Raw genomic sequence first — 109,767 nt, forward strand, 5'->3', positions numbered from 1 at the left:
GGGCCGCGATCATCATCCAGATGCCCCCGATGTGAAACACAGCCCGCGCCCACGTCAGCACCAGCAGGCGCGGGGACCATGGCACGCGCCGCAGGTCGCGCGCGGCCCATGGGGTCAGCAGCAACGCCTGCGCGGCAAAGCGGACCACCACCAGCATCAGCGCAGGAAACATCGCCGTCAGCCCCTTGGCAATACTGTCGGACAGGGGCGCGGCGATGCAGAAGGCAATCATCAACAGCACCCCAAGCTGGGGGCGGTCCGGGGCAAGGGGCAGGGCGGGTGTCATGAGGACAGACTAGGCCAGGGGCGCTAGGCCGGCAACAGCAGTGTGGCGGTGGTGCCCTCACCTTCGGCGCTGGTCATGTCCAACACGCCGCCCGCCTGTTCGGCAAACCCGGCCACCATGGCCAACCCAAGGCCGGAGCCTTTGCCCTCTTCCTTCGTGGTGACGTAAGGATCTGTAACCCGGGCCAGAAGTGCGGGCGGAATGCCTGTGCCGGTGTCATGGACGGACAGATTGAGGTAGCGTCCGGGGGACAAGGTTTCCCCAAGTTCGGGCGCGTCAATCTGGTGCAGTCGCGCGGTCACCCTTAGGGTGCCGCCGTCCTTGGCCATGGCATCGCGGGCATTGTTCACAAGGTTCAGGATCGCCGCCTCCAGCTGGGCTTTGTCCGTCTCTATGACCGTGTGATCCGGCAGGTGATTGGTCAGCACCAAGCTGATATTGGCGGGCAGGACCCGCGCGGCCATGGTCTGGAAATTGGCCAGAAACTCGTTCACGTCCAGCGGGGCCTTGGACATGAGCGACTTGCGCGACGCAGCCAGCAGACGGCGCACAAGGTCGGCCCCGCGATCTGCGGCGCCATGGGCCTCGCGGCGCAGAAGGGCTTGCTCGTGGACACTGGTCACCTCGTCGTGCAATTCCAGATTGCCCTTGATCACCGTCAGCAGGTTGTTGAAATCATGGGCGATGCCGCCGGACAGTTGGCCCACGGCCTCCATCTTTTGGGAATGGACCAGCTGCGCCTCCTTGATGGCAAGCTCGCGCGTGGCCAAATGCGCCTGGCGCAGGCTGAACACGAACGACAGCGCAATGCCAGAGGAGGCGACAAACATGATCGCAGCACTTTGCCAAGTCTCGGCCGTGGCCCCCCATTGCAGGGCAAAGCCATGGGCGACAATCACCACCACCACTGCGTCAATCACCAGCATATGGCGGAACCCTGCGTGCAATGTCAGCGCATAGAGGCCAAGCCCCGCAATCAAGGTCAGCCCGGCGAATTGCATTTCAATCGCGGGGAAGGAAATCAGCCAGATCGGCAACGACCCGAAGTAGATCACGGTCAAGGCGTAATGGGCCAAAAACACCCAGTAGCTGCGTGGCTCGATCCGGCCCTGACGTTTGACCCATTGGCAATGGACAATGAAAGCAGCCTCGATGATCAGATATAGCGCGGCCCATGCAAAGAAGAGGGGTTCCGATCGAATGACCGCCAGCAACACCGTTGCCAGCACAATGACCCCCTGCCGGGCAGCAAAGGAGGCCCAGCCCGCGGCCTCGGACGCGGCAATGGCCTTGGCCTCCTTCGACATGTCAAAAGGCAGGGTGGGACGTATGGTCATGGGACCCCAATTGGTTCGGCGCGACTTACCGTATTACGTAGTATGTCCGCGCCGAATGCAACCGGGGCACAGCCGGATCAGCGTTTGAGGATGCTGCGCCCGGCATAGATCGCCGTTTCGCCCAATTCTTCGGCAATGCGGATCAGCTGGTTGTATTTCGCCAGCCGGTCGGAGCGCGCCAGCGACCCGGTCTTGATCTGGCCGCAGTTGGTGGCCACGGCGAGGTCTGCGATGGTGGCATCCTCTGTCTCGCCAGACCGGTGGGACATCACACAGGTCATGCGGTTGCGTTGGGCGTCGGACACGGCCTGCAATGTCTCGGACAGGGTGCCGATCTGGTTGACCTTGACCAACAGGCTGTTGGCGGTGCCGGTCTCGATCCCGCGGGCCAGACGGGCGGGGTTGGTGACAAACAGATCGTCGCCCACCAGTTGGCAGCGATCCCCGATGGCATCGGTCAGCAGTTTCCAACCGTCCCAATCGTCCTCGTCCATGCCGTCCTCGATGGACACGATGGGGTAGTCGTTCACAAGCGCCTCCAGATAGGCGGCGTTTTCGGCGCTGGACAGGGTTTTTCCTTCGCCTGCAAGGACATATTTGCCGTCCTTAAAGTACTCGGTCGCCGCGCAATCCAGCGCCAGCGTGATGTCGTCGCCGGGGGTGTAGCCCGCCTTTTCCACGGCCTTCATGATGAAATCCAGCGCGTCGCGGGTGGACCCGATGTTGGGGGCAAAACCACCCTCGTCGCCCACGCCCGTGGCCAGCCCTGCGGCAGACAGCTCTTTCTTCAGGGTGTGGAAAATCTCGGATCCCATGCGGATCGCATCGTTGATGGTGGGGGCCGACACGGGCTGGATCATGAATTCCTGAATGTCGATGGGGTTGTCCGCATGCTCCCCACCGTTGATGATGTTCATCATGGGCACGGGCAGAACGCGGGCCGCCGTGCCGCCGACATAGCGGTACAGGGGCTGACCGGTGAAATCGGCGGCGGCCTTGGCCGTGGCAAGGGACACGCCGAGGATCGCGTTGGCACCCAGACGGGCCTTGTTGTCGGTGCCGTCCATCTCGATCATGGCGGCGTCGAGGCCCTCTTGATCCGTGGCGTCAAAGCCCAGCAGACCCTCGGCCAGCTCGCCATTGACCGAGGCCACGGCCTCCAGCACGCCCTTGCCCATGTAGCGCGCCTTGTCGCCATCGCGGCGTTCCACTGCCTCGAACGCGCCGGTGGATGCGCCCGAGGGCACGGCGGCGCGGCCCATGGACCCGTCTTCGAGGGTCACGTCAACCTCCACCGTGGGATTGCCCCGGCTGTCGAGGATTTCACGGGCGTGGATGTCGATAATGGTGCTCATGGCGCAAGGCTCCGGTCTGGTGGTTTGGCGTCTTTTAGCGCCCGCGCCCGGCGGGGAAAGCCCCTAGGGCGCGACGCCCTGCCGCCGCATCCGTGCCTCGCGCCACAGGGTGAACAGGCCCGCGCCCAAGATGATGCCAGCCCCCACCCAGGTCCAAAGGTCAGGGCGTTCCCCAAAGGCGACCCAGGCGATCACCAGCGCAAACAGCAAACGGGTGTAGCGGAAGGACGAGACCACCGCGATATCCCCCATCCGCGTGGCCGAGACGATGCTGATATAGGCCAACATGCCAAGGGCCACACAGGCCCCAAGGGTCATGAGGTCCGTCCGGGCCAAGGGCACCAGCGCGTCCCCCTGAAGCACTTGCAACAGGGCCCCCGCCGGCACCAACGCGGAAAACGCCAACAGGGACAGGCGCACGCCCGACAGGCTGGGCTTGACCCCGCGCGTCACCAGATCGCGCGCCGCCAGCCCCAGAACACCGCCCAAGGCCAGCAGGACCCCGGGGTCATAGGCGGCGGTGCCGGGGCGGATGATGATCAACACCCCGACAAAGCCCACAAGGATCGCGGCCCAGCGTTTCCAGCCCACGGGCATGCCCAGAAACACCGCTGCTCCCATGGCCACCAGAAGGGGCGTGGCCTGGATCATCACGGATGCGGTGGACAGGGGGATCAACACGAGGGCCTGCACGAACATCACCGTGCCCGCCACCTCGCAGGCGGTGCGCAACAGGGCCCCGGTGTCAAAGGTATCCGGCGTCACGATCGGCTGGCGCCGCGCGGCCAGCCACACCATCAGGCACAGCGCGCCGCCCAGACCCAGCATCCAGATGATCTGACCGGGGGCAAAGCGCCCGCCCAAGGTCTTGATCAAGGCGTCCTCAACGGCAAAGCCCAACATGGCCAGCGTCATGAAAAGCGCGCCGCGCAGATTGTCCGTCATCGCGGCCCCCATCTCTCAAAAACCATGCCTGACCAAAAGGAGCGCCTTGCGGCGCACGCCATGCTGGTGCCCGTTGCACTGCCCGCCACAAAACCAAACCGCGCGCCCTTTGCAAGGCCCCTGGCTTCATTGGGTCAAAAATACCCCCTAGAGTGTGAGAGCGGCGCGTCTCACGCGGGCCGGGCGGGCTCGATGCCCGGTCGGTCCGCCCCCTATTTGCGCTTGGTCCCGTACAGCTCCAAACGGTGACCCTTCAGCTCGTACCCAAGGCGCGCGGCAATCCTCTCCTGCAGCGCCTCGATCTCGGGGTCCACGAATTCGATCACTTCGCCGGTCTGCATGTCGATCAGGTGGTCGTGGTGCTCCCGCTCCGCATCCTCGTAGCGCGCGCGTCCGTCCCCGAATTCCAGCTTTTCAAGCAGGCCCGCCTCCTCAAACAGCTTCACCGTCCGGTACACCGTCGCGATGGAGATGTTCGGATCCTTGGCCACCGCCCGGGCATAAAGGTCTTCGACATCCGGGTGATCGTCCGAGGTTTCCAGCACCAATGCGATGGTGCGGCGCTGTTCGGTCATGCGCAGGCCGAGGGCTTCGCAACGGGCGAGAATGGACTCTGGCATGGCGGGCGGCTCCTTTGTTCGCGGCCCTTCTAGGCCGGGGCGGGGGCGGGGTGCAACTCAGGTCCCGCAAAAGGTGCGGGTGACGGCGTTTTCGGGGGTGGCGGGGGTCTGGTAGGGGCGCGCCCCTTCGGTGTCGGCAAAGGGCGTTTTCAGGACCGCGTGCAGAGCGTGCATGGGCCCGTAGTCACCCTGTTCGGCGGCGGCAATCGCCTCTTGCACCCGGTGGTTGCGGGGGATGAGGACGGGGTTCACCCGGTCCATCCCCGCCGCGTCCGGTTCCGCCGCGCGCCAGCGGGCGGCCCAGGCGTCGAAGGCGGCAAGATCCGTGAAGGTCTCGCGCACCGCCTCTGATCCCAATCGGCGGAAGGTGTTGGTGAAATCCACGCGCGCGTCCTCCATCAGGCGCAGCAGGTCCTGGGCCAGATCCATATGCTCCGGCCCCAGTCCGATCTTGGCGCACAGGGTCTCGCACCATGCGCGCCCAAACAGGGGGGCAAAGCGGTTCAGGGCCTCGGTCAATTCCGCCACGCCCTTGTCCTGATCGTCCCACAGGATCAGCAGGGCGTTGGCCAGCTGCCCCAGGTTCCACAGGGCCATGTCGGGCTGGCGGGCATAGGCATAGCGGCCCGTCTGGTCGATGCTGGAAAAGACGCGGCCTGCCGCATACTCCTCCATGAAGGCACAGGGGCCATAGTCGATGGTCTCGCCCGACAGGGTCATGTTGTCGGTGTTCATCACCCCGTGGATAAAGCCCAGGCCCATCCACTGCGCTACCAGCCGCGCCTGGGCCTGCATGGCATGGTCCATCAGGCCAAGGGGGCCGCTGCGGTCGGGGGCGTGACGGGCCAGCGTGTAGTCCAGCAGGGTCTGCACCGCCTCCCGGTCGCCCCGGGCGGCAAAAACCTGAAAGGTGCCCACCCGGATATGACTGGCGGCCACACGGGTCAGGATGCCGCCCGGCACGGCCCCTTCTTGGCGCAGGACTGTCTCGCCCGTGGCCACGGCGGCCAGCGCCCGGGTGGTGGGCACGCCAAGGGCGTGCATCGCCTCGGACACCAGATACTCGCGTACCACCGGACCAATGGCCGAGCGTCCGTCCCCCCGCCGGGAATATGGTGTGGGGCCGGAGCCCTTCAGCTGCACGTCCCGCCGCCCCTGGGGCGTGACAACCTCCCCCAGCAACAGCGCGCGCCCGTCGCCCAGCTGCGGCGACCACCCGCCGAACTGGTGCCCAGCGTACAGCTGCGCCAACGGCTCTGTCCCCACGGGGACAGCGTTGCCCGCAAAGACATCCAGCCGGGCGCGCAGCCCCTCCGGGTCCGCCCCCATCTCGCGCGCCAGATCCTCGTTCAACGCGATCCACTGGGGCGCACGCACGGGGGTGGCGGCCATCTTGGTGTAGAACCGCTCGGGCAGGCGGGCATAGGTGGTGTCAAATGCAAACATCGCTGGGCCTCATTGTTCCAAAAATACCCTCGGGGGTGTGGGGGCTGGCCCCCACGGGTCAGAGCCGGGCCAGACGCTCGGTCAGCAGGTCAAAGAAGCCGCCCGCATCCACGTCCCCCAGAAACAGCGCGTTGGGCGCGCGGTCCGTGACCCGCCACCAGTCGGCCACGGTCATCCCCCGGGTCAAATCGCTCTGCGTCTCGATTTCCACGTTGATGTGGCGGCCCGAAAACAGCTGCGGTTGCAACAGGTATGCGATCACGCAAGGGTCGTGCAGGGGCGCACCGGCGCTGCCGTATTTTTCCTTGTCGAAGCGTTCGAAAAAGTCCGTCCATTCGGCCACCATGCGCCCCACCTGCGTGCCCAGATCCCGGAAGGCCTGCACCCGGGGGGCGGTGGTCAGGGCCTTGTGGGTGACGTCGAGGGGGGCCACCACCAGATCCACGCCAGAGCGGAACACGATCTCGGCGGCCTCGGGGTCGACGTAGATGTTGAACTCGGCGGCGGGGGTGATGTTGCCCACCTGAAAATAGGCCCCACCCATCAGCACGATCTGCTGGACCCGACCCACGATGTCGGGGGCCTTCTCAAAGGCGGAGGCGATGTTGGTCAGCGGCCCAAGGGGGCACAGCGTCACCGTCCCCGACGCCTGCGACCGCAGGGTTTCAATGATGAAATCCACGCCGTGTTGATCCTGCAAGGGCATCACCGGGTCGGCCATTTGCGGGCCGTCCAGCCCGGTCTTGCCGTGCACATGTTCCGCCGTGACCAAAGCGTGGCGCAAGGGCCGGTCACAGCCCGCATAGACCGGAACATCCGCCCGCCCGGCCAATTCGCACACGATGCGGGCGTTCTTGGCGGTCAAGTCCAGCGGCACGTTCCCGGCCACCGCCGTCACTCCGAGGACCTCCAGCTCTGGCGAGGCGAGGGCCAACAGGATGGCCACGGCATCGTCCTGGCCGGGGTCCGTGTCGATGATGATCTTGCGCGCTGTCATGTCGGTCTTTCGCCTTTCCTTGGTCTGCGGTCCCACTGTGCACTGGGGGCAACGCCGGGTCTATCGGTCCCAAATGCGCGTGTCACCCCGCGTCTACGCGCAGTTGCGTCACCCCAATGCGCCGGTGTCCCGCTCTGCCCGTTTGGCGGCGTCCCACAGGGCGTCCATTTCCGCCAGATCGCTGTCGCCGGGCGTGCGGCCTTGTGCGGCCAATGCGGCCTCGATGAACCGAAAGCGGCGGGTGAACTTGGCGTTAGCGCGGCGCAGGGCGACCTCTGGGTCCACGTCCATGTGCCGGGCGAGGTTGGCCATGACGAACAGCAGATCGCCCATCTCGTCTTCGATGGCGTCCGGGGTCAGGGTGGCGCGCGCCTCGACCAGCTCTGCCGCTTCCTCTTGGATCTTGGCCAGCACGTCGCCGGTGTCGGGCCAGTCAAAGCCTACGCGGGCCGCGCGCTTTTGCAGCTTTACCGCGCGCATCAGGGCGGGCAGGCCCAGGGCCACGTCATCCAGCACGCCGCCTGCACCCTTGGCGGCGCGTTCCCGGGCCTTCTGCGCCTCCCAGTCCCGGGTCTGCTGGGCGGCGGATTTGTCCCGACTTTCGTCGCCAAAGATATGGGGGTGACGGTCCACCATCTTTTGGGCGACCTCCTCGGCCACGGTGTGGAAATCGAACAGGCCCCGCTCCGCCCCGATCTCGCCGTGATAGACCACTTGCAACAACAGATCCCCCAGCTCCCCGCGCAGCTCGTCCCAGGCGCCGCGTTCGATCGCGTCGGCCACCTCAAAGGCCTCTTCGATCGTGTAGGGCGCGATGGTGGCAAAGGTCTGTTCGATGTCCCAGGGGCAGCCCGTCTGGGGGTCGCGCAGGCGGCGCATGATTTCCAACAGGCGGGGCAGGCCGCCTCCGGGGGTCACGCACAGGGCCGTGCTTTTATCGGGGGGATTTCGGGGGTGGTTTCGGGGTGGGTTTCGGGAGAGGCGTCTGAGGTCATTGCGGGCGGTCCCTTGATGTGCTTGCCTGCATCTGACCCTGCCTTGATCCAAAGGACAACCCATGCCTGTTCTCAACCGTATCGCTGGCCTCTCGGACGAGATGGCGGGATGGCGTCACTGGCTGCACCGCCACCCCGAACTGGGGTTTGACTGCTTTGACACGGCGGCGTTTGTGTCGGCCCGTTTGGCGGAATTTGGTGTGGACGCGGTGCACACCGGGATCGCCAAAACCGGCATCGTCGCCATTATCGAGGGCCGCGCCCCGGGGCCCACCATTGGCTTACGCGCCGATATGGATGCCCTGCCGATCACAGAGGCGACGGGCGTGGGTTATGCCTCTGAAAATACGGGAAAAATGCACGCCTGCGGCCATGACGGGCACAGCACGATGTTGCTGGGGGCGGCGAAATATCTAGCCGAGACGCGCAATTTCGCGGGCCGGGTCGCGCTGATCTTTCAGCCAGCAGAGGAGGACGGCGGCGGCGGCGGTGTCATGGTTCAAGAAGGGATCCTGGACCGGTTCGAAATTGCCGAAGTTTATGCCTTGCACAACCTGCCCGGCCTTGAAGAGGGTGTGTTTTCAACCACTTCCGGGCCGATCAACGCCGCCGTGGACACTTTCGGCGTGACGCTGCACGGGCAGGGCGGGCACGCGGCCTTGCCGCACACCACGGTCGATCCGGTGGCGGGCGCGCTGGCCTTGGGGCAGGCGCTGCAAACCATGGTCAGCCGCCGCGAAGATCCGGTGCACGATCTGGTGGTCTCGGTCACGCAGATGCGGGCGGGGCACGCGGAAAACGTGGTGCCCGACACAGCGTGGATCGGGGGCACCGTGCGGACCTTTGACAGGGCCGTGCGCGACCGGGCCGAGGCGCATTTGCACCAGATCGTGGGCGGCACGGCGGCGGCCTTTGGCCTGCGGGCCGAGGTGGTCTACACCCGCCACTATCCGGCCACGGTGAATGACCCGCAAGCCGTTGAATACGCAGCAAAAGCGGCGCTTGATGTGTCAGGCAGGGCCCGCACGGACGCCACCCGCCAGATGTGGTCCGAGGACTTCAGCTATCTGCTGGAACAGCGCCCCGGGGCCTATGTGTTTCTGGGGGCGGGGCCGGGGCACGGGCTGCACCACCCGGAGTTCGATTTCAACGATGCCATCGCGCCCTTGGGGGCCAGCTGGTTCGCGCGGATGGTGGAAACCCGCCTGCCGCTTTAGCGGTCTTGCATCCGGCGCGGGATTGGCGTCACAGTGGTGCGACGTAACCGGGGGGACGTGCGTGCAGATAGACACCAAACGCGGGCTGGCCCTGATGTCGGGACCCTTGGTCTATGCGCTGCTGTTGCTGGCGGGGCCCTTGTTTGCCGTGTTCGTGTTCAGTTTCTGGACCCAGGACTTTCTGACCATCGACCGGTCTTTCACCCTGAAAAACTACGCCGAGGCGATGAGCGAGCCGATCTACCGCGAGTTGATGCTGCGGTCCTTGTGGGTGTCTGGGGCGGTGACGGTGGTCACGGTGGTGCTGGCCTTTCCGGTGGCTTACTTCGTGTCCTTCCACGTGGCACCCGAACGCAAGTCCCTGTGGCTGTTCCTGATCACGATCCCGTTCTGGACCAGCTATCTGCTGCGCATCTTTTTGTGGAAGGTGATCCTGGGCTTCAACGGGGTGCTGAACACCTCTTTGCAAGGTCTTGGGATCATTGAAGAACCCTTGCGGTTCATCCTGTACAACTCCAACGCCGTGATTATCACGCTGTCCCACGCCTTTGCGCCCTTTGCGATCCTGCCGATCTTTGTGGCGCTGGAAAAGATCGACCGCAGCCTGATCGAGGCCGCGCGGGATCTGGGCGAGACCGCCGTGACCACCTTTGTCCGTGTGACCCTACCCTTGGCCATGCCGGGGGTGCTGGCGGCGACTCTGATCGTGTTCATCCCCACCGTGGGCGACTACGTCACCCCGCGCCTTGTGGGCGGGCCGGACGGGCAGATGATCGCCAACATGATCCAGGTGCAGTTCCTGCGCCTGAACAACGCCCCCTGGGTGCTGCGCTGGCGGTCTGTGCCATGGCGCTGGTGACCTGCATTGCGCTGGCGCTGGTGTGGGGCAGTCGGCGGCTGACCGGGGGCGACCGATGAGCCTGCGCCTGTATGTCTATGCCTTTCTGCTGTTCCTCTATGCGCCGATCCTGTTGCTGCCAGTGTTTGCGTTCAATTCGGGCACGGTAATCGCTTTTCCGCTGGATGGGTTCACAACCCAGTGGTTCGCAGAGCTGACGCGCAATGACGCGCTGCACAAGGCGCTGCTGAACTCGCTTTGGGTGGCCTCGGTCACGGCGGTGCTGTCCACGGTGTTGGGGCTGGCGGCGGCGCGGGCGGCGGTGCGATACCGGTTTCCGGGCAAGGCGGCGGCCCTCGGGCTGATCATGTTGCCGCTGGTGTTGCCGGAAATCATCGTGGCCGTGTCCTTGTTGATCGTGGTGGTGCAGATCTTTGGCCTTGGCCTGTCCATGTGGACGGTGATCGCGGCCCACACCCTGATTTGCACGCCCTTTGCGGCCGCCATCCTGAACGCCAGTTTCCAGAACCTCGACCCAAGTCTGGAGGAGGCGGCTGTGGATCTGGGCGAGACGCGCGCCTCGACCTTTCGCCTGATCACCCTGCCGCTGGTGGCCCCGGGGATCGTGGCCAGCCTTCTGATCGCCTTCACCATCAGCCTTGATGAATTCATCATTGCGTTTTTCCTGACCGGGTCGGATCCGACCCTGCCGGTCTACATCTGGTCGCTGCTCCGCTTTCCGAAACTGATCCCCGTGATCATGGCCCTGGGCACATTGCTGGTCGTGGCCTCGATCCTGATGCTGGTGCTGGCCGAATGGGTCCGCCGCCGTGGCCTGCGCCGTGCGGGCCTCAAAGATACCGGAGGGTTCCTATGAGCCTGATTACCCTAAAGGATGTGCACAAGCACTACGGTGACTACCACGCCCTGCGCGGGATCACGGCCCAGATCGAGGCCGGGGAGTTCTTTTCTCTGTTGGGCCCGTCTGGCTGTGGCAAGACGACCCTGCTGCGCACCATCGCGGGGTTCGAGGAGGTGTCCTCGGGCACGGTCATGCTGTCGGGGCAGAACATGGCCGGGGTGCCTGCGAACAAGCGGCCCACGAACATGGTGTTCCAGTCCTACGCGATCTTTCCGCACCTCACCGTGGCGCAGAACGTGGGCTTTGGTCTGCGCAAGGCGGGGTTGAGCGCGGCGGACAAGGCCGCCCGGGTGGACGAGGCCTTGGGCATGGTCGGCCTGTCGGGCTACGGCAAACGCGCGGCCCACGCCCTGTCGGGGGGCAGCGTCAGCGCGTGGCCCTTGCGCGCGCGTTGATCCTGAAGCCCAAGGTCCTGCTGCTCGACGAACCGCTGTCCGCACTGGACAAGAAGATGCGCGAACAGATGCAGGGGGAGTTGCGGCGGTTGCAGCGGCAGGTGGGCATCACCTTCATCCTTGTCACCCACGATCAGGAAGAGGCTTTGATCATGTCAGACCGCATCGCCGTGATGTTCGAGGGCGAGATTGCCCAAGTGGCCAGCGCCGCGGATCTGTACACCCGGCCTGCCTCGCGCAAAGTGGCCGAATTCATCGGTGTGATGTCCTTTCTGCCCGCCACGCGCAGCGCCAAAGGGGCCCACGTAGCGGGGCTGGGGGATGTGCCGCTGACACCCGCGCAGATCAAGGGCACGGGACCGAATCTATCCATCGGCATGCGTCCCGAAACCATGACGATCCTGTACGGCGACGCCACCGCCCCCCATGAGGCGCGCGGCACCGTGCACGAGGTCGCCTATTACGGTGATATGACGACATATGACATCGTGCTGGACGGGGCGGCCCACGGGGTTACGGTTTCCATGACCAACCGTCCGGGGCGCGCGGTGCTAGAGCGAGGCGCGCCGGTGCGGGTGGCGTGGGATCCATCGGCCCTGCTGGCCTTCGGCGTGTAAACACCGATTGTCGCAGCGACCGTGTGCGGGCTATCCACTGGCCTTGCCGCAGCGTAAATACGGGCAAAGTGCAGGATGGATCGCCATGAGCCGCCAACGTCAAATCGCCCGAGAGATTTCCTATGCCCATTCCGCACGCACGCGCGGGGGCCGCGTGTTGATCCGGGGGTGGAAAACGTCACAGGCCGACTGCGCCTGATCAAACGCGCCGCAGGGTATGAACAGGAGGTCTCGGGCGGGGCGGATTTCTGGCAGGTGATGGTTGACCGCTACGGCCTCAGCCTCGATGTGGTCGCGGGTGGTCTGGACAGCATCCCCCGCGACGGCCCCCTGATCGTGATCGCCAACCACCCTTACGGCATTCTGGACGGTCTGGTGATGGGGCATATCCTGTCCGCGCGGCGCGGCGATTTCCGAATCCTTGCCAATTCCGTGTTCCGCAAGGCGCGAGAGTTGGACGATGTGGTCCTGCCTGTCTCCTTTGACGACACCCGCGAGGCCCTGCGCCTGAACCTGGAGACCCGCCAAACTGCCCTGCGCTATCTGGGGCAGGGGGGCGCGATCGGGGTGTTTCCGGGGGGCACGGTTTCCACGGCGGCCACGCCCCTCGGCCAGCCCATGGACCCCGGCTGGCGCAGCTTTACTGCCAAGATGATCGCCAAATCGGGCGCCACCGTGGTGCCGATCTATTTCGAGGGGGCCAATTCGCGCTTGTTCCAAGTGGCCAGCCATCTGCACCCGACCCTGCGCGTGGCGCTCCTGATCAAGGAATTCAAGCGCCGGGTGGACAACCCCGTGCGCCTGTCTATCGGCCAGCCCATTGCGCCCGCCGCCCTGTCGGCCCATAAATCCGACCCCAAGGGGATGATGGACTTTCTGCGCGCCGAAACCTACCGTCTGGCGCAACCCCCGGTTCAGTCTTTGGACTACGGGTACGAGTTCGACGAAAGGCGCAAACAGGCATGAGCATCGGAATTTTCGACAGTGGGATGGGCGGCCTGACGGTCTGGGACGCGGTCAGCCGCCGTCTGCCGGACGTGCAGTTCAGCTATTTCGGCGACCACGCCCACGCGCCCTACGGCGTGCGAGATGCCGATGATGTGCACGCACTGACCGTCAAGGCCGTGGAACGGTTGTGGGATCACGGCTGCAATCTGGTGGTTCTGGCCTGCAACACCGCCTCTGCCGCCGCTCTGCGCCGGATGCAGGAGGACGGCGTGCCCCCGGGCAAGCGGGTGCTGGGGGTCTTTGTGCCCCTGATCGAGGCGCTGACCGAACGGCAGTGGGGCGACAACTCCCCCGCGCGAGGTGGATGTGAAACAGGTGGCCTTGTTTGCCACCCCCGCCACCGTGGCCAGTCGGGCCTTTCAGCGAGAGTTGGCGTTCCGCGCCATCGGTGTCGATGTAGAGGCGCAGGCCTGCGGCGGTGTCGTGGACGCCATCGAGGACGGCGACATGATCCTGGCCGAGGCCCTTGTCCGGTCCCATGTGGATGCGCTCAAGCGCAAGATGCCGACCCCATCGGCGGCGATCCTCGGCTGTACCCACTATCCGATCCTGCACGACATCTTTGCCGATGCCCTAGGTCCCGGTGTCAAAGTTTTCAGCCAGGCGGACATTGTCGCCGAAAGCCTTGCTGACTATCTACAACGCAGGCCTGATATGGTCGGCGCTGATGCGGCACCGGTGATGTTGACCACGGGCGACCCCAAGGTCGTCTCGGCCCGGGCCACACAATTCTTGCGCCGCGACGTGCGGTTTGAAGGCATATAGGAGGGGAACGCCATGCGCGGTCTAAAAAAACAACGTCGCATTCAGGTGATCATGATCGCCATCGTGGCCCTTGCGGGGTCGGCGGCGTTGATCGGCTATGCCTTCCGCGACGGCATAAACTTCTTCATGTCCCCCACCCAAGTGGCCGAGGCCCCGCCGCCCCCCGATCAGGTGTTCAGAATCGGCGGTCTGGTCGAGGTCGGCAGCCTTGTGCGCGGCGAAGGGGCGACGATCACTTTTTCGGTGACGGACAGCATCGCCTCGATCCCCGTGGCCTACACGGGCGTTCTGCCGGATCTGTTCGGCGAGGACGAGGGCATGGTAGGCACGGGCAGTTACGTGAATGGTGTCTTCCAAGCCACTGAAATCCTTGCCCGCCACGACGAGCAATACATGCCCGCCGAGGTGATCGACGCCCTGAAGGCCAGCGGCACCTACCAAGAGCCTGACGGGAACAGCTAGGCAGCGTTAACCGTGCATTAACTGCTCTGGCAGACCCCTAAGCCCTCACATCCACTGGCATGGAGGGCGCTATGCAGTCCGTACACTCAATCGCACAAGATATCGTGGTCCGCGAAGGCGGCTATGTGAACGACCCCGATGACCCCGGCGGGGCCACCAATTGGGGCGTGACGATCCACACCATGCGCCGCCTTGGGCTGGATCTGGACGGGGACGGGCGGGTCACGGCCGATGACGTCAAGCGACTGCCCCGGGCGCAGGCTGTGGATATCTTTGTGGAGCACTACTTTGACCGCCCGCGCATCGCGGACCTGCCCGAGTGTCTGCACGCCACGGTCTTTGACATGTATGTCAACGCAGGCTCAAACGCGGTGAAGATCCTGCAACGGCTGTTGCGGGACATGGGGTTTGACATCGCCGTGGACGGGGTGATCGGTCCGCAGACCCTGCGCGCGGCCCATGCGGCGGCGGACCAGCCGCAATCGCTTGTGGATGCCTACGGGATCGCTCGGCGCAACTATTACTACCGTATCGGCGACCGTCGCCCCGCCTCGCGCAAGTTTGCCCGCCGCCGCGACGGGGGCAAAGGCGGCTGGATCAAGCGCGCCGAGGAATTCATCACCCCCCGCTATCACCTGACCGCCGCCGAGCATCGCGCCCGTGTGGCCGATTGGACCTGAGGAGATCGCCATGAGCTTTATGTCCCGCCTTTTGACCGGCGCAGATGCCGCGCAAACCATGGGAAACGCAGCCAAGGGAGTGGCGGAGGTTTTTGTGCCCAACGCCACCCGCCGGATGGAGTTGAGCGCCGAGGCGCAGGCCGCCGCCCTTGATCAACACGGGGCCGAGTTTCGCATGGATCGCGGCTGGTTCGACCGCTTCGTGAACGGGTTGAACCGCTTGCCCCGGCCCATGCTGGCCTTGGGCACGCTTGGCCTGTTCATCTATGCCATGGTGGACCCGGTAGGCTTCAGCGCCCGCATGACCGGCCTGGCGCTGGTGCCAGAGCCTCTGTGGTGGTTGCTGGGGGCCATCGTCAGTTTCTATTTCGGCGCGCGGGAGTTGCATTATTTCCGCAGTCCTACTGTTCCCAATCCCCCCGCCCACAGGATGTCCGCGTGGCAAAACGATCATAGTGATAGAGCAGACCCCAACCCCGCCCTAGAGGCGTGGCGCGATGACGCAGCCAAAAACGCTCACATCGCTGTGCAGGGCGGTTAGGACCATTGGCGCAGGGCGGCGCGCGACCTATACTCAGCGTCATGATAGTAGAACTCGGACACTTCGCGCTGGTGGCAGCCCTTGCCATGGCACTTGTACAAACGGTCGTCCCCCTTGTGGGGGCGCACAAACGCTGGGCCGATTGGATGGCCGTGGGGGGACCTGCGGCGACGGTGCAGTTCTTGTTGGTGGCGTTCAGCTTTGTGGCGCTGACCTATGCCTTTGTGACCTCTGACTTTTCCCTGCGTCTGGTGGTGCTGAACTCCCACACGGATAAGCCGATGCTGTACAAAATATCGGGCGTGTGGGGCAACCACGAAGGGTCCTTGCTGCTTTGGGTGCTGATCCTTGCCCTGTTTGGCGCTACGGCGGCGTGGTTCGGGTCGAACCTGCCGCGCACCTTGCAGGCGCGGGTTCTGGCCGTGCAGGGGTCGATCAGTGTCGCCTTCCTGCTGTTCATCCTGTTCACCTCCAACCCCTTCCTGCGACTGGAGGTTCCGCCTATGAACGGCGAGGACCTGAACCCGCTGTTGCAGGACCCCGGCTTGGCGTTCCATCCGCCGTTTCTATACCTTGGCTATGTGGGTCTGAGCATGGCGTTTTCCTTTGCCATCGCCGCCCTGTTGGAAGGGCGCGTGGACGCCGCATGGGGCCGTTGGGTGCGCCCATGGACCTTGGCCGCGTGGCTGTTCCTGACCATCGGCATCGCGCTTGGGTCCTGGTGGGCCTACTACGAGCTGGGCTGGGGCGGGTTCTGGTTCTGGGATCCGGTCGAGAACGCGTCGTTCATGCCATGGCTGATTTCGGCGGCGTTGCTGCACTCTGCCATCGTGGTGGAAAAGCGCGAGGCGTTGAAGGCCTGGACGATCCTGCTGGCCATCCTCGCCTTCGGCTTTTCGTTGATCGGCACGTTCATCGTCCGCTCCGGCGTGCTGACGTCGGTGCACGCCTTTGCCAACGACCCAGATCGGGGCGTGTTTATCCTTGCGATCCTCGTGTTCTTCACCGGGGGCGGTCTGTTCCTGTTCGCCCTGCGCGGCGGTGTCATGCAGGCCAAGGGCGTCTTCTCCACCGTCAGTCGCGAAAGCGCGCTGGTGTTCAACAACGTCCTGCTGGCCGTCAGCTGTTTCGTGGTCTTCGTGGGCACGATCTGGCCGCTGGTCGCGGAAATGGCGTTTGACCGTAAACTGTCCGTGGGCCCGCCCTTCTTTGACGCGGCCTTCACGCCCTTTGTCATCGCGCTGGCGGCGATCCTGCCCCTGGGCGCGGTCATGCCGTGGAAGCGAGCGGAGGTCGGTAAGGCCATGCGTCCGATGATCGGGGCATTGATCCTGGCGCTTGCCATCGGTGGTCTCGCGTGGGCCGTGCAGACCGGGCAATCCTTGGGCGGCCCCCTTGGCATGGCGCTGGCCGCATGGCTGGTCAGCGGTGCCGTGGTCGATCTGGCCCTGCGCACCGGGCGCGGCCCCGTGGGCGAACGTCTGGGCCGCCTGACCCGTCTACCCCGCGCGGATTGGGGCAAGGCCGTGGCCCATGGCGGTTTGGGTCTGACCATCGCTGGCGTTGCGGGCCTCACCGCGTGGCAGCAAGAGGGCATTCAAGTCCTGAAAGTGGGCGAGGGGATGACCGTCGGCAAATACGAAGTCGTGCTGGAGGATGTGCGCCGGGTCGAGGGGCCGAACTATCTGTCCACAATGGCCCAGATGCACGTCTACGAGGACGGTGTGGATATCGGGCGTTTGTTCCCTGAGAAACGCATCTACCCCGTGGCCGCCATGCCCACCACCGAGGCGGGCATCGACAACGGCTTCTGGCGTGACGTCTATGCCGTGATTGGGGACGAGCAGTTGAACGGGGGCTGGGCCGTGCGCGTCTACATCAAACCGTTCGCCAACTGGATCTGGGGCGGCTCGATCATCATGGCGCTTGGGGGCCTGTTGTCCCTGTCCGATCGCCGCTACCGCGTGGCCGCAGGTGCCCGCCGCTCCCGTCAGCCCAAAGCAGGGGTGCCCGCAGAATGATCCGTGCCCCGAGCCTGATCCTGAGCCTGATGCTGGCCCTGACGTTGACCATGACCGTGGCCCTTCCTGCGGCGGCGGTGCAGCCCGATGAAATCCTCGACGATCCCATCCTAGAGGAACGGGCGCGCGAACTGTCCAAGGGGCTGCGCTGCCTCGTCTGCCGGAACGAGAGCATCGACGAATCAAACGCCGAACTTGCCAAGGACCTGCGCGTCCTAGTGCGCGAGCGACTTGTGGCAGGGGACACAGACGCCGAGGTCATCGACTTTGTCGTGGACCGCTATGGCGAATATGTCCTGCTGAACCCGCAAAAGGACGGGGCGAACCTGTTGCTGTGGTATGCGGGCCCCATCATGCTGCTGATCGGGCTGGGCACGGCGTTGATCTATGTGCGCTCCCGCCGCCGCGAAGTGGCCGTGATCCGCGACGACTTGTCGGCGGCTGACAAAAAACGCATTGCGGAGTTGCTGGGCGACGACTGACGCCGGGTTTCCCTTGGCCCTCTGAACGGATCGGTTTAGACCTTCATGCAAAGATGGAGGTCTATCATGCAGTACGAAACGATCCGGGTGAATACGTCTCAAGACGTATGTGTCCTGAAACTGAACCGCCCGGACGTGATGAACGCGCTGAACACACAGATGCGCGCCGAGATCACCCACGCCGTGCGCGAGGCCGAGGGCAGCGCCCGGGCGCTTGTGATCACCGGCCACGGCAAGGCGTTTTGTTCGGGACAGGACCTAGGCGATCGGGGCAATGCGTCGAACCTGAACCTCGAACGGACCCTGCGCGAAGAATATGAGCCGATGCTGACGGCCATCTATGACTGTAAAATTCCCACCGTTTCTGCGGTGAATGGCCCGGCCGCCGGGGCGGGGGCCAACCTTGCGCTGGCCGCTGATGTTGTGATCGCCACGGAATCAGCGGTGTTTCTACAGGCCTTCACCCGCATCGGCCTGATCCCGGACGCGGGCGGCACATGGTGGCTGCCCCGCCAGATGGGCACCGCCAAGGCCATGGGGGCCGCCCTATTTGCAGAACCCATCACCGCCCAGCAGGCCAGCGATTGGGGCATGATATGGGAGGCCGTGCCGGACGCGGACTTCGCCACCCATTGGGTTGAACGCGCGCAGTTCCTCGCCAAGGGGCCAACGCAGGCCTACACCCGGGTCAAGCAAGCCATCCGGGGGGCCTACGACCACACCTTGCAAGAACAATTGTCCGTCGAGGCGCGCCTGCAAGGGGAATGTGGCAAGACCCGCGACTTCAAGGAAGGGGTGCTGGCCTTCCTTGAAAAGCGCCCCGCCAAATACGAAGGACGCTAGATGTCTGGGTCCACAAGGCCCAAGCCTCGCAGGTAAATCCCGATCCCGGCCTCCAGCAGGTCTTCGGGGGAAAGGGCGCGTTTGCGCCCGGCTCGCCACGGGCAAACAGTTCCACCACCCCGTGACTCATGGCCCAGATATGGGCCGAGAACATGGCCGCAGGCGGACGCTTGTCGGCGGGGATGTGTTGGGACAGCGCGCTGGCGGCTTTCTCCAGCACGGATTTTGACCGGCCCACGGCCTTGGCCAAGTCCGCCGAGGCATGCAGCGACACGCCGGATTCAAACATCGCCATGTAGTGTCCGGGATAGCGGCGGGCAAAGGCCAGATAAGCGCGGCCCGTCGCCTCGAACCGTTTCAGCGCACTGTCGGCCCCTTGGGTGTAGGCGTATTCCATCACGTCGCCAAAGATCATGTGGCCTTGCAAGGCACATTCCACGATCAGATCCTCGCGCCCCTGAAAGTGGCGGTAGACGGCGGCGGGGGTGACGCCGGCACGCTTAGCCGCCTCGGACAGGGTGAACCCCGTGGGGCCCTTCTCCTCGATCAGCAGAAGGGCGGCGTCCACCAGCGCTTGGCGCAGGTTGCCGTGGTGATATCCGCGCTTGGCCACGGGTTACCCATGGCTCCAGACTTCGGGGCCGCCACAGACGCTGCGGTCGATGGCGCCAAGGGCGCGCACATCCTTGCCGTCATAGGGCAGCTGCACCAGCACGGACCGGATCGCGTTCAGGCGCGCGCGGCGTTTGTCGTCACTGCGGATCACCGTCCAGGGGGCGGTGGGGGTGTGGGTTTTCTGGAACGTCTCGGAAATGGCGGCGGTGTAGGCATCCCAGCGGTTCAACCCCTCGACGTCGATCCAGGACAGTTTCCACTGTTTCAGGGGATCGCTTTCCCGGGCCAGAAACCGCCGCAGCTGTTCGGGTTGCGACACGTTCAGCCAGAATTTGACCAGCGTGATCCCCTCGTCCACCAACATATCTTCAAAGGCAGGCGCTTGCGCAAAGAAATGGTCGCGCTGCGGGGGCGTGCAAAAGTCGAACACATGTTCCACCACGGCGCGGTTGTACCAGCTGCGGTCAAACAGGACCATCTCGCCGCCTGCGGGCAGATGGTCGATGTAGCGTTGGAAGTACCATTGGGTCGCCTCGCGGTCCGTGGGCTTGGACAATGCGACCGTGCGGGCCACCCGGGGGTTCAGGTTTTCGCGGATGCGCTTGATCGTGCCGCCCTTGCCAGCGGCATCGCGTCCCTCGAACACCACGGCAACGCGGGCGCCTGCGGATTTGATCCACGCCTGTGCCTTGACCAGCTCGATCTGTAAGGCGGCCAGCTGCGCTTCGTATTCGGAGCGTTTCATCCTTTTGGCATGCGGGTAGTCCGGGTCCAGGATCTTGGCCTCGCTGTTCACCGCTTGGCGCACCCATTCGGGGGCGGTGTCGGTGAAGAACGTGCTGATGGCACCGTCAAATGGCTTGGACATGGGACCTCCGGGGCTTTGGACCTTTATGGGGTGCGCAGGGGCCTAGCGCAACGCCGCGCGGGCGGCGGCCCGGTCGATGGCTGCCTCGGCCGCCTGCGGGGCGGCGTGGTGGGGCATGTGCCCGATGCCGTCCAGCCGGGTCAGGCGTGCCTCGGGGATCTGGGTGACCAACACCTGCGCGTGGATGTCGATCGGCACGATGGTGTCGGCGGTGCCGTGGATGATTTCCGTGGGCACGGTGATGGTGCCATAGCGCCGTGCCATGGCCACGATGTGCGGGCGCAGCCCGTTCACTTGCCGGGCATTGGCGCGCAGGCTGTCGCGGCGCAGGGTCAGGTCGCTGCCCACGTGGGCCAGATAGCCGGGGGGAACCGGGTCGGGTTCAAAGATCTTGGCCACCACACTGTCCACGTAACTGGGCGGGGCAAGGGCCGAAATCGCGGGCACCACGGTCACGCCGCCCAAGGCGCTGGCGTTGATGCCATAGAGCGGACCCAGCCCGCCCGGCCAAGGGTTCGACACCCCGCCCAACACGACCACGCCCGCAAGGGGGCGGTCCAGCGCCCAGGCCAGCGCCACCGCCCCGCCGTAGGAATGGCCCACGACAATCGGGTTCTTCGCGCCCAGCTGTGCGGCGGCGGCGGACAACAGGGCCGCCTGTTCACCGGGGCTTTCGGCGGTGCTGGCAAAGGCGCGGGCATAGGCGGGATCGGTGCGCCCGGTGTAGCCCAGTCCGGGGCGGTCAAAGGCGATGACGCGGTAGCGGTCGGTTAGGCGGTCCATGAAGCCAAAGGTCCACTCCCGGGCGTTGCCCGAGGCCCCGTGCAACAGCACCACGTCCGGTCCGGTTCCGCGCACCACCGCGTGCACGGGGACACCGCCCACATCGAGGATCTGCCCCTCGGGCGGGTGTGCGGCCTCGGCCCGGGCCTCGCGCTGGTCCGCGCGGCTGTCCACGGCGATGCCACACCCTGCGAGGGCGAGGCCGATGGCTCCGAATGTGATCAGGTTAGCGACCGATCTTCTCCACGTCATAGGGCGTTGTCTGGTAAATTTCATTTAACCAATTGCCATATAGGAGGTGCGCGTGACTGCGCCACCGGTTGAGGGGCTGTTTCGTCGGGTCATCTTGCGGATAGTAGTTCGCGGGCACGTTGATGGGCGTGCCTTCGGCCACGTCGCGGTCATACTCTTCCTTCAAGGTGCCGCTGTCGTACTCGAAATGGTTGAAGATGTACAACGCCCTGTGGGCCGCATCCTCGACCAGACAGGGCCCCGTGTCGTCAGAGTGCAATAGGACCGGCAGGCCCGCGCCCTCGATCTCGGCGCGTTTCATCTCGGTCCAACGGCTGACGGGGATCACGAATTCGTCCGAGAACCCGCGCAGGTAGGGCGAGGCGGGGGCAAGGTTGGAGTGCCGGGCGCAGCCAAAGGCCTTGGCGGACAGCATGTGTTTTTGCACCCCGTGAAAGTGGTTGATCATCGCCATGCCGCCCCAACAGACGCCAAAGGTGCTGTGGATGTTGGTCTGGGTCCAATCCATCACCTCGCACAGCTCGTCCCAATAGGTGACCTCCGTGAAGGGCAGGTGTTCGATGGGCGCGCCGGTGATGATCAGCCCGTCGAACTTTTGATCCTTCACCTCTTGGAAGGATTGGTAGAAAGCCTCCATGTGTTCCGCAGAGGTGTTCTTGGAATGGTGTTCTGTCATGCGGATCAGCGTCAGCTCGATCTGCAAAGGCGTCGCCCCGATCAGGCGAGCGAACTGGGTTTCCGTCTGTATCTTTTTGGGCATCAGATTCAGCAGAGCGATGCGCAGGGGGCGGATGTCTTGCCTGTCACCTTGGCTGCGCCCCATAACCATCACACCCTCGGACCGGAGAGTGTCATAGGCAGGCAGGGTAGAGGGCAGGCGGATGGGCATGGCAGTCTCGTATTATGGGGTGCGTTACCTAAGTGTGTGCTGCGGCGTTGCCAAGGGCCCGCGCCACCATGTCCGTGATATCGACCACGTCCCGGCAGTTGGCCACATCGGCCGCTTGGACCGTAAGCCCCCAGTTACGGGCCATGGCGGCATAACGGGACTGCCGCGCCTCGATCGCGCGGGCATAGGTAAAGCGGATGAAGTCATTGGGATCAACTTCGCCCTCTACCGTATTGTTATGTATAAGATAATCGTGCCACATCTCATCAAGGAACTCAGGGCGATAGCACATGGGCTTGGGTGCTGCGGCAAAGCGTGACACAAGGGTGTCCGTGTGATCCGGCGTGCCTTCGATCCAGATCATGCAGGTGTGGGCGTGCAGATGGGCGAGGATCGCATCATCGGGATCATCGGGGTTGACCACCTCGCAGATGGACCCGCCCGTGTCGCAGACAAAGTGGTCGTAGCCATACAGGTGGATCGCGCGTTCGATGAAGTGGTGGGTGTCCATCAGGGCGTTCCGCTCGGCCCTGTGGTGCAGCTCTTGCCGGCGGCAGTACTCGGCATAGGTAAGCCCGCCCTTACGGGGATCACCGGGTTTGCCCAGATAGGTGGACAGGGGGGCCAGATTGTCAAAGGTGATGTTGGACCCGATGTAGATGCTGTCTGACCGGAACAGGTCGCGCAAAAACGGGTTCTTCATGGCCTCGTGTTTGAGGTTGTCCACGATATGCTCGCCCATGTAGGCGGTGCCGATCCGGTAGTCGATGGAGTAATGGAACCACCCATCGTCCGCCCCGCGCAGGATGTTGGACAGATGCGTTTTGCCAAGCCCTGACATCCCGAAAAACAGGATGCGCTTGTTGGTGGCGGCGGTGAAGTCGGCGGGCGTGTCGTAGATCATGTCCCCTTGCTAGGCCGGGGCGGGCGTGCGCGCAAGATGCGGCCGTCCAAGATTGCAAGCCCAAGGGCCAAGAGGGCGAACCCGGCGTAGGCATTGGCTGGCAACGTCTCTGCCCGCACCACGGCGCCCAAGGTGATGGCCACGGGGGCAATCATCAGGGTGCACAGCATCAGATTGCCAGACCCAGCCATGGCCAGCACCCGGTAGTACAGCATATAGGCCAGCGCCGTGGCGATCAGCGCGTAGTAGGCAATGGCGGCCCATGTGTCCGTTTGGGTGGGCAGGATCGGGCCGTCGATCACAAGGGCCGCTGGCACCATGATTACGGTGGACGCGGTCAACATTCCGGCGGCGGCCGTGATCGGGGGCAGGCCGGTCAGACGCTTGCGCGCCCAGACGCCCGCCAGCGCGTAAGACATCGTGCCCGCAATGACGGCCAGTTGCGCAAGGCTGCGCAGGTCAAGATTGGTCAAGTTGGCCCAACCGATGGCGGTGACAACCCCGGCGAACCCCATGGCGACCCCAACGGCCTTGCGCGGGGTCAGGCGCTCGTCCGTGAAAAAGAACGCCGCTGCCAGCACTCCGAAAATGGCTGTGGATGCGTTGAAGATCGAGGTCAGACCGGTTTCGATATGCAACTGTCCCCATGCCATCAGGGTGAAGGGGATCACGTTGTTGAGCAGGCCCATCCCCGCGAAGGCGACCACATGGGCGGGCCGCAGGCCACGAAACGCCCCGCGCCACAGGACCACCACCCACAGGGCGGCCGCCGCCAGCCCCACGCGATAGGCCACAGAGGTCACAAAGGGGATTTCATCCAGCGCGATGCGGATCGACAGGAAGGATCCGCCCCAGATGCACGACAGCACCATAAGTTCGAACCATGCGCGGGGGGAGATAATCTTTTGTTGTATCATGACGCTGGCTTAGCAGGCCCACGCGCGCCGCGCGACCCGGAACCTGCGCAAAGAAAAACCCCGGTGGCCGTGGGACACACCGGGGTTTCACAGGGGGCTGACTTAGAACGTCCAGTCGAGTTTGAACCCTACGCCAACCGCGTGGTTGTCTTCAAATGTTGCGGCGGCGCGGCCACCCACACCGGCGTTGGCATTGCCAAGGGCGGTGTAGTTGATGCCGCCCGAGATGTTCAAATCACCGGAGGTGTAGCGCCCGCCCAGGGACAGACCCAGCCGCCCGTCGTTGGGACCAAGGGGCGACACAGTTGCGGAACCCATGTCTTTTTCATAGCTGACCGAGGCCAGGCCCACGAAGTTCTCGTTGAACCGACGCGCGATCCCGATGTTCCATGAATACCCATCATCCAGATCAGCAAGGTCAGACCCAAGGTTTGTCGGCACCACGTCAAAGTTGCCCCATTCCGACCAGCGGAAGCCGGCAATCAGCAGGGTCTTTTCGTTCACACCTGTCTGAAAGTCGATGTTGATCGATTGGGGCGTGGTAAAGCTGGTGACACCTGTGCCCGCGCGGATCCCTGTTTCAACGGTATCGCCGTCGTGGGTGATCTCGGAGTGGTAGGTCACGGCAAGGCGGAGTGCGATGTCAGGGATTTCGTAGGCTGCGCCGATTGTGTAGCCAAAGCCGATGCTGTTCGAAATGTCAGCACGATAGCCATTCAATGGCCCGGTGAATGCCGCGCTTGTGTTGCTGATGGTGCTGGCCACATTGCCAATAGCGGTGCTGACGCCAGCATCGCCCGCGCCCAACAATGCCCCTGCAATGGCCGCTCCTTGACCCGTGGCGATCAGGGTTGCGGCTTCGGCGACACCAGCTGCGTCTGCGGTCAGGCCTTGGCCAATCAATGCACCGGCGAGTGCGGCGGCATTTGCCCCCTGCAGACCCGCACCCAATGCCGTTCCAATGGCGGCCCCGGCGGCCTGTGCCCCAAAGGCGTTGCCATAGGCCACACCGCCCAAGGATACGACACCGCCCGCACGTTGCATACGCAGGCCACCATAGACCGACACGCGGTCATTGAATTCATAGCGACCGAGGAAGCTGATGGCGTCTGCCCCGAAATCCGCACTCGTGCCACCAAGGGCAGAGGTGGCGGGATCGGTCGCGTAGTTCACACCACCGCCAAAGGGCTGGTCAAAAATGATCGTGTAGCTCAGCCGGTCGTTGATGCCCCCGGTATAGTTTGCGCCCAACTGCGTGTAATCTGTCGCAATGTCATAGCTGGTGCCGGTGCTGTCTGTGCCCGTGACGCTTGGCATAACGCGATTGGCCGAGAATGCGATGGTGCCCGGCGCGTCAAACACGGCCAGTACGTTTTGACCGGAGCGATCCAGTCCTGCTGAATGTGCCGCACCGACCAGTGCTGTGGTCGCGGCGAACGCCGCTGCAAAAGTTTTCATTAGTCTGTCCTCATCCCTTTTCCCGCTCTCCCAAGCGGATGCGCGATGTGCGCTTGACTAACGGTTAGGCGAAACTTCGCCGTTCGGTCAAACGTGACCCTGCGTTACACGGTGCAGACGAGCATTGTGTCGGTGGATATGGCAAAATTGTCGCACTCAACGGGCGCGGCTGGCGGTCAGCACATTCAGGTAGCCTGCGCCGAAAATGATGACCCCGCCCAGCAGGGCCCAAGTGTCAAACGCCTCGCCGTAAAGCCAGATGCCGACAATGGTGATCACTGGCAGACGCGCAAAGTCGAAGGGCATGACAGCGGACGCAGGCGCGATGGCCAGCGCGTTGGTCAGGCACAGATGGGCCAGCAGGCCCGCGCAAGCGATCAGGATCAGCCAAGGCAGCGTGGCTGCCGAGGGCAGGGCGATGTCGCCATCCATCCCCGCACAGATCACGCCGAACACCAACTGCATCACGGTCAGATAGAACAGGATGCAGGTGATGGTTTCGGTCCGCGTCAGGCGGCGGGTGAAAAGGGCCGAGATGGCGAAGCCAAGGGCGGCAAGGGCGGCGGTGATCAGGCCCCAGCTTGGCGGGGCCTCCCACGGGCGGGCGACGATCAGCACGCCCAGCAGGCCCACGCCGACGACGGCCAGCCGGTCTAGGGTCAGACGCTCGCTTAGCACAAACGGGGCCAGCAGCACGACCCACAGGGGCGAGGTGAACTCTAGCGCGAAGACCTGCATCAGGGGCACCACTGTGATCGCGTAAAACCACAGGTTCTGGCCCGCAAAGTGACCGATGTTGCGGATCAGGTGCAGGTCCATACGCCGCCACGTGACCGTGTGCAGGGTGCCCATAGCTTGCGCCACGACAACCACGAGGACGACCCCGACCAGCGACCGAAAGGTCATGATTTCAAAGGTATCCAGCTCGAAACTGACAGCGCGTCCGGCAATCGCCATGGAGGTAAAGCTGACAATCGCCCCGGTCATCCAGAGGGCGGCAATCAGGATCGGGTTGCGGGTGGTCTGGGTCATGGACGCAGCAGGATCATGGGGGCCTGCCTTGGTCAAGTGCGGCGTTTGACGCCGATGGATGGGATATGCCGCAAAAAGACTCCCAATTTGCGCAAAACCCCCTAAACGGATTGCATCTTGGGAGGGATACGATGCGCATAGACGGTTTGCAGTATTGCAATTGGTCGGAAAAGGTCTTTCGCGAGATGCGTGCGGGCGGCATGGACGCTGTGCATGTGACCATCGCGTATCACGAGATGTTCCGTGAAACCGTCGCCAACATAGAACAATGGAACCGCTGGTTCGAGTCCCATCCCGATCTGATCATGAGGGGCCGCACCGCCGCCGATATTGATGCCGCCCGTGCCACCGGGCGCACGGCGATTTTCTTTGGCGCGCAAAACCCAAGTCCGATGGAGGATGACATCGGCCTGATCGAAATCCTGCACACCTTGGGGCTGCGGTTCATGCAACTGACCTACAACAACCAGTCCCTGCTTGCGACGGGCTGCTACGAGGAGGACGACACCGGCCTGACCCGTATGGGCCGCGAGGTCGTCGCGGAAATGAACCGGGTCGGCATGGTCGTGGATATGAGCCATTCTGCCGACCGCTCCACCATCGAGGCGGCGGAACATTCCGCGCGCCCCATTGCGATCACCCACGCCAACCCGTCCCAATGGCACCCCGCCCGGCGCAACAAACCGTCCAGTGTGCTGGATGCGGTGTTGGGACCAAAGGGGGATCACGGGGGCATGTTGGGCTTGTCGCTCTATCCCCATCACCTGAAGGGCGGGACGGACTGCACGTTGCCGTCGTTTTGCGAGATGATCGCCCGGCTGGCAGAGACCTACGGGGCGCGGTGCCTTGGGATCGGGTCTGACCTGTGCCAAGACCAGCCTGACAGCGTGGTGGAATGGATGCGCGTGGGCCGCTGGACCAAACGGATCGACTACGGCGAAGGCTCTGCCAGCAACCCTGGGTTTCCGCCACAACCTGCGTGGTTCCGGGATAACCGCGACTTTCCCGGACTGGCCGAAGGGCTGCGCGCCGTCGGGTTTGACGTGGGCGAGGTGGATGACCTGATGGGCGGAAACTGGTATCGGTTCTTTGCAGACAACTTCGGCCCCGCCCACACAACAACGCCTTAGACTGGAGGCATCCCAATGGAGCAGACCCAACCCACGCCCCAAGTCCCTTTGCGCCACCCCGACACCGTGCTGACACTGGACCGGATGGGTGCCTATATGCCCTCGCCCTTATCGTTCATGAGGCAATTGACCCGTCGGGCCGTGGACCACGACTGGGCGTTCAGTGTCGCCCACTGGGACGTCTCGCCCACGGGCGTGGGCCGGGCGGTCCTGCGCGCGGACACCGGGCGACGGGCTTACAGCTTGGTGGCGTTCTTTCACGATTTGCCCGATCACATGCGGTCCGACCGCGTCATCGCCGAGGCGTGGGACGCCACCTTCACCCTGTTTGACGGCGAACCGACAACGGACGATCTGGACCGCTTGGAACGCAATGTGCCCAAGCAAGAGGCGGGCCGCCTGTCCGAACGAGAGCTGACGCTGAGCCGCGCGAACCGCTCGGCCAGGCTCTGGTCCCATGTGGTCGAGGCATTGGCGCGTGGACAGCAACCGGACGCCAGTGAAATCGGCAAGGTCGGATATATCATGCGCACCACGGCGGTCTATGGGTCTGGCAAGTTCGGAGCCGCCGATCGCGCGGTGATCGAGGACCGCGCAGAATGCGCGCCGCCGTTTCAGGTCGAGATGTTGACCGTCTACCTGATCCGCTGGGCCGTCGTCGTGCTGGCCGAACACGTGGCGCGCGCCAAGGGCGGGCAGGCGGCGGTCCGGCTGGACCCGGATTTGGCGCGCGGCCTTGGCATCGGAAACTCCACCGGCTTGGGCATGGCGCCCTTTCTGATCAACCACCCCATCCTGTTCCACAATTGGATCAAAGCCCGCGAAACCGCGCTGGCCCGGGCGCGGGCGGCCACGGGGGTCAGCGCGGTGGATTGGGCGCTGTTGCAAGACCTCGCCGCCGCTACCCAAACCAAATACGGCGCATGGATCAGCAGCGATTCCGTGCAAGCAGACCGGGACGCCGCGCTGATCCGGGACCTGGCCACCCTGCAAGACCAATTGGCGCGGGGCCCAATGGGCGCTCAACCGCTGGACGCTCTGTGGCTTTGGGCTGTGGATGCTTTGGGGGCTGAGGCGCAGGAATGGCTCGCCTCAACCTTGCCGGAACTGACATTGGACGCGGTCGCGGACTTGGGCCAGGACATGCACGTGCCCACCGGGTCCAAACCCGCGCTGGATGGGCGGCAAACCGTGGGCGGCCTGCGCCAGATGATCGAAACGCATTATGCCTGGACCCTGGCCCACGATTGGGACAGCGCCGAGGATGATGCGCAGGTGTGGTACACCTCCGAGGAGAAGATGGAACCGCGCCTTGCCAAACACGCGGATTTGCCCGGTCTGGACCCCTACGCCCTGCCTCTGGCCCCCGCGCGCGATGTCGCACGCCTGTGGCAGGTGCTGCGGGGCTGGGATCCCAGCACACCCGTAGCCGCCCTCGCGCTGGCCCGGTCGGACCTGCGGCACGTGATCCGTCGCGTGCAGATCATCGCCCGCTATTCCTATGGAGAGTTGCGCGGCAACACGGTCAGCGCCGCGTTGCGCCCCGTAGACATGCTGCGCGCGAAATTGGCGTTCTTTGGGGCGCAGCGGTTTGACCCCCGATCTGACCGCTGGCTGCGGGTCGCGCTGTTTTCGGGTGCGCCGATGCCGGACCGGTTGGATGCGCGGTCAGAGGCGCAGTGGCCTTTCTGGATCGCCCCGTGGGAAATCGGTGGGGCAGCGTCCCCCCGATGACGGACACCATCGAGACATCCCTGTCCGAGCTGTCGGCCCTCACCCGACTTGCCCTGCGTGGGGCCGGGTACGATTGGGGCCACGCAGAGGATGGCGCGGCTTGGGTCGTGTGGTTGTCGAAATACGATTTGCCCGCGGGCGACGTCTTGGCCACCTACCTGACCGCCAACCGCACGCCGGGCACTGTGTGTCCGATTGTGGCAGCGGCGGGCCTTTCCGATACGGGCGGGCTGCCGGACGAAGGAGTGCACATAGACGCGCTTGCAGCCCCGCTGTTGGCGGTGCCCATGTTCGCGGCAGAGGGTTTGTCCTATACCGTGACGTGGGGAGACAGTCAGTTTTGCGTTGCTGGGGGTCATTTGATCGAAATGCATGGCGTGAAAGAGACACCTCTGGCGGATCGGGTCACCGTCATCCCGGGCGCGCGCACGGAAGCAGGGCCGGTTCCACAGGGCACACGCGCGCGCTTGCGGCGCGGCAACTGGCTGATCTTGAAACAACTGGCGGCGCAGACCTTTGCGCCCGCAACGCAAGCCTCGCGCGCAGGTGCCGGGGCCGGAGAGGACGGAAATGACGACTGAAACCTTAACCCTACAGGCCATCGAGACGCTGGCTTACGACGCCCTGACAGCCGCTGGTGCGACAGAGGCACAGGCGCGGCCCATAGCCCAGGCGACCGCCGTGACCGAGGGGATGGGCGTCGCCAGCCACGGGCTGGCCTATGTGCCGATCTACGCCGAACATCTGCGGTGCGGCAAAGTCATCGGTGATGCGGCCCCGGTGATCACGGCGCCTCGCCCCGCTGCCTTAGTGGCAGATGCGGCCAACGGGTTTGCCCATGCGGCCATCGCCGAAGGGTTCGCCCATCTGGCGCCGCTCGCACGCAAACAAGGCGTGGCGGCCCTGGCGGTGCGCAATTCCTATAACTGCGGTGTGTTGGGGGTGCATGCCCACGCCCTCGCGGCCGAAGGGCTGGTGGGTCTGTGCTTTACGAATGCGCCCGCGTCGATCGCGCCGTCGGGCGGGGCGACGCCTATTGTGGGGACCAACCCAATTGCGTTTGGCACACCGGATGGGCAGGGCGGTGCGTCTTTGTTGATCGACCAGTCCGCCAGTGCCATCGCCAAGTCCGAGGTGATGAAACGCGCCCGTGAGGGCAAGCCAATCCCTGTCGGTTGGGCGCTGGATGCGGACGGTAATCCGACGACTGATCCAAATGTCGGCCTGAAAGGCTCCATGGCGCCGGCGGGGGGCTACAAGGGCGTGGGCCTGTCCCTTATCGTCGAGACCTTCGCCGCCGCACTGGCCGGGGCCACCCTTGGCAAGGACGCCAGTCCGTTTTCGGGCCCGGTCGGCGGTCCACCCTCCACGGGTCAGTTCTTTATCGCGATTGATCCGGACGCCACGTCGGGCGGGGCCTTCGCGGCACGCATGGCTGACCTGACCGCAGCGATCCGAGCGCAGCCCGGTGCGCGTTTGCCGGGGGACGGACGGTCTGGGTCATTGGCAAAGGCGCAGTCGGCGGGGGTTGCAGTCTCGACCGTGACGCTGGAAAAGGTGCGGGCTTTGGTCTGATGCGGTGAAGTGGTAACGAATAAAGGCGCCCGCGGGCGCCTTTTGATAAACTTATTCAGGTTGATCTTTAACCGCGCCACGTGCGGACTTGGCCGCAATCCATATGCACGAAGTTGGATCCGTAGTAGCGACCAACCCCACCGGCAGAACAGGCCTGCGCGGCCTTGGCCACTTGGCTGACCGAACGGCTGTTGAGCCGCAAATCGGCCGCTTTGCCGACCATATGCAACGACTTGCGCGCCACACCACCGGACCGGGACCGCAGCGCATTGTTGGTGGCAGGGGACCGGTAACCGGACAACAAGGTGTAGTGTTCGCTGGTGTCCACCAGACGGTGAACGGCCGCCATGATATCGATTGTGCGGTTGTCGATGGCAATCGCCTCGTTCCGGCGCCAGTCGCGCATGAACCAATTGATCTCTTTGAGCGCGTCACGGACATATTTGCCCTCAACCCAATAGATCATGTCGATTTTCTCGCCCGTGCGTGGGTTTGTTGCCAAAAAGCGACGGATGTCGCCCGATCCGCGCAAAAACCCGGCTGCATTTCCGTATGTCGGTGCTGCCACAACCGCCGTAGCTGCAAACGCCCCCAAGAGGCCTCGCCGTGTAAAATTCATCATCTGTCCACTCGCGCCTTCAATTCCACAACATCCGGTGTTCCGGTTAATATTGTGCCTGTCCCACCCTTCGGTGTGAGATTTATGACACAAATGAAACTCTGCGCAAAGCGACAACTTGTGCCCAAGGCGCAGCCCCGTATGCGGTAAGCAGAAATTTGCCTAGCGAACCGCGTGGGGCAGGTGATATGTCTGTGGATAAACCGGACAGCTTACGATTTTGTGAATGGACCGATGGCAGGGTGCGATGCCACGGTTTGGCCTGACACGGGAGATTGATATGAAAACCATGCTCACCGCAGCCACGGCTGTTTTTCTGGCCCTCTCCAGCCCTTCGGCGGCATTGGTACCTGCCTTTAAGCAGGCGGTGGCGGAGCAGGCGTCAGAGACCGCTGATCTGGCGGCCTTCTATCGCAGTCGCAATTTCGAGCCGATCTGGATGGGCGAGGGCGCGGCCGAGCGGCGCGCGGCCTTCCTGTGGGCGCTGGACACCGCTGCCGATCACGGTTTGCCTGCGGATCGTTACGATCCCGACGACATTCGCGCGGCCTTTGCCGCGGCCACCGACCCGCGCGCTCGCGGCTTGCTAGAGGTGCGCATGTCCGAGATGTTCCTCGCCTATGCCCGGGATATTTCTTCGGGGTTTCTGGATCCTGATGCCGTGGTTGCCGGGATCCACAAGAAGCGACCCACACCCGACACCGCGCAGATGTTCCAAGACTTCGTCGATGGGGATAACCCGCGTGCGATGGTCAAAGCGCTCTGGCCTACATCGCCCATGTACGTCCGGCTCTTGCGTGAAAAGCTGCGCCTGGAGGCGTTGCGCGAACGTGGTGGCTGGGGCGAAGAGGTCCGCGCGGCCTCCGTCAAACCCGGTGCCACGTCAGACGCCGCTGTTCAGTTGCGCAACCGTTTGGTGCGCATGGGTTACATGAAACGCAGCGCCGTGCGCGGCTATGATGCCGCTGTCGAGGCGGCGGTGCGGGACTTTCAGATTGACCACGGTCTGGAGGCGACGGGCAGTGCAGACGCCGCCACCATCCGCGCGATCAACGTCTCGCTTGAGGATCGTCTGGGCCAAATTCTGATCGGGCTGGAACGTCAGCGTTGGATGAACAAACCCCTTGAGGATCGCCATATCCTTGTGAACCTGACCGAATTCCACGCCTACGTGGTGGACCACGGCAAGGTCACCTTCGACACCGTTGTGGTGGTGGGCAAGAACACCGCCGACCGCCGGACGCCCGAGTTCTCGGACACCATGGAATATATGGTGATCAATCCCACGTGGCACGTGCCCCGGTCGATCGCCACCAAGGAATACCTGCCTGCCTTGCAGCGGGGCGGCGCCAACCACCTGCGTCTGTTCCGGGGCGGGCGCGAGGTCAGTCGCAGCGGGATCGACTTCAGCCAATATACCGCACGGACTTTTCCGTTTGACCTGAAACAGCCTCCGTCGCCCAGCAACGCCCTAGGGTTGGTCAAATTCATGTTCCCCAACCAGTGGAACATCTACCTCCATGATACGCCGGCCAAGAATCTGTTTGGCCGGGACGTACGCGCCTACAGCCACGGGTGCGTGCGGGTGGAACGTCCGTTCGAGCTGGCCCATCATCTGTTGGCTCCGCAAGAGGCGGACCCTAAGGGCTTCTTCGATGCGACCCTGCGCACACGGCAGGAAACTTACGTCTATCTGGATGACCCCATCGGGGTGCACCTCGTATACTGGTCCGCGTGGGTCACGCCCACGGGCCGTGTGAACTACCGCGATGACGTCTATGGGCGCGATGCTGCGATGCTGTCGGCCCTGCGCGCAGCCGGGGTCGGGCCGCGTCCGCTGGACAGTTGATCCCTGTCACACTTTGTAACGAGGGCGGCGCGTTTGTGCCGCCCTTTTGCGTTGCGCCGCAGCGTCGGGGTTTTCAGGGCGGGGCCGGTGGATTAAGCGGGGGACAAGGAGACGTCACCATGGCATTTACCATCGCAGAAATCGCAAAGTCCCTCGGCGCCGAGGCAGCGGGCGATCTGTCCCTGACCATCATACGCGCGGCGGAACCGGGTCGCGCGGGACCCGATGATCTGGCGCTGGCGATGTCGCCCGCCTACGGTCCGGCCTTGGCGAACGGGCGGGCACGCGCGGCGGTCTTATGGCCCGGGGCGGCGTGGCAGGATCATGGCCTGGAGGCTGCGATCTTTGTGCCGCGCGCCCGTGTCGCCATGGCGGGGATCACATCGGCACTGGATGCGGGGCCAGAGATTGCCCCGGGCATCCATGCTTCGGCGGTGATTGACCCTTCGGCGCAGGTCGGGGCCGGGGCAGCCATCGGTCCCTTCGTCCACATCGGGCCCCGCGCTCGCATTGGCGCGAACGCCCGTATCGCATCCCACGTAAGCGTGGCCGAGGATGCGGTGATTGGCGACGATGCGCTGCTGTGCCAAGGCGTGCGCATCGGAGCGCGCTGCGTGATCGGGGATCGGTTCATCGCGCAACCGGGGGCGGTGGTGGGTGGCGATGGCTTCAGCTTTGTCACGCCCGAGGAATCCGGGGTGGAGCGGTCCCGCAAATCCCTTGGCGATCAGGGAGAGATCGTGCCGCAATCCTGGACCCGCATCCATTCGCTGGGTGCGGTGCAGATCGGAGACGATGTCGAGATCGGGGCCAACGCCTGCATCGACCGGGGCACTGTGGCCGATACGACCATCGGCCACCGCACCAAGCTCGATAATCTTGTCCACATCGGCCACAACAACAAGGTCGGTGATGATTGCCTGATCTGCGGTCAGGTCGGCATGGCGGGCAGTTCGACCATTGGCAACCGGGTTGTCATGGCGGGCCAATGCGGGGTGAACGACAATATCACCGTGGGCGACGATGTTGTGGCGGGCGGGGCCTCTAAGATCTTTACCAATGTGCCTGCGGGCCGCGTGATCTTGGGCTATCCGGCAGTCAAGATGGACACCCATGTGGAAATCTACAAAGCGCAACGGCGCTTGCCTCGATTGGCGCAACAGGTGGCGGCCCTCAAAAAGGCCGTTTTCAAAGACGACTAGACACCCTATCTGATGCGCAAGGGGCGGTGATGCGCCGCCCAACAGAAGGTGAACCGCCCATGACACAAACCATCCAAGACCAAGTCATTGCGATCATCGCAGAGCAGGCCCTGTTGGAACCCGGGGACGTGGCCCTGACCTCGACGCTGGAGGATTTGGGCATCGACAGCCTTGGGTTGGTCGAAAGCATCTTCGCCATCGAAGAGGCCTTCGATATCCAAGTGCCCTTCAACGCCAATGAGCCCGAGAAAAGCGACTTCGACATCTCGTCGGTCGCGGCCATCGTGGCGGCGGTGGACAAACTGATCGCGGATCAAAAAGGGTGAACCGCGTCGTCATCACCGGGGCAGGCACGATCAACGCCTTGGGCGCGGATGTGCCCGCCACGTGGGAGGCGATGAAGGCCGGGCGCTGCGGCATCGGCCCCTTGGACATCCGTGACGTGGACCGCTTGTCGATCAAGATCGGCGGGCAGGTGCAGGGCTATGACGACGCGGCCCATTTCAATCGGCAGCAGATCGCGCTTTACGACCGCTACACCCAGTTTGCCTTGCTGGCCGCGCGCGAGGCCATCGCGCAATCCGGCCTGACGTTTACGGGGGATCTGTCGGCGCAATGTGGCGTGATCCTTGGCACATCGGGCGGGGGGCTCACGACCCAGGACGACAACTACCGCGCCGTGTATGAAGAGGGCAAAAACCGCGTCCATCCCTTTGTGGTGCCCAAACTGATGAACAACGCTGCCGCCAGCCACATCTCGATGGAATTCAACCTCAAGGGGCCGTCCTTTACCGTGGCCACCGCCTGTGCCTCCTCCAACCACGCGATGGGGCAGGCGTTTCACTTCGTGCGCTCTGGCATCTCCAAGGTGATGGTGACGGGCGGGTCGGAATCCATGTTGTGCTTTGGCGGGGTCAAAGCGTGGGAGGGGTTGCGTGTGATGTCAAAGGACGCTTGCCGCCCCTTCAGCGCCAACCGCAACGGCATGGTGCAGGGCGAGGGGGCGGGGGTCTTTGTGTTCGAAGACTACGATCACGCCCGCGCCCGCGGGGCGGAGATTTTGGCCGAGGTGATCGGGACTGCCATGACCTCCGACGCGTCCGACATCGTGATGCCCTCCAAACAGGGGGCGGAACGGGCCATCCTTGGGGCCATGCAGGATGCGCGGATCAACCCTGGTCAGGTTGGGTATATCAACGCCCATGGCACGGGCACGGCGGCCAATGACAAGACGGAATGTGCCGCCGTGGCAGGCGCGCTTGGGGCCCATGCGGATCGGGTGATGATCAGTTCGACGAAATCCATGCACGGCCACCTGATCGGCGGCACCGGCGCGGTAGAGCTTTTGGCCTGCATCATGGCCCTGCGCGAGGGCGTGATCGCGCCCACCATCAACTACGACGAGGCGGACCCGGAGTGTGCCTTGGACGTGGTGCCGAACGAAGCGCGGGATGCACAGGTCGATGTCGTCCTGTCCAACGCTTTTGCCTTTGGCGGCATGAACGCCGTGCTGGCCCTGTCCAAGGTCTGAACGCAAAACGGGCCCCACAGGGCCCGTCGTGTCGCAGATGACTTTGTTCTACTCAGCGGGCGTGATCGCCTGCATACCGGCGGTGAAACCGGACAGCGACAACGTCAGCTCTACGTCTGTTTCCGGTGCCGCCACAGGACGCACCTTGATCAGGCCGGCCGCGCCTGCCCGAAACTGCGCCATCTCTTCGGCGGTAAAGCCCATGCGGCTATAACAGCCTTGCTGGTCACAGTGTGAAAACGGGTAGATCCGCTCGTTCCCGCCATCCACACTGACACGCACATTTGCGGTCAACAGGGTCAGCAACGGCGTGACGACCGTCGCACCCCCCGCCACCTGTCCGCCACCGGGCACGGAGAAAAAGTTGATGTCCGCCGTGGGATTGCCGTCCGCATCGTTCAAGCGCTGGAACAGCTGGCAGGGATCGGGTTGATCCTCGGGCGTCACGATGCAGCGCACCTGAAAGTCGCCGTGGTTCTCTTTGACGTACAAGTCCCCCACTTGTGGGCCAGTGGGTTGGCCCAGAGGCAAATCCGCCCCCGGTGTCGCGGCGGTGTCGTCGGTGGCCTCTTGCGCTGTGGCCGGAACAGCCAAGGTGGTCAGAACAGCAGCGGCGAGAATGGCAAGGCGATTGCGCATCGTGGATAAATCCTTCGTCTAAAGTCATGGGGTGGATATCATGCAGCATCAGGGCTGTCAGGGCCAAATCATCGCTGATCGGCAAACCTTTGCCACATCCGCCAAGCCCTGAGACCAAACGCAAAAAAGGGCCCGTGAGCAGGCCCTTTTTCAGTTTGTTTTTCTCTCCCTGTCGGACTGGCCGACATTCATTACCGAAACGCTATGACGTTCGGTTGCAGGCGTCAACAGGCCAATTTCGGAAAAACAGAACTATCGGTGAAGGACGCTCCGGCGACAAAAAAAGCCGTGCCACAAGGGCACGGCCAGTCGACAGGGAGGAATGTCTGACACCGTCACCATCTGGTTTCGCGTAGACAACCTCATCTATGACAGACAAAGGTTAACAAGACGCAAACACGTAGGAGTTCGGTGATGGGCAGTGACAGCATTTTTGTCGGGGGCGGCGGCGCGGGCTATGGCGATGCGCAAACCATGCTGCTGAAATACGCCAACCGCCATGGCTTGATCGCCGGAGCCACGGGTACGGGCAAAACCGTCACGCTGCAGATCTTGGCCGAAAGCTTTTCATCCCAGGGCGTGCCTGTTTTCATGGCCGATGTCAAAGGCGACCTCGCCGGGCTGGCCAAGGCGGGTTCGCCGGATTTCAAACTGCACAAGCCCTTCACCGACCGCGCGGCCACCATCGGCCTCACCGACTATGCCTACAGCGCCTTTCCCGTGACCTTCTGGGACCTGTTCGGTACCGAAGGGCACCCGGTGCGCACCACCGTGTCGGACATGGGGCCGTTGCTGATCGCCCGCTTGCTAGAGCTGTCCGAGGCGCAGGAGGGCGTGCTGAACATCGCCTTCCGCCTCGCCGATGAAGAGGGCATGGCCCTGCTGGACCTTAAGGACCTGCAAGCGTTGCTGGTCTTTGTAGGCCAACAGCGGGCGGAACTTGGCCTGCGCTACGGCAACATTTCCACCGCCAGCGTGGGCGCCATCCAGCGCCGCCTTCTGGTCCTTGAAGGGCAGGGCGGCGATCGGCTGTTCGGGGAACCGGCCCTGGACCTGTCCGATATCCTGCGCACGGACGCCGATGGCCGCGGCCGCATCTCGATCCTTGCGGGCGCGCGGCTGATGCAATCCCCGCGCCTGTACGCGACGTTCCTGCTGTGGCTTCTGTCAGAACTTTTCGAAACCCTGCCCGAGGTGGGCGATCCGGACAAACCCAAGCTGGTCTTCTTCTTTGACGAGGCGCACCTGCTGTTCGACGACGCCCCCAAGGCCTTGGTGGACAAGGTCGAACAGGTCGCCCGTCTGATCCGGTCCAAGGGGGTCGGCGTCTATTTCGTCACCCAGAACCCCGAAGACGTGCCCGAAGATATCCTTGGGCAGTTAGGCAACCGCGTCCAGCACGCCCTGCGCGCCTTCACGGCCAAGGATCAACAGGCCCTGCGCCGGGCGGCCCAGAACTATCGCGAAAACCCCCGCTTTGACACCGAGGACGCGATCCGAGAGGTCGGCGTGGGCGAGGCTGTGACCTCCTTGCTGGAGGCCAAGGGCATCCCCGGGGTAGCCGAACGCACACTGATCCGCCCGCCGTCCTCGCAACTGGGGCCGATCACCGCCAGTGAACGGGCAGGTATCATCGCGGCCTCCCCCGTGGCGGGCAAATATGAGGCGCAGGTCGACCGCGACAGCGCCTTTGAAATCCTGCAGCGCCGCGCCGAACAGGCGGCGGCTCAGGCGCAAGAGGCAGAGGAAGCCGAAGCGGAGGCCCCGCCCATGGAACGGGAATTTCGTGCCGCGCGCCGCTATTCCGGTGCCAAGGTCGCCCGCAGCACCGCCAAACGCAAATCCCGCAGCGACAGCGTGGGCCAGGTCTTTATGAAGTCCATGGCGCGCCAATTGGGATCACGGGCAGGGCGCAACCTCGTGCGCGGCGTCTTGGGGGGCCTGTTCAAAGGGCGCTGACACCTGATTAGTCATCTATGGTGGTGCAAAGCGCCTACAAGGCATCGCGTGCGGCGCAGCCGCTCATCTTGACAGCAGCGCGCCTGTGCCCTGAAGGACGCCGTGTTCCATGGCGTAGCGGGTCAGCCCGGCAGTGCTGGAGATCCCCAACTTGCGCTTGATGTTCTTGCGGTGGGTTTCCACGGTGCGCACGGAAATGTCCAAGGCCCCCGCCACGTCCTTGTTCGACTTGCCTTGGGCCAGTTGCAGCAGGATCGTCTGTTCCCGCGAAGTGAGCTGTTCGGCCCCCTCCGACGGGGCCAAAGACCCTTCGGCCCCGGGGCACAGGTACTGCTCGCCTGCCAGCACCATGTCGATGGCACGGCGGATTTCCTCGGTGGGCACGTCCTTCAGGATATAGCCCTTTGCCCCGTGGGACAGGGCGGTGTTGATGTACTCGGGCGTGTCATGCATGGACAGGATCAGGACATTCAGATCCGGGTTCTGTTCCAGCAAGATTTCTGTGGCCGACAACCCGTTCACCTGCGGCATATTCAGGTCGAGCAGGATCACATCGGGGGCCAGCGTTTGCGCCTGGTTGATGATCTCTTGCCCGTTGCTGAGGGTGCCGACCACGTCAATATCGTCATAGGTTTCCAGAATGGCGCGGATGCCATCGGCCACCATGGGGTGATCGTCCACGATGACGACTCGGATCGTTTGGGTCATAGGGCAGTTCCTTGTGGCAGGCTGTTGGCTTGGCCGTCGCGGGCGTCCGGGGTCAAAAGGTGGGTTAGGGGGACATCGGCCTCGATCACGGTGCCGCCCGCGGGCGGGGTGCTGACACGCAAGGTGCCGTCCAGCTGTTCCACCCGCTCTGCCATGTTGCGCAGGCCAAGTCCAATGCGGTGGCGTGTGTGGTTCAGTCCCCGGCCATCATCGGCCACGCGCAGGGTGGCGCCATTGCGGTGGCCGAACAGGCGGATCTCCACGTGGGAGGCCTCTGCGTGGCGTTCGATGTTGGTCAGGGCCTCTTGGGCAATGCGGTAGAGGCTGGTCTTGGCCTCGATGTCCAGACGGTTGCGGAAGACGACCGTATGAAAGGCCACCGACACGCCCGTGCGGCGCTGGAAGTCCTCGGCAAGCGCCTTGAGGGCCGGACCCAGCCCCAGATCGTCCAAAACGCCGGGGCGCAGGTCGCGGCTGATCCGGCGCACCTCGCCGATGGCCTCTTGCAGCCCGCCGATGCTTTCGTCCACGGCATCGGCTGCGCGCGCATCGCCCTTGGCGGCGAACCGTTTGGCCAGCTCCAGCTTGTACCGGATCCCGACCAGAATCTGGCTGATCGAATCGTGCAACTCGCGGGCGACACGACCGCGCTCTTCCTCTTGGGTGTCGAACACGCGCTGTGTCAGCGCCTTCAACTTGGCATCCGCCAGCCGCCGCTCACGCACGTTGATCACCAGACCGGACACGAACACCAGCAGCAGGGCCGCTCCCGTGATGATCCCGATAGACAGGAAGGTGCGCTGCACCCGGGCTTCGGTCTCGGCCCGGGCACTGGCGACCGAGGCCAGCACATCGTCGATAAAAACCCCCGTGCCAATGGCCCACCGCCAGTCCTGCAGGCCGATGACATAGGTGATCATCGTCGCCGTCTCGCCGGTCGAAGGCTTTTCCCACGCATAGGTGTGATAGCCCCCCCGGACCGGGCGCGCGCGATCAATTCATCGGTGACCGGCACACCGTTCACATCCGTCATACCCGCCCAGTTGCGCCCGATCAAAGAGGTCTGGCGCGGGGACACCAGATTGTCGCCATCATATTCATAAACAAAGAAAAAACCGTCCTGACCATAGATCATGGCGGACAGGATCTGCGTCACCCGCAGTTTGGCCAGCGCGTCATCAGGGGCGGCGTTGCCATAGATCGTGACAAAGGCCGTGCGCGCAAGGCTGAGGTAGTTCTTCAACTCCTCTTTCTTGGTCTCGATCAGGGTCCGCTCCAGACTTGCGATCTCCTGCTCGGCCATGCGGCTGGATTGCTCCGTGACCAAGACGGCGATCGCGCTGGCCGCAAGGATCAGGGGCAGGGTCGCCAGGGCGAACAGCTTTTGCCCATAGGTCAGGCGCGGTTTCAGGCGGGTCAGGGGCATGATCTGTCCAATGGTCTGCCCCCGGCTTAAGAAAATTTGCAGCCGAGGCCAAGAATTTTCCACAAAGACCCCTCTCTACGGGTTTTCGGGTATTCCATCCCCGCAACCCGGGGGGTAGCGTCGCGCCACACCACGTCCCGAGGGGGGCGTGGCCTATATCCTATTGGGAGGATTTCTTATGGACCGTCGTTCGTTTCTGAAAACGTCCGCACTCGGTGGCTCTGCCGCCGCCGCTGCAACCCTTGCAGCCCCCGCCTATGCACAAGGCAAGCGCACCCTGACCATGGTCACCACCTGGGGCCGCGGCCTTGCCGGTGTGCATGACAGCGCGCAGCGCGTGGCCGACAGCATCACCGCCATGACCGATGGTGACCTGACCATCGACCTGAAAGCCGCAGGCGAGCTGGTCGGCGCGTTCGAGGTCTTCGACGCTGTCACCTCTGGCCAGGCCGATATGTACCACGGGGCCGACTACTACTTTGTGGGTCAGCACCCCGCATACGCCTTCTTCACCGCTGTGCCCTTCGGCATGACCGCGCAGGAACTGGCCAACTGGTACTACCACGGCGAGGGCATGGCCCTGCATGACGAGCTGGGTCAGATCTTTGGTCTGAAATCCTTCCTTGGCGGCAACACCGGCGCACAAGCCGGCGGCTGGTATCGTCAGGAAATCAACGGCCCCGAGGACTTCAACGGTCTGAAATTCCGTATGCCCGGTCTGGGCGGCAAAGCCCTGGGCAAACTGGGCGCATCGGTGCAGAACCTGCCCGGCTCCGAAGTGTACCAGGCGCTGGCCTCCGGTGCCATCGACGGCACCGAGTGGATCGGTCCGTGGGCCGACGAGAAAGCCGGTTTCCAAGAGATCACCAAGACCTACTACACCGCAGGCTTCCACGAGCCGGGCGCGGGTCTTTCCGTGGCCACCAACCGGGACGTGTTTGAAGGCCTGTCGCCTGCGCACCAGAAGGTCATCGAGATCGCATCCGCCGAAGCGCACCAGTGGAACCTGGCGCAATTCCTCGCCAACAACGGCACCGCGCTGCAACGTCTGCAGTCGTCCGGCGTGCAGGTCCGCACCTTCCCCGACAGCGTCTGGGATGCCTTCGGCCAAGCCTCCAAAGAGGTGCACGAAGAGAACATGGGCGATGACATCTACAAGCGCGTCCATGACAGCGTGATGTCCTCCATGGCGGCGTCCTCCAGCTGGATCGAAGCGGCCGAGGGCACCTACCGCGCCCAACGCGACCGCGTTCTGGGATAACGACCCGGTAGGGTGGGACTTGTCCCACAGCTCCTGTCGGGGGTGGCGGGATAAATCCCGCCCTACGATCACAGCCCGCCCCTGCGCCATTCGCGCCTTGGGGGCGGGTATGCCGCACACAGACATGCCGGAACAGGCATGCGTGTGGCCTGACTATTTAGGGGGATGCTGCGATGCTCGACGCGCTGCTATGGGTCGTTACCAATATCGGTATGGCCTTCGTCAACTTTTTCACCGCCATCACGAACCCCGCCGCTTGGCTGGACTGGTCCCAGAAAGAGGCGCTGATGCGCTTCGTCTACTACGGTGGTTCGGTCGAGTTCTTCTTTGTGGTCTTCACAGCCTTCCTTTTGGTCACGGGCATCGGCATGTGGAAGCGCCAGTTCCTTTGGAACATGGTGCGCGGGTGCGAGGGGATCACCAACACCATTGGCCGTATCGCCGCCTGGGCGGGCCTGCTCATGGTGCTGCAACAGATCCTGATCGTGTTCCTGCAGCGAATCTTCCGTGTCTCCGAGATCTCTGTCGGCCCCTTTGGCACCGTCTTCACCCGCGACCTGTCGTGGTATTCCGAAGAGCTGAAGCTCTACAACGCCATGATCGTCTGCCTGTGCGTAGGCTACACCTTTGTGCAGGGCGGCCATGTGCGTGTGGATCTGGTCTATGGCGGGGTCAAGCACCGCACCAAGCGGATCATCGACATGGTGGGCAGCATCCTGTTCATGATGCCTGCGATCACCCTGACCTACATGTACGCTTGGTATTTCATGTGGCGGCACCTGATCACGCCCAAGCCCTCCGCCTCCGACAGTCTGGACCGGCTGATGGCCAAGTCCCGCGCCCTGCGTTGGAACGTGGAAACCATCGGGTTCAGCCCCAACGGATTTGACGCCTACTTCCTGTTTAAGATCCTGATCGTGTGCTTCTGCGTGCTGGTGTGGTTGCAGGCGATGACCTTCTTCTGGCGCTCCTACCTCGAATTCCGCGAAGGCGAGGCCTCCGCCGGAAAGTATCTCGACAAAGACCCCCTCGGTGATGACCTCGCCGAGAAGGTGGCAGAAATTCACTAAGGGGACGATGCAATGATTTTCGGTATGGATGGGGTCGAGGTCGGCCTGCTCATCGTGTTCCTGTGCCTGTTCTCGGGCATCATGACGGGGTTCCCCGTGGCCTTTGCCATTGGCGGGGCGGCCGTGATCTCTTTCGGGATCATCGCTGCGCTGGACAGCGCGGGCCTGTTGATCCACCAGGCCATCGACACAGGCTCTGCGGAATATGCGGCCCTGATCGCCGAGGGCACGGCGCGCGAGGCCATCAGCATCTTCCGCTACCCCGAATTGCCCCGGGTCGAAGAGGCGCTGTTCCCCGCGGGATGGGAAACCGCCATGGACCGTAACCTGTCGTTCATCGTGAACCGGATGAATGAAAAGGTGATTGCGGGTGCCTCGATCGAGACGTTGCTGGCAGTGCTGATGTTCGTGATGATGGGCATCACTCTGGAACGCTCCAAGATTGCAAACGACCTGCTGACCACGATGGCGCGCGTGTTCGGCCCTCTGCCGGGCGGTCTGGCCGTGTCCATCGTGATCGTGGGGGCCTTTCTCGCGGCCTCTACGGGTATCGTGGGGGCGACCGTTGTGACCATGGGTCTGCTGGCCCTGCCCACCATGTTGCGCAACGGCTATTCGCCGGAGCTGTCTACAGGGGTGATCGCCGCCTCTGGCACCTTGGGGCAGATCATCCCGCCCTCCATCGTGATCGTTCTGCTGGGCACGCTGGCGGGGGATTTGTATTCCACCGCTCAAGAAAAGACTGCCCAGACCTTGGGCTGTTCGGATGCGTTGACCTATCTGGGCGAACCGGCTGTGGTCTCCGTGGGCACCCTGTTCCAAGCGGCCCTGTTGCCCGGTATCCTGCTGGCGTTCCTCTATGGGGCCTATGCCTTTGGCTTTGCCCTGCTGAACCCGTCCAAGGCCCCGCCGGTACAATTTGACGATGATGGCGGCTCCGTGATCACCAAGGGCGACGCCTACACATGGTTCCTAGGCGCGCCCGTGGCGCTGATCATCGGAGCGGTTTTGCTGGGTCAGGTGGGCCTGATCGGGTCGCAAACCATCAACGTCGGTTCGTTCAGCCAGGCCGGTGAAACCGCATCCCTGCGCACCAACGTCTCGCCCCAGTGTCAGGCGGCCATGATCGAACGCCACGGCCAAGACGCATGGGACCAAGCCGTGGCCGAGCAGGCGGAGATCGACGCCGCCGGCGGGGCGGAACTGGCCCGCGAGTTGACTGAGGACGAGATCGTCGCCCTCAAGGCCCAGGCCGTCACGGAGGCGGCCCCCATTGGCACCGGCATTGCCGTGCTGTTCATCGGGCTGGCCTTGGTCCTGACCACGGCGCGGGGGATCAACCCCTTGGCCGATGCACGGCCCCTGATCGTGGGGGGCTGGGTGTTGCGCTGGCCTTCGTGCTGGACATCGCACTTATCGGGCCGCTGACCTCCTCCGGCTCCACGTTTGTGCTGATGGCGATCCCCATGGCGCTGGTGGGCTATGGATGCTGGCACGCCTTTGGGCGGTTGGCCCAGAACGACTTGCTGCGCGTGGTCTTTCCGCCGCTGGTCCTGATCGTGGCGGTGCTGGGGTCCATCCTTGGCGGCATCACCAACCCGACACCCGCCGCCGCCCTTGGGGCCGGGGGGGCGATCATGCTGGCCGCCTACCGCAAGCTGAAGGAAGAGGATGGCCCGGCCAAACTGATCCTGATGGCCAGCTTTGCCATCGTGGTGATGATCCTGTTCGGCATCAACTTTGACCTGCGGGTGGGCATCAGCTCCACCACCTTTGCGGACACGGTCGCCCGCGTCATCGCCCAAGCCGCCTACCACGGTGCCTTCCTGGGCCTGCTGTTCGCCTGCTGGGTCCTGTTCCGCACGGGTGTGCTGACGCCGGTGGTGCGCGAGACGGCCAAGGTCACCTCCATGGTGTTCACAATCCTGATCGGGTCGCAACTGCTGAACCTCGTGGTGATTTCTTTCGGGGGCGAGCACTACATCCAGGATTTCCTGCGCAGCTTCGACAACGAGTTGAAGGTGTTCCTGATCGTGATGCTGGTGCTGTTCATCCTGGGCTTCGTGCTGGATTTTCTGGAGATCATCTACATCGTGATCCCCATCGTGGGCCCCGTGATCTATGGCGGCACGATGGACCCCAAATGGGTGACGATCATGATCGCGGTGAACCTGCAAACCAGCTTCCTGACGCCGCCCTTCGGGTTCGCGCTGTTCTACCTGCGCGGCGTTGCGCCCAAGGAGGTGACGACAGGCCACATCTATCGCGGGGTGATCCCCTTTGTGATCATCCAGTTGTGCGGTCTGGGCCTGCTGTTCATGTTCCCCGGTGTGGTCAGTATCATCCCCGACCTTCTGCCCCACAACTAAATTGAAAAGGCGTCCCCATGGGGACGCCTTTGCTTTTCTGGCTGGTGCCCCTTGCGCGGGTGTGCCCGGGCAATGACGCGCGCACCTGTTGAGAGGGCACGCCGACGGTGCCCCCTGGTGCCACCAAAACATGGAATGCGGCGCAGCCGCGCCTTTGGGTCAGACCTCGCGGATGGGCCCGCCCCTTGCACCTGTGCGCGGGCTGACGTCGGGCAGGGTGATCTGGGCCACCTGCTCTGCGATGGGGTCCACGGACAGGGGGTGCATTTCGGACGTGTGATCCTCGGGCGAACCGATATCCTGCCATTGGCCGTTCTTGTAGATCTCCAGCCCGCTGAAGTTTGCCTTGTAGCCCATCTTGGGCGAGCCGGGCACCCAATAGCCCAGGTAGACATAGGGCAGGCCTGCCTCTCGTGCGATCTGGATATGGTCGAGAATGATATGCGTGCCCAGGGACCGGGCCGCCTGGTCCGGATGGTAGAACGAATAGACCATGGACAGCCCATCGCCCAGCACGTCTGTCAGGCAGACCGCTTGCAGCTGGCTGCGCGCCTCGGACGGGTCGGACCAGTATTCCACCACGCGGCTGCGGATCGGGGTTTCCTCGATCATCGCGGCGAATTCAAAGATATCCATATCCGCCATGCCGCCGTCGGCGTGGCGCGCGTCGAGGTAGGTACGGAACAGTTCGTACTGGTCTTCGGTGACCCAGGGGCTCATGGCTTCGCGGCGCAGGTCCGCGTTGCGGTTGCTGCACTTGCGTTGCGTGCGCGTGGGTTTGAAATCCGCCACCCGGATCCGCGCGGACAGGCAGGCGTTGCAGTCCGAACAAGACGGCCGATACAGCACGTTCTGGCTGCGGCGAAAGCCTTGCTGGCTGAGCGTGTCGTTCAACTGGCCCGCGTGCTCCCCTTGCAAGGCCGTGAACAGCTTGCGTTCCTTGCGACCCTCCAGGTAGGGGCAGGGCTGCGGCGCGGTCACATAGAACTGCGGCGTAAGGGGAAGCGAGTGGCGCATAACGGTCCAGACAGCTGATTTGGGCAAAGCGTAGCACCGCTCTGCCCCGGCCTCAAAGGGTTTGTGCGCCCGTTATCGGGGTCGGTTAATCGCAGCCGATCCCATAACCAGATCATGCAGCCCCTGACCCCGCCCGCCAAAGATCATCAGCGCCCAAGAGGCGATCATGGGCAGGAAGAACGCCACGGACACAAGGTACAGGATCGTATGCAGCGCCGCTTGGGCACCGTCGAAGCGGTGGCCTTGGGCGTTGCGCAGCTCCACCCCTACGGCGCGCATGCCAAAGGTGGCCGAACCCGCCGCAATCGTCGCGATCCGGTAGACCAGCGAGACCGTGAAGAACACCGGCACGAACAAAAAGAACCCGATGCCAAAGGTCATGATGCAAAACCCCACCGTCAGCACCGTGATCAAAACGCTGTCCAGCACAAAGGCGACGGCGCGTTTGAGGGCTGTGCCCTCGTAGAACTCGGGCTGAAAGGCCGGGTCGGGCAGGGCAGAGAGGGGCTGGCGGTCGGTGTACATCGCGTCCTCGGGCTGTTTGAGGGGATATGGGGCAGAGGGCCCGCAATTGCGAGCCCCCCGGAAAGGGATTAGGCGTCTTGATCCGCGTCTGCCTTGGCGTCACGCTCTTTGGCGGCGGATTTGGCACGGTCGTCCATGAATTGGTCAAACTCGGCCTTGTCCTTGGCCTCGCGCAGGCGCTGCATGAACTCTTCAAAGGCGTGTTGTTCGTCTTCTAGGCGGCGCAGCATGTCGGCGCGGTAGGCGTCAAAAGCGCTGTTCCCGCTGGAGGCGAAGCCGAGGGGGCTGCCTTTGTCGCGCGGCGACCGCCCCACATGGACCATTTCCCCTTGATCGTCATGTAGGCCACGAAGGCCAGCCCAAGCGGCGGAAACACGATGAAACCGGCGACCATGCCCGCGATCCAAGCGCCGGAGCCGTAGGAGTCCAACCACGCCTCGGTGCGGGCGAACCAGCCCATGCGCGGGGCGGAGTGGGGGGCGGGTGTGGATGCAAGGGTGTTCATGGGTCTCTCCTGTGAGTGTGTATGTGAATGTCTTTCACATCACCTAGATGGGGCATGTTAATCTGATTAACAAGGGGTGATCTGAAAAAAGTTAAAAGCTTTCACATCCCTAAGAATGCCTCGCCATATTTTGGCCTAGAATCGCCTTTAACCACGGTGACAAAAGAGTTGATCCGAAAGGTGCGCCATGTTCAGAGAGTTTATCGTCAGCACCGAGGGTGCGGTCACCGTCGATTGGGTCGTTTTGACCGCTGCCCTTGTTGGCCTTGGGCTCGCCGTGATGGGCGTCGTTTCCGACGGGGTGGAGGATTTGGCCAACGACATCAACCTCACTTTGACCTCGGTGAATGTGACGGATGGAACGCTGAACCCCACAGACCCCAATGACCCCAACTACGTGGCCTGCGGCAACGTCTCGACCGAGGATAAGGACAAGATCACATCCGAGATCTCAACATGGGCGGAAAACCGGGAACGTTCCAGCCTTGACGACACCTTGTTGGACTATCAGGTCTCTCGAGCGTCCTACGAGGAAAGCGGCAACACTTACTCCATGTATCACGTCCAGTGCAAAATCGACACTTTGTCGACCCTTATCGCAAGCCTCGAATAGACGGGATCAAGACCGCAGGCCCGTTGAAAGAGCTGTGTCGGCGGCATGGACCACATGGCTGGCGTGGCCCACGATCAGCGGGTCCGGCGCGCCCACGATGGCGGCATCCTTGCCCGGGTAGTCCAGACTGGCCAGAAAGTGTTTCATACAGTTCAGGCGCGCGCGTTTCTTGTCGTTGGACTTGATGATCGTCCAAGGCGCGTCTGCGGTGTCGGTGTAGAAGAACATCGCTTCCTTCGCCTCGGTGTAGGCATCCCATTTGCCGAGGGAGGCCTTGTCGATGGGCGACAGTTTCCATTGTTTCAACGGATCATGGGCGCGGCTTTCAAAGCGGCGGGCCTGTTCTTTCCGGGTCACCGAGAACCAGTATTTATACAGACGAATGCCGGAGCGGGTCAGCATCCGCTCGAACTCCGGCGTCTGGCGCATGAATTCGAGATATTCGGCAGGGGTGCAGAACCCCATCACCCGTTCGACGCCCGCGCGGTTATACCAACTGCGGTCGTACAAAGCGATCTCACCCGCCGTGGGCAGGTGGGTGACATAGCGCTGGTAGTACCACTGGCCCCGTTCGGCATCCGTGGGCTTGTTCAGGGCCACGACCCGGGCGGCCCGCGGGTTCAGGTGTTCGGTGAAACGCTTGATCGTGCCGCCCTTGCCGGCGGCGTCGCGTCCCTCGAACAGCATGACGAATTTTTGGCCCGTCTCTTGTGCCCACAGCTGGACCTTCAACAGCTCTGCCTGCAACTGGGCCTTTTCGGCCTCATAGGCCTTGGCGGCCATTTTGCGGGCGTAGGGGTAGGTGCCGGTCTCGAAGGCTTCGCGGATCCGGTCCGCACTGACGGTGGGGAATTGGCCAGTGCTGTCGAGGGATGGGGCGTCGAGGGGGGCGGCACGTGTCATGGGGGCTCCTGCTTTGGGTGCCCTGAACTTGGCACACCGTCGCGCCGCGCGCTTTGATGCACGTCAAATCACTGCCGCGCCAACCATTCCTGGTACAATTCATCCAACGCTTGGGGGCTGGCGCTGCCCTCGGGCAGGGTCAGACCGCGCGCCGTGGCAACGTCAAAGGTGGCGGCGTAATCGTCCAGCCATTCCGCCATCTTGGTGTCGTCCTTGGTCAGGTGACTGTCAAACTCCGTCGCCGCCTGCGTCATCCACAACAGCAACACGCTATCGGGCACCCCGGCTTGGGTTTCCATGAACTGTGCGTAGCGGCCTGTGTAGTCGGGATAGACCCACTCGGCCATGAGCGCCGTCTTGAAAATCTTGTCACCGTCCATTTCTGCGGTCATGCGGCCCAGATGGTCCTGCATGGTGACGCCGACCGCCGCGACTGTGGCCAGCGCGAGCCCTGTGGCCAGGGCCGTGATCATGACCCAATCCACGGTTACTGCGCCGGTTTCGTCGGAATGGAATGTCATGGCCTGCCTTTCGGGGTTGCATCAGATGCCCCCAATCACCCGCGAACCATGACACAGATGTGGCAACCTTGTGCCCTTGGCGTGGATCATATCCGAAAAACTCGGGTATCTTTTGCTTGACCTTGCCGCCGGAAACCCGGCTACCCCGAGTCGCTATTTCGCCAGCTTGGGCCGCGAGAAATCCATCTTCTGGCCCGCCAAGGCCTCTGGGGTGCCGCACCACGCATAGGCCAGAAGGGCAGGCTCCTGCGTGCCCACGGTGATCCGGTGCAGATGTTCGGGCGGGTTGAAGATCATCGACCCCGGCGCATAGACGCCCTGATGGTTCTCGGACACCGCCCCCGACAGACAGATATAGCTTTCGGTGATCCCCTTGTGAGCATGGGCGGGATAGGTGCAGCCCGGCGCGAACAGGACCAGCCCGAGGATGATTTGATCCGTAACGATCGGCCCGCGCGGCCCGGCCAGTTCCGCGTAGCCATAGCTGCGCGCAAGGCCCCGGGGCACCTTTTCGTAGCCGTACTGCCACGACAGACTGTGCGCGATCCGCTCCACCGTGCGCACCACGGGGGCCAAGCGTTCCTGCCGCCCCTCATCCAGTGCGCGGCCCAGATGGGCAGTGACGGGCAGGGTGGCTGCGGCTTGGGGGGCAACCTCGGGGTTGGCCTTTTGCGTCCGACTGATCGCCTCGCGCGCCGTGCGCAGGTGCCCGCGAATACGGTCCGACCCGCCCGAGGGCATGTGGCGATACAGCTCGTAGAACTCCATCAACAAGTAGCGCCAATCGGGCGCATCGCGCAGATGCTGCGGGGCAGGGGGCAAGGCCTGAGGCGGGGTGGGGTCGAACATGGCACGGGCCTCCGTCAAGATGCACCTGCCAGTTGACCCGCATCCCCAAGGGCGTCAAGTCCTCCCACCTTCAAATGTCAAACATTTGTTGGAGGGGGCCGTGCGCGCCAAGGGGTCTTCACTTTCACAATCGCCACCTCGCAGCGGAAGGCAGCGACGGTGTTACCCGCTCGGTTTAGCGTTGCGGTTGGTTGATATCCCAGTCGTTCTCAGAGATGTCGCCGTTCTGGATCGCAGTGTTGTAGGCCTTTAAGAAGAGGGCGGTTGCCTCTTCCCCTGTAAGGGTCCCTTCGGGAATGGTGTGACCGCGCGCTTGTGCAATCTCATACAGAGCGACATAGCTGTCCACTTCCTCCGCAATCGCTTCAAAGTCCGGCTCGGCGCCGTCAAGGTTCGCAATCGACGTATTTGCGAAAAATAGGAATGCGTCGTTGAACCCTTCTGTTTTGTAATAGTCGGCATTGGCCAAAGTGCCTTGGTAATCGTTGCCCGTCGAAACGGGGATATGGACATACGGACCATATCGGAAATTTGTCGTTATGATATGATCTGTCGCAAGCTGGTCGTGGACGTCTTTGCTGACATCCTCAACCCCGCCGCTGACCACCGACATGGTCGCAAGGCCCAGACCTACAAGGGCGGCGGTCAGGACCACCCAGTCCACGGTGAAGGCACCGTCTTCTGCGTTCAAAAAATGCTCTGTCATGTCTCATCATCCGTTCTCAGCGGTACTGGAACCGTGACCGCGCACCGTGGCGAATTTTTGGCATAAGATGGATCATTCTTTGGCGCGGGATAAGACTTTCGCGCCCCCCACATCGGCCATACTGCAGGCAATCAACAACAAGCAGCAGTGTGTCCCATGTCCGATGATCTCCTCTCCGGGGCGACCCCCGAAACCTATGACGCCTCCTCCATCGAAGTGTTGGAGGGGTTGGAGCCCGTGCGCAAACGCCCCGGCATGTATATTGGCGGCACCGATGAGCGGGCCTTGCACCATATGGTGGCCGAGGTGCTGGACAACTCCATGGACGAGGCCGTGGCAGGTCACGCCAACCGGATCGAGGTGGAACTGCACGCCGATCACTCCATCACCATCCGCGACAACGGGCGCGGCATCCCCACGGACCCGCATCCCAAGTTTCCCGACAAATCTGCGCTGGAGGTGATCCTGTGCACCCTGCACGCGGGCGGCAAGTTTTCCGGCAAGGCCTACCAGACCTCGGGCGGGTTGCACGGGGTCGGGGCCTCGGTCGTGAACGCCCTGTCCGACAGCATGGTCGTCCAGGTCGCGCGGGACCGCAAACTGGTGGAGCAGCGGTTCTCGCGCGGGCTGCCCCTCGGCCCGGTGACGGATGTGGGCGCGGCCCCCAACCGGCGCGGCACCACCGTCACCTTTCACGCGGACCCCGAGATCTTTGGCGCGCACCGGTTCAAACCCGCCCGCCTGTTCAAATCCATCCGCTCCAAGGCCTATCTGTTCAGCGGCGTCGAGATCCGCTGGAAGTCCGAGATCGATGATGGCGAAACCCCGACCGAGGCCACCTTCCACTTCCCGGGGGGCCTGTCGGACTACCTGTTCGAAACCCTTGGCAAATCCACCACCTACGCCGATCAGGCCTTTGCGGGCACGGTGGAGTTCGCCGAAAAGTTCAACGCCCCTGGCAAGGTGGAATGGGCGATCAACTGGACGCCGTCGCGCGATGGCTTCATCCAGTCCTATTGCAACACCGTGCCCACGCCCGAGGGCGGCACCCACGTGACCGGGTTCTGGGCCGCGATCCTGAAGGGGATCAAGGCCTACGGCGAGCTGGCCAACAACAAAAAGGCCGCCCAGATCACCCGCGACGATCTAGTGTCGGGGGGCTGCGCGCTGGTGTCGTGCTTCATCGCGGACCCGGCCTTCGTGGGCCAGACCAAGGACCGCCTGTCCACCGAGGTCGCCCAGAAATACGTCGAGGCCGCCGTGCGCGACCGCTTCGACATGTGGCTGGCGGCGGACCCGAAATCCGCAGGCGCGATCCTTGATTTCCTGGTCCTGCGCGCCGAGGAACGCCTGCGCCGCAAACAGGAAAAGGAAACCGCCCGCAAATCCGCCACCAAACGCCTGCGCCTGCCGGGCAAGCTGGTCGATTGCAGCCAATCCGCCCGTGACGGCACGGAACTGTTCATCGTCGAGGGCGACAGCGCGGGCGGCTCCGCCAAGATGGCCCGGGACCGCAAGACCCAGGCCCTCCTGCCCCTGCGCGGCAAGATCCTGAACGTGCTGGGGGCCGCGAGCAGCAAACTGGGCAGCAACGCCGAAATCTCGGACCTGACTCAAGCCCTTGGCACGGGCCTCGGCACGCGCTTCAACCTCGATGACCTGCGCTACGACAAGATCATCATCATGACCGATGCGGATGTGGACGGTGCCCACATCGCGTCCCTGCTGATGACCTTCTTCTTCACCCAGATGCGCCCGATGATCGACGCGGGCCACCTGTACCTGGCCTGTCCCCCCTGTTCCGCCTGACCCAGGGTGCCCGCCGGGTCTATTGCCTGGACGAGGCCGAACGCGACCTGCATCTGGAAAAGGGTCTAGGGGGCAAAGGTAAAATAGACGTTAGCCGATTTAAGGGTCTGGGCGAGATGGACGCGAAGGACCTCAAAGACACCACCATGAACCCCGCCACCCGCAAACTGATCCGCGTGACCGTGGACGAGGACATGCCGGGGGAGACGGGGGATCTGGTCGAGCGCCTGATGGGCAAGAAACCCGAGAAACGGTTTGAATACATCCAACAGAACGCGCGATTTGTGGAGGAGTTGGATGTTTGAGTTTAGCCTTGGCCTGGATGCAAGTCGTGAACCACAGTCACTTCAACCTCATCGTTGATCCAAACACCGCTATCTTCTTCGAACTTTTGGATGATTGTGAGATCTGCTTCTAGTTCGTCGCCACGGCCGAATGTGTATTTTCGCTTCTTTACGTCCTCATAGAAGCTCTTGTCCTTAACCACACAAGACACTTTGCGACCATGGTAGACAAATTCCCATTTGCGGTTCGGGTCTCCGAAAAGCACCTTGAAAATTTGAATCCGCTGACGCTCTTCTATAATTGTTCGGGTCTCGCGAGTGTCTTCGATTTCAAGTGCTGCTTGTTCAATTCTTGCAAAGTCGACACGCGGGATATTAAAAATTGGCTTTGGGTCGGTTGGGTCCCCGCCTTCTAGCTTTAGCGCCGTAACTTTTGAAACGCTGTCTAGTTTTTTGAACATACTCGAGATGCTCTTGTTTACTCGGTCTTTTGATCGGAGTTCTTTAGCTAGCTTTATGTCTTCTTTTGAGATCAAGTATGTCTCACCATCGCGAGTGAAAACAACATGTTCTGGGAATTCATATTTCTCAAATCCCGGGTCCGAGAGTAGTGAAAGGATCATGGTTGCCATAATGCTACCGGCTGCACCAACCTTTAGATCGCGAAATAGAGAAGGTGCACCGTCTCGGACCTTTTGGAAGACAGTTTTAAAACTACCATTTTTAAAAGCGAGAACATGAAGTTCAAAGTCGTCAAGCCCTACTTCTGCAGCCAATGTTTCATAGGCATCTGCGAAATTTGAAAGGACTTGTGCTAAATCCTTGGCCGGAACACTATTCAGCTTACCCGCAAGTGTCAGGGTCAGCACATCGGGTTCTTCGAAATTTCTTAAGTCAATTTCATTCATGATTATGAGGCTCTAGGAATTGTTAGAGAAACGCAATGGCGAGGGCGCAACTCCCGGCGCACAAACGCCATGCCCGACCTCCCCCGGGAGGGCATAGTGTTGAAGCGCCTCAACCCGCGTAACCGATCCTCTGCTCAGAATCTCCTGCGCCTAGCACACTCTCCTCCCGGGCTCGGGCATGACACTTGCGCGGCACCGTCTTGTAGGGCGGGACTTGTCCCGCCGCCCCGCCCGGGCGAAGGTGGAATAAATCCCACCCTACGGACGCCCGCCCATGCCCCAGCACGCCGCCCTCATGCTCGCCGCAGGCATCGGCATCCCGGTCCTTGCGGCCCTGAACGCAGCCCTCGGTCGGCACATGGGCGCGCCTGCGGCCGCCAGCGTGATCCTCTTTGCCGTGGCGGCCCTTACAGCCGCCGCCGTGATGATCCTCACCAAACAAACCCAATCACTCACCTTGACCGCGCCCAGGCACCTCTACCTCGCGGGCGCGCTGATTGCCTTCTATGTTCTGTCGATCACATGGGTGGCACCGACCTTTGGGGTCGGCAATGCGGTGTTCTTCGTGCTGTTGGGGCAACTCATCTCCGCCGCCGTCATTGACCACTTAGGCCTCTTCGGTGCGGCGCAAACCGCGCTGTCACCCTTGCGGGCGACGGGCATCGCGGTGATGGTCTTGGGCGTGGCCCTGACCCAATTCGCGGGCAAAGGTTAACGCAGGCGCCCAGACCCGTTTCGGGGTGGGTTTCGGGGGTGGTTTCGGGGGAAACCCAGACCTCAGGTTTCGGCCTTTTCCTCGAGCGTTAACCACTCTTCTTCCAAGTCGGACAGCAGGGATTGGCGTTCGACCAGGGCCTCCGTCGCCTTGTTGAACTTGACCGGCTCGCGGGTGAACAGGTCGGGGTCCATCAGGAAGTCTTCCAGCTTGGCGATCTCGGCTTGGGTGCGGTCGATCAGGCCGGGCAGCGCCTCCAGGCGGTGGGTTTCGGTGTAGCTGAGCCCTTGCTTCTCTGACTTCAACTTCACCTCGGACACTTTTGATTTACTTGTATTTGATGTCGTCTGGGAAGGGGGCTGGCGTGTGCCGCGCTGCGCCTGATAGTCGGACCAGCCGCCCGGATAGACCGTGGCCGCGCCGCCGCCCTCCATGGCGACGGTGGTGGTCGCCACGCGGTCCAGAAAGTCCCGGTCGTGGCTGACCAGAAGGACCGTGCCGTCATAATCCCCTAACACATCCTGCAGCAAATCCAGGGTTTCCACGTCAAGATCGTTGGTCGGTTCGTCCAGCACCAACACGTTGGACGGCAAGGCCATGATCCGGGCCAGCAAGAGGCGTGCTTTTTCCCCGCCTGACAAGGACTTAACGGGTGCTCTTAAACTACGTTCATCGAACAGAAAGTCCTTCAGATACCCAGCCACATGGCGGGCGGTGCCGCGCACCATGACCTGATCCGAGTTGCCGTTAACCCCCAATAAAGGATCTAGGGTTAGGCTGTCCCACAAGGTCGCCTCAGGATCCAGCGCCGCGCGGGTCTGGTCGAAGACGGCGATCTCGAGGTTGGTGCCGTGGGTGACGGTGCCCGCATCCGGTTCAACTTCACCCAGGAGCATTTTGAGAACAGTGGTTTTTCCAACCCCATTGGGGCCCACAAAGGCGATGCAGTCACCGCGCATGATGCGCAGGTCCAGACCGTTGAGGATGGGCTTGTCGTTAAAGGACTTGGCCAGTCCCTTGGCCTCGATCACCCGTTTGCCGGACTTTTGGCCGCTGTCAAGTTCCAGCGCCGCAGCCCCTTGGCGGCGGATCATGTCGGATCGTTCTTTGCGCAGATCGCCCAAGGCGCGCACGCGTCCCATGTTGCGCTTGCGACGGGCACTGATGCCTTCGACGGCCCAACGGGCTTCGGCCTTGATTTTACGGTCCAATTTATGGCGCTGGAGGTCTTCTTCTTCCCAAACCTTGTCGCGCCACGCCTCGAAATCGACAAAGCCTTTCTCCTGGCGGCGAACCTGCCCGCGATCCACCCACAGGGTCGCGCGTGTCAGGGCGTTCAGGAAGGCACGGTCGTGGCTGATCAAGACGAACCCGGCGCGGGTCTGTTTCAGCTCCTCCTCAAGCCAGGCGATGGCCTCGATGTCGAGGTGGTTCGTCGGCTCGTCCAGCAGCATCAATTCAGGCGCTTCGGCCAACAGTTTTACCAAGGCGGCGCGCCGCCGTTCTCCGCCCGATGCGCTGGCCACCGGCGTGTCAGGGTTCATCTTGAGACCCTCTGCAACCATGTCCACGCGGTATGCCTCGGCCGGGTCCAGCGCACTACGTGCGAAGTCACCCAAGGTCGAAAATCCGGATAAATCAGGGTCTTGTTCCATGTATCCCACGGATGTGGCAGGGGCGAGGGTGCGGGTGCCCCGATCCGGTTCCACAAGGTTTGCCATGACTTTCATCAAGGTGGACTTGCCCGATCCGTTGCGCCCCACAAGAGCCACGCGATCGCCGGGTTGGACGACAAGGTCCAACTCGTCAAAGATCGGTGCGCCCCCAAAGGTGAGCGAAATGTCGGAAAGTTGTAACAGAGGTATACGAGCCATAGGGCGGCGCTACACGCGAGGGGTGCAGGCGTCAAGCGGGTTGGCCACGGCGCGCAAAAGCCGCTTGCGGGCCGGTGGGATGTGCGCGATTTCGAGGCCGGTGAACACGTGCAAGGTCCCAAGGTCACGGTCAATGACGGCATGGTCCGACACCCAACCGCCCATCATCAGATATGTGCGCAAAAGGGGTGGCAGGGTGGCCATGGCCGCCTTTGGATCTTGTGGTGGTTGGATGGGCAGGGGGACGGTTTCAGGTGCGGCCACTTTGGGACCCCACTGCGCAGGTGCCGCATGGCGTGCATGCAGCAGGGCCAGCGCGTCTTGGTATCGGTCGGGGTCCGTGCCGACAAAGCTTGAACACCCAAACAGCAGTTGGATATCCGCCCGATCCACCAACAGGGTAATCGCCCCCCAAGCCACGCGCAATATATCGGGGTCCGAGTGGTCTGGATGCAGGCAAAAACGCCCAAGCTCCATCACGCGACCGCGATACCCTTGTAGCGCTTTGAGGTCATAAAACTGCGCCGCATAGCTTCGTCCAATGGTGCGACCGGTCAGCGCCTGCACACGAAAACAGCATACTGTCTGGCCGGTTTGTGTGTCTTGGACAAGAATATGAGAACATGCCTCATCGAATGCGTCCCGGTCGGGCGCGCCACTCCGAAACACCCGCGCACGCAGGGATAGAGCTTGGGCAAGGTCTGGGTCGGTCTCGGCGATGAGGGCGGTATATCGGCCCCGACACAGCAGGGGGGATGCGGTCACATCGCGTCCTCCATCTTGGCGCGGCGGCGTCGGCACCTATCTATTCGTCAGGCCAGACGCCAATTCGGCGCGAAGGTGACAGGTAAACGCAGGCCGCGAAAGGGCAGATGATGGATAAGGTGATAAAATCTGACGAAGAATGGCGGGCACAACTGAGTGACCTTGCCTACAAGGTCACGCGCAAACATGGGACAGAACGCGCCGGGACCCACGAGGATTTCCCAAAAGATGCGGGCACCTACATGTGCGTCTGCTGCGGCGCGCCCCTGTTTGATCAGGCCCATAAGTTCGAGTCCGGCACCGGTTGGCCATCGTTTTATCAGCCCTTGGATGGCGACATGGTGGGCGAAAGCGTCGACAACAGCTGGTTCATGAAACGCACAGAGGTTCACTGCAACCGGTGCGACGCGCATTTGGGTCATGTGTTTCCCGACGGTCCACGCCCAACAGGCCTGCGCTACTGCATCAACGGTGTTGCCCTCACGTTCGAGCCCGAGGACGGTTAACACAACCGGCAGGCGGCTTCTCAGTCGCCCGCCAAAGCCTCGCCGATGTTGATTTGGCCGAAGTTGCGGAACAATTGCTGGATCAGACCGATTTCGGAAATGGTCGTTTCGGTCACACGGCGGGACAGGGTCACGACTTGCCCGTCTTCGAGGCCAAAGCGTTCGATGTTGCTGACGGTGCCGCTTGCGTCGAAAGAGATGGCCAGCAACTCACGTTCAACCGCTTCGGGCGCGCGATAGGCCCACTCGCGCACGCGCGACGACATATAGTACCATGCGTTGTCGCGCAGCACGCCGTTGGCGGCCGGGAGCCCGATCTGCGCTTCGACGCTGTCGCGGGTGTCGACGCCCACGATGATCGCGGCCATATCCTCGTCCGATGGGGTCCAGCCGTGGTTGCGATAGATCGCCGAACAGGCCGCCAGCGCGCCCACAAGGATAACGGTTAGGGCCAAGCGGCCCAGCCTGTTGCATGTGTTTTCCATGGCTGCTTGCACGCCCGATGCTCCCCGCTGGTGGCCCTTGATCTGGGGCCGCTTTCCGACTACCCGATTAGCCTGTCTGTGGGCCGCTGGCAACTGCCGCTGCCCAATCGTCGTCTAAGGTTTGCGCTGAGGTTTCCCATGTCTGACAACCAGTTTTCCCATGTCGTGCGGTTTGCCGACCTTCCGGGGCGCAAAGCAACGCGCGTGACCTTGACGCCGAATGCGCAACAGGTGACGCAGATTGCGACGATGATGGACCTGTCAGACCTGCGCAAACTGCGGTTCGACGTGGTTCTGACCCCGGGACCGGGGGCCGATTGGACCCTGACCGGGCAATTGGGCGCCACGGTCGTACAACCCTGCGGCGTGACTTTGGACCCGGTGACGACCCGGATCGACGAAGAGATCCGCCGCCACTATCGCGCCGATTGGTCCGAGGTCACCGAAGCCGAGGCCGAGATGGACAGCGACGACGCGCAAGAGGCGCTGCCCGCCTCCCTCGATTTGGCGGATGTCATGGTCGAGGCGCTGGCCTTAGAGGTGCCCGCCTTTCCCCGCGCCGACGGCGTTGACGCAATCGACATGACGGCGACCCCGCCCGGTGCGACCCCGATCAAGGACGAAGACGTCAAACCCTTTGCCGGGCTGGCGGCCCTGAAGGCACAGCTGGAGGGGGGCGAGGACAGCTAGTCCCGCCCATGACCCAGCCCCTGTCCCACCACCTGCGCGCAACGCTGACCCTTGGGCTGCCCCTTATTGGCAGCCACTTGGCCACCGTATTGATTGGCGCGACAGATACCTTGATGCTGGGCTGGTACTCGGTCGAGGCCTTGGCGGCGGGGGTGCTAGGGTCTAGTTTTTACTTCACTTTGTTTATCCTTGGGTCCGGGTTTTCTTGGGCGGTACTGCCCAAAGTCTCCGCTGCTTGCGCCCAAGGGGACGAGCGGGCCGTGCGCCGCGCCACGCGCATGGGCCTGTGGCTGTCACTGGCGTTTGGCGCGCTAATCTATCCGGTGTTCTGGTGGTCGGGGCCGATCCTGTTGGCCCTTGGGCAAGACCCGGAGATCACGGACTTGGCGGTGGACTATCTGCGCATTGCGGGACTTGGCATGATCCCGGCCATGGTCATGGTGGTCGTGCGCGCGCACCTATCGGGCCTGGAGCATACGGGCATTGTCCTATGGGCCACGCTGGCGGGGGCCGGGTTGAATATGTTGGTGAACTGGATGCTGATCTTCGGCAACTGGGGCGCGCCGGAACTGGGGATCAAGGGCGCCGCCATCGCCAGCGTGGGCGTGCATGTGGTGATGGCGGTGGTCATGGCGCTCTATGCCACGCGCGCCAAGGCGATCGCCCATTTCGACATCTTTTCCCGCCTGTGGGTGCCGGACTGGGCGATCATGTGGGACATAGCGCGCATGGGAATGCCGATTGCCCTGACCATGTTGGCCGAGGTCAGCCTGTTCACAGCCTCTGCCTTGATGATGGGGGCCTTGGGCACGGTGCCGCTGGCCGCCCACGGGATTGCGATCCAGGTCGCCTCTGCCACGTTCATGATCCACCTTGGCCTGTCTTCGGCGGTGACTGTGCGGGCAGGGGGGCCTACGGGCGGCAGGACGGGGCGGGCCTGCGGTTGGTGGCCTATGCCGGGTTCATCCTGTCCGGGGCCACAGTGGCCGTCACCATTGCGCTGTTCTTGCTGATGCCAGAGCCTTTGGTGGCGGTGTTCCTGTCCCGCGATGAACCCCTGCGGGTCGAGATCATGGCCCTGGGCGTGATCCTGCTGGCCTGTGCGGCGCTATTTCAATTGGTGGACGCGGCGCAGGTCATGGCCCTTGGCCTACTGCGGGGCATTCAGGACACCGCCGTGCCCATGGTCTTTGCCGTGATCGGGTATTGGGGCGTGGGGATGCCCATGGCCTATGTGTTGGGATTCACCTTTGGAATGGGTGGCCCGGGGGTCTGGCTGGGCCTTGCCGCCGGACTTTCGGTCGCTGCTGTGACCATGATGTGGCGATTTTGGGGCAGCCCCTTGTTGCGTGTTGCATCCGCACCTCAAACTTGATGCGCGCGTAAGTTTAGCTTTGCGCGCCGCGGTTTGGTCTTGCGGCAATGCTGCAAAATTAGGCACATAGAGAACAGCTGAACGGTAGTGCATCCGGGCCTGGAGCCGGAGTTAACGAGTAATTCTGTCCCTTTGTTTGGGCCAGCAAGTGTGAGTGAAACGGTATGTACCCTGAGATTATTGCGACCGGTAAGGGCGTCGTTATCGGCATTGCAGCAAGCCTATTGGTTATGAATGTGCCTCTGGACCTGTTCCAAAGCTCATCGGCTTTCGACGGCCAAGAGGTCGTAGACCTGTCAGATGCCTTGGATGGGCTGACATTTGCGACGGCACAACCCGCCGCGCCGCGCCCTTCGGTTGCTGTGACGGACGTGCAAACCGTCGCGTTCGAGGATTTCAGTCGCTACGCCAAGGCGCTGCCCAACCCGGAGTTGCACGGCGCGTTTGACGAACGCCTTGCCACGATCCGCCAAGCGGTGCAGCGCGCGAATGGGGATGTGCCCGCCGATGTGGCTCAAACCTTGGGCGGGTATGCCTATGCCATCAAGGATGAACTCGACCGTCGGGCGCAGCTGACCCCGGCAGAGCGAGAGGCTTTTGCCGCAGCGATGGAGGCCCTGTTTCAGGGCTGATCCTGCCGTGCAAAAGGCGCTGCGGGTTCTGTCCCGTCCCGCAGCGCCGCTTTACTTACTTAAAATCCGATCCGCTCGCTTGCGCACCAGCACCCCGCGCAGGTCGTGCATGGCCATCAGCAGGGCATCGGTGACCTGATCCAACTGCTCATCCGTGGCCTTTGACTGTGCCCATTGCGTGGTCAGGTTCAGGTGGTCCACCGTGCGCAAGATGTCGTCGATGTCCCGGGCGGCGAGGGTTTTGCGCCGCGCCTCCATCCATTCTGTGATCGCGGACATATCCTCGGCGCTCAGTTCTCGTTCGCCTTGGGGTTTGATTTGGCCGTTGTTCAGATTGATCGCCGCGATTTGGTCCATTTCAAGCCGACGCTGGCGGTTCTCGGTTTCGACCCGAAAGACGAGCGCACCGTTTTCGCGGGTGCGGAAGTAGTATTTGGGAACCTCGACAACCATCACGACAACCCTTCCGTAAAGGCCTTGATCCGCCCCATGGCGTCGGTCAGGGCTGCGTCCGATGTCGCATAGCTAACACGGAAGTTGGGCGACAGGCCGAAGGCCGCGCCAAAGACAACGGCGACGCCGTGTTCTTCCAGCAAGGCGGTGGCAAAGGCCTCGTCGCTGTCAATCAACACACCGCCCGCGCTGGTCTTGCCGATGCAGCCTGCGATGGACGGATAGACGTAGAATGCTCCGTCCGGCACCGGGCATACAATGCCGGGGCAATCGTTCAGCGCAGCGACAACCAGATCCCGGCGTCGCACAAAGGCCGCGTTGTTCTGGGCAATGAAATCATGGGACCCGTTCAACGCCTCGACCGCCGCCCATTGGCTGATGGAGCAGGGGTTGGACGTCGATTGCGACTGCACCTTGCGCATGGCCGCAATCAGCTCCGTTGGGCCCGCCGCATAACCAATCCGCCAACCGGTCATGGCATAGGCCTTGCTGACCCCGTTGGTGGTCAGGGTGCGATCATAAAGGGCTGGTTCGACCTGCGCGGGCGTGCAGAACTCGAACCCGTCATAGACCAGAAATTCGTACATATCATCGGACATGACCCAGACGTGGGGGTGGCGCAGCAGCACGTTCGTCAGGGCCTTCAGTTCCTCCCACGTGTAGCCTGCACCGGTCGGGTTGGACGGTGAGTTGAAGATCAGCCATTTGGTCTTGGGTGTGATCGCCGCCTCCAACTGGTCGGGGGTCATTTTGAACCCCGCCTCGATCCCACATGCGATGGTCACCGGCGTGCCCCCCGCCAACAGCACCATGTCGGGGTAGGACACCCAATAGGGCGCGGGGATCAGAACCTCGTCGCCGGAGTTCAGGGTAGCGGTCAGGGCGTTGTATAGCACCTGTTTGCCGCCCGAGGACACGCTGACCTGGCCGGGCACGTAGTCCAACCCGTTGTCCCGTTTCAGCTTGGCGCAGATCGCCTCCTTCAACTCCGGTATCCCGTCAACGGCGGTGTATTTCGTTTTCCCGCCTGCAATCGCTGCCACGGCGGCGTCCTTGATGTGCTGCGGTGTGTCGAAATCCGGCTCGCCGGCGCCAAGGCCAATGACGTCATGACCGGCGCGCTTTAGCTCGGCGGCCTTGTTGGAGACCGCGATCGTGGGCGAAGGTTTCACGCGCGAGAGTGTCGCAGAAAGGAAGGTCATGGTCGTCTCCGGTTGGAATTGGCCTAATGTCACGTGTAGGGGTTAAGACACGCCTAAAGCGGGAGATCAACAATGCCGGACGATGCAATGCAAGACGCTTCTTGGTTCGCCGAGGGGAATGCCACATTTGGAGACCGCCTTGCGGGGGCGCGCGAAGGGGCGGGTCTGAACCAGGCCGAACTGGCCAAACGGCTGGGCGTGCGGATCAAAACCCTGCGTGGGTGGGAAAATGACGTCAGCGAACCGCGGTCCAACCGCCTGTCCATGTTGGCCGGGATCCTGAACGTGTCCATCGTGTGGCTGTTGACCGGCGAAGGGGACGGCCTGAACGCGCCCCCGCCCGAAGACGCGATGCCCACCGAGGTCAGTCAGCTGTTGCTGGAATTGCGCCAGATGCAGTCGGAGGCCCGCGCAACGGCTGAACGTATGGGGCGGCTGGAAAAGCGCCTGCGCCGCGTGATGGAGGGGTAAGCATGGCCGAAGATCACGCAACCCGGTTGAAACGTCTGCGGATCCGCGCGTGGCGGCGCGGGATCAAGGAAATGGACCTTGTGATTGGCGGCTATTTTGACGCCCACGCCGCAGATATGACCGTCGAAGAGTTGGACCTGTTAGAGGCGATCATGGCCGAAAGCGATCAGGATTTACTGTCGTGGTGCACGGGCCAAGAGGCCGCTCCCTCCCGCTTTGCGCCCATGTTGCAGGACATGGTCGCCAAGGCGGCCCCACAAAAATAACCGATGTTGCCGAATTGTTTCGGGCTTTAACCAAATGTTGAGAGTTGTGTTCGTATCTAGGCATCAACGCCGATGACGGAGACACAGTATGAGCAAACTCGACACTTTCGCCCCTACCGACATGCACGCGAATTTCATGGCGGGCTATCTGGAAAGCCTGGCCCTTGTGGAACGGCTGCACCGGCTGCTTTTGGATGTGATCAAGGACGAGTTTGAGCGGCTCGGAATTCTGGAAATCAATGCCGTGCAAGGTTTGCTGTTGTTCAACATCGGGGACAACGAAGTCACGGCCGGGGAATTGAAAAGCCGTGGCTACTACCAGGGCTCCAACGTGTCGTATAATTTGAAAAAGCTGGTGGAGACGGGGTTCATGCATCACCAGCGGTGCGAAATTGACCGTCGTGCCGTCCGGGTGCGCCTGACCGAAAAGGGTCGCAACGTGCGCAACACGGTCGAAGAGTTGTTTGAACGCCACGCCGTCGGGATCGAGGATGCGGCGGGGATCAATTACGACAAAATCCTTGATATCAACGGTTCGCTCAAGCGGATCGAACGGTATTGGTCTGATCAAATCCGCTACATCTACTGACCTGTTTCCCCTTCGATTTACCCAGCGGGGGTGGGGGCACCACCGCGCCTGAAAGCCGGCCCGATCCGTTCGGGCCGGTTTTCTTGTACCCCACGTCCAGCATCGCTCCCTTTCCGCTTGCACACCCGGCGGGCCGCCCATAAAACCGCGCTGACCTTACACCCGCCTGCCGCCGGGCTTTTGTCCTATGGCAGGTGCAGACTGACACGCGAACCCGAATAGGACTGATCCATGCAGGTTACCGAAACGCTCAATGAGGGGCTCAAGCGCGCCTACTCCATCACTGTGACCGCAGACGAGCTGGCCGCGAAAGTTGACGAAAAACTCGTCGAGGCACAGCCCGAGATCGAGATGAAGGGCTTCCGCAAGGGCAAGGTGCCTATGGCGCTGCTGAAAAAACAATACGGCCAGCGTCTGCTGGGCGAGGCGATGCAGGAAAGCATTGATGGTGCCATGGCCGAGCACTTCGAAGCCTCCGGCGACCGTCCCGCCATGCAGCCCGATGTCAAAATGACCAACGACGAGTGGAAAGAGGGCGACGATGTTCAGGTCTCTCTGACCTATGAAGCGCTGCCCGAGATCCCCGATGTAGACTTTTCTGTCATCGAGTTGGAGCGTCTGACCGTGACCCCCGCCGAGGCCGACGTGACCGAGGCGCTGGAAGGTCTGGCCAAGTCCGCACAATCGTTCGAAACCAAGGAAGGCAAGGCCGAAGACGGCGACCAGGTGGTTATCGACTTCTTGGGCAAGGTCGACGGCGAAGCCTTCGACGGTGGCGCCGCCGAGGACTACCCACTGGTTCTGGGCTCCAATTCCTTCATCCCCGGGTTCGAAGATCAGTTGATCGGTGCCGAGGCGGGTACGGATGTTATGGTCAACGTGGACTTCCCTGCAGAGTATGGTGCCGAAAACCTGGCCGGCAAAGCCGCCACGTTTGAGTGCAAAATCAAAGAGGTGAAAGCCCCCGCCGCAGCCGAGATCAATGACGAATTGGCGCAGCAGTTCGGTGCCGAGAACCTCGAAGCGTTGACGGCGCAAATCTCCGACCGTCTGGGCGAAGAATACAAGGGCGCTGCCCGTCAGGTGGTCAAGCGCAAGCTGCTGGACGCGCTGGACGGTGTGGTGTCCTTTGACTTGCCGCCCTCGCTGGTCGAGGCCGAAGCTGGTCAGATCGCGCACCAACTCTGGCACGAGGAAAACCCTGACGTGCAGGGCCACGATCACCCAGAGATCGAGCCCACGGACGAGCACAAGACATTGGCCGAACGCCGCGTGCGTCTGGGCCTGCTGCTGGCAGAGCTGGGCCAAAAGAACGAGATTCAGGTCTCTGACGCTGAAATGACCCAAGCGATCATGAACCAAGCGCGCCAGTATCCGGGTCAGGAACGTCAGTTCTTCGAGTTCATCCAGCAAAATCAGCAAGCCCAGCAACAACTGCGCGCGCCCCTGTTCGAGGACAAGGTCATCGACCACATCCTAGACCAAGCCAAAGTGACCGACAAAGAGGTCACGAAAGAGCAGTTGCAGGAAGCTGTAGAAGCGCTTGAAGAAGAGTAAGCCCTGAACAGTCTAACAACAGGCCGCCCCATTAAACGGGCGGCCTTTTTTTTGTAAGGAAGACAGGATGTTAACGGAAGGACTGCATGATGTGCCGCCAGGGCACATCGTGAATGTGACCACATATCTGCAGATGACGTCCCCTCCGAAGGGGCCTGCACCCGTGCGGGATGATCTGCAATTTCTGCACCTACCGTCACCCGATTTAGCCCACGTGCGTCAGGTGTTCCAATCCATCGGCGAACCGTGGCTGTGGTACTCGCTTCTGATCCAAGACGATGCAAAGGCGCAGGCGGAACTGTCCGCGCTTACTCGCGAGGTCTACATGGCCCAACAAGGTGGTCGAGATGTGGGGTTGGTGGAACTTGATTTCGCAGTGCCCGGAGAGGCGGAGATCGTGCTATTCGGTCTGTCGCCGGACCTGACCGGCAAAGGTGCCGGGCGCTGCATGATGGGGCAGGCCCTTGCAGCCGCGTGGCGCCCGGGAATCACCCGGGTCTGGTTGCACACCTGCACGTGGGACAGCCCCCAAGCCTTGCCGTTTTATCGCGCTATGGGGTTCGTACCATACCAGCAAAAGGTACAGATCAAATCCGACCCGCGCCAGACCGGCGTTTTGCCCGAGACCAGCGCGCCCCATGTGCCGCTGATTCGAGGCGCAGACGGCTCAGCGGCAACGCCGGGCAACCATTGAGACAAAAAGGGCCGGTGCATCGCGCACCGGCCCTTTTCGATGAGATTGAACCCACTTAGGCGGGCTGGTCGTCGCCGTCGCTTTCGGGTGTGTCCACCACGCCAGCAGTTTCGGCCAGATCGTCGTCGTCGGCAGCTGCGGACCCGATATCGTCGAACAGTTCGGCGATTTCGAATTCTGCGGCGGCCTCTTCCTCGGCGGCCAGTTCCTGGATGGATTTGCCGGAGGCTTGCAGCTCGGCTTCCTCAGGGGAACGGGCGACGTTCAGCGCGATGTCGACTTCGACCTCGGGGTGCAGAACGACATGCACGGTGTGCAGGCCCAAGTCCTTGATAGGACCGGACAATTTCACCTGTTTGCGATCCACGGTGAAGCCTTCGGCAGTGGCGGCTTCGGCGGCGTCGCGTGGTGTCACCGACCCGTACAGCGCACCCGAATCGGATGCGGAACGGATGATGACGAACTGCTGACCACCCAGGCGTTCGCCCATGGCTTCGGCTTCTTTCTTGGTTTCCAAGTTGTGGGCTTCGAGCTGCGCTTTTTGCGCCTCAAACTGAGCCACATTGTGCTTGGAGGCCGACAACGCCTTGCCCTGAGGCAGAAGGAAGTTGCGGGCATACCCGGGCTTGACGTCCACGACGTCGCCCATTTGGCCCAGCTTGGCCACACGTTCGAGAAGGATAACTTGCATCGGTCTCTCCTTACTTCACGGCGTAGGGCAGCAGGGCGAGGAAGCGGGCACGTTTGATGGCGCGGGCCAGCTCACGTTGCTTCTTGGCCGAGACGGCGGTGATACGGGCAGGCACGATCTTGCCACGCTCAGAGATGTAGCGTTGCAGCAGGCGCGTGTCTTTGTAGTCGATCTTGGGTGCGTTGTCGCCCGAGAAGGGGCACACCTTGCGACGGCGGAAAAATGGTTTTGCAGCCATGGTTTAGCTCCTACTCAGATCAGTTGCGACGGGGGCGGCGTTCTTCACGCTCGTCCCGTTTTTGCATTTGCACCGATGGACCTTCGGCATGCGCGTCCATCTTGATGGTCAGCACACGCATCACGTCATCGTGCAGGCGCATCAGACGCTCCATTTCCTGGATCGCGGCCGCCGGGGCGTCCGTGCGCAGGAAGGCGTAGTGGCCCTTGCGGTTCTTGTTGATCTTGTAGGCCATGGTCTTCACGCCCCAGTACTCATGATCAACCAGCGTGCCGCCGTTGTCAGAAAGTACGGTGCCGAAGTGTTCGATAAGGCCTTCAGCCTGCGCGTTGGACAGGTCCTGACGCGCGATCATCACGTGCTCGTAAAGCGGCATGATATCTCCAGTTTTTTATGCGTGTTTCATAGGTGTCCATAGGCCCGCCGGAACACCACGAGAGACCACGCAGACATAAGTCGGGTGGCGGGTCAGGTCCGTATAAGGGTGTGCGGTGAAAGTGCAAGTCTTAAGGCACGCGTCGGTTTGCGGCATCTGGGTTTTACCCCCGAAATCCCCCCGAAACCCACCCCGATGTCCATCAGACCGGATACCACAGGTTTTTTTGCGGCCCCATGTCGCAAATGGGCGAGGAGCGGAGCAGTTCAGTGCATCGGCGCACACGATCTGTTGAAGGGCGGTAAGTGGACTTTTGTGCGTTTCGGGCAATGTTAGAGGGACATTAAATCGGAGACTGCCCTATGAAACCACTCGCCCTTGCCGCCGCCCTTGTCCTTGCCGCAGCCCCCGCGCTGGCCGCCGACAAATACATGCTGGACAGCAGCCACAGTCAGATCATCTTCAGCTGGGACCACCTTGGCTTCTCGACCACCTACGGGATGTTCTCTGGCTTTGCCGGCGAGATCATGTTCGACGAGGCAGACCCTGCGGCGTCCAGCGTCAGCGTCTCTATGCCGGTGATGTCCATGTTCACCGGGTGGGAACAGCGTGATGGGCATTTCATGTCCGATGATTTCTTTGGCGCCACCGCAGAGGACATGGTGACCTTCACGTCCACCTCCATCGAAGTGACCGGGGAGGACACCGCCCTGATCACCGGCGATCTGACCATGAACGATGTGACCAAGTCTGTCGTGCTGGATGCCAAGCTGAACAAGGCCGATACCCACCCCATGGCGCAGAAGCCTTGGATCGGGTTTGATGCCACAACGACCCTGCTGCGGTCGGATTTCAACGTCGGCAACTTTGCCCCCTTCGTAGGCGACGAAGTCTCCGTGACAATTTCGATCGAGGCCGAAGCCGCCGAATAACCGGTCCATTGGTGGTATGGATAGGCCCCGCCCGGGTGATCGGGCGGGGCTTTTTGTTGCGTGGGCGGTCTGGGGTATTTTTGACCCAATGAAGCAGGGACGTCAGCGCACAGCTGTCAGGGTCATGTCCACGATCACAGAAAAGCCTACTTGGGTTTCGTCGGGGTAGAGCGCGCCCATTTCGTAGCTGCGGCGATCCAGTGTCACCTGGCCCGTGGCGGTTGCGGTGTCCCCGTCCAGGGTCAGGGTGAAGGGCAGGGGCGCGGGCACGGCCATGTCCTTGAGGGTCAGCGTCCCGTCCAGCAGATAACCCGCGTCCGTGCGCAGAATTGGCCCGGTGTAGGTGGCCGTCGGGAAGGTGGCGGCGTCAAAGAAGTCTGCGTTCATCGCCTCGGACGTGACGGAGCCCAGCGAGAGGGACCCCACGGCGATTGTCACCTCGGCGTGGCCTGCCTCGCCCTCGGACACCGTGTCGTCAAAGCTGATGGCGGCGGTCCAATCCGCAAAGCTGCCTGTGACGGGGGTGCCGAATTGGGTAACGGTAATCGACAGGGTGCCGTCCTGGACGGTCCAGTCCGATTGCACGGCCGCAAGGGTGGGCACGGCGGGCCGGTCGGTCACGGTCAGCTTGCCCATGGCGGCCCCGGCCCCTATGGCCGCAGCAAAGGCCGCGGCGGCGGCAAGGGGGCGGCGGCGCGGTTGTGGGCGCGGGGGCTGGGCGGTGTCGGCGTGGCCCCGTAGCAGATGCGCGCCAAGGTTCCATCGCGGTCCCACAGGGCGTGTTTCAGGGCGCCTGCGATGTGCAAAAGCAGCGCACCGATCAGAACGTATTTCAGGGACAGGTGCAGCCCGCCAAACACCTGCGCCACGGCCACGTCATTGGCCACGAACATCAGGTCCTGGGACAGGGGCCACAGGATCGGTGCAAACCCTTCGGTGGCGGCGTGGTGGATCCAGCCCGTCAGCGGCATGGCCACCAGACTGCCGTACAGCGCCCAGTGCACCGTGCGCGCGGCAAAGGTTTCAAGGCGGCGGTCGGGGTGCAGTTCATCGGGTTTGGGCTGGATGATGGCCCAGATGATCCGGGCCAGCGCCACGGCGAACAGCGCGAGGCCCAGCGTCTTGTGCAGCGAAAACAGCCACGCCTTTTGCGCCAGTTGTTCGCCCGTGTCGTAGGGCATGTCGTAGGCGATTTTGCCCAAGGGCAGGATCGCCAGCATCAGGGCGGCTGTGACCCAGTGAAAGGTCTTGGAAACGGTGCCGTAGGTGGCGCGGGTGTTGTGGGCGGGCATGGGCGGCTCCTGTTCTGTGACAGGAATCTAGCGCGCAAAGGGCGCGCGCCCAACCTGCCGCGCTCCACACTTGGTGTGCACAAAGGCGCACCTGTGCCGTGCCAAGGCCGCAGTCACAAACCTTTGGCCCTACGACCCGGCGCGCGCGGCCAGCTCTGCCTCGTAGGTTGCCTGTGCTGCTTCGTACAACGCATTCTTCGCCATCTTCTTGTCCACAGCGGACTGCGGGGTATCGCCGAAAAAGTTAAGATTGTTTTGTACGACGCTTAAGTCCCTGCCCGGATCAAAAATCGCGCCGTAGGCTTCGACGGATTTGTCTGACTTCTCCCATTGTGCAAATTGCACACGCTCTGCGGCGCGTCCGTCCGCTTCGCTCACGAGTTCGGCAAGGCTTTCTTCGATGGCCTCTGTGCCCTCGGCGCTTTTGTCGGCAAGGTTTTCCAGATACCGAGCGAACTGGTTTTCAATATAGTCGGCCTGTGTATTGGCACCGGTGTTTTTCATTTGGACAATGGCGGCATAGAGCGCCGGGTGGCGGCATTGATCGAAGGTGGAGCATATATGTGTGCCATCAAGCTGGCCCTGTATGTCGCCCGAGGTGTCTTCGACCCCGCTGGACACCACGCCCATCGTGGCCAGCCCAAGACCGACCAAACCTGCGGTCAGAACGACCCAATCCACAGTGACCGCGCCCGATTCAGAAGTTGTAAACGACATACCTGCTCTCCGATTCCAAGATTTCACTACGGAATGCCAAAACAGTTTGGCGAAATTTTGACATGGTGCGCCATTAACCGCGATACTGGCCCACGCCCTGCGCCAGGTTCTTGTTCATTTCGGCCCGCAGGGCGGCGGCGGCGTCATCGTACAGGAACGGCAGAAAGGCATAGCGCCGCCCCCGTGTGACCTTGGACACCTTGTGCAGCAGCGAACAGCTGAACACCACCGCGCCGCCCTTGGGCGCCTTGAAGGTCCGCGGCCCGTATTCGGGAAAGCCGACCTCGCCGCCGTCAAAGTCGTCATTCAGGTTGATCGAGACCGCAAAGCGCCGGTGCGCCGTGCCCGAGGTGGTGTTGTCACGGTGGGCGTTGAAATGGCCACCATCGGCGGCGTCATAGCAGCTGACGATGTAGCGTTCCATCCGGGTGATCTCGAACTGGTGGACCTTCTTGATCTCGGGCACGATCCGGCGCGACACCCGCTGCATCAGGGCGGCGCGCAGGTCCGGATCGTTGATCTGCACGTCCTTGCGCACCTTGTGGCTGGCGTCTTGCACGGCCACGGTCTTGCCGTCGATTTCGCGCATGAAGCCCGAGATTTCGCCGCCTTGCGTGTCGTAGAGATCCACAAGACGGTCGCACAGCTCCGCCTCGACGACACGGGGCAGGACAAGGATCGGAGCCTGCATTTCAAACCCGGCATAGAGGTTGGGGGCGGGCAGGGTGGCCAGATGGGCCAGCAGTGCGCCTGCGCCCATATCCGGTCCGGTCATGGGCAGCACAGTTTCGATCCGCATGGTGGGGTCAATCACGATCCAGCGGGGCCGCAGGACGCCGTCCCCCTCCGTGGGGCGTGCCCCATACAGGCGCGCCACCTCGCCCGAAGTGTCAAAGAACCACCGCAGCCCCGGCACGCGGTCTTGGACGTGGGCGCGGTCGTCGTCGGTGTCGCTGACGCAAAAGACCGAGGCATGGGTGTCGTCCAGCGTGGGCGCCGCGCGCAGCATCTGCAGGGCCATCTGCGCCTCGGCCCGGGTGTGGGCGGTGCCAAAGAACCCCAGCACCAGCCAGCGTCCGGCGGCGGTGTCAAAGGTGAACCGCGGGTTATTGTGAGAAGGCGCGCGGAAATGCGGGGCGGGATCGCCGGGGGTGCGGGTTGCGTATTTGGCCATGATCGGACTCTCGAACGGTGTTTTTTGCGATCCTTGCACGGCAATGTGGCAAAATCCGGGCGAAATGGTCGCGGGCGGGGCGTTGTCGCGGGCGGCGTCAGGGGCTAGACCGGGGCAAACAAGCAGGAGAGTGCGCGATGACCAAAGCCTTCGTATTTCCCGGCCAAGGGGCCCAGACCATCGGCATGGGCAAGGCGCTTGCCGACACCTATCCCGAGGCAGCCAAAGTGTTCGCCGAGGTGGACGAGGCCTTGGGCCAAGACCTGTCCGGCCTGATTTGGGAAGGCGACATCACCGAGCTGACCCTGACCCGCAACGCCCAGCCTGCGTTGATGGCAACCTCGATCGCAGCCCTGCGCGCGTTGGAAGTCGAGGGCGTCGTGCTGGCCGAGACAGCGGCCTATGTGGCCGGCCACTCGCTGGGTGAGTATTCCGCCCTGACCGCCGCCGGGGCCCTGTCCGTGGGCGACGCCGCCCGCCTGTTGCGCACGCGCGGCGAGGCGATGCAGGCCGCCGTTCCCGTGGGCGAAGGGGCCATGGCGGCTGTCCTGGGGCTCGATTTCGCCGCCGTGACGGCAGTAGCCGAGGCTGCCGCACAGGGCGAGGTCTGCCAGGCCGCCAACGACAATGACCCCGGCCAAGTGGTCGTCTCGGGCAGCAAGGCCGCCGTGCAACGCGCGGTCGATCTGGCCAAAGAGGCGGGTGCGCGACGGGCCATGCTGCTGCCGGTGTCCGCCCCGTTTCACTGCGCCCTGATGCAGCCCGCAGCGGATGTGATGGCCGAGGCGCTGGCGGGTGTCACCCTGTCCGCCCCGGCCGTGCCCCTCGTGGCCAATGTGCGCGCCGAGGCGGTCAGCGACCCCGACACCATCCGCACCCTGCTGGTCGAACAGGTCACAGGGTCCGTGCGCTGGCGCGAAAGCGTGATGTGGCTGGCGGCCCAAGGCGTGACCGAAGCGTGGGAGATCGGCGCAGGCAAGGCCCTGTCTGGCATGATCAAGCGCATCGACAAGTCCGTGACCGCGCGTGCCATTGGCACACCCGAGGATGTCAAAGCGGCCCTGACCGTCTGAGCCACAATTTTGAGGAGAGAGATATATGTTTGATCTGACAGGAAAATGCGCCCTTGTGACCGGCGCCTCTGGCGGGATCGGGGCCGAGATCGCCCGCACCCTGCACGCCGCAGGCGCCACCGTGGGCCTGCATGGCACCCGGGTGGACCCGCTGCAGGCGTTGGCGTCCGAACTGGGCGACCGCGCCCATGTCCTGCCCGCCAACCTCAGCGATCCGGAGGCGGTCGCCGCCCTTCCCAAACAGGCCATCGCCGCCATGGGGGCCGTGGATATCCTCGTCAACAACGCGGGCATCACCCGCGACAACCTGTTCATGCGCATGTCCGACGACGAATGGCAGTCCGTGCTGGACGTCAACCTGACGGCGGCCTTCAAGCTGTCCAAGGGCGTGATGCGGGGCATGATGAAGGCGCGGTGGGGGCGGATCGTCAACATCAGCTCGATCGTGGGGGCCACAGGCAACCCGGGCCAGGGCAACTACGCCGCCGCCAAGGCAGGCATGATCGGCATGGGCAAGGCCCTGGCCTACGAAGTCGCAAGCCGGGGTATCACTGTGAACGCAGTCGCGCCGGGGTTCATCGCCACGGCCATGACCGACAAGCTGACCGATGATCAAAAAGCTGCCATTGACGGCCAGATCCCCGCAGGTCGCATGGGCACCCCGGCAGAGATCGCCGCCGCCACCCTTTACCTTGCCAGCCCCGAGGCCGCTTATGTCACGGGCACGACCTTGCACGTGAACGGCGGGATGGCGATGCTGTAGGGGCCAAGACGCGACGTGTGAAATGATTTGCGCTGCCCGCCCCTTGTGCTATAGGCAGCGCCAATCGGGCCAATTTCCTTTGTCACACGAAGGTCGCCTTGGGGCATATGCACCCCCGCACCGGGCGGTCGGGCCGAGATGGAATAAACTGGGGCGGGCAAGCCCAAATCGTGAGGAAAGACCATGAGCGACATCGCAGATCGCGTGCGTAAAAAAGTAGTTGAGCACCTGGGTGTGGACGAAGACAAAGTTGTAGAGGGTGCGTCCTTCATCGACGATCTGGGCGCCGACTCACTCGACACGGTCGAGCTGGTCATGGCCTTCGAAGAAGAGTTCGGGATCGAAATCCCAGACGACGCCGCCGAGTCGATCCAGACCTTCGGCGATGCCGTAAAGTTCATCACGGAAAACAGCTGATCGCTGTTTAAGTGATGTTTGAAACGGCGCCTCCGGGCGCCGTTTTGTGTTTCGGCTGCGCCGAATTGGAGGCTCTGCCTCCAAACCTCCGAGGGTATTTTTTGAACAATGAGGAGGAGCCGCGGTGCTTAAGGAAAAGAACCCCTGCTCATCTGAACAGGGGCCCTCATCGTTCACGGTCATCGGCGCCTCCGCCTGTACCGCCCATGCATCATGTACCGTCTTGGTAAAATAAGCGTAAAGGCCCGCCCTCATTGTTCAAAAAATACCCTCGGGGTCTGGGGCAGAGCCCCAGCGGATCGCCGTAAGGCGAAACCGTCTAGCCCCGTGCCGCTTGGGTGCCGCGTTCGCGGTAGGGAGTGGTGTTGTAATGCGCGCGATAGCATTTTGAGAAATGAGAGGGCGAGGCAAAACCGCAGGCCAGTGCCACGTTGATCACGCTCATATCCGTTTGCATCAACAGGTTGCGGGCTTTGCCCAGGCGGATTTCCATGTAGTAGCGTTTGGGCGAGCGGTTGAGGTAGCGGCGGAACAATCGCTCCAGCTGGCGCGTGGACATACCGACATCGGACGCAAGGATGGAGGGGCTGATCGGATCCTCGATGTTTTGCTCCATCATCCGGATCACCTGCGCCAGCTTGGGGTGGCGCACGCCGATGCGGGTGGGGATGGACAGGCGTTGGGTGTCCTGATCCGTGCGGATCGAGGTGTAGATCAACTGGTCGGCCACCATGGACGCCAGATCTTCGCCGTGATCCGAGGCGATCAGTTTCAGCATCAAGTCAATCGAGGCCGTGCCCCCCGCGGTTGTCATTCTGTTTCCGTCGATCACGAACACGGACTTGGTCAGCTCGACCTCCTCAAATTCCTCGGCAAAGCTGTCCTGGTTTTCCCAGTGGATTGTGGCGCGTTTGCCGTCCAACAGGCCCGCCTTGGCCAAGGTGTGGGCCGCCGTACACAGGCCTGCGATGGTGGCCCCCTTGCGGGCTTCGCGGCGCAGCCAGTTCAGAATGCGCTTGGTGGACGCAGCCGCCACGTCGATCCCACCGCACAGCACGATGGTGTCGTCGCGGGTCAATTCGGACAAGTCGGTGTCGACCCGGTATTCGATGTTGTTGGAACACTGCACGAATTCGCCGCCATCGGACGATAGGGTCCAACTGTACAGCTCGCGGCCGGCCATGCGGTTGGCGATGCGCAGGGCCTCGACCGCGCAGGCAAAACACAACATGGTGAAGTTTGGCAGCAGCACGAATACGAAGCGTTTGGGCTTGCCGTCTTCGGGCCGGGGCAAAGTGGACATTGGCTTTCCTTGTCGTGCGCAGCCTCTTTTTGGGCCATGGACCACCGAAAACAGGAAATGGGGCGTCTTTCAAGGCAGACTTTCCTTGGTAGCGCTGTCATCGCGGTCTGGAACCCCGCCGCAACATGGGTATAAAGGGGCTTCCACGGCCCATCGGACCGCCCGTGGATGACGGAGGACAGACCATGACTGCTTGGACCAAATCGACCTGGCGCAACAAGCCGCGCATCCAGATGCCGGACTACCCCGATGCCGAGGCGCTGGCCCGCACCGAGGCGCAGCTGCGTCAGTATCCTCCGCTGGTTTTTGCGGGCGAGGCGCGCCGTTTGCGCCGGGAACTGGCCGCCGTGTCGCGCGGCGAGGGGTTTTTGTTGCAGGGCGGTGATTGTGCCGAAAGCTTTGGAGAGTTTTCCGCCGATAACATCCGCGACACCTTCAAGGTGATGTTGCAGATGGCCATGGTGCTGACCTACGGGGCCAAGGTGCCCGTGGTCAAAATCGGGCGCATGGCGGGGCAGTTTGCCAAGCCGCGCTCTGCCCCCACCGAGGTCAAGGATGGGCTGGAACTGCCCAGCTACCGGGGCGACATTATCAACGAGCTGGACTTCACCCCCGAGGCTCGTATCCCCAACCCTGACAAGATGTTGCAGGCCTATACCCAGGCGGCGGCCTCTTTGAACCTGTTGCGCGCGTTTTCGACGGGCGGGTTCGCGGACATCCATCAGGTGCACGCCTGGACCCTTGGCACCACCGACGATTGGTCCCAGAAATACCGCGACATGGCGGGGCGCATTCAGGACAGCCTTGATTTCATGTCCGCCGCCGGTCTGTCTGCGGACAACAATGCCGAACTGTCTACAGTGGATTTCTACACCAGCCACGAGGCGCTGTTGTTGGAGTATGAAGAGGCGCTGACCCGTGTGGACAGCACCACGGGGGCCACCATCGCAGGGTCCGGCCACATGATCTGGATTGGCGACCGCACGCGACAGCCAGATGGGGCGCACGTGGAATTCTGTTCCGGCGTACAGAATCCCATTGGGTTGAAATGCGGCCCGACCACGACTGCCGAGGACCTCAAGGTGCTGATGGCCAAGTTGAACCCCGAAAACGAGGCGGGGCGTCTGACCCTGATCGCGCGCTTTGGTGCCGGGTCCGTGGGAGATCATCTGCCCCGCTTGATCAAGACCGTGCAGGAAGAGGGGGCCAATGTCGTCTGGTCCTGTGATCCGATGCACGGGAACACGATCAAATCCTCGACAGGATACAAGACGCGGCCCTTCGAGAGTGTGCTGCGCGAAGTGCAGGAATTCTTCGGTATTCACCGGGCCGAGGGCACCGTCCCCGGCGGCGTGCATTTCGAGATGACCGGCAAGGACGTGACCGAGTGCACGGGCGGTCTGCGCGATGTGACGGACGAGGATCTGTCCAGCCGCTACCACACTGCTTGCGATCCGCGCCTGAACGCCAGCCAGTCGCTGGAACTGGCTTTCCTCGTCGCCGAAGAGTTGAGCGGCAGCCGCGAGGCGCAGCGCGCCGCCGTTTAAGGCACTGATAATAAGATAAAAAGGCGTCCCTCGGGGCGCCTTTTGCGTTCAGGACTTCACGACCTTCAGCCATGGTACGGCGGTTTCCAGCAGCCGGGTGGCATCTACGTGTGGTGTATTGCGGGGCAGGGGGTCGTAGCGCGCCTGCGCCTCTGCCAAGCCGGGGATGGTGCGTTTGGGGGCGGCTGGGGTGGCCCCCACAGGGGTCAGCTGTTCACGTTTGATGCCAAAGCGGCGTGGCGCGTGGCCAATCGCCCCGGTGGTGACCAGCGCGCCAAGGGCCTTGGTCACCTGTCCCTCTTGGTCGGTCATGGGCAGCAGGATCATGCGCCCGACAAGAGGGGCGCGCCCTTCGGTTTCGGAGGCCAGATCAAGCTCCAGCACCGCGGCGTCCGTAAACACACGCTCCACCCCCTGCATCAGGCGGGTGCGGTCTGTCAGCTCGAACAGGGCGCGGATGGGCATGCCGCGCACCTCCATCCCCATCAGATCGTTCAGGTGCGCCCCTGCCACCCGCATCCGTACGGTGCCCGGGCGCGCGCGATCCAGAATCATGGCATGGCCCAGCACCCCTTGGATCACGCGGGGGTCCAGATCCGTGCGTGCGGGCATGGGGCGGCCTGCGCGCAGACTGTCCCAATACCGAAAGATCTCGGCAAGGGTGGGGTCCTGTCGGGCCAGCTTTTCCTTCAGGAATGTCATCGACCCGTTCGGGCGGGTGTCTAAAGTCGTGTCCATCGTCAAACCCTTCGATCCTGTTGCCTTCGGTTTGCCCCGGTTCAGCTTGGGCAAACTTCCTTACTCTTGCCTTAATATAGCACCAGTTGACCCAAATTTTGCCCTATTTTGGTCAACATCCTTAACGTCGGCGGGTCCATGGGCTAGCACGGGGCGGACAGGGGGATGCACATGCACTCAATGACAGGGTTCGCGGCCCGAGAGGCGGGGGACGGCAGCGCGCGCCGGGCGTGGGATCTGCGCAGTGTGAATGCGCGCGGGCTGGATGTGCGCCTGCGCCTGCCAGAGGGTGTCCCCACGGGGACAGAGGCCGCCATCCGCAAGGCCATCGGCGCGGCCTGCGTCCGGGGCAACGTCAGCCTGTCCTTGAAGCTCGGCGCGCGGGGCGAGGCAGCGGGGCTGCCCCGGATCAACCCGGACGCCCTGCACATCGCCCTGAGCGCCATGGCTGAGGTGGAGGCAGCAGCGCAGGACGCCCATGTCGCGCTGACGGCGCCCACGGCGGCGGATGTGCTGTCCCTGCGCGGTGTGTTTGAGGTGGGCACAGGCCCCGAGGCGGGCGTGACCTTGGACGCGCTGATGGAGGATCTGGACGCGTTGATCACCGATTTCACGGCCATGCGCGCCGCCGAAGGGGCCGCCCTGCATGCTGTGCTGTCCGACCAAGTCACCCAGATCGCCGACCTGACCGCGCGGGCCACGGCCCTGACCACCGCCCGCGCCGATCACATGGCCCAGACCTACCGCGCCGCCATGGCCCGCCTGCTCGATGACGACCGTCTGGATGCGGATCGGGTGGCCCAGGACATCGCCACCCTTGCGATCAAGGCCGACGTGACCGAAGAGTTGGACCGCCTGCGCGCCCACGTCACCGCCGCCCGCGCCCTGTTGGCCGAGGACGGCCCCGTTGGCCGCAAGCTGGATTTCCTGACACAGGAGTTCAACCGCGAGGCCAACACCCTGTGCGCCAAGGCTCAGTTTAGCGAATTGACCACCCTTGGGCTGGCGCTAAAAGTGGTGATAGATCAGATGCGGGAACAGGTGCAAAATGTCGAATGAAATGCAACGCCGGGGGCTGTTGATCATCCTGTCCTCGCCCTCGGGCGCGGGCAAATCCACCTTGGCCAAACGGTTGATGGCGTGGGACACGACGCTGTCGTTTTCGGTGTCCGCCACCACGCGCGCCCCGCGCCCGGGCGAGGTGGACGGCCGCGAATACTATTTCCGCAGCCGGGCGGAATTCGAGGCGATGATCGAGCAAGGCGAGATGTTGGAACACGCCGAGGTGTTCGAGAACCTCTACGGATCCCCCCGTGCCCCGGTGCAAACCGCGATCGAGGCCGGGCGTGACGTGATCTTTGACATTGACTGGCAGGGCGGGCAGCAGGTGCGCAACTCCACCCTGTCAAAGGATGTGGTGTCGATCTTCATCCTGCCCCCCTCCATCGCGGAGCTGGAACGCCGCCTGCACACCCGTGCCCAAGACAGCGACGAGACCATCGCCAAGCGTATGGCCCAGGCCGAGGCCGAGATCAGCCACTGGGCGGAGTACGACTATGTGCTGGTCAACGACGATCTGGACACAACCTTCGACCGCCTGACCACCATCCTGACCGGAGAGCGGTTGCACCGCGACCGCCAGCCGGGCCTGTCCGGTTTCGTCCGCGACCTGAACGCCGAATTCAAGGAACACACCGCATGATCTATGCCCTTAACGATATCGCCCCGCAGGTTGACCCCACCGCCTGGATCGCGCCCGGGGCCCATGTGATGGGAAAGGTGACGCTAGAGGCCGACAGCTCTGTCTGGTTCGGCTGCACCTTGCGCGGGGACAACGAGCGGATCACCGTGGGACGCGGCAGCAACGTGCAGGAAAACTGCATTCTACACACGGACATGGGCTATCCGCTGGTGATCGGTGCGGATTGCACCATTGGCCACGGCGTGACCCTGCACGGCTGCGAGATTGGCGCGGGCGCCTTGATCGGCATGGGGGCTGTGATCCTGAACGGGGCCAAGATCGGCGCAGGTGCGCTGGTGGGGGCGGGGTCCTTGGTGACTGAAGGCAAGGTGATCCCCGAGGGGTCCATGGTGCTTGGCAGCCCTGCCCGAGCCGTTCGGATGCTGGACGAGGCCACGCGGGCCAACTTGATCAAATCCGCCGAAAGCTACCAAGCCAACGCGCGTCGGTTCCGCGACAGCTTGAAACCCGTCTGACTTGGTTCGGCTATGCGTCCCCGTGGGGACAGCGCCCCCATCCACCGATCAGATCAGCAGGCTCAGGGCGGTGTCCCGGCGCGTCACGGAAATGGGGCGGCGCGCGGCGCGGCTGGCCTCGACCAACAGGCCGAACTGCACCTGACCCCCGGATAGATCGCCGGGATAGCGACCCGAAGCCAGCCCGGACCACAGCGCCTCTTCGATGCGGAACCGATCCGCGCTGGCGTGCAGAACCCAGGCCTCTGCGGATCGGCGCACCTCGATCTGTCCCCCCCACGCCATGGCGGTTTCAAGGCAGGACAGGGCCAGAAAGGCGAGCCGCGTTTCGGACCGGGCCTGCGCCGCCTCTGCCTCCCACGCCACATCTGTGCGGCTGTCCCGGAAATGGCCCGCGATGGTCGCCTGCGCCTCGGCCACGGGGATGGGGCCGTCGCCCGCGCCCGACCCAAAGGCAATGCGGTAGAATTGGACACGCGCGCTGGCGGCCTGCACACTGTTGCGGATCAGCTCGATTTCCTCGCCGCCCGAGGCGCCCGCCAACTCCATCAGCTCCAGGCCATTGCCAATCGCGCCAATTGGGCTAATCAAATCATGACACAGGCGCGACGCCACAAGGGCGGCCAAATCCACGGTGCGGTCTGTTGTTTCCATCGTAAGGGGCCTTTCCATGTCTGATCTCAATGCGTTACTTGAACCGGGGCAGCTGGTTCTGCATCCCGGCCAACCTGATTGGGGCAAGGGCCAAGTGCAATCCAACATCGGCGGGCGCATCACCGTGAACTTTGAACACCAGGGCAAGGTGGTAATCGACGGTCGGTTCGTCGCCCTGGCGCCCCTGTTTGCCTAACACTTGCGCATATAAGGTTAACCAAAGGTTATCACGGGAGCAGGCATTTGTCTGGTTTGATCCTGCGCCAAGGCTCTGCTACGTCCCGCCCAGACGCGAGGGACCCCATGCCGCCCCAGTTTGAAACCCGTTTGGCCCACACAAAGGGCGACCTGATCGCGGCACAGCGCCTGCGGTATCAGGTGTTCGTGCAGGAGTTGGGCGGCACGGGTCCCATGGTCGATCACAAGGCGGAGTTGGAATGTGACCGCTTCGACGCCCATGCAGATCACCTGTTGTTGCTGGATCATGCCCGCGCCGATGATCCCGTTGTCGGCGTCTACCGGGTGCTGCGCGCGGAACAGGCGGCGCGTGCGGGGGTGGTACTCGGCCGAGGAGTTCGATCTGTCGCCGCTGTTGGCCTCGAACCGTCGTCTGTTGGAGCTGGGCCGGTCCTGCCTCCACCCGGACTACCGCGGCGGGGCGGGCATGCTGGTGCTGTGGCAGGCCTTGGCGGAGTATGTGGCGGACCACGGGATCGAGGTGATGTTCGGCGTCGCCTCCTTCCATGGCACGGATGTGGATGCGCTGGCCCCGTCCCTGTCCCTGTTGCACGACCGCCATCTTGCCCCGCCCGCCTTGCGCGTCACGGCTCATGGCGCGACCGCTGTGCCCATGGACAGGCTGCCCCCGGACCAGATCGACCGCGCGGCGGCGATGAAGGCCGTGCCGGCCCTGATCAAGGCATACTTGCGCCTGGGCGGTTTTGTCGGGCAGGGGGCTTGGGTCGATCACGCCTTCAACACCACGGACGTGTGCCTGATCATGGATACGGCCCGCATGAACGCGCGGACCCGCGCCCTGTATACGAAAGACCCGTCATGAGCCACTGGCCCGACATGCCCCCCGAACCCGCGCCGCCCCGGTTTGGTGCGCTGGACTGGGTGCGGATCGTGACGCGCGGAATGGTGCTGGGCACGATCACCTTCGGCTGTCTGGCGCTGCTGCTGGCCCTTCGCGTGATCGAGCGGCCCCTGTGCGGCGCGGCGCGGCCCGTGACACCCTACATCACCCAGTTTGTTTGCCGCAGCGCCTTTGTGGTGCTGGGCATGGGGCGCGAGGTGCGCGGCACGCCCCTGCCGACCCACGGGGCGATCGTGGCCAATCACGGGTCGTGGCTGGACATTTTCACCCTGAACGCCTCGAAACGCATCTACTTCGTGTCCAAGGCAGAGGTGGCGGGCTGGCCCGGCATCGGCTGGCTGGCGCGCGCCACGGGAACGGTGTTCATCGCCCGCAAGAAGGCCGACGCCAAGCGCCAGCAACAGATCTTCGAGGATCGCATCGCCATAGGTCACAAGCTGTTGTTTTTCCCAGAGGGCACCAGCACGGATGCGCGCAGGGTTTTACCATTCAAATCAACGCTTTTCGCGGCGTTCTTCACCCTCGACATGCCCCGCGATCTGATGATCCAGCCCGTCAGCGTCGCCTATCACCCGCCCGCGGGCGCCGACGACCGGTTCTATGGGTGGTGGGGGGATATGGATTTCGGGCCCCACCTGCTCAAGGTGCTGGCGGCCCCGCGTCAGGGGCGCGTGGTGGTGATCTATCATGACCCTATCGCCGTGACGGATGTGGCGGGCCGCAAGGAGATGGCCGCGCGCTGCGAAGCTGTCGTGCGCAATGGGTTGCAGGCTGAGGGGATCGCGCCCTAGTCCAGCGGGGCCAGCAGGGTGTGGAGGGCCGCCACCGCGTCCGGCGTGTTCCAAATCTCTTCACCCACGGCAAAGAAATCGGTTTTGTCCGCCAAAGCCGCCACGGTGGCCACGTCCAAGGCCCCTTGGGCGACGACCGGCACTTCGATCATTTCGGACCACCATTGGAACAGATCCGCAGGCGCTTGGGTGCCAAGGCCCAGATCCGTGGCCCCGGCCGGACCAAAAGCCACGTAATCCGCGTCCTGTTCGGCTGCGGACATGCCGTCATGGCGGCTGTCCGCGCAAAACGCGCCCACGATGGCATCGGCCCCCAGATCGCTGCGCACCTTTCGGACCGAGCGCGCCCCGTCCAGCAGGTGGACACCGTCAAGGCCCAAGGATTCGACCAGACCCACGTGGCTGTCGATCACCAGCGCTAGATCTCGGGCATGGGCCACCTCGCGCAGGGCATCGGCGGCCCGGGCGATCTGGTCTTGATCCGTGGTGGCCAACGCCAGCCGGATGCACGCCACCTCGCGTGCGTCCAGCACTTGGGCCAGACGGGTCGGAAACTCCGCCAGATCAAAGCTGGGCGGGGTCACAAGATAGATTTGCGGCGTTTCAATATCGGACATCCGGGGGGCCTTTCGTTGGGCGTGCGCGTGGTGTAAGCCCAAGGGCGCAAACGTGCAATGGTCGTCAGAGAGGCCGTTAGAGGAAGCGTATGGATCATCCCGCCATCATACTCGTCCGCCCGCAAATGGGCGAAAACATCGGGGCCGCCGCCCGGGCCATGTGGAACTTTGGCCTGCCGCATATGCGGGTCGTGGCCCCCCGGGACGGCTGGCCCAATGAACGGGCCGTGGCGCTGGCCAGTGGGGCGGGTCGGGTTTTGGACGCGGCCATGCTGACCGACACGACTGCGCAGGCGGTGGAGGATTGCACCTTCGTGTTCGCCACGACGGCCCGCCAGCGCGACCTGACCAAGCCCGTCTATTCGCCCGAGGGGGCCATGGCCGAGGCGGCGGAGCGCATCGCGCGCGGGCAAAAGGTTGGCGTGTTGTTCGGGCCGGAGCGGGCCGGGTTGGAAAACGATGACATCGCCCGGGCCAACGCCATTGTATCTGTGCCTGTGAACCCGGATTTCCCCTCTCTCAACCTTGCGCAATGCGTGTTGTTGATGGGGTACGAATGGCGGCGGCAGACAGAGGTTGTGGCCGCCCGCGAGGTCGAGATGGCCGGCACGGACTGGGCCACGCAGGCGGAGCTCGAGGCGCTGCAGAACCGCTATGAGACACAACTGGAGGAAGCCGGCTTCTTCTTTCCCGAGGGCAAGGCCGAGGGCATGAAGCAGCATTTGCGCAACCTATGGTCGCGGATGCCCTTGACCCGCGCCGATGTGCAGACATTTCACGGCATATTGCGCCAGATGGTGTGGTGGAAGACCAAGGGATAGGTTTCGCGCGGGGCGCGATCCGCTGGGGGCTAGCCCCCAGACCCCCCAGGGGTATTTACGACCCAATGAAGACGGGAGAGACGAGCATGGCCGGACGTTCGATTTTTGAAGAGGTGGACAGCGCCGAGAAACCTGCGGCACAGGCCGGGGTCATTGACCGGGCCGCGCGGCGGGGCGGGCGCAAGGCCGTGCGCGCGTGGTTGGCGGTTTTGTTCGGCCTGGTGGTGCTGATGATTGCCGTGGGCGGTCTGACGCGTCTGACGGATTCGGGCCTGTCGATCACGGAATGGGCGCCTGTGTCCGGAGCCATGCCCCCGATGAGTACTGCCGAGTGGGAGGCGGAGTTCGAGCTCTACCGCGCTATCCCTGAGTATCAGCTGCAGAACCAGGGCATGACCATGGCCGAGTTCAAGGTGATCTACTGGTGGGAATGGGGACACCGGCAGTTGGGCCGGGTCATAGGCCTGGTGTGGTTCGTGGGCCTTGTGGGTCTGTTGGTCGCGCGCCAAGTCCCACCCGGCTGGACCCCGCGCCTTGTGGGCATCGGGGCATTGGGCGGACTTCAGGGGGCGATCGGCTGGTGGATGGTCTCTTCTGGGTTGACGGGCACCATGCTGGATGTCGCGTCCTACCGATTGGCCACGCACCTTGGGTTGGCCTTTGTGATCCTGTCCCTGATCGCGTGGTTCATGCTGTCGCTGTCCAGACCGGAGGCGGAGCTGATGGTAGCCCGGCGGAGCGGCGCCGCCCGCTGGCGCAGGTGGGCCACGTTCCTGTTGGGCTTTGGCCTGTTCCAAGTCATCTGGGGCGCGCTGGTGGCGGGCATTGACGCGGGCCTTTGGGTGCGGGACTGGCCCACCATGAACGGCGGCGTCTTCCCCGTGGACATGTGGTATATTGAACCCCTGTGGCGCAACCTGATCGACAATCCCGGAACGGTGCAGTTTTTCCACCGCCTTTGGGGCTATCTGCTGTTTGGTGCGGTCATCGCCGCGTGGTGGTTGGCGCGGCGGTCCGGCAATGCCTCGATCCGGTCAGCATTTGGCCTGTTGATCCCCCTGTGCCTTGTGCAGATGGTTCTGGGCATTGTGACCGTGCTGGAGGGCGTGCCGATCCAATGGGCGATCCTGCACCAGTTCGGTGCGGTGGTGTTGATCGTGGCCATGGTGCGCGCACGGCACCGGGCGATGTACCCGCTGACGCAGTCGGTGCGGACATGAGCGCCCTGTCCGACCTGCGCACCTTCGTGGCCGAGACCGAGGCCTTGGGCCAGGTTGCTGGCCGCTTGGGCTGGGATCAGGAAACCATGATGCCCCGTGGGGCCAGCCCGCAACGCGCGCTGGAAATGGCCGCCATGGAAGGGGTGCTGCACGCGCGCCGCACGGACCCGCGCTTGGGCGAATGGCTGGCCGCAGCCGCGCCCGAGACAGCGCAGGACGCGCGGTTCGTGGACCTTGTCGCCATAAGCTACGCCCGCAACCAGAAGGTGCCTGCGCGCCTTGCGTCGGAACTGGCGCGGGTGACCTCCCTGTCCCAAGGGGAGTGGGCGGCGGCGCGGGCGGCGGAGGATGTGGGCGCGTTCCTGCCCCGTCTGGCCGAAGTGGTCGCCCTGCGCCGCGAGGAGGCGGCGGCGCTGGCATCCGGTGGCGCGCTTTACGATGCGCTTCTTGACGACTACGAACCCGGGGCCAGCAGCGCCGAGATCGCGGCGATCTTTGAGGAGATGCGGCCCGAACTGGTGGCCCTGCGCGCCGCCGTGCTGGATGCGGACCCCGCCCCCCGGGTGACGGGTCATTTCCCTGCCGATGCGCAAATGGCGCTGTCCGCAGACCTCGCCCGGGCCTTTGGCTATGACATGGACCGGGGCCGCATTGATCTGGCGGTGCACCCTTTCTCGAGCGGGTCGGGTCGGGACGTGCGGATCACCACCCGGGTGGACGAAGGCGACCCGTTCAACTGTATCTACTCTACGATCCACGAGGTCGGGCATGCCTGCTACGAACAGAACATCGCCGATGATTTGGCCCTGACCCCCATGGGGCATGGGGTATCCATGGGCGTGCACGAAAGCCAAAGCCGGATCTACGAAAACCAATTGGGCCGGTCCGAAGCGTTCTGCGGCTGGCTGTTTGGTCAAATGCGTGACCGCTTTGGCGATATCGGTGTGGCGTCTGAGCGTGCGTTCTATCGCGCGGTGAACCGGGCGGCCTCTGGCTTTATCCGGACCGAAGCGGACGAGGTGCACTACAACCTGCACATCATGCTGCGCTTTGATCTGGAGCGGGCCTTGATCGCAGGCGACCTGGAGGTAACGGATCTGGAGGGTGCGTGGAACGAGAGGTTCCGCGCGGACTTTGGCGGGACCGTGGACAAGCCGTCCAACGGCGTGTTGCAAGACGTGCACTGGCCCGTGGGTCTGTTCGGATACTTCCCGACCTACAGTCTGGGCAATGTCTACGCCGGGTGCCTGTATGAGGCGCTGTCCCGCGATATGGACGTGGCGGGGCCGTTGTCGCGTGGCGCGGCCCACGAGGTCACGGGATGGCTGTCGGACGAGGTGCAGGCCACCGGCGGGATGTACACACCGACCGAAACGATCACGCGCGCAACGGGCGCGGCTCCTTCGGCGCAGCCCTTGCTGGGCTATCTACGGCGCAAGTTTGGCGACCTTTACGGGGTCTGATCCGCGTCGTCTTTCTTACGCTCCCCCGGGGGCACAAGGCCTTGTTCGCGCAAGGTCTCGTTCGCCCATTTCAGGTGTTTGACGAACATGGGCACTTCGCGGATCGCAGTGACGTAGCCGCAGAGCAGGGACGCAAGGTAGGGGCGGTCCGCATCCGTGACCTTGGACAGCAAAGACCGCAGATAGGGCACGTATCCCCGCCGCTTGCGCCACATCCGCGCCCACAGAAACGGCGTCATCGCACCGTCCTTGGTGGCCATGATGATCTGCGGCAACAGTTTCATCGCTGTCAAATGGGTCAACAACTCTGGCCCGGCGTGGGGCGCGCGCAACTGTAGGACATGATCACCGTGGTACATGCTGGCGTGCATGGCATCAAAGCGGATCGTCGGGTCACAGATGACAGTGACGTGCGCCGCCCCTTGGACCATATCGGGGCCATAGCTAAAGCGGGGCCCCCACGACAGGCGGCGGTTGCGGCGCTGGCGGGTTTCCCATGGGACCTTATCTGGATCAAGGCTGGCGTAAGGACGCAACAGAACCACATGGGCTCCGGGGTGAGCCACGGAAAACACCGCCGCCCCATAGGCGCCAATTCCGGAGCCTACAAAGACGACGTCCTCAAAATCATCGAAAAAGCCATCATCGACCAGAGAGTCGATGAAATCATGCACTTCCGCGCTGCGGAACCATGTGGGTCCCGTGGCGCGCAGCATCAACAAGGACGCATCCATCCCCTCGGCGAGTTGCGCGCTCCAAAGGGTTTTGTCGGTCTCGCAGGCCACGATCAGAAGATCGCCGCGCGTGATATGCAGCGCCTCGTGCCGGGGGTCGAGGCGTTCGGCAAAGCCGTCCTTTTCAGCCTGTGCGCGGATCGCAAGGAGGCGTTGTGCGGCATCTTCGTTTTGATCGGCCATAGTGTCCCTCACTGGCTGTTTGACCAAGGTTTACGCAGAAAATACGGCATAAAAAGGGACAGATTGGGCAAAAGCCGTGGGTTTTCGCAGGATTGTTTCGATTTCCGGCGGCTGCACCGCGGAATCTGCGATCCTTAAACGCGCACGCCGTGACGCCCCGCAAGGTCCGTAAAGAACTGCCATGCCACCCGACCAGATCGGGAGCCGCGCGTGGCCTGCCACTCGATCGCCTCTGCCCGCAGGGTGTCGGCGGGTACATGCAGCCCGTAGGCCGCGCAATAGCCGTCAATCATCGCGAGGAAATCGTCTTGGTTGCAGGCATGGAACCCCAGCCACAGGCCAAAGCGATCGGACAGGGACACTTTTTCCTCGACCGCTTCACCCGGGTTGATCGCGCTGGACCGCTCGTTCTCGATCATGTCGCGCGGCATCAGGTGGCGACGGTTGGAGGTGGCATAGAACAGGACGTTGTCGGGCCGCCCCTCGATCCCGCCATCCAGAACCGCCTTGAGAGATTTGTAATGCTGGTCGTCGTGGCTGAAGCTGAGGTCATCGCAATAGAGGATAAAACGCGTGTCAGGCGCAGCGCGCAGCAGGTGCAACAGCCGACCGACAGAGGGCAGGTCTTCGCGTTGCAGTTCCACCAGTTTCAGGGGCAAGCCTGTGTCGGTCAGGTGGCCGTGGACGGCCTTGACGAGGCTGGATTTGCCCATGCCCCGCGCGCCCCACAGCAGGGCATTGTTCGCAGGCAGTCCTTCGGCAAAGCGTTGGGTGTTGGACAGTAACGTGTCCCGGGCGCGCTCGATCCCCACCAGCAGGTCCAAGGCAATGCGGTTGACCTGTGGAACCGGGGCAAGCCGGTCCGGGTCACTGTGCCAAAGGAAGGCGTCCGCGTTCGCAAAATCGGGTGCGGGGGCAGGGGCCGGGGCCATACGTTCCAACGCCTCGGCGATCCGGATCATGGGGTCGCTCAATACTCTTCATCCTCGTCCAGGATGCCCTCGGCGCGCAGCTGTTCGATGCGTTTCTTCTCCACATGGGCGACAAGGAAGATCGACACTTCGTAAAGGCCGTACACCACCACGAACAGGATCAACTGGGTGGTCACGTCCGGGGGCGTCACAAGGGCGGCGACCGTCAGGATGCCGACCACCGCGTACTTGCGCGTGTTGCGCAGGCCATCGGCGCTGGCCAGACCCGCCTTGCCCATCAGGGTCAGCAGCACGGGCAGCTGGAAACACAGACCAAAGGCGACGATCATCTTGAGCGTGATGTCGAGGCTTTCGTTCACCTTGCCGTTGAACACGATATCAATGCCACTTTCGCGCACGGCGCCGCCCACGTCGCCCGCAGCCATGAAGCCCGCGAAGAAGCTGGGCAGGTCCGAAAAGCCAAGGAAAAACCGCATGGCCAGCGGCACCACCACATAATGGGCAAAGGCGGCCCCTGCCAGGAACAAGGCAGGCGAGGCAATCAGGAACGGCAGAAAGGCACTTTTTTCGTTTTTGTAGAGGCCCGGGGCGACAAAGCGCCAAAGCTGCGTGGCGATCACAGGGAAAGAGATCATCAGACCGCCCACCATGGAAATCCGCACCAACGTAAAGAAATACTCCTGCGGCGCGGTGTATTGCATCACAGGGTTCGGGTTGCCCAAGGCGCGCATGGTGTTTTCAATCGGCACCAGCAGGAAATCAAGGATCAGGCTGCCAAAGCTGAAACAGATCACCATACCGACGAAGAACGCCAACACGGACCGGATCAGCCGCGTGCGCAGCTCTGCCAGATGTTCAATCAGGGGGGCGGCGCTGTCGTCGATGTTGTCTTCGGCGCTCATGCTTTGGGATCCGGTTCAGAGGTCGCGGTGTCTTTGGCCATGGCCTGTTCCAGTTCTTCGGCCTTTTTCAACGCCTCTTCGGCCTCGCGCGCCTTGCGTTCGGCGGCCATGCGGGCGGACTTCGCCTCGATCTTGGCCTTGGCGGCTTGGCGCTCTGCGGACAGGCGGCCCGTGTGGCTGTTTGGATCGACCTCGGCTGTTTTGGCGGCATCCTCTGCGGCCTCTTTGACACTGTCGAACGCGCTGCCCATGGGGTTTGTAGCCTTGCGCAGATCGCCTGCGATGTCACGCACGCCGGATCCGTCCGCCGCCTCGTTCATGGCGGAGGTGAACTCCCGCGCCATGCCGCGCAGCTTGGCGACGAACTTGCCTGCATTGCGGAACATCACGGGCAGGTCTTTGGGGCCGACAACGATCAAGGCAACGATGCCAATGACCAGCAGCTCGGTCATGCCGAGATCGAACATGGGCGCTTAGGCCTTGTCTTTGTCGGTGGTCTCGGGGGTGACGTCGCGCGCCGCCTCGGAGGCGTCGGCCTTGTCAGCCTCCAGCTCGTCCGTGCCTTCCTTAATGCCCTTTTTGAACGATGTGATGCCCTTGCCCACTTCGCCCATCAGAGAGGAGATTTTGCCACGGCCAAACAGGACCAGCACCACAACGGCGATGATGATCAGGCCCGGCGCGCCGATGTTGTTGATGAAAAGCGGGGTTGTAAGCATGGTAGGCTCCCTAAACGTGGCCGGGTTTGCACCCGGTGCTATCTATGTTGCTGCACAATCTAAGCGCGGCAGGGGCGAGATTAAAGCGCGAAAGTGACGTCAGTGCGGTTTCAGCCTGTCTGCGCGCATCTTTATTTCAGGAACGGCGCGGGATCGACGGGTTCAAACCCTTTGAGGATGGTAAAGCGCAGGCCGGTGTTGGTGCGCTCGCCCACCCGGGCCAGAGTTTGTCCGGCGCGCACCCTGTCGCCCTTTTCCACCCGCAGCCCCGTGATGTTGGCGTAGGCGGATTTCATGTCGCCGTCATGGGCGATGACGATCACGGGCTGCTGTTCGGTGTCGCGGGTGATCAGGATCACCTCGCCGCTGGCCGCTGCGCGCACAGCCGTGCCGGGGGCCACGGCGATATCCACGCCCTGTTTGCGCGCGGAATAGGCCCCGATGGTGCCGCCCGAAACGGGGTTCTGGAAATCAGGGGCCCCCGTGGTCGTGCGTGCGGGCGGGGCAACGGGCGCGGCAGGCGTGTCGGTGCGGAACTGATCGAGGTTCGGGCTTTCGGGCAGCGTTACCTGTTCTATGGGTTCGGGCAGCGCGGCAGAAGCGGAGGGCGGCTGCGGGGTCGGTGTCCCGGCACCGGGGCTGACCACGTCCGGCGACACCGGCGCCAGCGTCTCGTTTTGCAGCACAAGGGGGATGATCAGGTACTGGCCCTCGCGCACGGACAGGTTGCTGTCCAGGCTGTTCCATTCCGCCAGAGACCGGGGCGAGACACTGTAGAGGCGCGCGATGGAAAACGCCGTTTCCCCGCGCGACACGCGGTGGCGGATCGGCTCCGGCCCCGATTGGACGTCCAGCGCGGTGGTGGTGATCGGCGCATCGGGGGCGGCGCGGTCGATCGCGGCCCCGGCGATGGCGGCGATATCGCGTCCGCCGGCGGAGGGGGTTGCCGCGTCCGGGTTCACACGTTCCGGCATGACCAACAGCTCGCCCGGGCGCAGAATGTCATCCACACCGCGCCCGTTGTGTCGGGCAAGGGCGGCGGGCGTCACGCCCACGCGGGTGGCCACATCGGCCACGGTGTCGCCGCGCCGGGCCACGGCAATCTGGTAGCCGGGGTAGGTGATCAACCCGTTGGCGTCCGCGTCGGGGCGATCTTGCGTGGCCGTGCGCGCAGCCCCGGAGGTGTCCAGAGCCCCCGGCGCGTTTCCGCGCAAGTCGAGGTCAAGGTCGCCAAAGTCTATCGGGGTGCAGGCGGCGGTGGCCAAGCCGGTTGCCAAAATCAATGCGCGAAACGGACGGTACTGTGTCACCTGTAAGATCCTCTGCCCAAGGGGCCTTTGGTTACCAGCCCCCGTAGGATCAGGGGTCTTTTGCGCGCTGTGAACAGGGTCTTGCGCGTATTTATAGACGGTTAATCTCCCGAAAGCCCTTCGACAAGGGGGACGAAGCGGACGGGCATCAACTCTTCATACTCGAACCCCGTGGCGGTGCGGGTGACCTTGATCAGGGTTTGCACCGTGTCCGACAGGCCCACAGGCAGCACCATGATACCGCCCTCGCGCAGTTGCGCCAAGAGGGGGCCGGGCGGATCCTCGGCGGCGGCGGTCACAAGGATGCGGTCGAAAGGCGCCTGGTCGGGCAGGCCAAAACAGCCGTCGGCAGTGATGACCGTCACATTGTGCAGGCCCAGCCGTTCCATCACCTTGTTGGCGGGGCGCGTCAGGCTGCGGTGCCGGTCAACCGTGTAGACCCTCCGTGCCAGATGGGACAGCACCGCCGCCTGATAACCGGACCCGGTGCCGACCTCGAGGACTTTGTCCCTTGGGCTAACCTGCAGGGCCTGGGTCATGCGCGCCACGATGGAGGGTTGGCTGATGGTTTGCCCGCTGGCGATGGGCAGGGGCACATCCTCGTAGGCGCGGGCGGCGAAGTGGCCGGTCAGGAAATCCGCGCGGTCGACCTTTTCGATCGCCTCCAGAACGCGTTTGTCCGTGATCCCGCGAGAGCGGAGATGGAACAGGAACTGCATGATCTGGTCCGGGGTCGCCATGGGTCAGTCGAGCGTCAGGGCAGCCAGCGCCGCATGGTCCGTCAGATCCGCGCGCATGGGCGTGACCGAGATATAGCCGTCAAGGTTCGCGGTGCCGTCCGTGCCGGGGCCCGAGGGCACATCCTGCGCCGAGCCGCCGACCCAGACGAACCGGCGCCCGTTGGGGGCGTTGTGCCGTTCCGCCCGAAAACGCCCGTTGCCACGATAGCCCTGCGCCACGGCCCTTGCGCCTTTGACGGCGGCCGCAGGGACGGGGGAAAGTTGATGTTGTAGAACAACTGGTATGTGTCGCCGCCCCACTGGTCCGCGTCCAGCAGGCGCTGGATCAGGGCCGCCCCGTGGGTGCGCGCCGCCTCGAACGTATCGTCTAGGTTTTTGTTGCCGGGGCCGTAGTATTGCGACAGGGCAAGGGCTGGGATGCCTTGCAGCGCCCCTTCCATGGCCGCGCCTATGGTGCCGGAATACAGCGTGTTCTCGGCGGAATTGTTGCCCTTGTTGACCCCGGACAGGATCAGGTCCGGGCGGTCCGGCATGATGTCATGCACCGCTGCCAGCACACAGTCGGCCGGCGACCCTTCGGCGGCAAAGCTGCGCGGTCCGGTCTGCGCGATCATCGTGGGGTGGACGTAGTTGATGCAGTGCCCCACGCCCGATTGCTCGAATGCGGGGGCCACGGTCCATACCTCGCCCGTGGGTCCGGCAACAGTCTCGGCGATCTGCGCCATCACCTCTAGGCCCGGTGCGGTGATGCCGTCGTCGTTTGTGATCAATATGCGCATGGTTTGCCCCCTTTGTTCCCGATAAGCCATGCGAGCGCGGGTTTCCAGCGTGGTTTTGCGCCTGCTTGCGCAGCCGCCCCGTTGGGGGAGGCGCTGCCTCCCCCAAACCCCCTCCGGGGTATTTGTAACCCAATGAAGGGCTAGATCAGTCCCAACTGGGCCTGCGCTTTTCGATAAAGGCCTGCATGCCTTCGGCGGTGTCGGGGTGGGCGAGGTTTTCGACCATGGCGGCCCGGGTGTGGGCGTAAGCAGCATCAAGGGGCATTTCCAGTTGCGCGTAGAACGCACCTTTGCCGATCTTGACCGCCGCGCCCAGTTTGCTGGCGACTTTCTCGGCCAGGGCCTGCGTGTCCCGGGCCAGTGTATCAGGTTCGGTGACGCGGTTGATCAGGCCCAGGTCTGCGGCGCGGGCGGCGGGGATGAAATCGCCCGTGGTCAGCATCTCGAACGCCTGTTTGCGGGGGATGTTGCGCGACAGCGCCACCATGGGGGTGGAGCAGAAGAGGCCGATGTTCACACCGTTCACGCCAAACCGCGTCTCTGTATCTGCCAGAGCCATGTCGCAGGCCGCCACCAACTGGCATCCGGCGGCGGTGGCCAGACCGTGGACTTGGGCGATGACGGGTTGGGGCAGGGTGCGGATGGTTTTCATCATCGCGGCGCAGCGGTCAAACAGATCGGCAAAGCGTGCCTCAGGCTGGGGATCCTGGCGCATGGCCTGCATCTGTCGCAGGTTGTGGCCGGCGCAAAAGACCTTGCCCGCTCCCTTGATGACAACTGCCTTGATCGTGGGGTCTTGGCCGACGCTGTCCAACGTGGATTGCAGGGCTCCCAACATCTCGTCGCTGAGACTGTTCAGCGTGCCGGGGTCGTTCAGGGTCAGGGTGGCCACGCCGCCCTCGTCTTCGCGCAACAGAATGTCCATCTTGTGCCTTCCTCCGTTTCGCAACAGGGTAGGGACATAGAGGCCGGGAGGAAAGCATGACCTTGAAAATGAACGCCGCCGATTTGCAGACCTTTCTGGCGCGGGACTTTCCGCAGGTCGTGGATGATTTCGAATTCGTCGAGGTGGCGGACAGCCACGTGACCATGGCCCTGTCGGCCTCGGACAAGCATTTGCGGCCGGGGGGCACCGTGTCGGGGCCGTCCATGTTCGGGCTGGCGGATGTCTGCGCCTATTTCTGCATCCTCAGCCAGCTTGGGCCGGTGGCGCTGGCGGTGACAACGAATTGCAGCATTGATTTCATGCGCAAGCCTGCGCCCGGGCGCGTGCTGTGCCGGATGGAGCTGTTGAAGCTGGGTCGCAGCCTTGCCGTGACCGAAGGGCGCTTGTGGTCCGAAACAGCGCCCGGCAAATGGGTCGCGCGGGCCAGCCTGACCTATTCCATCCCGCCAAATACACCAAACGAGATGGGGTAAAATAATACCCATTCTCTTGTGCATTGTTTTTGCAGCGTTTTTGCAAAGTCTGGACGCTTGACGCTGTGGCACCAGCCTGTAAAAGCACGCTATCCATGCGCGGGGAATGCCCGCGCTTTCTTTTGACCAGGGTAGTTTAATGAAAACGTACACCATGACCCCCGGTGATATCGACAAGAAATGGATCCTGATCGACGCCGAGGGCGTTGTTCTGGGTCGTCTCGCCTCGATCATCGCCATGCGCCTGCGCGGCAAGCACAAGGCAGCTTTCACACCGCACATGGATATGGGCGACAACGTGATTGTCATCAACGCGGATAAAATCCAGTTGACCGGCAAAAAGCGCGACAAGGAAAACTACTGGCACACGGGCTATCCGGGTGGGATCAAATCCCGCACCACCGGTCAGATCCTGGAAGGCAAGTACCCCGAGCGTGTCGTGACCCAAGCGGTCAAGCGCATGCTGCCCGGTGGTCCTCTGTCGCGTCAGCAAATGACCAACCTGCGCGTTTACGCGGGCGCCGAGCACAAGCACGAAGCGCAAAACCCCGAAGTTCTGGATGTCAAATCCATGAACAAGAAAAACACCCGGAGCGCATAATCATGTCTGATCAAGTGAACTCGCTCGAAGAGCTGAACACAATCGCCGAAGGCGGTGCATCGGATAGCGATCTGCAAGCACTGGCCATGTCCTCCGAACCGCGCGAGCCCGTCCGGGACGAGCTGGGCCGGTCCTACGCCACCGGCAAACGGAAAGACGCTGTGGCCCGTGTCTGGATCAAGCCCGGCTCCGGCAAGGTTGTGGTCAACGGTCGCGACATCAACACCTACTTTGCGCGCCCCGTGCTGCAGATGATCCTTAAGCAACCCTTCGAGATCACTGACCGCGAAGGTCAGTTTGACGTGATGGCCACGGTCAAGGGCGGCGGTCTGTCTGGTCAGGCCGGTGCAGTCAAGCACGGCATCTCCAAGGCGCTGCAACTGTACGAACCCGGCCTGCGCGGCGCGCTCAAGGCCGCAGGCTTCCTGACCCGCGACAGCCGCGTTGTGGAGCGCAAGAAATACGGTAAGCGCAAGGCGCGTCGTAGCTTCCAGTTCTCCAAGCGCTAACGCCGAACGTCGAGAAAATACAACAAAAACAAACGCCTGCTTGCAAAAGCGGGCGTCTTTTATTGGTAGCATATCGTTAGCAGAATATTGATTTCGTTGACGTTTAAGGTTAGCGATTTTAGCATAATCGCAGCAGTTAAAGCATCTTTTTGGCAGGCAGCGGTTGGCGTTTTACGAAAATAGGCATGAGCATTACAACGGCGCACTTGTGCTGTTTCAGCGCGACCTGTCCGTAGCCGTGCCCAACTCAAAAACGCATCGTCAGCCAAACTGGTATATGCGGCTAAAGATTGCAGGTCACAAAGGCTACATCACGCGCAGCACAAAGCTGGCAAAGTATGAAGAAGCGTTTGTGTTTGCGCAGAGCGAATACTTGCGTTTGCAAGGGGCGGCACGACTTGGGCATAGCTTGGACGAATATACGTTTGAGCAGCACTGGAACGATTGGTACGCGCGGAACTTGCGCAATGGCACGTGGAAAGAAGAACGCGCGCTTTGGCACAAGCGTTACTTCAATCGCTATTTCAAAGAATACTTCTCGCACGCTGACAGCACGTCCATGCTGCTCAATGACATCACGCCCCAACATGCGCAGGGATATTGGGATTGGCGCAAAGCTTATTGGCTGACAGACAAGGGCGCAAAACTGCGCGACTACAACCCAAAACGACGTGGCAGCAAGACGCAGGGGACAGCTAACGCAAAAGATGTGCCAGCCGTCAAAACGCTGCTGATGGAGCAAAGCGCATTAAATCAGATCTTCTACGATGCTTTTGAGAAGGGGCGAACGCAGCAGGTATTTAAGATGCGCGTTGCAGAGCGCGGACAAACGCCAAACAGACGTGCGGGCTTTGACACAGGCAAAGAGTATTTGGTTTTGGTGCGTAATCTGCGCAGCTACAGGGATTGCGTGGGGCGTTTTGCGAGCACGGGATTGAATGCTTGGCACAAGCTGCAACGTGCGCAGCTTTCCTATTTCGTCATGTTCATGCTGCACAGCGGTGTGCGTGTTGGTGAAGCGCGCGAAATGAAGTGGAGCGACGTTAAGCTGGACGAAGTGGTTGAAGACGAGGAAGAACGCATTGCGGAAGTGCGCGTCAGCAAGGCTACGAAAAAGGGACAAGCGCGCTTTGTGCAGACACAGCCAAGCGCAAACAAGGCACTCAAAGAGTGGTTTGAACGCACGCCGTACAAAGAACGCAGCGATTGGGTTTGGTTTGGGCAGAAACGCGACGCAGACGGCAAGGCTAAGCAGATTGGCGATCTCAACAAAAGCTTTCAGCAGTATCTAGCAGCAATCGAGTTTGACGGCAGGCAAGACGGATTGCTTTTTGACAGGGATGGCGACAAGCGAAGCTTGTACAGCTTGCGGCACACATACGCGACGCTGCGTTTGGAAAAGGGCGACGTGAGCGTTTACGACTTAGCGATAAACATGGGCTGCAAGGTCAAGCAGATCGAAACGCATTACAGCCATGTCGTCTCAAAGCAGCGCAGGCAGCAGATCACGCGCACAAAGCGAAAGAGGAAGCTGGATGCGGACGCTGTGGCGGTGCAGGGCGTAGATGCGTTTACAGCGGAAGCTTTGCGGCGCTACAGAGCAGGCGAGTTGAGCGAGGACGTGTTCTTGGCGCTGTTGAAAAGCGGGGATAGTTAAAACTTTTAACTTGCTGATCAAATGGCGGAAGATGCAGGCATTTAGGGGCAACAGCTAACGCGCTCAACGCCGCGCCACCACTTTCGCCAAATCTGCAATCAGCGCCAGTTTGTCGTCATCAACTTCCAGCGTTGTCGCGCTTAGCTCGCTGATAAGTCGGCTGCGAAGCTTTGAGGTGTTGTTGGGTTCGTAGTCGAAAAAGAACTTGAGTTCGACATCGAGCGCGGTGGCGATGTCGCTAAGCGTGTTGAAGTTCGGCGCTGTTTTGCCGCGCTCCAAGTTCGACACCGTCTCAAAGCTCATGTCGATAGCTTCAGCCAGTGCTGCTTGTGTCATGCCACGCATCTTGCGCGCTGCTTTCACGCGCGATCCAATTTCCTGCTTCAAATCCATAGTCATACACGGCTTGTAAATCGAAACTTTGGACTTGAGATCGAAGCAGGATGACCGTTTATTCAGCAAAACGTATTCTTGAGCCGTGTAGGGGTGATCTTCGGCTGTCGAACTTGAGGTGGATTGCGATGAAGAGTTTGTTGAACCGTGGAGTGTGCCTGACTTTGGGGATTGCCACAGGCATAGGCGTGTCCCCAGCAACCGCACAAAACGCTAACGAAGACCTAGTGTACTGCATGCCCTTTGAGGCGCAGGTTTTTGACACGCAACTAGTCTTACTTAGGTCACTAAATGCCGTAGAAGTCGCGGAGCTTGACCAAATTGGCGTTACAAGAGATGAGTTCGAGGCTGCACGACAAAGTCGCTCGATCCAACAAATTTACAGCACCAGCAACCATCAGTTTTCGATTTATTTCTCTGAGCTACGCGATGACGTTTTTGGCGTAAGTTCGTTCTTTTTGGCTCAAAATCAGTTTATGGTTCAAAACTTGATCTGCGAAGACGTTGCAGCTTCTATCCAACCAGAAGCAGAAGGGCAGCCACAGGAGCGTCCGACATTCACAGCGCGAGACCTCATGGAGCGGCATGCAGAAAGGATTTTAGCAGGCAACATTGATGAACGCGCGCTTGCTTCCTTTTTTCCAACAGACGTTGCCCCACTAGTACCTATGGTGTTGGAGAACGCGAGACGAGATGGTGTGACTGTGGAGTCGATTTCTGGTTGCTTGCGCAGGACGAACACCGCCAATTCATCACATGACGATTTTGCACAGGCAATGTTCGAAGCAGGTTATGGAGAAGGAAGCCTTGGCGAAAGCGAAGTCCAGTCTCTTAGAACCGAATATGATTATGACGGCTTAATGTTGATGGGTATGGTGAATGCCATGAACTGCATTGTTCCCTAAGGCTCTTCGTCGTTCTGCTCTCATGCTTCTTTAAGTCTTAGTTTGCGTCTCTGCTTCGCAGTTCCACAAGCGCCATGCGTTGCTTTTCATCTTTGCTTCGCAAAGCTTCAAAGTCACTTTGGCGCGTTATCTTTGCCAGAGAATGTCATTCGAATATGGATTACGATTGTTTGGCTTTACCTAGAGCAAATAGATCAAGCCTTATTTTGGGCTTGATCTAAAGGCGTGGGCGTTACCTGTCGCTGTTTTTGGCTACGCTCCCCAAACCATAAAGGAAGAGCAGGTTTTCCTATCATCTCTATTACTGGGACATCATACGCACATGGTAGGCTGGCGTAGCAAGGCTTGTTCCACCACGTTGACGGGTACCGCACAGCGGCTTGTCATCCGTCTCACTCAATTCACGCATCTCTGCGTTACGACCATTCCGACAACAGTAAGCACAGTTCTGCAATGGCAGCGTGCTTTGGGCATCCTGCGCGCGATGGCAGGGTAGACTATTGAAGCGCATAACTGACGAATGCGTTTGCTTACCGTCTCACATCAGAACGGGTTTGCGGCACAATGATAACTGGCGTGCTAACCGTAGGGTCAGTTTGTCGTGCAGCCTTAGCTGTCTAATGTATTTAGCAGCGGGCGGCGAACATGCTGTCAAACGGCGGATTTTTCGCTTTTTTAGATCAACTCAATCGCGTTGCGCATCTTGTTCTCGTTCAGTTCGATGTAGCGCATCGTTGTGTTGAGGTGCTTGTGACGTGCGAGTGCCTGTATGACCCGCGCGTTGATGCCCTTGTCAGCCAGTTCTGTCAAAAACTGACGACGCCCGCTGTGCGAGCTTGCGCCTTTGACGCCTGCCAGCTTGTAAAAGCGTGCAAACAGGTTGACGATTGTCTGTGCGCTGAACCCGCCGCCCTTTGCGCTAAAGAAAAGCGAAGCATCTTGCTTTGCGATGTGGCGGGGGTGCTGCGCGGCGTATGCTGCCAGTGCCTTTGCCAATCGCTTGCTGACCAGCACCGTCGCGCTGTCGTCGCCTTTTGTCTGTGTTGCTGCCAAGTAGATCGTGTCGCGCACTTTGCCGCTGTCTTCAAACACGTCGCCCACTCGTAGCCCTGCGATCTCGCACGCGCGCAGCCCCGCAAAGAAGCTGAGCGCGAAGATAGCGTGGTTGCGGATGGGATAGCGATGGGCGTTGATGACTGCGGACACGCGCTTGCGTTCTGCGTCGGTTAAGAGCTTCGCTTGTTTCATGCATCACCTCGAAATGTGTGGTTCCGTTGTAATCCATTGTAAAGTCTAACAATTTAGCGGGCGACCGATTTTGGCGCAGTGCCTAAGCCGTTGAAATCGAACAGGCTTTGGCTGAAATGTTAGCTTCTACTACTTCTATAACATTTTGCGCGGTGGTGCTGCGTCCAGGGCGACTTCTGTGATGCGATGTTGCTCAGCCAGAAAAGCTTTGAGCGCAGTATTCACTTCGTCCAGCCCGCGTATCTCTGCTTCCAGCAATCCGCCCATGCGCCTGTTGCTCAATCTCAGTGTGGCAAGCTTTAGCTGGACACTGCGCATACAGTCGATTGCGGCTGTCACGCTGAAATCGCGTCCGCTGTGCTTGCGCTCGCCAAACCAGCTTTTGCTCTTGCCGCACCAGATAGTGCTGAACTCTTCGCCGTTCTGTACGAGATCATGCTCGACCAGTCGTTCATATACCTGTTCTACCAATGTCATGTGCTGCTCCTTCATAGTCCGCTGTACTTTGGCTTGCGGGGTTTGCTGGGTTCAGCGACACGCACGGGCTTTACGGGTGGCTTTGGGTCAAGCTCTGTTTCGCGTCGTTTTGCTTTTCGCCGCTGTGCCGCCGCGTCTGTTTCGTGCACCAACTGCCGCAAGTCGTCCACGCACTGGGCTGTTGCAGTCAGCAGCGCTTGTGTTGTGGCAAGCTTCTGCGCGCGGGTCTGGTCTGCAAAGCCCCTGCGCAGCGCGTTGATCGTTTTTGTCGTGTTCATCCGTTGCTCCCTTTGCATTATTTATCATTTGGGGGCTAAGGCAGCTGAGAAGGTTGACACTTGCTGTCGCGTTTTGCCTGAATGCCAAAAGGTGCAAGCTCAGCTAAACATACAGTGAAAGCCGAATATGAGCTTGATCTGCGAACAAAAATTTGGAGAAGAAGCCAAAATTCGAACTATTGGAGGCAGGGATGACTACAAAGCGGGATTTGGACGCGGGACTAGAGCAGCTGCGAAACGACGCTGCTGAGCAAAACAAGCTATACGTATCGTCGAAAATTGCGCTCTACAACGCGCTTGTCGACACATATCTGTGGTGGCGAACAGCTAGTCAACGAGATGGCTACTTGGAGGAGCAGTTTGAACAGAACAGAATTAAGTACCGTACACAGCTTAATCGCCCAAACTTCAATCCTGTCATTCGCCTAGTTTTCAATATGCAGCAGCACCTACAGAATGTGCAAATCAGCAACTGGGGCAGTGCGCTAAATGCGATCGATGACGAATATGTGCGGAACGGTCATATTTATCGAAACAGGGACGCAAGGGCGGAGCTAGTTGATTGGATTGATGACAACGGTGGCTTGCGGGGAATTTGTGGAGCAAAAGCGCAGGAAATTGAAGCGCATGGTTACGACTACAAAGACGCAGGCAATAAGAAGAAGACAGCAAACAACACAGAGCAGAAGGCAAAGCAGAGACTAGAAGTGTTGGAGCTAAAGAAGCGAGCTATTTCTGGAACCAAAACCGCGCGCACATTTGAAATTGGTGAAGTTGGCATAGGCGACGACGATTTGGTTGTTGTATTGGCGAAAGCGACCGGCAATGGAAATGAGTTGAAGGTTGTTGGAACAACGGCACAGCAAGGACTTGTGGATGACGCAGTAATGAGTGTTGGCGAGGTAGAGCTTGCCAATGCCCCAACAACGCTTCGCATGCTCTGTGAGGCAATCAACCTGAACACGATCCCAAAAGCACTGCAAAAGTATGGAGCAAGAAAAAATTTCTATGGAAAGACAAAAATCGAAATCGAACTTGATGGAAAGAAGAGCAGGCTTAACGAGCAAGCACGCTTGGTTTGGCAACGCGACGGTACGATACTTGTATCAAAGACTTCAACTGAAGCGAGCTTAACAACCTACTACATCCCAAGTAAAAAGTTTGTACTTGAGCAAGATATTTGGCTGCGCGGCAGTGATAGATACTGGCTTGAGACGGAGCTTATCAACGAAAGTGAAATCGCTCTGTATGATGCTACAGACTTGGAAGAACAGAAAAACAAGCAGCTACTCGCAATAAAGCAAGTGGCGCTCAAAAACACGCTCACAAAGCATCAGCGCAACATATATTTCTACGATTTTAGCAGAATTGACGATGCTACGATGCATCAACCTGCCGTCGTTGAGGAAGGCATAACATATGACTGGGTTGTGAAGGGCAATACGTCTTTCTTTAGGCGTCTGTTTGAACAACACTTTGATGGCTGGCAGCATAGAGTAAAGCACAGATTGCACACGGCAAACAACAAGGCAGTCGCCTTTGACGTGAGCCAAGACGGGATCGTTTGCGAGAAGAAATGGGACAAAGCTGAAGCTTGTTTTACCCAAAGCGGTCCGCGCTATCTAACTGGGTTCAGCGACGACGCGGACGTTGTTGGCGCTGGTAGAATTATGTTTGCACCTACGGATATTATTTCTGCGCTGGAAATAATTTCTAAGAGTGTTGTCGTAGGTGATGCGGTGGAAATGAGCGGCAATGAGGATTTGCTTTTCATTAATTTTAGAAACGACATCGCTGAAATCAAAATATTCATTCCAAGCTGCACCATAACGGGACGGCGCAACGGTAAGCATTTCAAGCGGTTCTCTGCAAATGACTGAAAATCTTACAGGGCAGTATGAAGGATACGCGGTATATCTTCCGTCTCTTCAGTCGCAATATGCAGGCTTTGCCACAAAAACCAATGCCGAAACGACAAGAGACGCAAAGCGGATCCCAAAAGGCTTTAAGACAGAATGGCTGAACTTTTTGGACACGAGCAGCAAGCTCTGGCACTGCGGTTATACGCTGTATAGCTGCGGGCAATTTGACAGCAAGCAGATACGAAGCAGGGATATTGTTGCGGAACGCAATGTAGAAGACAGTGTTGTTGTTGGCGACAGTGGCGGCTTCCAGCTTGGTACGGGAGCTATCACTAGCAAGGCGGAGTACGAGCACTTGGAGCGCCACAAGCACGATGCTGTGGCGCAATATGACTTGTGGCAGCAGTGCGGGTTTAGGGAGCGCACTTTACGCTGGTTAGACAGATATACTGACTACGCGATGACGCTTGATATGGTGCTTTGGGCGGCAGAAGAATACGGCAACGCAAACGCAAAAAATTCCCAGCTTCGCAAGCTAAGTGTTCAGCAACTCATCGACCTGAGCGTCGAAAATCTGCGGTACTTTTCGGACAACAGAGGACGAGGCAGTAGAAGCACGAAGTTTTTGAACGTGCTGCAAGACATTGGCAACGGCACAGGCGAAGCGTGGTACCAGGCAGTCAAAGACTTCGAATTTGAAGGCTATGCGCTTGGCAGCGAAACGGGAGGACTGACAAACAGTTTATGGTGGCTGAGGCGGCTACTAGATGACGGCAAATTGGATAAGAGCGAATGGGTGCATGTACTGATGAAGTCGCCGCCCGTAAACAGCGTGGTTTATAGCGCTGCTCAGCGTGCGCTGCGCAGAGTGCTTGGCAGGACAGATTTTACTATCAGCATGGATAGTAGCTCGCCGCATCAAATTGCTGGCAAACAGCGCAGACTTGTTGTTCCGCCGCGATTTTCAAGTGACAGCAAAACTTGGAAAGTAAAGAGCTGGGCAATGCCACAGGACATTCGCATTGCACGCGGTGAAAAGCTGTTAGCTTTTCCTTTCGCATCGCCACTTGCTAAGTACCTCACTATTAATGACTTAATGGCACATGACATTGATGATAGCGACTACTTCACAGACACGTGGAGCGAGCAATTGTTGGTGAACCACAATATTTACACGTATCATCGCTATAGCATTGATGCTTGCAACACGGTGTTTGGCGATGAAAAAAATCACGCAAACGTGCCACCTGAGCTGCTTGAGATTGTTGGCTTAGTTGATCGCTACTTTGAGGAAGAGCGCGCTGATAGGATTATACCGCAGATTGACGATTTGCTGGAAAGCACGCGGCGGCAAGATCAGCAAACGCTCGACGATCAAAGCGACACAGCAGTAAGTTAAAACTCTTTACTATGCCCGTTGCTTAACTGTCAGTTGCTTAGTTTCATATATGATTGAAAAGCCTAGGTTTTCGGTCGCTCTGCGTGTTCGTTGACCACATACTTGCGATATGAGCGCAAGGAGAAACGACATGACACAACTGGCAAAACTGACGGTAAAGACGGTGAAGCGGGCAAATGCGAAAGACCCAACGCAACAGCGCCGCGCAAAGCTGATCGCAGCCATCGAAGAGCAAGCGAAAGTGTTTGCTGCAAAGCTGAAAGGCGACGTGCATCAGGTACGCACAAAGGGTTGGGCGACGAACGAACACGGCGAAAAAGTTGCCATTGAGAAAATGCGACAGGTGCGCGCTTGGTTCTTTGAGCAAGACGGCGGCTGGTATGTGCAGTGCAGATACGGCAGCAAAGTGCTGGACTTGGGCAAAGGCAACGCTGTGTTTGTGAAAGAACTGAAAGACGTAGAAGGCGCGCTGGAAGCGTTTTTGGTTGCCACGCAACAAGGCGAACTGGATGCTGCGATTGAGGCGGCACTGAGCAAGCGCAAAGCTGCATAATCGACACTGGCGCGGACGGGTTTTGTTGCTTGAAATAAAAGCAAGCGTCCGCGCTAATTTTCCGGCTCAATGAGCTAGCAGCGAAACTGAGACTGCGCACGAACAGATTGAATGATGCTGCCAGCGCCTTGCAACGAAAATGGACCAAGCGTGTTGCCGCCGAACTCAAACGCAACTGTGTCGTGCTGTTCAAACCATTCCACAACGCTCAGCCAATGTCCCAGTGCTTCGCCAAAGTTGTCGAAAGCAAAGCGCAAAGTGTACGGCGGCTCTGTCGCGTTGCCATACGGATCTTCAAGCGGTCCCGCATAGACTTCTGCAACATGCATCGCCGACCATTCTATCCGTTCTGCGCCATCAAAAATGAACGTGACGCGGGGATTGGATTGCGGAGAGATGCGTTGCGTTGTGAAGACTTCCAAAGTTGGACCACCGAATGCGTGCGAGCATGTGATTGCAATGCTTTGGTTTGGTGACATTGCGACAGTGCCGTCAAAATCCGCATACCATTGCGCGTGCGCGGTGCTGCCAAAGACAAGAAACGCCAGAAAAGCTAAAAGTTTTCGCATCGAAGATTCCTCAATATTGCCCGTATGCAGCTTACTTGAGCGTTGAGCCTGTGAGCAAGCTGACCTGGTCGCGCTTGCGTTAGTCAGCTAACGATCATTTTTCTCGCTGTCGTTCACGTCCATTACCGCGCTCTTAGGCACGCTGCGCGCGCGTTGTAGCTAGGGGTTTGTTGCTAGCGTTGCCCAACCCAACCAATGCCTTGTTCAGCGCTGTATGACGATTTTTGAAGGGGGTAGGGCGCTTGATTGCTTGATTGGCGCTCGTTGTGCTGCTAGGTGATTGATAAAGCAACACAATACGCGAAACAGCCGTTTTAGCAGATTGTTAGCAGAATTTTGCGAATATGCGTAACACATTGATCTTTATGCAACAAATGCACGGTCCGAATAGCCAAGCGGTAATCGCTGGACGATTGTGTCGAAAGGGCCGCCCACTGGGTGGCCCTTTTGCGTCAGGGGAAGGCCCGCGCGCTTGTCCCCGGGTTCACCGGTGCAACATTTCCCATTTTTCGCATTTGGTCGTCGCCATACACCGAAAGGGTGCAAGGTAACTAGGAAAGTGGTAAGATGACCAAAGTACATTTCGTAAAAGCGCTCGCAGTTTTGGCGGCGACTCTCTCTACCGTGACGATCGTTAAGGCTGACACGGCGATGGATGCGATGGCAGGCAGCCAGCGCGTCGTCCAGATCGCTGGGGCCGTCTGTGCCGAGGATCGGCAACAGCTGGCGGATTGGGGTGCGCGCACCGGCGGGTTTGCTGCGATGGCCGCGCCGACGACCAGAAAGCTGTTTGCCGGGTGTAGCAACCGTCAGGAAGTGATCGTCGGCACCGCACGCAATTTTGACACGCAGACTGCTGCCGATACTGCGGCGCTCGCCAAATGTGAAAGCCTGCGCTCAGACGACTTTGGCAAATGTCGGATCGTGGCGCGCAGCTTCACACGCTAAGTCACAGAAATTACGAAATATGGCGTCCCGCATGCGCGGGGCGCTTTTGCGTGTGCGCACCCTGTTTCTGCAGATACTCAGACGCACCGAATAGGTTACTACTGTAAAAGGTGGCGGACAGACAGGGATTCGAACCCTGGAGACGGTCTCCCGCCTACACACTTTCCAGGCGTGCGCCTTCGACCACTCGGCCACCTGTCCGTGCCGGTGGTTTAAGAGGACAAGGTAGGTGTGTGCAAGACCCAATGTGAACAATTTTCCGGGTTTTTGCGCCCCGGCGGACCGGGCGATAAACGAATTCTTGAGACCTTGACCCCAAGGGTATCCGTAAGTGGCGCGCAAAGCCTTGTGCGGCCCGGTATGTCTTTTGAGGGGATCCAAGGATGAAGTTTTTCAACTCTCTGCGGCTAGGCGTAAAGCTGCCGCTGTTCTTTATGGGGTTTGCGCTGATGGCCCAAGGGATCAGTGCATGGGTCGCGATGCACGACGCGCGGTCCATCCTGTTGGATAAGGTGGATGAAAAACTTCAGATCGCCGTGGACGTAAACGGGGCCGAGATAGAGCGTATTTTCGAGACTTGGGGACGCGATGTAGCCTTGGCCGCCAGCAACGAGGGCACGCGGCGGGCGTTGTTCTCGTTCGAAGGGTACTGGCGCGAGGCGGATGGTGACACGCTCGACGCGATCCGGGGTGCGTATTCTGCTGCCGGACCAAGAGAGAGCTGGCGCACTATGGTAGAGCTTCCCGATCAAGCCACCTTCTCGAACACACACATGATGTATCACGGTCGCTTCCAAACCTTCGCAGACAGTGCAGGTTTTGAAGACGTCCTTCTGATCAACACCGATGGCAAGGTACTCTATTCCGTCAACAAGCACGAGGATTTCGGCCTGCCCGTAGGTGCCGGTGCAAACGGTTCGGGCAGTCTGCAGGTGGCCTTTGAGCGTGCCATGGGAACATCTGACCAAGTGGTCTTCTCGGATTTCGGATCCCATAGCGCAACGGGCGATCTTCCCTCTGCTTTTGTCGCAAGTGCGATCCGCAACGGGCGTGGGGATGCGATCGGCGTGCTGGCGGCCCGGATCTCTCAAACGACGCTCAGCACAACGCTGATTGCTGACCCCTTGGTCGGCGAAAATGTCGTGAAGACTATCGTGGGGGCCGACGGTCGGCTGCGTGCCGCTCTTCCGCAGATCGGTGCACAGGTCAACGATCCGCTTTCCGGAACAGTCGTGAGCAACATCATTTCCGGCACGGCCACAGCGGGTCAGGGTGACCTTGTTTCGGGGCTGGTCTACGAAACGGTCGTGGCCAAGACAGCGCCAATCAATGTCCTTGGACAGCAATGGACGGTCTGGCTTGAAAAAGACACCAACGAGGTTTTCTCCTCTATCGTGGGCCTGCGGAACGACCTGCTTATCCAACTGGTGGTGGTGCAGGCCATCATCGCAGCGCTCAGCCTTTTGGTCGCCCGGACGCTGTCGCGCCCGCTAACCCTGGCTGTTGCCCGTATCGGTCGGATTGCCCAAGGGTCCCTGGACGAGGCATTCCCCAAGGATCGCCGCAGTGACGAAGTCGGCAAGATCAATGCCTCTGTTGCCGACCTACAGGCCAGCCTGCGCGCAAGCGCAGAGGCTGCGACGGATCAGACCTTCAAAAGCGCGGCTTTTGAAACTGCCCAGGGGGCTTTGATGATCGCGGACGCTGATCACGTGATCACCCACATGAACGCCAGCATGCGCGCCTTTATGCACACACATGCCGAGACCATCCGCACCCGGCTTTCCGGCTTCGATCCCGATGACCTCATCGGCAAATCCATTGATACCTTTCATGGCAATCCGCGATATGTGCGGGACCGGATCACCGAGATGGACAGCGGTTCCATGACCGCCGATATCAAGATTGAAGATACGCGGATGCAACTCGAAATCAGCCCTGTGTTGGATGAGGGAGGTGATATCCTTGGCTATATCGTTCTGTGGAACGATGTGACTGAAACGCGCCGGATCGCCTCTGTTGTGGCCGGGATTGAGGCTGCACAGTGCTTGATCGAAATCAACGATCAGGGCGAGATCAAGACTGCCAATCAGATCCTCGATGATCGCTTGGGCATGTCTGTTGCCGGTCGCCTGTTTGATGACGTGATGTCCGTGGACACCAGCAGCGACAGCTTGAGCGCAACGATGCAACGCGTGATGCAAGGTGAGGGCCAATCTGTTTTGCTCCGCGCGACGTGCCGTGCGGGTACGACCACGTGGTGGTCCGGTGTGATCAACCCGGTGACGGACACCACGGGCAAAGTCTACAGCGCCGTTGCGATCCTGTCGGATGTCACATCTGCCCGCGAGGACGCAAATCGCAAAGAGGCGGAGTTGGCCGCGCAAACCGAGGCGCAGAACGCGGTCGTGGAACAGCTGCGCGAAGGCTTGTCAAAGCTCTCGGATGGGGATCTCAGCGTACGCGTCACGACGGCTTTCAACCCGGAATACGAAACGCTGCGCTCGGATTTCAATGGAACGGCAGATGCTTTGATGACCGCAATGTCCTCCATCCGTGAAAATGCCGAAAGCATCCGGGGCGAGGTTGCCGACATCAGCAATGCCGCCGCAGACCTGTCTTTGCGGACCGAAAAACAAGCCGCCACCTTGGAACAGACCGCGGCCGCCCTCGAAGAAATGACAGCATCCGTCTCCTCCGCCGCAGATGGGGCAGGGCAGGCGAACCAAATGGTGTCAGAGGCCAAGACCAACGCGGAGCAATCCGGCGAGATCGTGGATGACGCGATCAACGCGATGAGCGCGATCTCACAGTCTTCCCACAAGATTTCCAAGATTATCGCAGTGATCGAAGATATCGCATTCCAAACCAACCTCTTGGCGTTGAATGCGGGCGTCGAGGCCGCCCGCGCCGGCGAGGCTGGCCGCGGATTTGCAGTCGTCGCGTCCGAAGTGCGTGCACTGGCTCAACGATCCTCGGATGCGGCCCATGAAATCAACGCCCTGATTTCCGATAGCACGGGCCAAGTGGATCAGGGGGTCGCTTTGGTGAACCGGGCCGGAGCCGCGCTGAAAGAAATCGTGGGCCACGTCACCAGTATCTCGGATCACGTAGGTGATATCGCGATTTCGGCCAAGGAACAGAGCAGCGGTCTCACCGAGATCAACTCTGCCATGGGTCAGTTGGACCAAGTCACGCAGCAAAATGCGGCCATGTTCGAAGAGACGACCGCTGCCAGCAAAGCGCTAAACCGCGAGGCAGAAGAGTTGATCGGCTTGTTGGAGCACTTCCGTGGCGCGGATGTCGGCACCAAGGCCAAACCGCGCACTGTTTCGGCTCCTGCGCCAGCGCTCTCGGTCAACCGCTCGCCAGCCAATACCGCCGAAGCCCGCGTCGCTGTCCCTCAAACGTCCAACGAACTTGATGACTGGCTGGACTTTTGATGCTCAGTCGCGCCCAAAAACCGATACGCAAGGTCCTCATCGTGGACGACTCGGTCACTGTGCGCAAACTGCTGACCGCAGTGATTAACGAAGCTGACGACTTTATGGTCGTCGGCGAGGCGGAGGATCCTGTCGTGGCGCGCGACATGATCAAGCGCACGCACCCTGATATCCTTGTGTTGGATGTTGAGATGCCACGCATGAATGGTCTGGAGTTTTTGCGTCGTCTCATGGCCTTGCGCCCCATGCCTGTCGTGATGAGCTCCAGCCTTACCCACCAAGGGTCAGAAACCGCAATCCAAGCCCTGTCCTTGGGGGCCGTCGAGGTGTTTGGCAAGCCCGCGGACGGGGGCTAGACGCATGGCGGCAAATCTTGCCGTTGTTGCGGGCGGCGGGCCAGTCACGGCTGCGCGCCCGAGCACAGCCGATGGCCACAGCCAGTGCACCGGTGTCGCCACTGGAAAAGACATCCTTGGATCGCATTCTTGCAATCGGAGCATCGACAGGTGGGGTGGATGCATTGGAACGTGTCTTGGGGCAATTCCCCGCCATGTGCCCGCCCACCCTGATCGTGCAACACATGCCTGC

The 109,767-nt window shown here is 61.9% G+C and carries 110 protein-coding genes, 1 tRNA gene and 11 pseudogenes (2 of these 122 running past the window's edge); 62 read left to right on the forward strand and 60 right to left on the reverse strand.

Features of this window, described 5'->3' with window-relative positions:
* The 8 genes from ACZ1G0_RS07435 to mazG all read right to left on the reverse strand — a co-directional run.
* Positions 1–286, reverse strand: partial view of a DMT family transporter gene (locus ACZ1G0_RS07435; protein ID WP_472736361.1) — the 5' end (the start) only. Its footprint begins 611 nt before the window's first position; the window shows 286 of its 897 coding nt (coding positions 1–286); it begins with the start codon at positions 284–286; the stop codon falls past the left edge of the window.
* Positions 287–309: 23 nt separating this feature from the next.
* Positions 310–1,623, reverse strand: a complete 1,314-nt coding sequence (locus ACZ1G0_RS07440) for an ATP-binding protein (RefSeq protein ID WP_472736362.1) — start codon at positions 1,621–1,623, stop codon at positions 310–312.
* A 77-nt stretch (positions 1,624–1,700) separates the two neighbouring features.
* Positions 1,701–2,978, reverse strand: a complete 1,278-nt coding sequence (gene eno / locus ACZ1G0_RS07445) for a phosphopyruvate hydratase (RefSeq protein ID WP_472736363.1) — start codon at positions 2,976–2,978, stop codon at positions 1,701–1,703.
* 63 nt (positions 2,979–3,041) lie between these two features.
* Complete coding sequence (locus tag ACZ1G0_RS07450) at positions 3,042–3,923, reverse strand: DMT family transporter (protein WP_472736364.1); 882 nt, start codon at positions 3,921–3,923, stop codon at positions 3,042–3,044.
* A gap of 212 nt (positions 3,924–4,135) precedes the next feature.
* Entirely contained in the window at positions 4,136–4,543 is a 408-nt protein-coding gene (locus tag ACZ1G0_RS07455) for a Fur family transcriptional regulator (protein ID WP_472736365.1), read from the reverse strand.
* Between the two features lie 57 nt (positions 4,544–4,600).
* Positions 4,601–5,989: a protein adenylyltransferase SelO gene (locus ACZ1G0_RS07460; protein ID WP_472736366.1), complete on the reverse strand. Its 1,389-nt coding sequence runs from the start codon at positions 5,987–5,989 to the stop codon at positions 4,601–4,603.
* Between the two features lie 58 nt (positions 5,990–6,047).
* The gene (locus ACZ1G0_RS07465) at positions 6,048–6,986 is read right to left on the reverse strand and encodes a nucleoside hydrolase (protein ID WP_472736367.1); all 939 of its coding nucleotides are present in this window, start codon (positions 6,984–6,986) and stop codon (positions 6,048–6,050) included.
* 108 nt (positions 6,987–7,094) lie between these two features.
* Complete coding sequence (mazG, locus tag ACZ1G0_RS07470; RefSeq protein WP_472736368.1) at positions 7,095–7,904, reverse strand: nucleoside triphosphate pyrophosphohydrolase; 810 nt, start codon at positions 7,902–7,904, stop codon at positions 7,095–7,097.
* A 139-nt stretch (positions 7,905–8,043) separates the two neighbouring features.
* On the opposite strand from mazG, the gene ACZ1G0_RS07475 reads away from it, so the two are divergent.
* The 12 genes and pseudogenes from ACZ1G0_RS07475 to ACZ1G0_RS07530 all read left to right on the forward strand — a co-directional run bounded on the left by ACZ1G0_RS07475 (position 8,044) and on the right by ACZ1G0_RS07530 (position 18,772).
* Positions 8,044–9,198, forward strand: coding sequence for a M20 aminoacylase family protein (locus ACZ1G0_RS07475; RefSeq protein WP_472736369.1), 1,155 nt, complete (start codon positions 8,044–8,046; stop codon positions 9,196–9,198).
* Between the two features lie 94 nt (positions 9,199–9,292).
* Positions 9,293–10,116, forward strand: a pseudogene (locus tag ACZ1G0_RS07480) (ABC transporter permease).
* The gene (locus ACZ1G0_RS07485) at positions 10,113–10,913 is read left to right on the forward strand and encodes an ABC transporter permease (RefSeq protein WP_472736370.1); all 801 of its coding nucleotides are present in this window, start codon (positions 10,113–10,115) and stop codon (positions 10,911–10,913) included. The pseudogene ACZ1G0_RS07480 and the gene ACZ1G0_RS07485 overlap by 4 nt, the downstream one beginning before the upstream one ends.
* A pseudogene (locus tag ACZ1G0_RS07490) lies at positions 10,910–11,970 on the forward strand (ABC transporter ATP-binding protein). Before ACZ1G0_RS07485 ends, ACZ1G0_RS07490 begins: the two are co-directional and overlap by 4 nt.
* An 85-nt stretch (positions 11,971–12,055) precedes the next feature.
* A pseudogene (locus tag ACZ1G0_RS07495) lies at positions 12,056–12,936 on the forward strand (lysophospholipid acyltransferase family protein).
* Positions 12,933–13,743, forward strand: a pseudogene (locus ACZ1G0_RS07500) (glutamate racemase). Before ACZ1G0_RS07495 ends, ACZ1G0_RS07500 begins: the two co-directional pseudogenes overlap by 4 nt.
* A 12-nt stretch (positions 13,744–13,755) precedes the next feature.
* Positions 13,756–14,205 (forward strand): cytochrome c maturation protein CcmE, encoded by a 450-nt coding sequence (gene ccmE / locus ACZ1G0_RS07505; RefSeq protein ID WP_472736371.1) that lies wholly within the window; start codon positions 13,756–13,758, stop codon positions 14,203–14,205.
* Positions 14,206–14,276: 71 nt separating this feature from the next.
* Positions 14,277–14,885, forward strand: coding sequence for a holin-associated N-acetylmuramidase (locus ACZ1G0_RS07510; RefSeq protein WP_472736372.1), 609 nt, complete (start codon positions 14,277–14,279; stop codon positions 14,883–14,885).
* Between the two features lie 10 nt (positions 14,886–14,895).
* The gene (locus ACZ1G0_RS07515; protein WP_472736373.1) at positions 14,896–15,426 is read left to right on the forward strand and encodes a holin family protein; all 531 of its coding nucleotides are present in this window, start codon (positions 14,896–14,898) and stop codon (positions 15,424–15,426) included.
* 41 nt (positions 15,427–15,467) lie between these two features.
* On the forward strand, positions 15,468–17,447 hold the full coding sequence (locus ACZ1G0_RS07520; RefSeq protein WP_472736374.1) for a heme lyase CcmF/NrfE family subunit: 1,980 nt from the start codon (positions 15,468–15,470) through the stop codon (positions 17,445–17,447).
* Positions 17,444–17,929: a cytochrome c-type biogenesis protein gene (locus ACZ1G0_RS07525; RefSeq protein ID WP_472736375.1), complete on the forward strand. Its 486-nt coding sequence runs from the start codon at positions 17,444–17,446 to the stop codon at positions 17,927–17,929. The genes ACZ1G0_RS07520 and ACZ1G0_RS07525 overlap by 4 nt, the downstream gene beginning before the upstream one ends.
* 66 nt (positions 17,930–17,995) lie before the next feature.
* Positions 17,996–18,772 carry an enoyl-CoA hydratase-related protein gene (locus ACZ1G0_RS07530; RefSeq protein WP_472736376.1) on the forward strand — a complete coding sequence of 259 codons (777 nt, stop codon included), beginning with the start codon at positions 17,996–17,998 and terminating at the stop codon, positions 18,770–18,772.
* Here the strand turns inward: ACZ1G0_RS07530 and ACZ1G0_RS07535 are convergent.
* From ACZ1G0_RS07535 to ACZ1G0_RS07570, 8 genes and pseudogenes are all read right to left on the reverse strand, one after another.
* Positions 18,769–19,385, reverse strand: a pseudogene (locus ACZ1G0_RS07535) (TetR/AcrR family transcriptional regulator). The gene ACZ1G0_RS07530 and the pseudogene ACZ1G0_RS07535 sit on opposite strands and share 4 nt — an antisense overlap.
* A 3-nt stretch (positions 19,386–19,388) precedes the next feature.
* Positions 19,389–20,255 carry a polyphosphate kinase 2 gene (gene ppk2 / locus ACZ1G0_RS07540; protein WP_472736377.1) on the reverse strand — a complete coding sequence of 289 codons (867 nt, stop codon included), beginning with the start codon at positions 20,253–20,255 and terminating at the stop codon, positions 19,389–19,391.
* 42 nt (positions 20,256–20,297) lie between these two features.
* Entirely contained in the window at positions 20,298–21,290 is a 993-nt protein-coding gene (locus tag ACZ1G0_RS07545; RefSeq protein ID WP_472736378.1) for an alpha/beta fold hydrolase, read from the reverse strand.
* Entirely contained in the window at positions 21,265–22,179 is a 915-nt protein-coding gene (gene metA / locus ACZ1G0_RS07550; protein ID WP_472736379.1) for a homoserine O-acetyltransferase MetA, read from the reverse strand. The genes ACZ1G0_RS07545 and metA overlap by 26 nt, the downstream gene beginning before the upstream one ends.
* 28 nt (positions 22,180–22,207) lie before the next feature.
* The gene (locus ACZ1G0_RS07555) at positions 22,208–23,083 is read right to left on the reverse strand and encodes an ATPase (RefSeq protein WP_472736380.1); all 876 of its coding nucleotides are present in this window, start codon (positions 23,081–23,083) and stop codon (positions 22,208–22,210) included.
* Entirely contained in the window at positions 23,080–24,000 is a 921-nt protein-coding gene (locus ACZ1G0_RS07560) for a DMT family transporter (protein WP_472736381.1), read from the reverse strand. Before ACZ1G0_RS07560 ends, ACZ1G0_RS07555 begins: the two co-directional genes overlap by 4 nt.
* Before the next feature lie 102 nt (positions 24,001–24,102).
* A complete protein-coding gene (locus ACZ1G0_RS07565; RefSeq protein WP_472736382.1) occupies positions 24,103–25,458 on the reverse strand; it encodes a hypothetical protein in 1,356 nt (451 codons plus the stop codon).
* A gap of 156 nt (positions 25,459–25,614) precedes the next feature.
* Positions 25,615–26,490 carry a DMT family transporter gene (locus tag ACZ1G0_RS07570; protein WP_472736383.1) on the reverse strand — a complete coding sequence of 292 codons (876 nt, stop codon included), beginning with the start codon at positions 26,488–26,490 and terminating at the stop codon, positions 25,615–25,617.
* A 131-nt stretch (positions 26,491–26,621) separates the two neighbouring features.
* Here ACZ1G0_RS07570 and ACZ1G0_RS07575 point away from each other — a divergent pair, with 131 nt between their 5' ends.
* From ACZ1G0_RS07575 to ACZ1G0_RS07590, 4 genes are read left to right on the forward strand one after another with little or no spacing between them, the layout of a single operon-like run.
* Positions 26,622–27,620 (forward strand): membrane dipeptidase, encoded by a 999-nt coding sequence (locus ACZ1G0_RS07575; protein ID WP_472736384.1) that lies wholly within the window; start codon positions 26,622–26,624, stop codon positions 27,618–27,620.
* A gap of 15 nt (positions 27,621–27,635) precedes the next feature.
* Complete coding sequence (locus ACZ1G0_RS07580; RefSeq protein WP_472736385.1) at positions 27,636–29,354, forward strand: hypothetical protein; 1,719 nt, start codon at positions 27,636–27,638, stop codon at positions 29,352–29,354.
* Positions 29,351–29,935 (forward strand): DUF3726 domain-containing protein, encoded by a 585-nt coding sequence (locus ACZ1G0_RS07585; protein WP_472736386.1) that lies wholly within the window; start codon positions 29,351–29,353, stop codon positions 29,933–29,935. The genes ACZ1G0_RS07580 and ACZ1G0_RS07585 overlap by 4 nt, the downstream gene beginning before the upstream one ends.
* The gene (locus ACZ1G0_RS07590) at positions 29,925–30,929 is read left to right on the forward strand and encodes an Ldh family oxidoreductase (protein ID WP_472736387.1); all 1,005 of its coding nucleotides are present in this window, start codon (positions 29,925–29,927) and stop codon (positions 30,927–30,929) included. The genes ACZ1G0_RS07585 and ACZ1G0_RS07590 overlap by 11 nt, the downstream gene beginning before the upstream one ends.
* A gap of 67 nt (positions 30,930–30,996) precedes the next feature.
* Here the strand turns inward: ACZ1G0_RS07590 and mepK are convergent, their stop codons facing one another.
* Positions 30,997–31,551, reverse strand: a complete 555-nt coding sequence (mepK, locus tag ACZ1G0_RS07595) for a peptidoglycan L,D-endopeptidase MepK (RefSeq protein WP_472736388.1) — start codon at positions 31,549–31,551, stop codon at positions 30,997–30,999.
* A gap of 277 nt (positions 31,552–31,828) precedes the next feature.
* Between mepK and ACZ1G0_RS07600 the strand changes: the two genes are divergently transcribed.
* From ACZ1G0_RS07600 to ACZ1G0_RS07615, 4 genes are all read left to right on the forward strand, one after another.
* Positions 31,829–33,397, forward strand: a complete 1,569-nt coding sequence (locus tag ACZ1G0_RS07600; RefSeq protein ID WP_472736389.1) for a L,D-transpeptidase family protein — start codon at positions 31,829–31,831, stop codon at positions 33,395–33,397.
* A gap of 119 nt (positions 33,398–33,516) precedes the next feature.
* Positions 33,517–34,599 (forward strand): UDP-3-O-(3-hydroxymyristoyl)glucosamine N-acyltransferase, encoded by a 1,083-nt coding sequence (gene lpxD, locus ACZ1G0_RS07605; protein WP_472736390.1) that lies wholly within the window; start codon positions 33,517–33,519, stop codon positions 34,597–34,599.
* A 59-nt stretch (positions 34,600–34,658) separates the two neighbouring features.
* Positions 34,659–34,925 (forward strand): acyl carrier protein, encoded by a 267-nt coding sequence (locus ACZ1G0_RS07610; protein WP_472736391.1) that lies wholly within the window; start codon positions 34,659–34,661, stop codon positions 34,923–34,925.
* On the forward strand, positions 34,922–36,130 hold the full coding sequence (locus ACZ1G0_RS07615) for a beta-ketoacyl-[acyl-carrier-protein] synthase family protein (RefSeq protein ID WP_472736392.1): 1,209 nt from the start codon (positions 34,922–34,924) through the stop codon (positions 36,128–36,130). Before ACZ1G0_RS07610 ends, ACZ1G0_RS07615 begins: the two co-directional genes overlap by 4 nt.
* A 48-nt stretch (positions 36,131–36,178) precedes the next feature.
* Here the strand turns inward: ACZ1G0_RS07615 and ACZ1G0_RS07620 are convergent, their stop codons facing one another.
* Positions 36,179–36,769 (reverse strand): invasion associated locus B family protein, encoded by a 591-nt coding sequence (locus ACZ1G0_RS07620; RefSeq protein ID WP_472736393.1) that lies wholly within the window; start codon positions 36,767–36,769, stop codon positions 36,179–36,181.
* A 414-nt stretch (positions 36,770–37,183) separates the two neighbouring features.
* On the opposite strand from ACZ1G0_RS07620, the gene ACZ1G0_RS07625 reads away from it, so the two are divergent.
* A complete protein-coding gene (locus tag ACZ1G0_RS07625; protein ID WP_472736394.1) occupies positions 37,184–38,728 on the forward strand; it encodes a helicase HerA-like domain-containing protein in 1,545 nt (514 codons plus the stop codon).
* A gap of 63 nt (positions 38,729–38,791) precedes the next feature.
* Here ACZ1G0_RS07625 and ACZ1G0_RS07630 read toward each other — a convergent pair whose 3' ends face one another.
* Together ACZ1G0_RS07630 and ACZ1G0_RS07635 are read right to left on the reverse strand one after the other, a co-directional pair.
* Positions 38,792–39,436 carry a response regulator transcription factor gene (locus tag ACZ1G0_RS07630; RefSeq protein ID WP_472736395.1) on the reverse strand — a complete coding sequence of 215 codons (645 nt, stop codon included), beginning with the start codon at positions 39,434–39,436 and terminating at the stop codon, positions 38,792–38,794.
* Positions 39,433–40,862, reverse strand: a pseudogene (locus ACZ1G0_RS07635) (cache domain-containing protein). Before ACZ1G0_RS07635 ends, ACZ1G0_RS07630 begins: the two are co-directional and overlap by 4 nt.
* A 178-nt stretch (positions 40,863–41,040) precedes the next feature.
* On the opposite strand from ACZ1G0_RS07635, the gene ACZ1G0_RS07640 reads away from it, so the two are divergent.
* The 3 genes and pseudogenes from ACZ1G0_RS07640 (at position 41,041) to ACZ1G0_RS07650 (ending at position 45,562) form a co-directional block, all read left to right on the forward strand.
* The gene (locus ACZ1G0_RS07640) at positions 41,041–42,123 is read left to right on the forward strand and encodes a TRAP transporter substrate-binding protein (RefSeq protein ID WP_472736396.1); all 1,083 of its coding nucleotides are present in this window, start codon (positions 41,041–41,043) and stop codon (positions 42,121–42,123) included.
* A 173-nt stretch (positions 42,124–42,296) separates the two neighbouring features.
* Positions 42,297–43,193 (forward strand): TRAP transporter small permease subunit, encoded by an 897-nt coding sequence (locus tag ACZ1G0_RS07645; RefSeq protein ID WP_472736397.1) that lies wholly within the window; start codon positions 42,297–42,299, stop codon positions 43,191–43,193.
* A gap of 12 nt (positions 43,194–43,205) precedes the next feature.
* Positions 43,206–45,562: pseudogene (locus ACZ1G0_RS07650) on the forward strand (TRAP transporter large permease).
* Between the two features lie 159 nt (positions 45,563–45,721).
* On the opposite strand, the gene ACZ1G0_RS07655 reads toward ACZ1G0_RS07650, so the two are convergent.
* From ACZ1G0_RS07655 to ACZ1G0_RS07670, 4 genes are all read right to left on the reverse strand, one after another.
* Positions 45,722–46,579: an arginyltransferase gene (locus tag ACZ1G0_RS07655; protein ID WP_472736398.1), complete on the reverse strand. Its 858-nt coding sequence runs from the start codon at positions 46,577–46,579 to the stop codon at positions 45,722–45,724.
* Between the two features lie 72 nt (positions 46,580–46,651).
* Positions 46,652–47,104: an RDD family protein gene (locus tag ACZ1G0_RS07660; protein WP_472736399.1), complete on the reverse strand. Its 453-nt coding sequence runs from the start codon at positions 47,102–47,104 to the stop codon at positions 46,652–46,654.
* 68 nt (positions 47,105–47,172) lie between these two features.
* On the reverse strand, positions 47,173–47,334 hold the full coding sequence (locus tag ACZ1G0_RS07665) for a DUF2852 domain-containing protein (protein WP_472736400.1): 162 nt from the start codon (positions 47,332–47,334) through the stop codon (positions 47,173–47,175).
* Positions 47,319–47,609, reverse strand: coding sequence for a DUF2852 domain-containing protein (locus ACZ1G0_RS07670; RefSeq protein WP_472736401.1), 291 nt, complete (start codon positions 47,607–47,609; stop codon positions 47,319–47,321). The genes ACZ1G0_RS07665 and ACZ1G0_RS07670 overlap by 16 nt, the downstream gene beginning before the upstream one ends.
* A 187-nt stretch (positions 47,610–47,796) precedes the next feature.
* Here ACZ1G0_RS07670 and ACZ1G0_RS07675 point away from each other — a divergent pair, with 187 nt between their 5' ends.
* Positions 47,797–48,222, forward strand: a complete 426-nt coding sequence (locus tag ACZ1G0_RS07675) for a hypothetical protein (RefSeq protein WP_472736402.1) — start codon at positions 47,797–47,799, stop codon at positions 48,220–48,222.
* A 6-nt stretch (positions 48,223–48,228) separates the two neighbouring features.
* On the opposite strand, the gene ppk2 (ACZ1G0_RS07680) is transcribed toward ACZ1G0_RS07675, so the two are convergent.
* The 4 genes from ppk2 (ACZ1G0_RS07680) to ACZ1G0_RS07695 all read right to left on the reverse strand — a co-directional run bounded on the left by ppk2 (ACZ1G0_RS07680) (position 48,229) and on the right by ACZ1G0_RS07695 (position 51,201).
* On the reverse strand, positions 48,229–49,125 hold the full coding sequence (ppk2, locus tag ACZ1G0_RS07680; protein ID WP_472736403.1) for a polyphosphate kinase 2: 897 nt from the start codon (positions 49,123–49,125) through the stop codon (positions 48,229–48,231).
* Positions 49,126–49,193: 68 nt separating this feature from the next.
* Entirely contained in the window at positions 49,194–49,646 is a 453-nt protein-coding gene (locus ACZ1G0_RS07685) for a hypothetical protein (protein WP_472736404.1), read from the reverse strand.
* A 153-nt stretch (positions 49,647–49,799) separates the two neighbouring features.
* Complete coding sequence (locus tag ACZ1G0_RS07690; RefSeq protein WP_472736405.1) at positions 49,800–50,495, reverse strand: dimethylsulfonioproprionate lyase family protein; 696 nt, start codon at positions 50,493–50,495, stop codon at positions 49,800–49,802.
* 175 nt (positions 50,496–50,670) lie between these two features.
* Entirely contained in the window at positions 50,671–51,201 is a 531-nt protein-coding gene (locus ACZ1G0_RS07695) for a hypothetical protein (protein WP_472736406.1), read from the reverse strand.
* A gap of 156 nt (positions 51,202–51,357) precedes the next feature.
* Between ACZ1G0_RS07695 and parE the strand changes: the two are divergent.
* A pseudogene (parE, locus tag ACZ1G0_RS07700) lies at positions 51,358–53,315 on the forward strand (DNA topoisomerase IV subunit B).
* 2 nt (positions 53,316–53,317) lie between these two features.
* Here the strand turns inward: parE and ACZ1G0_RS07705 are convergent.
* Positions 53,318–54,202 carry an LAPAL motif-containing putative phage structural protein gene (locus ACZ1G0_RS07705; RefSeq protein ID WP_472736407.1) on the reverse strand — a complete coding sequence of 295 codons (885 nt, stop codon included), beginning with the start codon at positions 54,200–54,202 and terminating at the stop codon, positions 53,318–53,320.
* Between the two features lie 274 nt (positions 54,203–54,476).
* On the opposite strand from ACZ1G0_RS07705, the gene ACZ1G0_RS07710 reads away from it, so the two are divergent.
* A complete protein-coding gene (locus ACZ1G0_RS07710; RefSeq protein WP_472736408.1) occupies positions 54,477–54,917 on the forward strand; it encodes a DMT family transporter in 441 nt (146 codons plus the stop codon).
* Between the two features lie 62 nt (positions 54,918–54,979).
* On the opposite strand, the gene ACZ1G0_RS07715 is transcribed toward ACZ1G0_RS07710, so the two are convergent.
* Both ACZ1G0_RS07715 and ACZ1G0_RS07720 read right to left on the reverse strand, forming a co-directional pair.
* On the reverse strand, positions 54,980–56,791 hold the full coding sequence (locus tag ACZ1G0_RS07715) for an ABC-F family ATP-binding cassette domain-containing protein (protein ID WP_472736409.1): 1,812 nt from the start codon (positions 56,789–56,791) through the stop codon (positions 54,980–54,982).
* Positions 56,792–56,800: 9 nt separating this feature from the next.
* Positions 56,801–57,556: a GNAT family N-acetyltransferase gene (locus tag ACZ1G0_RS07720; RefSeq protein WP_472736410.1), complete on the reverse strand. Its 756-nt coding sequence runs from the start codon at positions 57,554–57,556 to the stop codon at positions 56,801–56,803.
* 110 nt (positions 57,557–57,666) lie between these two features.
* On the opposite strand from ACZ1G0_RS07720, the gene msrB reads away from it, so the two are divergent.
* Positions 57,667–58,062: a peptide-methionine (R)-S-oxide reductase MsrB gene (msrB, locus tag ACZ1G0_RS07725; protein ID WP_472736411.1), complete on the forward strand. Its 396-nt coding sequence runs from the start codon at positions 57,667–57,669 to the stop codon at positions 58,060–58,062.
* 20 nt (positions 58,063–58,082) lie between these two features.
* Here the strand turns inward: msrB and ACZ1G0_RS07730 are convergent, their stop codons facing one another.
* Positions 58,083–58,517: an outer membrane protein assembly factor BamE gene (locus ACZ1G0_RS07730; protein ID WP_472736412.1), complete on the reverse strand. Its 435-nt coding sequence runs from the start codon at positions 58,515–58,517 to the stop codon at positions 58,083–58,085.
* A gap of 168 nt (positions 58,518–58,685) precedes the next feature.
* Between ACZ1G0_RS07730 and ACZ1G0_RS07735 the strand changes: the two genes are divergently transcribed.
* The 3 genes and pseudogenes from ACZ1G0_RS07735 to ACZ1G0_RS07745 all read left to right on the forward strand — a co-directional run bounded on the left by ACZ1G0_RS07735 (position 58,686) and on the right by ACZ1G0_RS07745 (position 61,244).
* Complete coding sequence (locus ACZ1G0_RS07735; protein ID WP_472736413.1) at positions 58,686–59,237, forward strand: YceD family protein; 552 nt, start codon at positions 58,686–58,688, stop codon at positions 59,235–59,237.
* An 8-nt stretch (positions 59,238–59,245) separates the two neighbouring features.
* A pseudogene (locus ACZ1G0_RS07740) lies at positions 59,246–60,612 on the forward strand (MATE family efflux transporter).
* 230 nt (positions 60,613–60,842) lie between these two features.
* On the forward strand, positions 60,843–61,244 hold the full coding sequence (locus ACZ1G0_RS07745; RefSeq protein ID WP_472736414.1) for a hypothetical protein: 402 nt from the start codon (positions 60,843–60,845) through the stop codon (positions 61,242–61,244).
* 51 nt (positions 61,245–61,295) lie between these two features.
* Here ACZ1G0_RS07745 and ACZ1G0_RS07750 read toward each other — a convergent pair whose 3' ends face one another.
* Entirely contained in the window at positions 61,296–61,697 is a 402-nt protein-coding gene (locus ACZ1G0_RS07750) for a hypothetical protein (protein ID WP_472736415.1), read from the reverse strand.
* Positions 61,697–62,899 (reverse strand): pyridoxal phosphate-dependent aminotransferase, encoded by a 1,203-nt coding sequence (locus ACZ1G0_RS07755; RefSeq protein WP_472736416.1) that lies wholly within the window; start codon positions 62,897–62,899, stop codon positions 61,697–61,699. Before ACZ1G0_RS07755 ends, ACZ1G0_RS07750 begins: the two co-directional genes overlap by 1 nt.
* A 72-nt stretch (positions 62,900–62,971) precedes the next feature.
* Here ACZ1G0_RS07755 and ACZ1G0_RS07760 point away from each other — a divergent pair, with 72 nt between their 5' ends.
* The 5 genes from ACZ1G0_RS07760 (at position 62,972) to ACZ1G0_RS07780 (ending at position 66,476) form a co-directional block, all read left to right on the forward strand.
* Positions 62,972–63,370 carry a helix-turn-helix domain-containing protein gene (locus tag ACZ1G0_RS07760; RefSeq protein ID WP_472736417.1) on the forward strand — a complete coding sequence of 133 codons (399 nt, stop codon included), beginning with the start codon at positions 62,972–62,974 and terminating at the stop codon, positions 63,368–63,370.
* Between the two features lie 2 nt (positions 63,371–63,372).
* Positions 63,373–63,636: a succinate dehydrogenase assembly factor 2 gene (locus ACZ1G0_RS07765; protein ID WP_472736418.1), complete on the forward strand. Its 264-nt coding sequence runs from the start codon at positions 63,373–63,375 to the stop codon at positions 63,634–63,636.
* Positions 63,637–63,724: 88 nt separating this feature from the next.
* Complete coding sequence (locus ACZ1G0_RS07770) at positions 63,725–64,225, forward strand: MarR family winged helix-turn-helix transcriptional regulator (protein WP_472736419.1); 501 nt, start codon at positions 63,725–63,727, stop codon at positions 64,223–64,225.
* Between the two features lie 231 nt (positions 64,226–64,456).
* Positions 64,457–65,782 carry a trigger factor gene (gene tig, locus ACZ1G0_RS07775; protein WP_472736420.1) on the forward strand — a complete coding sequence of 442 codons (1,326 nt, stop codon included), beginning with the start codon at positions 64,457–64,459 and terminating at the stop codon, positions 65,780–65,782.
* A 67-nt stretch (positions 65,783–65,849) separates the two neighbouring features.
* Positions 65,850–66,476: a GNAT family N-acetyltransferase gene (locus ACZ1G0_RS07780; RefSeq protein ID WP_472736421.1), complete on the forward strand. Its 627-nt coding sequence runs from the start codon at positions 65,850–65,852 to the stop codon at positions 66,474–66,476.
* Positions 66,477–66,531: 55 nt separating this feature from the next.
* On the opposite strand, the gene rplI is transcribed toward ACZ1G0_RS07780, so the two are convergent.
* From rplI to rpsF, 3 genes are read right to left on the reverse strand one after another with little or no spacing between them, the layout of a single operon-like run.
* On the reverse strand, positions 66,532–67,167 hold the full coding sequence (rplI, locus tag ACZ1G0_RS07785) for a 50S ribosomal protein L9 (protein WP_472736422.1): 636 nt from the start codon (positions 67,165–67,167) through the stop codon (positions 66,532–66,534).
* Positions 67,168–67,177: 10 nt separating this feature from the next.
* Positions 67,178–67,405 carry a 30S ribosomal protein S18 gene (rpsR, locus tag ACZ1G0_RS07790; RefSeq protein ID WP_472736423.1) on the reverse strand — a complete coding sequence of 76 codons (228 nt, stop codon included), beginning with the start codon at positions 67,403–67,405 and terminating at the stop codon, positions 67,178–67,180.
* 19 nt (positions 67,406–67,424) lie between these two features.
* Entirely contained in the window at positions 67,425–67,781 is a 357-nt protein-coding gene (gene rpsF, locus ACZ1G0_RS07795) for a 30S ribosomal protein S6 (protein WP_472736424.1), read from the reverse strand.
* Positions 67,782–68,143: 362 nt separating this feature from the next.
* On the opposite strand from rpsF, the gene ACZ1G0_RS07800 reads away from it, so the two are divergent.
* The gene (locus tag ACZ1G0_RS07800; protein WP_472736425.1) at positions 68,144–68,713 is read left to right on the forward strand and encodes a YceI family protein; all 570 of its coding nucleotides are present in this window, start codon (positions 68,144–68,146) and stop codon (positions 68,711–68,713) included.
* 102 nt (positions 68,714–68,815) lie between these two features.
* Here ACZ1G0_RS07800 and ACZ1G0_RS07805 read toward each other — a convergent pair whose 3' ends face one another.
* The 4 genes from ACZ1G0_RS07805 to ACZ1G0_RS07820 form a co-directional block, all read right to left on the reverse strand.
* The gene (locus ACZ1G0_RS07805) at positions 68,816–69,349 is read right to left on the reverse strand and encodes a YceI family protein (protein ID WP_472736426.1); all 534 of its coding nucleotides are present in this window, start codon (positions 69,347–69,349) and stop codon (positions 68,816–68,818) included.
* A 14-nt stretch (positions 69,350–69,363) separates the two neighbouring features.
* Complete coding sequence (locus ACZ1G0_RS07810; RefSeq protein ID WP_472736427.1) at positions 69,364–70,005, reverse strand: cytochrome b; 642 nt, start codon at positions 70,003–70,005, stop codon at positions 69,364–69,366.
* Between the two features lie 129 nt (positions 70,006–70,134).
* Positions 70,135–70,722 carry a hypothetical protein gene (locus ACZ1G0_RS07815; RefSeq protein WP_472736428.1) on the reverse strand — a complete coding sequence of 196 codons (588 nt, stop codon included), beginning with the start codon at positions 70,720–70,722 and terminating at the stop codon, positions 70,135–70,137.
* Positions 70,723–70,795: 73 nt separating this feature from the next.
* Complete coding sequence (locus ACZ1G0_RS07820; RefSeq protein ID WP_472736429.1) at positions 70,796–71,896, reverse strand: 2OG-Fe(II) oxygenase; 1,101 nt, start codon at positions 71,894–71,896, stop codon at positions 70,796–70,798.
* Positions 71,897–72,033: 137 nt separating this feature from the next.
* On the opposite strand from ACZ1G0_RS07820, the gene fabD reads away from it, so the two are divergent.
* From fabD to ACZ1G0_RS07835, 3 genes are all read left to right on the forward strand, one after another.
* A complete protein-coding gene (fabD, locus tag ACZ1G0_RS07825) occupies positions 72,034–72,969 on the forward strand; it encodes an ACP S-malonyltransferase (RefSeq protein ID WP_472736430.1) in 936 nt (311 codons plus the stop codon).
* Positions 72,970–72,994: 25 nt separating this feature from the next.
* Complete coding sequence (gene fabG, locus ACZ1G0_RS07830; RefSeq protein WP_472736431.1) at positions 72,995–73,732, forward strand: 3-oxoacyl-[acyl-carrier-protein] reductase; 738 nt, start codon at positions 72,995–72,997, stop codon at positions 73,730–73,732.
* 183 nt (positions 73,733–73,915) lie between these two features.
* Positions 73,916–74,149, forward strand: coding sequence for an acyl carrier protein (locus ACZ1G0_RS07835; RefSeq protein WP_472736432.1), 234 nt, complete (start codon positions 73,916–73,918; stop codon positions 74,147–74,149).
* Between the two features lie 319 nt (positions 74,150–74,468).
* Here the strand turns inward: ACZ1G0_RS07835 and ACZ1G0_RS07840 are convergent, their stop codons facing one another.
* Complete coding sequence (locus ACZ1G0_RS07840) at positions 74,469–75,452, reverse strand: GlxA family transcriptional regulator (RefSeq protein WP_472736433.1); 984 nt, start codon at positions 75,450–75,452, stop codon at positions 74,469–74,471.
* A 185-nt stretch (positions 75,453–75,637) separates the two neighbouring features.
* Here ACZ1G0_RS07840 and ACZ1G0_RS07845 point away from each other — a divergent pair, with 185 nt between their 5' ends.
* Complete coding sequence (locus ACZ1G0_RS07845) at positions 75,638–76,999, forward strand: class II 3-deoxy-7-phosphoheptulonate synthase (protein WP_472736434.1); 1,362 nt, start codon at positions 75,638–75,640, stop codon at positions 76,997–76,999.
* A gap of 48 nt (positions 77,000–77,047) precedes the next feature.
* Here ACZ1G0_RS07845 and ACZ1G0_RS07850 read toward each other — a convergent pair whose 3' ends face one another.
* Positions 77,048–77,737, reverse strand: a complete 690-nt coding sequence (locus ACZ1G0_RS07850; protein WP_472736435.1) for a PAS domain-containing protein — start codon at positions 77,735–77,737, stop codon at positions 77,048–77,050.
* Positions 77,738–77,908: 171 nt separating this feature from the next.
* Here ACZ1G0_RS07850 and ACZ1G0_RS07855 point away from each other — a divergent pair, with 171 nt between their 5' ends.
* Genes ACZ1G0_RS07855 through ACZ1G0_RS07865 form a run of 3 tightly spaced genes read left to right on the forward strand, consistent with a single transcriptional unit; the run spans position 77,909 to position 79,954 of the window.
* Positions 77,909–78,796, forward strand: coding sequence for a YicC/YloC family endoribonuclease (locus tag ACZ1G0_RS07855; protein ID WP_472736436.1), 888 nt, complete (start codon positions 77,909–77,911; stop codon positions 78,794–78,796).
* A 1-nt stretch (position 78,797) separates the two neighbouring features.
* On the forward strand, positions 78,798–79,439 hold the full coding sequence (gene gmk / locus ACZ1G0_RS07860; RefSeq protein WP_472737782.1) for a guanylate kinase: 642 nt from the start codon (positions 78,798–78,800) through the stop codon (positions 79,437–79,439).
* Positions 79,436–79,954: a gamma carbonic anhydrase family protein gene (locus ACZ1G0_RS07865; protein WP_472736437.1), complete on the forward strand. Its 519-nt coding sequence runs from the start codon at positions 79,436–79,438 to the stop codon at positions 79,952–79,954. The genes gmk and ACZ1G0_RS07865 overlap by 4 nt, the downstream gene beginning before the upstream one ends.
* Before the next feature lie 48 nt (positions 79,955–80,002).
* On the opposite strand, the gene ACZ1G0_RS07870 is transcribed toward ACZ1G0_RS07865, so the two are convergent.
* The gene (locus tag ACZ1G0_RS07870) at positions 80,003–80,608 is read right to left on the reverse strand and encodes a histidine phosphotransferase family protein (RefSeq protein WP_472736438.1); all 606 of its coding nucleotides are present in this window, start codon (positions 80,606–80,608) and stop codon (positions 80,003–80,005) included.
* Positions 80,609–80,624: 16 nt separating this feature from the next.
* Between ACZ1G0_RS07870 and ACZ1G0_RS07875 the strand changes: the two genes are divergently transcribed.
* The 3 genes and pseudogenes from ACZ1G0_RS07875 to olsA all read left to right on the forward strand — a co-directional run bounded on the left by ACZ1G0_RS07875 (position 80,625) and on the right by olsA (position 82,498).
* Positions 80,625–80,804, forward strand: coding sequence for a DUF3553 domain-containing protein (locus ACZ1G0_RS07875; RefSeq protein ID WP_472736439.1), 180 nt, complete (start codon positions 80,625–80,627; stop codon positions 80,802–80,804).
* A gap of 215 nt (positions 80,805–81,019) precedes the next feature.
* Positions 81,020–81,668 (forward strand): annotated as a pseudogene (locus ACZ1G0_RS07880) (GNAT family N-acetyltransferase).
* A complete protein-coding gene (olsA, locus tag ACZ1G0_RS07885; RefSeq protein WP_472736440.1) occupies positions 81,665–82,498 on the forward strand; it encodes a lyso-ornithine lipid O-acyltransferase in 834 nt (277 codons plus the stop codon). The pseudogene ACZ1G0_RS07880 and the gene olsA overlap by 4 nt, the downstream one beginning before the upstream one ends.
* Here the strand turns inward: olsA and ACZ1G0_RS07890 are convergent.
* The gene (locus tag ACZ1G0_RS07890) at positions 82,495–83,115 is read right to left on the reverse strand and encodes a thiamine phosphate synthase (RefSeq protein WP_472736441.1); all 621 of its coding nucleotides are present in this window, start codon (positions 83,113–83,115) and stop codon (positions 82,495–82,497) included. The genes olsA and ACZ1G0_RS07890 overlap by 4 nt on opposite strands.
* Before the next feature lie 89 nt (positions 83,116–83,204).
* On the opposite strand from ACZ1G0_RS07890, the gene ACZ1G0_RS07895 reads away from it, so the two are divergent.
* The 3 genes from ACZ1G0_RS07895 (at position 83,205) to ACZ1G0_RS07905 (ending at position 86,619) form a co-directional block, all read left to right on the forward strand.
* Positions 83,205–83,936 (forward strand): RNA methyltransferase, encoded by a 732-nt coding sequence (locus ACZ1G0_RS07895; RefSeq protein WP_472736442.1) that lies wholly within the window; start codon positions 83,205–83,207, stop codon positions 83,934–83,936.
* A gap of 86 nt (positions 83,937–84,022) precedes the next feature.
* A complete protein-coding gene (ctaA, locus tag ACZ1G0_RS07900) occupies positions 84,023–85,156 on the forward strand; it encodes a heme A synthase (RefSeq protein ID WP_472736443.1) in 1,134 nt (377 codons plus the stop codon).
* The gene (locus tag ACZ1G0_RS07905) at positions 85,153–86,619 is read left to right on the forward strand and encodes a carboxypeptidase M32 (RefSeq protein WP_472736444.1); all 1,467 of its coding nucleotides are present in this window, start codon (positions 85,153–85,155) and stop codon (positions 86,617–86,619) included. The genes ctaA and ACZ1G0_RS07905 overlap by 4 nt, the downstream gene beginning before the upstream one ends.
* Here the strand turns inward: ACZ1G0_RS07905 and ACZ1G0_RS07910 are convergent.
* The 9 genes and pseudogenes from ACZ1G0_RS07910 to ACZ1G0_RS07950 all read right to left on the reverse strand — a co-directional run bounded on the left by ACZ1G0_RS07910 (position 86,607) and on the right by ACZ1G0_RS07950 (position 93,843).
* On the reverse strand, positions 86,607–87,536 hold the full coding sequence (locus tag ACZ1G0_RS07910) for a phosphoadenosine phosphosulfate reductase (protein ID WP_472736445.1): 930 nt from the start codon (positions 87,534–87,536) through the stop codon (positions 86,607–86,609). The two genes, ACZ1G0_RS07905 and ACZ1G0_RS07910, sit on opposite strands and share 13 nt — an antisense overlap.
* A 134-nt stretch (positions 87,537–87,670) precedes the next feature.
* On the reverse strand, positions 87,671–88,498 hold the full coding sequence (locus ACZ1G0_RS07915) for an ATP-binding protein (protein ID WP_472736446.1): 828 nt from the start codon (positions 88,496–88,498) through the stop codon (positions 87,671–87,673).
* Between the two features lie 8 nt (positions 88,499–88,506).
* On the reverse strand, positions 88,507–89,370 hold the full coding sequence (tatC, locus tag ACZ1G0_RS07920; RefSeq protein ID WP_472736447.1) for a twin-arginine translocase subunit TatC: 864 nt from the start codon (positions 89,368–89,370) through the stop codon (positions 88,507–88,509).
* Entirely contained in the window at positions 89,367–89,837 is a 471-nt protein-coding gene (gene tatB, locus ACZ1G0_RS07925; protein ID WP_472736448.1) for a Sec-independent protein translocase protein TatB, read from the reverse strand. The genes tatC and tatB overlap by 4 nt, the downstream gene beginning before the upstream one ends.
* A 6-nt stretch (positions 89,838–89,843) precedes the next feature.
* Positions 89,844–90,089 carry a twin-arginine translocase TatA/TatE family subunit gene (gene tatA, locus ACZ1G0_RS07930; RefSeq protein WP_472736449.1) on the reverse strand — a complete coding sequence of 82 codons (246 nt, stop codon included), beginning with the start codon at positions 90,087–90,089 and terminating at the stop codon, positions 89,844–89,846.
* Between the two features lie 131 nt (positions 90,090–90,220).
* A complete protein-coding gene (locus ACZ1G0_RS07935; protein ID WP_472736450.1) occupies positions 90,221–91,399 on the reverse strand; it encodes a peptidoglycan DD-metalloendopeptidase family protein in 1,179 nt (392 codons plus the stop codon).
* 101 nt (positions 91,400–91,500) lie between these two features.
* Entirely contained in the window at positions 91,501–92,139 is a 639-nt protein-coding gene (locus tag ACZ1G0_RS07940; RefSeq protein ID WP_472736451.1) for a protein-L-isoaspartate(D-aspartate) O-methyltransferase, read from the reverse strand.
* A gap of 3 nt (positions 92,140–92,142) precedes the next feature.
* Positions 92,143–92,918 (reverse strand): annotated as a pseudogene (gene surE, locus ACZ1G0_RS07945) (5'/3'-nucleotidase SurE).
* A 145-nt stretch (positions 92,919–93,063) separates the two neighbouring features.
* A complete protein-coding gene (locus ACZ1G0_RS07950; RefSeq protein WP_472736452.1) occupies positions 93,064–93,843 on the reverse strand; it encodes an enoyl-CoA hydratase in 780 nt (259 codons plus the stop codon).
* Between the two features lie 56 nt (positions 93,844–93,899).
* Here ACZ1G0_RS07950 and ACZ1G0_RS07955 point away from each other — a divergent pair, with 56 nt between their 5' ends.
* From ACZ1G0_RS07955 to ACZ1G0_RS07970, 4 genes are all read left to right on the forward strand, one after another.
* A complete protein-coding gene (locus tag ACZ1G0_RS07955) occupies positions 93,900–94,337 on the forward strand; it encodes a PaaI family thioesterase (protein ID WP_472736453.1) in 438 nt (145 codons plus the stop codon).
* A gap of 139 nt (positions 94,338–94,476) precedes the next feature.
* Positions 94,477–94,938: a 50S ribosomal protein L13 gene (rplM, locus tag ACZ1G0_RS07960; RefSeq protein ID WP_472736454.1), complete on the forward strand. Its 462-nt coding sequence runs from the start codon at positions 94,477–94,479 to the stop codon at positions 94,936–94,938.
* A 2-nt stretch (positions 94,939–94,940) separates the two neighbouring features.
* Positions 94,941–95,447 (forward strand): 30S ribosomal protein S9, encoded by a 507-nt coding sequence (rpsI, locus tag ACZ1G0_RS07965; protein WP_472736455.1) that lies wholly within the window; start codon positions 94,941–94,943, stop codon positions 95,445–95,447.
* A gap of 163 nt (positions 95,448–95,610) precedes the next feature.
* On the forward strand, positions 95,611–97,104 hold the full coding sequence (locus ACZ1G0_RS07970) for a tyrosine-type recombinase/integrase (RefSeq protein WP_472736456.1): 1,494 nt from the start codon (positions 95,611–95,613) through the stop codon (positions 97,102–97,104).
* A gap of 63 nt (positions 97,105–97,167) precedes the next feature.
* Here the strand turns inward: ACZ1G0_RS07970 and ACZ1G0_RS07975 are convergent, their stop codons facing one another.
* Positions 97,168–97,497: a helix-turn-helix domain-containing protein gene (locus ACZ1G0_RS07975; RefSeq protein ID WP_299691276.1), complete on the reverse strand. Its 330-nt coding sequence runs from the start codon at positions 97,495–97,497 to the stop codon at positions 97,168–97,170.
* Positions 97,498–97,625: 128 nt separating this feature from the next.
* Here ACZ1G0_RS07975 and ACZ1G0_RS07980 point away from each other — a divergent pair, with 128 nt between their 5' ends.
* On the forward strand, positions 97,626–98,402 hold the full coding sequence (locus ACZ1G0_RS07980) for a hypothetical protein (protein WP_472736457.1): 777 nt from the start codon (positions 97,626–97,628) through the stop codon (positions 98,400–98,402).
* 675 nt (positions 98,403–99,077) lie between these two features.
* On the opposite strand, the gene ACZ1G0_RS07985 is transcribed toward ACZ1G0_RS07980, so the two are convergent.
* From ACZ1G0_RS07985 to ACZ1G0_RS07995, 3 genes are all read right to left on the reverse strand, one after another.
* Positions 99,078–99,650: a tyrosine-type recombinase/integrase gene (locus ACZ1G0_RS07985; protein ID WP_472736458.1), complete on the reverse strand. Its 573-nt coding sequence runs from the start codon at positions 99,648–99,650 to the stop codon at positions 99,078–99,080.
* A 135-nt stretch (positions 99,651–99,785) separates the two neighbouring features.
* Positions 99,786–100,127, reverse strand: coding sequence for a DUF6626 family protein (locus ACZ1G0_RS07990; protein ID WP_472736459.1), 342 nt, complete (start codon positions 100,125–100,127; stop codon positions 99,786–99,788).
* Between the two features lie 11 nt (positions 100,128–100,138).
* Complete coding sequence (locus tag ACZ1G0_RS07995) at positions 100,139–100,405, reverse strand: hypothetical protein (RefSeq protein WP_472736460.1); 267 nt, start codon at positions 100,403–100,405, stop codon at positions 100,139–100,141.
* A gap of 191 nt (positions 100,406–100,596) precedes the next feature.
* Here ACZ1G0_RS07995 and ACZ1G0_RS08000 point away from each other — a divergent pair, with 191 nt between their 5' ends.
* The 3 genes from ACZ1G0_RS08000 (at position 100,597) to ACZ1G0_RS08010 (ending at position 104,219) form a co-directional block, all read left to right on the forward strand.
* Positions 100,597–102,285, forward strand: coding sequence for a hypothetical protein (locus tag ACZ1G0_RS08000; protein WP_472736461.1), 1,689 nt, complete (start codon positions 100,597–100,599; stop codon positions 102,283–102,285).
* Positions 102,278–103,666, forward strand: a complete 1,389-nt coding sequence (locus ACZ1G0_RS08005) for a hypothetical protein (RefSeq protein ID WP_472736462.1) — start codon at positions 102,278–102,280, stop codon at positions 103,664–103,666. The genes ACZ1G0_RS08000 and ACZ1G0_RS08005 overlap by 8 nt, the downstream gene beginning before the upstream one ends.
* A 130-nt stretch (positions 103,667–103,796) precedes the next feature.
* The gene (locus ACZ1G0_RS08010; protein WP_472736463.1) at positions 103,797–104,219 is read left to right on the forward strand and encodes a hypothetical protein; all 423 of its coding nucleotides are present in this window, start codon (positions 103,797–103,799) and stop codon (positions 104,217–104,219) included.
* A 74-nt stretch (positions 104,220–104,293) separates the two neighbouring features.
* Here ACZ1G0_RS08010 and ACZ1G0_RS08015 read toward each other — a convergent pair whose 3' ends face one another.
* Positions 104,294–104,788: a hypothetical protein gene (locus ACZ1G0_RS08015; protein ID WP_472736464.1), complete on the reverse strand. Its 495-nt coding sequence runs from the start codon at positions 104,786–104,788 to the stop codon at positions 104,294–104,296.
* Positions 104,789–105,355: 567 nt separating this feature from the next.
* Between ACZ1G0_RS08015 and ACZ1G0_RS08020 the strand changes: the two genes are divergently transcribed.
* Complete coding sequence (locus ACZ1G0_RS08020; protein WP_472736465.1) at positions 105,356–105,736, forward strand: hypothetical protein; 381 nt, start codon at positions 105,356–105,358, stop codon at positions 105,734–105,736.
* Between the two features lie 111 nt (positions 105,737–105,847).
* Here the strand turns inward: ACZ1G0_RS08020 and ACZ1G0_RS08025 are convergent.
* Positions 105,848–105,937, reverse strand: a tRNA-Ser gene (locus tag ACZ1G0_RS08025).
* A gap of 182 nt (positions 105,938–106,119) precedes the next feature.
* Here ACZ1G0_RS08025 and ACZ1G0_RS08030 point away from each other — a divergent pair.
* The 3 genes from ACZ1G0_RS08030 to ACZ1G0_RS08040 form a co-directional block, all read left to right on the forward strand.
* Positions 106,120–109,179 carry a methyl-accepting chemotaxis protein gene (locus ACZ1G0_RS08030; protein ID WP_472736466.1) on the forward strand — a complete coding sequence of 1,020 codons (3,060 nt, stop codon included), beginning with the start codon at positions 106,120–106,122 and terminating at the stop codon, positions 109,177–109,179.
* A gap of 41 nt (positions 109,180–109,220) precedes the next feature.
* On the forward strand, positions 109,221–109,535 hold the full coding sequence (locus tag ACZ1G0_RS08035) for a response regulator (protein ID WP_472736467.1): 315 nt from the start codon (positions 109,221–109,223) through the stop codon (positions 109,533–109,535).
* Positions 109,536–109,699: 164 nt separating this feature from the next.
* Positions 109,700–109,767, forward strand: the start of a protein-coding gene (locus ACZ1G0_RS08040; protein WP_472736468.1) for a CheB methylesterase domain-containing protein. It continues 469 nt past the right edge of the window; the window shows 68 of its 537 coding nt (coding positions 1–68); its start codon is at positions 109,700–109,702; its stop codon lies beyond the right edge, outside the window.

The organism is Thalassobacter sp. HA4-2 (genome assembly GCF_055693705.1).

Bases quoted from the DNA above. Each gene is read 5' to 3' on its own strand.
- ACZ1G0_RS07975 (WP_299691276.1), bottom strand. From the start codon at position 97,497: ATGGATTTGAAGCAGGAAATTGGATCGCGCGTGAAAGCAGCGCGCAAG.
- ACZ1G0_RS07565 (WP_472736382.1), bottom strand. From the start codon at position 25,458: ATGAAAACTTTTGCAGCGGCGTTCGCCGCGACCACAGCACTGGTCGGT.
- ACZ1G0_RS07865 (WP_472736437.1), top strand. From the start codon at position 79,436: ATGATCTATGCCCTTAACGATATCGCCCCGCAGGTTGACCCCACCGCC.
- ACZ1G0_RS07890 (WP_472736441.1), bottom strand. From the start codon at position 83,115: ATGTCCGATATTGAAACGCCGCAAATCTATCTTGTGACCCCGCCCAGC.
- ppk2 (WP_472736377.1), bottom strand. From the start codon at position 20,255: ATGTCCAAGCCATTTGACGGTGCCATCAGCACGTTCTTCACCGACACC.
- ACZ1G0_RS08010 (WP_472736463.1), top strand. From the start codon at position 103,797: ATGACACAACTGGCAAAACTGACGGTAAAGACGGTGAAGCGGGCAAAT.
- metA (WP_472736379.1), bottom strand. From the start codon at position 22,179: ATGCCCATCCGCCTGCCCTCTACCCTGCCTGCCTATGACACTCTCCGG.
- ACZ1G0_RS07590 (WP_472736387.1), top strand. From the start codon at position 29,925: ATGACGACTGAAACCTTAACCCTACAGGCCATCGAGACGCTGGCTTAC.
- ACZ1G0_RS07715 (WP_472736409.1), bottom strand. From the start codon at position 56,791: ATGGCTCGTATACCTCTGTTACAACTTTCCGACATTTCGCTCACCTTT.
- ACZ1G0_RS07955 (WP_472736453.1), top strand. From the start codon at position 93,900: ATGACCTTGAAAATGAACGCCGCCGATTTGCAGACCTTTCTGGCGCGG.
- ACZ1G0_RS07560 (WP_472736381.1), bottom strand. From the start codon at position 24,000: ATGATACAACAAAAGATTATCTCCCCCCGCGCATGGTTCGAACTTATG.
- ACZ1G0_RS07640 (WP_472736396.1), top strand. From the start codon at position 41,041: ATGGACCGTCGTTCGTTTCTGAAAACGTCCGCACTCGGTGGCTCTGCC.
- ACZ1G0_RS07760 (WP_472736417.1), top strand. From the start codon at position 62,972: ATGCCGGACGATGCAATGCAAGACGCTTCTTGGTTCGCCGAGGGGAAT.
- ACZ1G0_RS07525 (WP_472736375.1), top strand. From the start codon at position 17,444: ATGATCCGTGCCCCGAGCCTGATCCTGAGCCTGATGCTGGCCCTGACG.
- ACZ1G0_RS07665 (WP_472736400.1), bottom strand. From the start codon at position 47,334: ATGCTGCGCCGCCTAGAAGACGAACAACACGCCTTTGAAGAGTTCATG.
- ACZ1G0_RS07460 (WP_472736366.1), bottom strand. From the start codon at position 5,989: ATGTTTGCATTTGACACCACCTATGCCCGCCTGCCCGAGCGGTTCTAC.
- ACZ1G0_RS07845 (WP_472736434.1), top strand. From the start codon at position 75,638: ATGACTGCTTGGACCAAATCGACCTGGCGCAACAAGCCGCGCATCCAG.
- ACZ1G0_RS07995 (WP_472736460.1), bottom strand. From the start codon at position 100,405: ATGAACACGACAAAAACGATCAACGCGCTGCGCAGGGGCTTTGCAGAC.
- ACZ1G0_RS07835 (WP_472736432.1), top strand. From the start codon at position 73,916: ATGAGCGACATCGCAGATCGCGTGCGTAAAAAAGTAGTTGAGCACCTG.
- ACZ1G0_RS07780 (WP_472736421.1), top strand. From the start codon at position 65,850: ATGTTAACGGAAGGACTGCATGATGTGCCGCCAGGGCACATCGTGAAT.
- ACZ1G0_RS07710 (WP_472736408.1), top strand. From the start codon at position 54,477: ATGCCCCAGCACGCCGCCCTCATGCTCGCCGCAGGCATCGGCATCCCG.
- ACZ1G0_RS07765 (WP_472736418.1), top strand. From the start codon at position 63,373: ATGGCCGAAGATCACGCAACCCGGTTGAAACGTCTGCGGATCCGCGCG.
- mepK (WP_472736388.1), bottom strand. From the start codon at position 31,551: ATGATGAATTTTACACGGCGAGGCCTCTTGGGGGCGTTTGCAGCTACG.
- ACZ1G0_RS07870 (WP_472736438.1), bottom strand. From the start codon at position 80,608: ATGGAAACAACAGACCGCACCGTGGATTTGGCCGCCCTTGTGGCGTCG.
- ACZ1G0_RS08020 (WP_472736465.1), top strand. From the start codon at position 105,356: ATGACCAAAGTACATTTCGTAAAAGCGCTCGCAGTTTTGGCGGCGACT.
- ACZ1G0_RS07990 (WP_472736459.1), bottom strand. From the start codon at position 100,127: ATGACATTGGTAGAACAGGTATATGAACGACTGGTCGAGCATGATCTC.
- ACZ1G0_RS07530 (WP_472736376.1), top strand. From the start codon at position 17,996: ATGCAGTACGAAACGATCCGGGTGAATACGTCTCAAGACGTATGTGTC.
- ACZ1G0_RS07660 (WP_472736399.1), bottom strand. From the start codon at position 47,104: ATGTACACCGACCGCCAGCCCCTCTCTGCCCTGCCCGACCCGGCCTTT.
- ctaA (WP_472736443.1), top strand. From the start codon at position 84,023: ATGGCCGGACGTTCGATTTTTGAAGAGGTGGACAGCGCCGAGAAACCT.
- ACZ1G0_RS07745 (WP_472736414.1), top strand. From the start codon at position 60,843: ATGAATGTGCCTCTGGACCTGTTCCAAAGCTCATCGGCTTTCGACGGC.
- ACZ1G0_RS07630 (WP_472736395.1), bottom strand. From the start codon at position 39,436: ATGACCCAAACGATCCGAGTCGTCATCGTGGACGATCACCCCATGGTG.
- ACZ1G0_RS07620 (WP_472736393.1), bottom strand. From the start codon at position 36,769: ATGCGCAATCGCCTTGCCATTCTCGCCGCTGCTGTTCTGACCACCTTG.
- ACZ1G0_RS07770 (WP_472736419.1), top strand. From the start codon at position 63,725: ATGAGCAAACTCGACACTTTCGCCCCTACCGACATGCACGCGAATTTC.
- ACZ1G0_RS07875 (WP_472736439.1), top strand. From the start codon at position 80,625: ATGTCTGATCTCAATGCGTTACTTGAACCGGGGCAGCTGGTTCTGCAT.
- ACZ1G0_RS07655 (WP_472736398.1), bottom strand. From the start codon at position 46,579: ATGCGCCACTCGCTTCCCCTTACGCCGCAGTTCTATGTGACCGCGCCG.
- ACZ1G0_RS07545 (WP_472736378.1), bottom strand. From the start codon at position 21,290: ATGACGTGGAGAAGATCGGTCGCTAACCTGATCACATTCGGAGCCATC.
- ACZ1G0_RS07905 (WP_472736444.1), top strand. From the start codon at position 85,153: ATGAGCGCCCTGTCCGACCTGCGCACCTTCGTGGCCGAGACCGAGGCC.
- ACZ1G0_RS07800 (WP_472736425.1), top strand. From the start codon at position 68,144: ATGAAACCACTCGCCCTTGCCGCCGCCCTTGTCCTTGCCGCAGCCCCC.
- ACZ1G0_RS07705 (WP_472736407.1), bottom strand. From the start codon at position 54,202: ATGAATGAAATTGACTTAAGAAATTTCGAAGAACCCGATGTGCTGACC.
- ACZ1G0_RS07855 (WP_472736436.1), top strand. From the start codon at position 77,909: ATGCACTCAATGACAGGGTTCGCGGCCCGAGAGGCGGGGGACGGCAGC.
- ACZ1G0_RS07980 (WP_472736457.1), top strand. From the start codon at position 97,626: ATGAAGAGTTTGTTGAACCGTGGAGTGTGCCTGACTTTGGGGATTGCC.
- tatB (WP_472736448.1), bottom strand. From the start codon at position 89,837: ATGTTCGATCTCGGCATGACCGAGCTGCTGGTCATTGGCATCGTTGCC.
- msrB (WP_472736411.1), top strand. From the start codon at position 57,667: ATGGATAAGGTGATAAAATCTGACGAAGAATGGCGGGCACAACTGAGT.
- ACZ1G0_RS07985 (WP_472736458.1), bottom strand. From the start codon at position 99,650: ATGAAACAAGCGAAGCTCTTAACCGACGCAGAACGCAAGCGCGTGTCC.
- tatC (WP_472736447.1), bottom strand. From the start codon at position 89,370: ATGAGCGCCGAAGACAACATCGACGACAGCGCCGCCCCCCTGATTGAA.
- fabG (WP_472736431.1), top strand. From the start codon at position 72,995: ATGTTTGATCTGACAGGAAAATGCGCCCTTGTGACCGGCGCCTCTGGC.
- ACZ1G0_RS07840 (WP_472736433.1), bottom strand. From the start codon at position 75,452: ATGTCCACTTTGCCCCGGCCCGAAGACGGCAAGCCCAAACGCTTCGTA.
- ACZ1G0_RS07625 (WP_472736394.1), top strand. From the start codon at position 37,184: ATGGGCAGTGACAGCATTTTTGTCGGGGGCGGCGGCGCGGGCTATGGC.
- ACZ1G0_RS07685 (WP_472736404.1), bottom strand. From the start codon at position 49,646: ATGACATTCCATTCCGACGAAACCGGCGCAGTAACCGTGGATTGGGTC.
- ccmE (WP_472736371.1), top strand. From the start codon at position 13,756: ATGCGCGGTCTAAAAAAACAACGTCGCATTCAGGTGATCATGATCGCC.
- ACZ1G0_RS07805 (WP_472736426.1), bottom strand. From the start codon at position 69,349: ATGGGCAAGCTGACCGTGACCGACCGGCCCGCCGTGCCCACCCTTGCG.
- ACZ1G0_RS07815 (WP_472736428.1), bottom strand. From the start codon at position 70,722: ATGTCGTTTACAACTTCTGAATCGGGCGCGGTCACTGTGGATTGGGTC.
- eno (WP_472736363.1), bottom strand. From the start codon at position 2,978: ATGAGCACCATTATCGACATCCACGCCCGTGAAATCCTCGACAGCCGG.
- ACZ1G0_RS07450 (WP_472736364.1), bottom strand. From the start codon at position 3,923: ATGACGGACAATCTGCGCGGCGCGCTTTTCATGACGCTGGCCATGTTG.
- rpsR (WP_472736423.1), bottom strand. From the start codon at position 67,405: ATGGCTGCAAAACCATTTTTCCGCCGTCGCAAGGTGTGCCCCTTCTCG.
- ACZ1G0_RS07610 (WP_472736391.1), top strand. From the start codon at position 34,659: ATGACACAAACCATCCAAGACCAAGTCATTGCGATCATCGCAGAGCAG.
- rplM (WP_472736454.1), top strand. From the start codon at position 94,477: ATGAAAACGTACACCATGACCCCCGGTGATATCGACAAGAAATGGATC.
- ACZ1G0_RS07670 (WP_472736401.1), bottom strand. From the start codon at position 47,609: ATGAACACCCTTGCATCCACACCCGCCCCCCACTCCGCCCCGCGCATG.
- rpsF (WP_472736424.1), bottom strand. From the start codon at position 67,781: ATGCCGCTTTACGAGCACGTGATGATCGCGCGTCAGGACCTGTCCAAC.
- ACZ1G0_RS07690 (WP_472736405.1), bottom strand. From the start codon at position 50,495: ATGTTCGACCCCACCCCGCCTCAGGCCTTGCCCCCTGCCCCGCAGCAT.
- ACZ1G0_RS07810 (WP_472736427.1), bottom strand. From the start codon at position 70,005: ATGCCCGCCCACAACACCCGCGCCACCTACGGCACCGTTTCCAAGACC.
- ACZ1G0_RS07510 (WP_472736372.1), top strand. From the start codon at position 14,277: ATGCAGTCCGTACACTCAATCGCACAAGATATCGTGGTCCGCGAAGGC.
- ACZ1G0_RS07440 (WP_472736362.1), bottom strand. From the start codon at position 1,623: ATGACCATACGTCCCACCCTGCCTTTTGACATGTCGAAGGAGGCCAAG.
- ACZ1G0_RS07895 (WP_472736442.1), top strand. From the start codon at position 83,205: ATGGATCATCCCGCCATCATACTCGTCCGCCCGCAAATGGGCGAAAAC.
- ACZ1G0_RS07950 (WP_472736452.1), bottom strand. From the start codon at position 93,843: ATGGACATTCTGTTGCGCGAAGACGAGGGCGGCGTGGCCACCCTGACC.
- lpxD (WP_472736390.1), top strand. From the start codon at position 33,517: ATGGCATTTACCATCGCAGAAATCGCAAAGTCCCTCGGCGCCGAGGCA.
- ACZ1G0_RS07750 (WP_472736415.1), bottom strand. From the start codon at position 61,697: ATGGTTGTCGAGGTTCCCAAATACTACTTCCGCACCCGCGAAAACGGT.
- ACZ1G0_RS08005 (WP_472736462.1), top strand. From the start codon at position 102,278: ATGACTGAAAATCTTACAGGGCAGTATGAAGGATACGCGGTATATCTT.
- ACZ1G0_RS07675 (WP_472736402.1), top strand. From the start codon at position 47,797: ATGTTCAGAGAGTTTATCGTCAGCACCGAGGGTGCGGTCACCGTCGAT.
- gmk (WP_472737782.1), top strand. From the start codon at position 78,798: ATGCAACGCCGGGGGCTGTTGATCATCCTGTCCTCGCCCTCGGGCGCG.
- ACZ1G0_RS07515 (WP_472736373.1), top strand. From the start codon at position 14,896: ATGAGCTTTATGTCCCGCCTTTTGACCGGCGCAGATGCCGCGCAAACC.
- ACZ1G0_RS07755 (WP_472736416.1), bottom strand. From the start codon at position 62,899: ATGACCTTCCTTTCTGCGACACTCTCGCGCGTGAAACCTTCGCCCACG.
- ACZ1G0_RS07915 (WP_472736446.1), bottom strand. From the start codon at position 88,498: ATGATCCGGATCGCCGAGGCGTTGGAACGTATGGCCCCGGCCCCTGCC.
- fabD (WP_472736430.1), top strand. From the start codon at position 72,034: ATGACCAAAGCCTTCGTATTTCCCGGCCAAGGGGCCCAGACCATCGGC.
- ppk2 (WP_472736403.1), bottom strand. From the start codon at position 49,125: ATGACACGTGCCGCCCCCCTCGACGCCCCATCCCTCGACAGCACTGGC.
- ACZ1G0_RS08000 (WP_472736461.1), top strand. From the start codon at position 100,597: ATGACTACAAAGCGGGATTTGGACGCGGGACTAGAGCAGCTGCGAAAC.
- ACZ1G0_RS07580 (WP_472736385.1), top strand. From the start codon at position 27,636: ATGGAGCAGACCCAACCCACGCCCCAAGTCCCTTTGCGCCACCCCGAC.
- ACZ1G0_RS07910 (WP_472736445.1), bottom strand. From the start codon at position 87,536: ATGGCCGATCAAAACGAAGATGCCGCACAACGCCTCCTTGCGATCCGC.
- ACZ1G0_RS07940 (WP_472736451.1), bottom strand. From the start codon at position 92,139: ATGGCGACCCCGGACCAGATCATGCAGTTCCTGTTCCATCTCCGCTCT.
- ACZ1G0_RS07570 (WP_472736383.1), bottom strand. From the start codon at position 26,490: ATGACCCAGACCACCCGCAACCCGATCCTGATTGCCGCCCTCTGGATG.
- tatA (WP_472736449.1), bottom strand. From the start codon at position 90,089: ATGCTTACAACCCCGCTTTTCATCAACAACATCGGCGCGCCGGGCCTG.
- ACZ1G0_RS07600 (WP_472736389.1), top strand. From the start codon at position 31,829: ATGAAAACCATGCTCACCGCAGCCACGGCTGTTTTTCTGGCCCTCTCC.
- ACZ1G0_RS07520 (WP_472736374.1), top strand. From the start codon at position 15,468: ATGATAGTAGAACTCGGACACTTCGCGCTGGTGGCAGCCCTTGCCATG.
- olsA (WP_472736440.1), top strand. From the start codon at position 81,665: ATGAGCCACTGGCCCGACATGCCCCCCGAACCCGCGCCGCCCCGGTTT.
- ACZ1G0_RS07485 (WP_472736370.1), top strand. From the start codon at position 10,113: ATGAGCCTGCGCCTGTATGTCTATGCCTTTCTGCTGTTCCTCTATGCG.
- tig (WP_472736420.1), top strand. From the start codon at position 64,457: ATGCAGGTTACCGAAACGCTCAATGAGGGGCTCAAGCGCGCCTACTCC.
- rplI (WP_472736422.1), bottom strand. From the start codon at position 67,167: ATGCAAGTTATCCTTCTCGAACGTGTGGCCAAGCTGGGCCAAATGGGC.
- ACZ1G0_RS07695 (WP_472736406.1), bottom strand. From the start codon at position 51,201: ATGACAGAGCATTTTTTGAACGCAGAAGACGGTGCCTTCACCGTGGAC.
- ACZ1G0_RS07820 (WP_472736429.1), bottom strand. From the start codon at position 71,896: ATGGCCAAATACGCAACCCGCACCCCCGGCGATCCCGCCCCGCATTTC.
- ACZ1G0_RS07735 (WP_472736413.1), top strand. From the start codon at position 58,686: ATGTCTGACAACCAGTTTTCCCATGTCGTGCGGTTTGCCGACCTTCCG.
- ACZ1G0_RS07585 (WP_472736386.1), top strand. From the start codon at position 29,351: ATGACGGACACCATCGAGACATCCCTGTCCGAGCTGTCGGCCCTCACC.
- ACZ1G0_RS07850 (WP_472736435.1), bottom strand. From the start codon at position 77,737: ATGGACACGACTTTAGACACCCGCCCGAACGGGTCGATGACATTCCTG.
- ACZ1G0_RS08030 (WP_472736466.1), top strand. From the start codon at position 106,120: ATGAAGTTTTTCAACTCTCTGCGGCTAGGCGTAAAGCTGCCGCTGTTC.
- ACZ1G0_RS08015 (WP_472736464.1), bottom strand. From the start codon at position 104,788: ATGCGAAAACTTTTAGCTTTTCTGGCGTTTCTTGTCTTTGGCAGCACC.
- rpsI (WP_472736455.1), top strand. From the start codon at position 94,941: ATGTCTGATCAAGTGAACTCGCTCGAAGAGCTGAACACAATCGCCGAA.
- ACZ1G0_RS07575 (WP_472736384.1), top strand. From the start codon at position 26,622: ATGCGCATAGACGGTTTGCAGTATTGCAATTGGTCGGAAAAGGTCTTT.
- ACZ1G0_RS07555 (WP_472736380.1), bottom strand. From the start codon at position 23,083: ATGATCTACGACACGCCCGCCGACTTCACCGCCGCCACCAACAAGCGC.
- ACZ1G0_RS07455 (WP_472736365.1), bottom strand. From the start codon at position 4,543: ATGCCAGAGTCCATTCTCGCCCGTTGCGAAGCCCTCGGCCTGCGCATG.
- ACZ1G0_RS07475 (WP_472736369.1), top strand. From the start codon at position 8,044: ATGCCTGTTCTCAACCGTATCGCTGGCCTCTCGGACGAGATGGCGGGA.
- ACZ1G0_RS07465 (WP_472736367.1), bottom strand. From the start codon at position 6,986: ATGACAGCGCGCAAGATCATCATCGACACGGACCCCGGCCAGGACGAT.
- ACZ1G0_RS07645 (WP_472736397.1), top strand. From the start codon at position 42,297: ATGCTCGACGCGCTGCTATGGGTCGTTACCAATATCGGTATGGCCTTC.